This is a genomic window from Streptomyces sp. MGP-BFMKR1 (assembly GCF_057766585.1).
Genome location: NZ_CM173408.1, coordinates 5,129,049 through 5,241,031, shown reverse-complemented (window position 1 = coordinate 5,241,031; position 111,983 = coordinate 5,129,049). Strand labels below are relative to the sequence as shown.

Sequence of the window (111,983 nt, the reverse complement as noted above, 5' to 3'; positions counted from 1 at the left end):
CGGGGTGCTGAAGCCCAGCGCTTCCGCCCCGCCTCTGATGGCGTCCACGAGGACCGCCAGGTCGGTGACGAGCGTGCCGTCGTCCTCGTCTTCGCCGGAGCGCGGCAGTGGGCGGCTGTACGACGTCCAGGCGATCGGCGACACGTCCGCCTGCGGGCCGGAGCTACCGTCGCTCGGGCGACGGCCACCGATGCGCGCGGACTGCACGGCGACCAGGGCCTGCGCTCCGGAGCGCACATAGGCCCGACCCGGGGTGGACTTGGCGATGGCTCCGGCGTCCGGGGCGTCGATGACGTCTGAGGACTCGGCGCCGTCCGTCACGCGCAGCGCGATCCGCAGGTTGGTGTTGGCGCGGATGTCGGCGCTGACGACGCCCGCCGGGCGCTGCGTGGCCAGGATGAGGTGCACGCCGAGCGAGCGCCCGCGGCGGGCGATGTCCACCAGGCCCGCGATGAAGTCCGGCAGTTCGGCGACGAGCGAGGCGAACTCGTCGATGATGAGGACCAGTCGGGGCATCGGCGCGAGGTCCGGTCGCAGCCGACGGGTGTCGCTGTAGTCCTCGATGTCCTTCGTGCCCGCGTTGAACAGGATCTCCTCGCGCCGCCTGAGCTCCGCCGCCAGCGAGGCCAGGGCCCGCTCGGTCAGGTGGGCGTCCAGGTCGCTCACCATGCCCACCGTGTGCGGAAGCCGCGCGCAGTCCTGGAAGGCGCTGCCGCCCTTGTAGTCGATCAGCACGAAGTTCAGTGCGTCCGGGCGGTTGGCCACGGCCAGCGAGGCGATGATCGTTTGCAGCAGCTCGGACTTACCGGCGCCGGTCGTACCGGCCACCAGCGCGTGCGGCCCGTCCTTGCGGATGTCCAGGTGGAACGGCCCGTCGGCGGCCAGGCCGATCGGTGCGACCGTCGTGGAACCCCCGCGCTCCCACACGGCCGCGATGTGCGCACCCGTCGGGTCCGGCATGCCGAGCAGCGTCAACAGCCGGGCGGACGTGGGCAGCGCGGCGTCGGCGTCGTCCCGGCTGACGTCCCGCACCGGCGCCAGGGAGCGGCTGATGAGCTCGCACCACTCGGGCGTGACGTGGTCGGCCAGGACGGAGCCGACCGACTCCAGGCCGCCGCCGCGCACGAAGAAGTGGGACGCGGACTGCGGCGTCCAGTTGATGACCGCCGCGCACTCCTCGGGGAGCAGCCGCTCGTCCTGGTCGGTGCACAGGGCGTAGATGCCGTGCCGCGGGCCCTCCTGGAGGAGTTGGGGCAGCCCGGGGACGCGGCGCAGGAGGCGCGCCCCGTCCAGTACGAGCAGGACGAACGGGTCGGGCCGCAGCGGCGTGATCGACATGCCCTGCCCGGAGCTGGCCGCCTTGCGGCGGTCCAGCTCCGTCAGCAGCTCGCTCACTCGACGGCTGATCGTCTCGGCGTCCGTACCGACGAGCGCCAGGCAGTCCTGGCCCAGTTGGGGCGCGCAGTGCGGCAGCCAGCGCGACCAGCTCCAGGACTGGCCGGCGTCCCGCTCGGAGGAGAGCACCACCAGGGACAGGTCGCGCGGGCTGTGCAGCACGGCGGCCTGCGCCACCAGCCAGTGGGCGGTCGACAGGGCACGGCCCCGCTCCCCCGCCACGCCGACGACCCCGAGCGTGGCGAAGGGCAGGGCGACGGGGACGTCGTGGATGGTGGGCGGCTCGGGCGGGTCCTCGTCGTACTGCTTGCCGGGTTGCAACAGCTCCACCTCGGCCGGCAGGTCACCCATGCCCACGCGCAGGTGGAGCGCGTCGGGGTCGGTGAGCCGACGCTCCCACAGGGTGCGCCGGGGGCCGACGGCACGGAGCATCACCTCGGCCGGGTCCGGCAGGTCCGTGCGGCGGGCCCGCTGGTCCTGGGTGCAGGCGCTGGCGAGGTCGCTCTCGTACTGGCTGAGCTCTTCCTTGTACTGCTTGACGGACTTGCGGAACTTCTTCTTGCCGTGCCGCCGCTCGCTCCAGTAGTGACCGAACACCATCATCGGGCTCATCAGGCAGAACAGCAGCATGTACACCTGCTTGGTCACGAAGAACATCGTGACGCCGAACAGGCTGGGGATGAACGCCGAGATCAGCTCCAGGCGCGGGCCCTCGCCCCGCGAGGGGGGTGCCGGAATGTGCAGCCGGACCCGGGGCCTGACGGCGTTCAGCCGGGGCGGGCGGTTGTAGGCCAGGCCGCCCTCGCCGGTGGCGGAGAGGTGCGCGTCGGGGGGCGAGGGCCTGTCGAGGACGAACATCGAGTCACCGATGCGGAGCATGGCGCCCAGGCGCCACGGGCTCTCCGCCGTCACCTTCGCCTCGTCGAGCTTGACCGTCGTACCAGGCTGTGGCGTGAGCGTGACGCGACCGCTCACGTCGATCGAGACGCGCGCCGCCGTGTCGGGCAACGACGGGTCGGGGACGACGAGTCCGTTGGCCCCGCCGGAGCCGATCGTGGTGACGCCGACCGATCGGCGGATGACGCGGCCGGCGGCGGGACCGCCCACGATCCGGATCTCGAAGTCGCCGCTCGGCTCCCCCGCGCGCATCAACGGTCCGACCGTGTCGTCGACGGAGACCCGCATGCCGTCGCGGAGGACGGACTTGGCGCTCTCGGTGGGGTGGCAGGCGCGGCCGTCCGCCCACAGGGTGGGGCCGGTGGGCTGTGCGTCCGGGCGCCCCTTGGAGCTCCAGGAGAGGGGGACGACGTCGCCGGGGGGCGCCTGATGGCCGGGCGGGCGGCTGGTGGGGGTCGTGCTCGCCAGTACCGCGGCGATGTCGGCGGCCGTGGCCGAGTCGTCGGCCGTGACCAGCACGTCCTGGGGTTCGGCCCCCGCCCGCACAGCCGTCACCAGGACACGCATGGCTGCCTTCCTCCCCGCCCACGGCGTTGCGTGGCTCTCAAGTCGTTCGTCCCGAGGCTATCTGTTGGGTGTCTCATCGAACGGATTGCCTGTGGATAACTCCGCGCCGCGCGCGATGTGCGCGGTATGCCCTTGAATGCACGGGACTTCACGGCGCGTGGACGTCATGGGTCTTCACGGCGCGTGGACGTCATGGGTCTTCACGGCGGGCGGGCGGGCCGTGGTTCCGTTCGGCGCGGTTCCGTTCGGCGCGGTTCCGCGCGGCTGGTTCCGTACGGCTCGGGTCCGGGCGACTGGTTCCGTACGGCTCGGGCCCGCGCGACTGGTTCCGTGCGGCGTGGTCCCGTACGGCGTGTGATGTGGGCCGGGCGGGCGGTGGGGTCGGGTCGCGCGGCCGGGCCCGGGGGCTCGACCTCGGAACTACGCCTGGTGTTGGAGGGTGAGCGCGTTGGCCAGGGCCGTCAGGAACGCCTCGGGGTCGCGGGAGGGGATGCTCAGGCCCTCGCCGCGTCGGGTGGCGATGGTGACGCTGTCCATGCCCATCGGTACGGCCCAGCCGCCGCCCACCAGACGGGGCGGGCGCTGGCCCGCCCAGTGGGCCGTGTTGGCCGCGGCGAACGGGCGGTCCGGGGGCTGTTGGGCACGGTGCAGGGCGGCGGTGACGGAGGCCGGGTCGAGGTCGGTGAGGGCGAAGCGTTCGCGGCCGACCCGCAGGGTGGTGTGGTCGAGGTCGATGCGGTTGTAGAAGTACTTGGAGACCGGGACGCTGGTGAACGCGAGGAGCAGGAGCAGGAAGAGCGCCGAGACCGCGAGCCATGGCCCCAGGTCCTCCGGGAGCGAGTCCACGCCCATCCAGGCGACGCCCGCCACGTAGAGGCTGACGCAGATCAGGGACCAGACCTTCGAGGGGCGCTCGCGATACATGGCGTTGATGATCCGAGACGGGGTTCGCGCCTGACAAGCGCTCCCCCGCCGCCGGCGCGATGAGATGAACCACACGGCCGCCCTGCCGGGCCGTACGGCCACAGGACCGAACGACCGCCCCGGACCCGGGCCCCGCCCCGCGCACCCGGCGTCCCCGCGCGCCTCACACACCCCGCCCGGCACACCCCGCGAGCCACGCACACCCCGCACGCACCCGGCACACCCCCGGCGCGCCCGCGCGCGACCCGCGTACGGCGGCGCCCCGTACGGCAGTTACCGCGCACGTGGCAGCTTCCGCGCACGCCCGGCGGCGCGTACGGCGAGGAAGCCGGGGCCGTCGGCGGCGGGCGCGGCGGGTGAACGCGTGGCTGGTCGGGAGGGGGCGGGGTGGCCGGCGAGCGCCCGCCCCGGCTGAACGCGCCGTCAGGCCGGGAGGGCTGACTCCAGGAAGGGTTCGACGACGCGCCGCCAACCTTCGGGCTGGTCGTAGTGGACGAGGTGGCCGGCGTCCGGCACCTCCGCGTATATGCCGCGAGGCAGCACGCGCACCATTTCCTGGGCCTCCGCCCGGCCCAGGTCGCCGTCCAGGCCGCGCACGACCAGGGTCGGACACTGGACGTGGGCGAGGTCCTCCCAGTGGGCGTCGTGCACCCAGGTCTCACGGGCCGTCAGCATCTGGCGGCGGGAGAAGACCGGGCGCCAGCCGTCGGTGCGCTCGGCCATCACCTCGGCGAAGAACTCGCCTCGGGTCGGGCGCGGGCGCTCCAGCCAGGGGTCGCCCTCGCCGAACCACTTGCGGACGTCGGCCAGCGTGGCGAAGGGGACCGGCCAGGACTTGAACCACTCCGACCACTCGCGCTGCGAGGCGGCGCCCAGGGCGGAGGCCCGCATGTCGCAGATGACCAGGGCCCGCACGAGGTCGGGGCGGCGGGCGGCGAGCTGCCACGCCGTCAGGGCGCCCATGGAGTGCCCGATCAGGGTGACCGGGGCGAGGCCGAGCTGCTCGACGGCGGCCTCCGCGTCCGCCACGTACGCCTCGCGCGTGAACGGGCCGCCGGAGGGCTTCTCGCTGCGGCCGTGGCCCCGCTGGTCGAGCGCGACCGCGCGATACCGGGTGGACAGCCAGCGGGCGGTCTCCGCCCAGTGCGCGCCGCGGCCCATCAGCCCGTGCAGCAACAACACACCGGGGACCTGCTCGCCGGCCCTGCCGCCGACCGCCTTGGGCGGATCGGCATACTCCCAGGCGGCGAGCCGCACCCCGCCAGCTCCGGTCACGTCCGTGCGCCGCACCATGTGTCCTGGCACCTCCATCCCTCCCTAGACCAGCTCCACAGTATCGAACTCGTATTCGAACAAGCGGGGATCGGCGGCAACACCCCTCGTTCGAGTGACCGGCTTCGGGGATTGTTCGCCGTCCCCGAGGGGAGACAGCTACACGGGGGCGGACTGCTCGGGGAAGGGAGTCCGCCGCGGCGCACCTTGAGAGCTCGGGGCTCCAGGTCGCCATCGGGGAACGGGGAGGCAGGGCCCCGGCGGCCACGGCAGCCGGGGCCCTTGTGTCGCCCACCTCGCGGCGCGCGACCCATGGCGTACGGGCGCGCTATCCACGACCTTGACGGGCCCATCGGCCCCCCTCCTCAGCCCCGGGAGATACCGGGGTCCCGTGTGCCCACATCCCCGGTTCTCAACGCAACTCCGCGCATATGCGCCAGCGACAGCGTTGCACGCCGGGCGCCCGGGCGCGCGGTTTCCCCCAACTCCGGCGCGGAAAAACCGCGTTGCCGCAGGAGGTCGCCACGGCCGGCGCGCGGGCCCGGAAGCGTACGGCGCGACCCCGGCGCGAGCCACGCGCGCCGCGCCCCACGCGCCGACCCGCCGCGCCCGCCCCGCTCCCCTACCCCGCCCCCTCCTCCCTGCGCGGCGACCACACGGCCGACACCACACCGTCGGCGACCGCGCCCGCCAGCGACCCCGAGGCCGGCGCCACACACGGGCGTGGCGCCGACCCCCATTGCGGGGGCCGGCGCCACGGTGATCCGAAAGCGATTCGCAAGCGGTCTCGAAGCGATCCAGAACGATGGGAAGACGAACCGACGACGAACCGAAGAAGGTCCACGGACGATCCGGCACGCGAACCGGAACCAGAACGCGAGCCGCAACGCGATCCGAAGACGATCGCGAAAGCGGTCCGAGGAGTTCGGGAGAAGCGTCCGGAAGGCGATCCGGGGAGTGGTGCTAGCGCTTGGCCACGAACACGTGCGACGCGATGGCGGACTCCAGCTCCGCCGCCTCACCGCTGCTGCCGATCAGGACACCCCCGGCCGACTCGGTCACGCTGACCACCGCGCCGGGCTGCACTCCAGCTCGCCGCAGCGTGTACATGAGCTGGGAGTCCGTCTGGATGGGCTCGCCGATGCGGCGCACCACGACGGTCTTGCCCTCCGTGCCCGGCTCCAGCTCCAGCAGGCTCACCATGCTGGAGTCCAGGAACGGATCGGCCTCGGCCGGCTCGCCCAGCTCCTCCAGGCCGGGGATCGGGTTGCCGTACGGCGACTCGGTGGGGTGCCGCAGCAGCTCAAGGACGCGGCGCTCCACCGCCTCGCTCATCACGTGCTCCCAGCGGCACGCCTCCGCGTGCACCTGCTCCCACTCCAGGCCGATGACGTCGACGAGCAGGCACTCGGCGAGCCGGTGCTTGCGCATGACGCGCGTCGCCAGCCGGCGCCCCTCGTCGGTCAGCTCCAGGTGCCGGTCGCCGGCGACGGTCACCAGGCCGTCGCGCTCCATTCGCGCCACGGTCTGGCTGACCGTGGGGCCGCTCTGATCGAGCCGCTCCGCGATCCGAGCGCGCATCGGGACCACGCCTTCTTCTTCGAGCTCCAAGATGGTGCGGAGATACATCTCCGTCGTATCGATCAAACCGGACATGTGCGTGCCCCTCGATGTGTCGTGCGGTGGCCCTGGACTCAATTCTGACGCATCCCACTGGTAACCGGGACTCGCGCGCGTGATCGGCTGGTGTTCGACCGAGTACGGCGTATTGACAGGGCACTGGTCCAGACCGCAACGTGATCCGCGCCACGCACACCACGGACACGACAGCACAGGCCGGAGAAGCGGGCGCAGCCGTGCGCGCTCCGGAGCGAAAACACCCGAATAACGAAAGAAAAACGAAGGAAAGGGCCCCTCGTCGATGAGCGAGAGCACGCGGTCAGTCCCTGCCCCCCTGGCCGAGCGGTACCTCGACGCAGCCATCGCCCTGCTACGCGCCGTGCGGGACGAGGAAGCCGGGCCCATCGCCGAGGCGGGCACGATGATCGCGGACACCGTGCAGGCGGGCGGGCGGCTCTTCGCCTTCGGTGCCGGGCACTCCTCGCTGCCCGCCCAGGACGTCGTGTACCGCGCGGGTGGGCTCGCGCTGATGAACCTGCTCCAGGTGCCGGGCGTGATCGGCGTCGACGTGCGGCCGGCCACCCTGGGCAGCGCGCTGGAGCGGGTGAACGGGCTGGCCGGTGTGGTCCTGGACACCAGCCCGGCCGTGGCCGGCGACCTGCTGGTGATCATCTCGCTGTCCGGTCGGAACGCCCTGCCCGTGGAGATGGCGATGAACGCCCGGGCGCTCGGCCTGAAGGTGATCGGCGTGACGTCGGTGGCGTACGCGTCGGAGACCAAGTCGCGGCACGCGTCGGGGACCTTCCTGAAGGACCACTGCGACCTCGTCCTCGACAGCAAGATCGCGGTCGGCGACGCCGAGTTGAGCGCCGACGGCGTCGCCGCGCCGTTCGCCCCGGCGTCGACGGTGGTGACCAGCGCCGTGATGCAGGCGGTCCTGGCGACTGCGGCCGGCGAGTTGGCCGCGCGCGGCATCGACCCGCCGCTGCTGCGCTCGGGCAACGTGGACGGCGGCCACGATTGGAACGGACGCGTGATGGCCGAGTACGGCGACCGGATCTTCTACCGGCACTGAGCCGCGCACCCCGTACACCCCGCCGGTGGCCGGCCTCGTACGCCCCCCCGGCCTGCGGGCCGCCCACCCCCGTACGCCCTCGCCGATCCCGTACGCCCCGGCGCCCGCCCCGGACGCCCCTGCACTCCGCAGGCCCCGCCTCCGCCGGCGGGGGCGCGCGCCGGCGTGACGCCACGCGCCACGCCAACCCCGCTCCTGCCGGCGCGAGCCAACGGCCCCGGGGCCCGACCCGATCCGGCCGGCCCCGGTCAAGCGCCAAGCGCCAAGCGCTAGCGCAACCGCTGGGCCAGGTCGATCGCCGCGGCGACGCGGACCGCCACGTCCTCCGCGTACGCCGCGTCCGCGCGGTCGAAGGCGCGGCGGCTGGCGCCGCGCAGGAAGGAGGCCACGCCCAGGGTGCGGCCCCGGCTGCGGAGCACCGCGCACAGGCCGTGCACCGTGCCGCTCGGCCACTTGCGTGCTGCCGCCCACTGGGTGCTGATCTCCTCGTCGGCGCGGCTCGCGCTGGCGCGCACGGAGCCGCCACGGTCGGCGGCCTGGAGCGCGGGGTGGCCCGCCGCGTATGCGACCGGGATGCCGTCGGTGGTGCCGGCGGGGGCGTTGGGCCCGATGCCGGTGGCGGCTCCGGCGGGGGCGGCCACCGCGCGGACGAGCACGATCGGCGGCCGGTCCGGCAGCGCCGCCCCGGGCCCGGGGGGCGCGAGCCCGGACGGGGCGGCCCCGGGGTCGGCCCCGCTCGGCGTACGCCCGTCCGGCCGGCCCGGCGACGGTTCGCGGACGAGGTCGATCAGGGCGTGGTCGGCGAAGCCGGCCAGGGCGAAGTCGAGGTAGACGGTGGCCGCCTCGAACGGGTCCTCGCACTCGGCGGCGGCCCGCGCGGCGCGGTGCAGTTGGTTGCTCCGAAAACGCATCCGGGCCCCCTCCTGCTCGGCCCGCTTGGCCTCCGTCACATCGCGGAAGATCCAGGCCACGCCGAGCGGAACCGCCTCCTCAGAGAGGGGCGAGGCCAGCCGGAGGAAGCCGCTGCGCCAACAGCGGCGCGGGGGCGGCTGGCCGAGGTCGGCGCCCTCGCCGCGAACGGTCACCCAGATCTCGGTCGGCTCGGGAGGCGCGCCCTCCGCGAGTACGTGTTGGAAGGCGCTCTCCACCTCCTCCACGCCCTGGTCGAGGAGTTCCCCCAGCGGGCGGCCGAGCAGCGTGGCGCGGCCGGCGCCCAGCGAGCGCGCCGCGTGGCCGTTGACGACCGCCGGGCGCAGGTCGGCGTCGACCAGGACCACGCCCCAGGACGCGTCCTCGAACAGCGCCTCGCTCAGGGCGATGGAGCGCTCCAGGTCGACCTGGGTGTGCACCTCGCTGAAGGCGCAGTACACGCCGGCGGCCTCGCCGTCAGCGCCGGGCACGGCGGCGGACTGGGTGCGGACCAGGACCCGGCCACCGTCCTTGGTCAGCAGCGCGAACTCGTGCACCTGGCGGCCCGGTGCCCGCATCGCGCCCAGGAGCAGCGTCTCGACCTCGGCCGCGTCGGCCGCGCGTACCGCCCAGCCCGCCAGGCCGCGCCGGCCGACCGCCTCGTCGGCGGACCAGCCGAGCATGCGTTCCGCCTCCCGGTTCCAATGGGTGACGGTGCCGTCGGCGTCGAACGCGCACAGCGCGGCGTCCATGCCGTCGAGCAGGGCGGCGAGGAGGTCGGAGTCGTCCCGGTCGGCCGGACAGTCGGGCCCGGCGCCCTGCGGGCCGGCGCCGGACGGGTCGGGTGCCGGGTCGCCGGCGGGATCGACGGCGTCGGACGCGGGTGGGGAACCCGAGGAACGGGCGGGCTCGGAGCGTGGCGAAGCGGTCACCGGTCACCCCCTGCTGGTCGTGCTGAACGGGCGGGACGTGGCTCTCGGTCGGAAAGATCTGAAAGGAACTGAGAAGAACGGAAAGAACCGAAGATCTGAGGTGCTCAAGTATCCGAGGCGTGCCGTGCGGGCCGGAAGCGGTCGAACGACGGATGGGGCGGGTGCGGCGGGCCGTGCGCGCGCGACGGCCACACGACGAGATATTCAACTCGAACGTGACGCGCACCACACCACCTTCCGCGAAATCGTTGCCTGCCGGAAATTCGGTTGTGAGGCGGCGGAGGGGTTCCTAGGCTTGAGGTACACGAGAAGGGAGGTGGTTCGGCCGATGTACGAAATCCGGACGCGTGAGGTGACTGCGGGCTAGTCGCCCGACGTCACATCTCGCCTTCCCCCCGTCTCCGCGGCGCGGAGCCCGGTGGGAACAGGCCGCGTAACGCCGGACGTGCACACGCAAGCTGTGTGCGGCTGGCCAATCCCAAGCAGTCACCCGACCCGCGAGTCGCCGGTACGTCCGACCGGCCCCGATGCGCCACCAGGCGCGCCGGGAAGCGACTCGCGGGTCGTCTGTTTTCCCGGGCCTCCCCGGCGGACCCCCGCCCCCGTCCCTCGCTCGCACGCGATCGGGCCAGGCCCTGCCGCCCGCCGCGTCGCCTTGGTTAGGGTGCGGCCATGGCCACCGCCCGCGCCGACGAACCGGTCCTGCTCGACCCCCAGGGCCCCGTGATCACGGCCATCGCGTGCGCCGTGGGCACCGCCCTGTTCCTGGGCGCGGGAGGGGCCTGCTGTTACGTCGTCGCCCGCACGATCGCCGAGTTCGGCGGAATCGGCGCCGGGTGGACGTGGGCCGGCGCCGGTCTCGCCCTGCTCGCGGCGTTCGTCGCCAGTGTCGGGTGGTCCACGGCCGTCTCCGCCCGCGCGGAGCGGCGGGCCACGCTCCAGCTCGCCGCGCACGGCGTCGACGCGTCCGCCCTGGTCCTGGCGGTCGCCTCCGCCCCGCCGACCAACGACCACCACTTCCAGGTCCGGCTGTTGATGCGCGTCAGCGGCCCCGGCTTCGCGCCCTTCGAATACGGCGCCGAGGTTCTGCGGTACCGGTTCGGCGGGGCCACGCGGGGGACGGTGCTGCCGGCCCGGGTCCATCCGGTCACCCGCGTGTTCACCATCGACCGCCCGCCGTCGCCGCCGGCCCCGACCCCGGCCCCGGAAGCCTGACGCGCCGGCCGCCGCACGCGGGCCGACGGCCCCCGTATCCGGGCAAGGGGCGCGCCCCGCGCTGCGGAACCGTTGGGACCGGTGGAACGCGTGGGGCCGGTGGGGCCGCTGTGGTCCGGTACGCCCCGGTGGCTGGCTGGCTGGCGTCAGCCGATCACGGGCAGAGGCGTTCGACGCGCCAGGGGCCCGCGGGCTCGGACGTACGGACGTAGCGCAGGCGGTCGTGGAGGCGGTTGGCGCGGCCCTGCCAGAACTCCACCGCCTCGGGCGTGACGCGGAAGCCGCCCCACTGCGGGGGCACCGGGACCTGCTCGTTCGGCGGGTAGCGGTCGGCGAGTTCGGCGTACATGCGGTCGAGTTCGGCGCGGGAGCCGATCACCTCGGACTGGTGGCTGGCCCAGGCGCCCAGTTGGGAGCCGTGGGGGCGGGTGCGGAAGTACGCCGCCGTCTCGTCCCGCCCGGTGCGCCGCACGGTGCCGGTGATGATGACCTGCCGGTCGACCGGGTGCCAGGGGAAGAGGAGGGAGACCGCGGGGTTGGCGGCGAGTTGACGACCCTTGCGGGAGCCGTAGTTGGTGAAGAAGACGAAGCCGCGCTCGTCGTAGCCCTTGAGCAGGACGGTACGGGAGTGCGGGCGGCCCGCCTCGTCGACGGTGCTGACGACCATCGCGTTCGGCTCGTGCAGGCCGCTGGTGACGGCCTCTTCGAACCAGTGGGTGAACTGGGCGAAGGGCGTGGCGGCGAGGTCGGATTCGAGGAGCCCGGCGCCGCGGTAGTGCTCACGCATGGCGGCGGGGTCATGGACACGCGGCTGCTGCGGGTCGGCATGGGACACGCGCATATCTTGCAGCATGCCGGGCAGGCCCCTGCACGCTGCCCCGGGGCGGGCCGCCGTAACCCTCTCGGGTGGAAGGGGGCAGTGTGCCTCTTCTCACGCTTCCCCGCAGGTGGCGAACCCACCAAAATCATCGACTGACCCACTGTGGCCTCCGGACACCACCAACTATCGTGTCCGGTCCTGGACCGAGCCGCACCACTTCACCGTCCGGGCCGGCTCCGCACGCGACTGGATGACCGCCACGTCGCGCGGGGCCGGTACCGAGGGGCGGTCGTCACGGATCGCGAGCCGCGCCTGCGGCCGTGAAACCGCGCCGATTCCCCCATTCCTTGACAACTTGGTCACAAGCCGCTTTGTCGACCACTCTCAGAGGAGCCGCCTGATGTCCGACTTCGTACCCGGACTTGAAGGAGTCGTCGCGTTCGAAACGGAGATCGCCGAACCCGACAAGGAAGGCGGCGCCCTCCGCTATCGCGGCGTGGACATCGAGGACCTGGTGGGCCACGTCTCGTTCGGGAACGTGTGGGGTCTGCTGGTGGACGGGGCGTTCAATCCCGGGCTGCCGCCCGCCGAGCCGTTCCCGATCCCCGTGCACTCCGGCGACATCCGGGTGGACGTGCAGTCCGCGCTGGCCATGCTGGCGCCCGTGTGGGGCCTGAAACCGCTGCTCGACATCGACGAGGAGCAGGCCCGCGAGGACCTGGCGCGTGCGGCCGTGATGGCCCTGTCGTACGTGGCGCAGTCGGCGCGCGGCCAGGGGCTGCCGATGGTGCCGCAGCGCGAGATCGACAAGGCGGAGACCGTCGTGGAGCGCTTCATGCGGCGCTGGCGCGGCGAGCCCGACCCGAAGCACGTGGCGGCCGTGGACGCGTACTGGACCTCGGCGGCCGAGCACGGCATGAACGCCTCCACGTTCACCGCCCGCGTCATCGCCTCCACCGGCTCCGACGTGGCCGCCGCCCTCTCGGGCGCGGTGGGCGCGATGTCGGGCCCGCTGCACGGCGGGGCCCCGTCCCGCGTCCTCGGCATGATCGAGGAGATCGAGCGGACCGGCGACGCGAGCGCGTACGTGAAGGGCGCGCTCGACCGTGGCGAGCGGCTGATGGGCTTCGGGCACCGGGTCTACCGGGCCGAGGACCCGCGCGCCCGCGTCCTGCGCCGCACCGCCCGCGAGTTGGGCGCGCCGCGCTTCGAGGTGGCCGAGGCGCTGGAGAAGGCCGCCCTCGAGGAGCTGCACGCGCGCCGCCCCGACCGGGTGCTGGCCACCAACGTCGAGTTCTGGGCCGCGATCGTGCTGGACTTCGCGGAGGTCCCGGCGCACATGTTCACCTCGATGTTCACCTGTGCCCGCACGGCCGGCTGGAGCGCGCACATCCTGGAGCAGAAGCGCACCGGGCGCCTGGTCCGCCCGTCCGCGCGGTACACCGGCCCGGGCTCGCGTGACCCGAAGGACATCGTCGGGTACGCCGACATCGCCCGCTGACCCGGGCCACCCACCCCACGGGCCAGGCCACCCTCACGGGCCCACCGGCCCGCCGTTCCGCCTCCTCGCCCCGTCGTCCCGGCCACGCGCCGGGACCGCGGGGCGTTCGCGCGTCCCCGTCCGATCACGGTGTGCCGACGTTTTGAAGCGACCGCTTCACAACATGCTAGGGTCCGGAGCGACGAGAACGGGCACCCTCGCGCCCCACTTCTGAAGCGACCGCTCCACAACGCGCCCGCCACTCCCCCGCCCCCACCGCACCGACCCACCGACCCACCGACCCACCGACCCACCGGAGGAACATCGTGCCGCTGCCGGTCTACGCCCTGGGCTTCGTGATCTTCACCCAGGGGACCTCCGAGTTCATGCTCTCCGGGCTGCTCCCGGGCATGGCCGATGACCTGGGCGTCTCCATTCCCGACGCGGGATTGCTGATCTCCGCCTTCGCCATCGGCATGGTCGTCGGCGCGCCGCTGCTCGCCCTCACCACGCTGCGCTGGCCGCGCCGCACCGCGCTCGTCGCGCTCCAGGCCGTCTTCATCGCCGCACACGTGGTGGGCGCGCTCGCGCCCGGTTACGGGGTGCTGTTCGCGACCCGCGTCATCAGCGCCCTCGTCTACGCCGGCTGCTGGGGCGTTGCCCTGGCCGCGGCGGTGAGCCTCGCGCCGGCCGGCGCGACCGGTCGGGCCGTCGCCACGGTGGCCGGCGGCCTCACACTCGCGACCATCGTGGGCGTCCCGGCCGGCACGCTGCTCAGCCAGCACGCGGGGTGGCGGGCCGCGTTCTGGGCGGTGGCCGTCGCGACGCTGGTCAGCCTGGTCTGCACGGTGTTGGCCGTCCCCGCCGGGCGCGGCACGAACGTCCCCGCCGGCTCCGCCCGCGCCGAGCTGCGCGGCATGGCCAGGCCGCACCTGTGGCTCTCGTACGCGATCACGGCGTTCACCTTTGGCGCGGTCATCGTCACCTTCAGCTATCTGGCGTCGCTGCTGACCGAGGTGAGCGGGCTCGCCGAGGGGTGGGTGCCGGCCGTGCTGGCGCTGTTCGGGGTCGGCGGGTTGCTGGGCATCGCGGTCGGCGGCCGGCTGGCCGAGGCGTACCCGCTGCGCACGCTCGGGTGGGGGCTCGGCGGGCTGGTCCTCGTCTCCGGGGTGCTGGCCCTCACGGCGCGGCACGCGGCGGTCGCGGTCGGGCTGGTCTTCGTCCTCGGCTTCGTCGCCTGGGTGACCAACCCGGCGCTCCAGTCCCGGGTGTTCGCCCTCGCGCCGGAGGCGCCGACGCTGGCCGGCGCCACCAACACGGCCGCCTTCAACGTCGGCAACACGCTGGCCCCGATGCTCGGCGGCGTGGTCATCGACGCGGGGTACGGCTTCACCGCCGTGGCCTGGGTGGGCGTCGCGCTGGCCGTCGCCGGCTGCGCCGGCACGCTGTGGGCGGCCCACCTCGCCGCCCGCACCACCAACCCTTCGCCCGTACGCCCCGCCGACGCCCTCGCCGCGAAGGACCGCTCCCCCGCCCCGCTGCTCGGCTCCGACGCCTGACCGTCCGGGCCACGACCCCAATCACCAGCACCGAACCGAGGAGTCACGCCATGACACCGCCTTCCCCCACCGTCCGCACCCGCGTCACCGCCGACCCCGACTGGTACGAGTCGGCCGGGATCTCGCTGGCCGTCCGGGTCGGGGAGTTGGTCTTCACCTCGGGCCAGGCGCCCGTCGACGCGCACGGCGCGACCGTCGGCGTCGGCGACTTCACGGCGCAGGCCCAGCAGGCGTTCGCCAACCTGGCCACGGTGCTGGCCAACGCGGGCTCCGGGCTCGACCAGCTCGTCAAGGTCACGGTCTTCGTCACCGACGTCGCCCACCAGGACGCCTTCGCCGCCCTGCGCGCCCAGCACTACCCGACCGCGCCCTTCCCCGCCGAGTCCTTCGTCCAGGTCGCCGCGCTCGCGGACCCCCGGTGGCTGATCGAGATCGAGGCGGTGGCGCTGGTGGGAGCCGGCCCCGCCCGGTGACCGCGACCCCAGGGTTTTGTACGGGCGCTACAAAACCCTTACCGTGACGTCATGGCCAGGCCACGCGCGTTCGAGGAGGGCCGCGTCGTGGACGCGGCGATGGAGACGTTCTGGCGGCACGGGTACGAGGCCACCTCGACCCGCGAGCTGAGCCAGAGCACGGGGCTCGGCCCGTCAAGCCTGTACAACACCTTCGGCGGCAAGCGGCAACTCTTCGTACGCGCCCTGCGCCGGTACTGCGAGACCGCCACCGCCCGCCAGGTCGAGGTGCTCCAGCAACCGGGCCCGGTGCGCGAACGGCTGCGCGCGCTGATGGTGGAGGCCATCGACGCCGACCTGGACCGCGAGAGCCCGCGCGGCTGCTTCGCCGTCAACTCGGCCATCGAGGCGGCCGGCAGCGACCCGGAGGTCAAGGAGGCCGTGCGGGGCAACTTCGGGCGGGTGGAGGACGAGTTGTGCGCGGTGCTGACCTTCGGCCAGAGCACCGGCGAGATCCGCGCCGACCGCGACGCCCGCGCCCTGGCCCGCCAGGTGCAGACCGCGTACTACGGGCTGCGGGTGCTGGCGCGGGCCAGTGACGACCGGGACGCGTTGCTGAGCACGGTGGAACTCACGCTGGCGGGGGTGTGAGCGGGGTCTGACCGGGGCGTCTCCGTGCGGTGGCGGCGGGTCGGGCGGGCGCCCTGACGAGGCCGGCGAGGCGCGGACAGGTTGCGGCAGGCAGTGTTCGCGCTGGTCGGGGGCCTGCCGGGCGGCCGGCCCGGCAGGGGCGGCTCAGCCCTCGTCGGGCAGGCCGCCGCGCCACAGCACCGCCGACGTGTGCCGGCTGGTGAGCAGCGCGCGGAAGGCGTGGGCCAGCGCGACGCGGCCCACGTCGCGCATCGGCGTCCACACCGTGTGCGACCGCCCGCAGTCGTCGCAGGGCGGCGTCCCGTCGGCGGCCAGCCAGCCACCGTCGAAGACCAGGCCCACCTGCTCCTCGTGACCCGGTTCGGCCGGCTGCTGGTCGACGGCGAGCAGCCGCAGCGGCTCCGGCGCGCGCAACCCCAGGGCCGCCGCCACCCGCCCCGCGGCGTACGGGATGGGTTCGCCGGGCCGCAGGATGACGCCCGGCGGCGCGGGCCGCTCGTCCCGGACGACCTGGAGTACGTGCGGCCAGGACCGGCTGACGTCGAGCGGGTGGGACGGGTCGGCGGGGCGCCACACCAGCAGGTGGACCCACGTCTGACGGGGCCGCGTCACGGCCCCGTCCCGCCCGCGATCTGAGCCATGCCGGCGCACTCCTCGGGGCTCCGGTCGTCGAAGGTGCACAGTCCGCACGTGTCGCTGCCGTTGGACCAGAACCAGCCCTCGACCGTGCTGTGTTCGACCCTGCGCGCGTTGGGACAGAGCACGTCCTTGCGCAGCGCGTCGGGGTCGAAGAGCGCGAGTTCGTAGGCGTGCTGGAAGTCGGTGTCGGTGACCGGCGACCACGTGTCGTCGGTGCGCAGGAAGAAGCGGAGCGCCACGCCGCGTACGACGACGCGGTGCGTGCCCTCGAAGACGCGACGGTTCAGCACGCTGAGTCACCTCGCCCGGCGCCATGCCGCCCGAACTCCCGCTGCCCGGGTACCCGTTCGAGGGGATCTTCGCGAAGACGCTGGACACGCGAAAGCTCGGTGGCCCTACGGTGCTGAATGGCGGCGCGGAACGTCTTGGTCCGCTCGCCAACCATGCGGATGGCCTGGCAATTGCCACCTGAACGCCGGCTTTCCGTACGCGAGTTGATCTCTTGGGCCACCAACACGGTTGCCTGCTGATCTGCTCGCGCCGCGCCCTCGTACGAGGCGACGGGCGCGGTCAACTTGTCATCGGACGGCGTGGGGGCAGGGGTGGAGGACATGGTGAAACCGCTCCTCTCCGTAGCGACATCACTACCGGGGGGATTCAGCGTGACCCACAGCGCGTAACCCTTCAAATAATCCAAGCCGAAGGAAGAGTTGGAGTCGACCATGGTCAACCGCAAGGACCTGAACCCCGACAGCAGCCCGCGCGCCGCCTACGGTGCACGTTTACGGAGGCACCGCGAGAACCGCGGCTGGACCCAGGAGCAACTGGCCGACCGCCTGGGCCTGTCCAGCCAGCACGTTTCGGCCGTGGAAACCGCACGGAAACCGCCAACCCTTCCGTTCTCACGCAAGGCAGATGATGCCTTCGGCGTGGCCAACTCCGCCGAGTCGTTCGAGCGCCAGTGGCGCGACATTCGGCACGGGAACTTGCTGGAGGGGTTTCCGGAGTACGTCGGGTTGGAGGGGCGCGCCGTCGAGATCCGGCTGTTCACGGTCGGCATCGTTCCGGGATTGCTCCAGACGCCCAGGTACGCACGCGCCATCGCGGAGGGCCACATGCGACGGAACCGCATCACACCCGAGCAGGCCGAAGAACGCGTCACGCTCCTGGCTGAGCGCCAGAAGGCCCTCGTGCGAACCCGACCTCCCATCGTCATGGTGGTGGTGGACGAGAGCTGCATCCGGCGTCGCGTCGGCGGCAAGGAGGTGATGCGCGAGCAGCTCGCACACCTGGAGGAGTTCGCCGAGCGGCCGAACACCACACTCCAGCTCGCCCCGTTCGAGATGGGCGAGCGAAGGCCGTTCACTCTGCCGGTCAACCTGCTGACCATGACGGATCGCTCGATGGTCGCCTATACGGAGTCCCACGCCCAGGGACATCTGGAGCGCGAAAGCAGCTTCGTACTGGACGCATTGGCGGACTACCATCAACTCCAGGCCGAATCCCTGTCGCAGGCTGAGTCTGTGGCGTTGATCAATCAGGCATGAAAGGGCGCCCCGTGACGACCGAACCCCGCTGGACCAAGTCCTCCTACAGTGACAATGGCGGTGACTGCGTCGAGGTCGCCGCCAACCTCGCCGCCCACGGCACCGTCCCCGTCCGGGACAGCAAGAACCCGCACGGCCCGGCCCTCGCCTTCGACACGTCGGCCTGGTCGGCCTTCGTGGCAGGCGTCAAGTCCGGCGACTTCGACGCGTAACCGCGTACGACGCAACAGGCCCCCGCAGCACTTCGAGCAAGAGCAGCGGGGGCCTTCGCATGCCCGGGCGTACGCCAATGCCAGCCATTGCACCCCGAGTTGAGACGAACGCGCCCTACCGCGCTCCCCCTGCCGGCGCCCTACCCTCCCTCGCAGGCCGAGGCGCGCACACTCAGCCCTCGCCCGTGACCCTGACCCGTCACCCACGAAGGGGCACCGCATGGATCCCGAACCGCGCTGGACCAAGTCCTCCTACAGCAACAACGGCGGCGAGTGTGTCGAGGTCGCCACCAACCTCGCCGCCCACGGCACCGTGCCCGTCCGCGACAGCAAGAACCCAGGCGGTCCCACCCTCACCTTCGACCCCACGGCCTGGTCGGCATTCGTGACAGGCGCCAAAGCCGGCGACTTCCACGCGTGACACACGGCGTAGCCAACCCCCGCGACAGCCAGCGAAGGAGCACCCACATGGCGACCCAACCCCGTTGGATCAAGTCCTCCTACAGCAACAACGGCGGCGACTGCGTCGAGGTCGCCACCAACCTCACCACCCACGGCACCGTGGCGGTCCGCGACAGCAAGGACCCAGACGGCCCCACTCTCACCTTCGAACCCACGACCTGGAAGGCATTCGTCGCGGGCGTACGGTCCGGCGACTTCACGGCGTAAAGCCCCCACTTACCCCGCGACAGAAGGACCCCCTGTGACCCGCGAACCACGCTGGACCAAGTCCTCCTACAGCTCCAACGGCGGAAACTGCGTTGAGGTCGCCACCAACCTCGCCCCACACGGCACCATCCCCGTCCGCGACAGCAAGGACCCACACGGCCCCACCCTCACCTTCGACCCCACGGCCTGGTCGGCATTCGTAACAGGCGTCAAAGCCGGCGACTTCCACGCGTATCCCACGGCGTAGCCAACCCCCGCGACAGCCAGCGAAGGAGCACCCACATGGCGACCCAACCCCGTTGGATCAAGTCCTCCCACAGCAGCAACGGCGGCGACTGCGTCGAGGTCGCCACCAACCTCGCCGCCCACGGCACCGTGCCCGTCCGCGACAGCAAAGACCCAGACGGTCCCACCCTCACCTTCGACGCCTCCGCCTGGGAAGCATTCGTCGCAGGCGTACGGTCCGGCGACTTCACGGCGTAAAGCCCCCACTCACTCCGCGCCAGAAGGACCCCCTATGACCCGCGAACCACGCTGGACCAAGTCCTCTCACAGCTCCAACGGTGGCGAGTGTGTCGAGGTCGCCACCAACCTCGCCGCCCACGGCACCGTGCCGGTGCGGGACAGCAAGAACCCGCACGGCCCGGCCCTCGCCTTCGACACGTCGGCCTGGTCGGCCTTCGTGGCAGGCGTCAAGGCCGGCGACTTCCACGCGTAACCCACGGCGTAGCGAACCGCCACAACAGCCAGCGAAGGAGCACCCACATGGCGACCCAACCCCGTTGGATCAAGTCCTCCCACAGCAGCAACGGCGGAGCTTGCGTCGAGGTCGCCGCCAACCTCGCCGCCTACGGCACCATCCCCGTACGCGACAGCAAGAACCCCAACGGTCCCACCCTCACCTTCGAACCCACGTCCTGGAAGGCATTCGTGGCGAGCCTCAAGGCTGGCAGCTTCACCGCGTAATCGCGTACGACGCAACAGACCCCCGCAACTCTTCGACCGAAAGCGGCGGGGGTCTTCACCTCACGGCCGCGCCTCCCCGCGTATCGCGCTCCGGATGAGGTCGGCGGCCTCGGCCGGCCGATCGGCGGTGAAGTACACCCGCCGGGCCAGGGTCGGCTCACCCTTGCGGAACCGGACGGGAAGAGGCTCGGCGAGTTCGAGGGCCATGGTGGTGGCGCTGCTGACCGAGCAGGCCACGGCGTCGTCCTCGTCCAACGAGCGGCGCAGGCCGTGGCTGGGCGTCATGCCGTGCGCGGCTCGTACGGTCTGGATCTGGTGGAGCGGGATCGCCAGGGCGCGGAAGGGGCCGGTGCGCAGGTACAGCGTGTGGGCGTCGATCAGGTGGGGAGTGCGCGCGGTCATCGCGCAGAACCCCACCGTCAGGACCACCGAGACCACGACCCAGGCCAGATGCAGTGGCCGGTAGGCGGCGGGGACCATCGCGTCCACGACCAGGCTGGCCACCAGGTCGGCGGCGGTGATCGACCAGATGATGGTGCGGGAGTCGGCGGAGTGCCGTATCGCGCGGTGCGCGCCAGGGTGCGTGACCGGCTTGCGTGCCAACCAGGCGGCGAGATCGCGCAGCATGGTCTTCGTCCAGGTCAGGGCCGATCGTCGAGGCATGGTGCCGGACGGGACGCGGTCACGGATGTCGTCTTGCGCCATGCGTACTCCCCCTGCCGCGAAGGCCCGTGGCCAGGGCCGAACTCCCTGCCGCCAGCCCGAGTATGGCCGCCTCGGTCAGCGCGGATGCCACTCGCCCCACCGTTCCCGTCCCCGAGAGCGGCCGAGGCCCGCCGCAGGGCGGCCGAGCATCAGCCCACTATTCCGTCTTGCTAAGTACCAGTAGTCAGCGTTACGGTGTACCAGTACTCAACAGCGCTGACTAGCGCAGAGGGGAGGTGCTTCATGGCCAAGCTGCTGACCGAGATGCTCAAGGGCACGTTGGAGGGCATCATCCTGGCCTCTCTGTCCGGTCGGCCCGCGTACGGCTACGAGATCACGGCGCGACTGCGTGAGCAGGGGTTCTCCGACATCGCCGAGGGGACCATCTACGCGCTGCTCGTCCGGATGGAGAAGCGCGGGCTCGTCGACGTGAAGAAGGTGCCGTCCGAGAAGGGGCCGCCACGCAAGGTGCACTCCCTCAACGCCGAGGGAGTGGAGTACCTCGAAGAGTTCTGGAGGACGTGGAGCTTCCTCACGGAACGACTGGAACAGCTCCGCGAAGGGGGAAAGTGAACATGTCTGATGCCGAGAAGAGCGGCTTCCTCTCCAAGGTGATCGGGCCCAAGAAGCGCTGGCGGGCGTACAAGGCGCGCGTCAAGGAACTGCCGGCGAACTACCAACTGGCGGCCGAGGCCATCGAGCGACACCTGATGCACTTCGTACCGACCGACAACGACAACGCCGCGACGATGTTCGAGGACCTCGCCGACCTGATCGAGGAGGCCGCTGCGAACGGAACGCCGATCCGCGAGATCGTCGGCGAGGACCCGGCGGAGTTCGTCGCCGAGTTCGCCCAGAACTACACGGACGGCGCCTACGTCCCCGCCAGCCTGCGCGAACGGCTGGCCAACGACATCGCGCGCGCCGAGGCCGAGCCCCCGGAGGGTTCCGAGGGCACCGCGTAGCCCCGCACCGTACGTCCCGTACCGCACACCGCGTACCGAGTACCGCACGTTCCGTACCGCACGCCGCGTACGCACCACCTGCCGCGAGCCGGCGCATCAGCCGCCGCGCCATCCGAGCCGCGCCGCCGTCGCGCCGGGCCCCCGCGTCACCGTTCCGCCGCCGCGCCGGGCCCGGCGGCCGGCCCCGGCCACGACCGGGCCGGCCGCCCCGCACCACGCGCCCCGCATCACGCACACCACCACACGCGCCCCGCCACGCCGCGCCCCGCAACGCCGCACCCCCAGCCGCTCACGCCATCGCACGGGAGAACTCCATGCCTTCCTCTGTCATGCCCACGTCCAAAACCGGGGTCGGTCCCGCTCCGTCGACCGCCGTCTCCGCCGTCGGGTTGCGCAAGTCGTACGGTGACAAGACCGTCCTCGACGGCATCGACCTGCGCATCCCGGCCGGAACGGTCTTCGCCCTGCTCGGCCCGAACGGCGCCGGCAAGACCACCGCCGTGAAGATCCTCTCCACCCTCATCACCGCCGACGCCGGCGAGTTGCACGTCGGCGGGTACGACCTGACCACCGATCCGCAGGCCGTGCGGGCCGCGATCGGTGTCACCGGGCAGTTCTCCGCCGTGGACGGGCTGATCACCGGCGAGGAGAACATGCTCCTCATGGCCGACCTGCACCACCTCTCCCGCCGCGAGGGGCGGCGCGTCGCCGCCGAACTGCTGGAGCGGTTCGACCTGGTGGGGGCCGCGAAGAAGCCCGCCGCCACCTACTCCGGCGGCATGAAGCGTCGGCTGGACATCGCGATGACCCTGGTCGGCGGCCCGCGGATCATCTTCCTCGACGAGCCGACCACCGGCCTCGACCCACGCAGCCGCCACAACATGTGGGGCATCATCCGCGGACTCGTCTCCACCGGGGTGACCGTCTTCCTCACCACCCAGTACCTGGAGGAGGCCGACCAACTCGCCGACCGCATCGCCGTGTTGAACGACGGGAGGATCGCGGCCGAGGGCACCGCCGACCAGCTCAAGCGGCTCGTCCCCGGTGGTCACGTCCGACTGCGGTTCTCCGATCCGGCCCGGTACCAGTCGGCCGCCGCCGTGCTGCGCGAGGCCAACCGGGACGACGCGGCGCTGGCCCTGCGGGTCCCCAGCGACGGCAGCCAGCGCGAGCTGCGCTCGGTCCTCGACTGGCTCGACTCGGTCGGTATCGAGGCGGACGAACTGACCGTGCACACCCCCGACCTGGACGACGTGTTCTTCGCCCTGACGGGCCCGAGCGCCGACTCCACCGCCGCCGGCTCCACCGCCAGCCCCATCACCCGCCCCACCGCCGTCCCCCACCAGCGCAAGGAGAACGACCGATGAGCGCCCTCGCCCTCGCCGTCCGCGACTCGACCACGATGCTGCGCCGCAACCTGCTGCACGCCCGGCGCTACCCGTCCGCCACCCTGAACCTGCTGCTCACCCCGATCATGATGCTGCTGCTCTTCGTCTACATCTTCGGTGACGTGATGAGCGCGGGCATCGGGGGCGGCGGCGCCGACCGCTCCGAGTACGTCGCCTACCTCGTCCCTGGCATCCTGCTGATGAGCATCGGCAGCACCGTGATCGGGGCCGCGGTGCACGTCTCCATGGACATGAACGAGGGCCTCGTCGCCCGCTTCCGCACGATGGCGATCCACCGCACCTCGGTGATCATCGGGCACGTGGTCGGCAGCGTGTTGCAGTGCCTGGCCAGCGTGGTCCTCGTCGGCGCCGTCGGCGTGGCCATCGGCTTCCGCTCCACCGACGCCACGGTCCTGGAATGGCTGGCCGCCTTCGGACTGATCGCGCTGTTCGCCCTGGCGCTCACCTGGATCGCGGTCGGGATGGGCATGTCCAGCCCGAACCCCGAGGCGGCCAGCAACGCGGCCATGCCGCTGATCCTCCTGCCGCTGATCTCCAGCGCCTTCATCCCGGCCAGCACCATGCCGGGCTGGTTCCGGCCGATCGCCGAGTACCAGCCGTTCACCCCGGCCATCGAGACGCTGCGCGGCCTGTTGCTCGGCTCCGAGATCGGCAACGACGGGTGGATCGCCGTCGCCTGGTGCGTCGCGCTGACCGCGCTCGGCTACGTCTGGGCGACGGCGCGCTTCAACCGCGACCCGGCGTGAGCCCCGTTATGTTTTTCGCGGTCCTGCAAGAGGGCCGCTGGCCTCCGGGCCCGGCATGACTGTTGCCCCCTGTCGATGGGATGACCTGGGGGGTGGTGTCACCGGGTCCGAGGGGTGCCGTCGGAGACGCTGATCAGAGGTCCGGCCACCGTCCGGTCCGGCGTAATGCCGGACAGCTCGCGGGCGGCAGGTCTGCATAACGTGGATGCGCGAGTACGACACCGCTGCCGAGGCCGGCACCGTCAACACCTCCGGGAGGGCGCGATGTTCGACACCGAAGACGTGGGTGTGTTTCTGGGCCTGGACGTCGGCAAGAGTGCCCATCACGGCCACGGACTCACCCCGGCGGGCAAGAAGGTCTTCGACAAACAGCTGCCCAACAGCGAGCCGAAGCTGCGGGCCGTGCTCGACAAGCTGGCCGTGAAGTTCGGCACCGTCCTGGTGGTCGTGGACCAGCCCGCCTCCATCGGCGCTCTGCCTCTGACCGTGGCCCGGGACGCGGGCTGCCAGGTCGCCTACCTGCCTGGCCTGGCGATGCGGCGGATCGCTGACCTGTATCCAGGCGAGGCCAAGACCGATGCGAAGGACGCGGCCGTGATCGCGGACGCGGCCCGCACCATGCCGCACACGCTGCGCTCGCTGGAGCTCACCGACGAAATCACCGCCGAACTCACTGTCCTGGTCGGGTTCGACCAGGACCTCGCCGCCGAGGCCACCCGCACCAGCAACCGGATACGCGGCCTGCTCACCCAGTTCCATCCCAGCCTGGAACGCGTCCTCGGCCCCCGCCTCGACCACCAGGCCGTCACCTGGCTGCTGGAACGCCACGGCTCCCCGGCCGCACTGCGGAAAGCCGGCCGCCGCAGACTCGTCGAACTGATCCGGCCCAAAGCCCCGCGCATGGCCCAGCGGCTGATCGATGATGTCTTCGACGCACTCGACGAGCAGACCGTCGTCGTCCCCGGCACCGGCACGCTCGACATCGTCATCCCCACCCTGGCCTCCTCCCTGGCCACCGTCCATACCCAGCGCCGGGCTCTGGAAGCCCAAATCAACACCCTGCTGGAGGCCCACCCTCTTTCCCCGGTCCTGACGTCGATGCCCGGCGTCGGCGTCAGGACCGCCGCCGTCCTGCTGGTCACCGTCGGCGACGGCACCAGCTTCCCCACCGCCGCCCACCTCGCCTCCTACGCAGGACTCGCCCCCACCACGAAGTCGTCGGGAACCTCTATCCACGGTGAACACGCACCCCGAGGCGGAAACCGGCAGCTCAAACGCGCCATGTTCCTCTCCGCCTTCGCCTGCATGAACGCCGACCCGGCCTCCCGCACCTACTACGACCGCCAGCGAGCCCGCGGCAAGACCCACACCCAGGCCCTCCTCCGCCTCGCCCGCCAGCGCATCAGCGTCCTGTTCGCCATGCTCCGCGATGGCACCTTCTACGAACCCCGCGCCCCCAAGGACGTCGAACTCGCCGCATAACCCCAGCGAGCCCGAACCACCCCAAACCGAACCCGGACGCCTTGACGAAAGACATAGAGGCACCCCCCCCGGACCCTCGTCCGGCGAGGTCGACGGCAGACCGCCGCCCGAGCCCCCTCGCCCGCCCCCCGTAACGACCGCGCCGCCTGGCCCCTGGGCCAGGCGGCGCGCCCCGTTCGGCCGAAGGGCCCCGCTCCCTCCGGCCGTACGGGGGCCGCCGGCTCAGCCGGCCGCGCGACCGTCGAGCGCGCGGGTCACCGCTTGGGGCACTGCTTCCAGGCGAGGCGGTAGATGGTGTTCACGTCGCCGTCGGTGGAGTCCATGGTCATGAAGCTGGTCTGCTTCGGGTCCGAGGTGCCCGCGCTGACCCGCAGCTCGGTGTTGACGTTGAAGTTCCGCCGCGTGCCGCAGGGCGCCCAGACCAGTTGGCCCCAGTCAGTGCTGTCGGTGGCCTGCCAGTTGTCGTGGCGCGGGCCCTTGAACGCGTGCGTGCTGGACGTGGTCTCCGGCGAGCCCTGGAAGTAGAACGAGGACTTCTGCCTGCCGACGGCGCCGGGTTGGAGCGAGGCGTAGCCCCGGTAGTCGGCGCTGGCGACGGCGTACGTGAAACCGTGCGGGACATGCACCAGGAGGCTGAGCTGACAGTTTTTCCTGGCGTCGGTGGGGTCGGACGAACCGCCGACTCTCGCCAGGTACTGGCTGTACGTCACAGTGAAGGCGGTGTTGTCCGGGGCGACGGCCACCGCCGCGGTGTCCTTCGGGCACCCCGAGCCGTTCACCGTCTCGACCTCGACCCTGACCTTCTCGGTGGGCGGGTTGGGGGTTGAGGAGGCCGGGCTCTGGGGCGAGAGCGTCGCGCCGAACAGGCCAAGCATCGCGCCAGTCGCGAGTATGCCGGAGTGCATGAGAGATCAGTCCTTTGCCTTGGGGACGGGCGGTTCGAAACCGTGCGGGACCACCGAGGGGCTGGGGACGTACGTGGTGCGAGCGGTTGCCCCGGCCGGCGGCCGTGAACGAACGGTGGAGCGGAGAGGCACGTACGCGAGTGGCCGGATAGCCATGCGCATGCCAATGGTGCGAGATGTTAAGGAGTCGTGGAGGAACCGCCTAGGGCGAACTCAGGCCAAATGATGGGGCATACGACGTAGAAGGGGGCATACGTCGTAGAGGCGGTCTTGTGTCTTTCGGCTCCGCCGCGCCGCCAAGAGCCCGGCGTCAGGTCCGGGTTCCGGGCGGGTGTCGCCACGGGATGCTCGGAAGGTGGGGGCCTGACCTGGTCTGAGGCCGGAGGTCGGGGGTCGGTGTCGGGCACCAGGCCACCGCGTGGCGGGAGGCGGCCAGCCGCGTCACCGCACGCGATAAACCGGGCGACGTCCGCGACCGCCACCGGAATACTCGTCGCCCATGGATGCGGTCGAATCACCCGTGAGCCGGGACGAGGTCAAGGTCGTCGTCGCCCATTCCGAGCGCGCGACGCTGCGCGTCGGTGACGTGTTCCTGAAGGTGGACGCCGATCAGGCGCGTGTCGACACCGAGGTCAGGGCGATGTCGCTGGCGCCGGTCCCGACCCCGGAGATCCTGTGGCGCAAGCCGCCCGCGCTCGCGCTCGCCGCGCTCCCGGGGGCGACGCTCGGCAGCCTGGGTGGGGCGTCGACCGGGTCGGCGGCGGCGTGGGCCGCGGCGGGCGCCGCCATCCGGAAGCTGCACGACGGGCCGCTGCCGCCGTGGACCGGCCGGGCGGGGCGGAGCGTCGCGGCGCTGGTGGCGGAACTCGACGCCGAGTGCGAGAAGCTCGTGACGAGCGGCCTCCTCCCCGCTGACCTGGTCACCCGCAACCGCGAGGTCGCCGAGGCCGCGTTCCGGCCGTGGACCCCGGCGTTCACCCACGGCGACCTGCAGATCGCACACGTCTTCCTCGACGGCGACCGGGTCACCGGCATCATCGACTGGTCCGAGGCGGGTCAGGGCGACGCCCTGTACGACCTCGCCACCTTCACGCTCGGACACGAGGAACACCTGGACGACGTCATCGCCGGCTACGGCGCCGACATCGACCTCGACGTGATCCACGCGTGGTGGTCGCTGCGCAGCCTGCTGGCGGTCCGCTGGCTGTCCGAGCACGGCTTCGACCCGTTCGCACCGGGCTGCGAGGTCGACGCGCTCAAGGCCCGGATGTGAGGTGCGGGGAGCCTGGATGTGGGGTGCGGGCAGGCCGGGGGCGACGTACGCAAGACCGGGTGTGACGTGTTCCGTGGGCGGAGCCGGCCCCGTAGGCGGGACCGACCCGTCACCCCCGCCCCAGCACGTCGTGGATCAGCCGGGCCCACTGGGTGACCACCCGTTCGCGGCGCGGGGCGTCGTCCGTGAGGAGGTTGGCCAGGCCGAGGCCGCGGGCCATGTCGAGGAGGCCCTGCACGGTTTCCCGTACGCCGGGGACGCTCTCGTCGGCGCCGAGGAGTTCGATCGCCATGCGATGACTCTCGCGGCCGATGCGGGCCTCAAGTGCCGTGACGCGACCGCCGAGTTGGGGTTCGTTGGAGGCCGCGACCCACAGTTGGAGGGCGGCCCGGAACAGCGGGCCCGTGTAGAGGCTGACCAGGGCGTCCACCACGGCGTGGGTGCGTTCGGGGCCGTCGCGCTCGGGCGGGTCGGTAGCGCCGGCGAGCAGCGCGCGCAGGGCCGCCGAGCGTTCCTCGGCGACCTGCTCGACGGCCGCGGTGAACAGGTCCTCGCGGGTGGGGAAGTGGTGCTGGGCGGCGCCACGGGAGACCCCGGCGCGCTCGGCGACCACCGACACCGTCGAGCCCGCCCAGCCGTGCTCGGCAAGGCAGGCGATGGCGGCCTCAAGCAGCCGCTGCCGGGTGGCGCGGCTGCGATCCTGCTTGGGATCGCGTAGCGCCGGGCGCGTGGTCAACGGGGTTCCTCCACGGTGCTGGGCTCGGCGGGCCGCGCGGCGTGCGGCCCGCCATCGGATGGTGCGACCTTGGCCGGGGTGGCTGGGTTGGCTGGGTTGGCTGGGGTGGTGGGGGCTGGCCCAGCGGGAGCGGCCTCGGTGGAGGCGGAATCGGCGGAGGCCGACTCGGGTGTGGTGGGCGCCCACGCCGGGTCGCGGCGCTCCAGGAACGCGGTCATCCCTTCCCGGGCCTCGGCCGAGCCGAAGAGTCGGGCGGAGAGTTCGGCCAGCGCCGCCGTATCCCGGTCGAAGGCCCGCAGCACCTCGGCCGTCACCAGCCGCTTGGACTCCGCGAGCCCCTGCGGCGAGCCGCGACGCAGCCCGTCCAGGACCGGGGCCAGAACCTCGTCGGGGTCGCCGGCGAGGGTGATCAGGCCGATGCGGGCCGCCTCGGCGGCGTCGAAGCGCTCGCCGGTCAGGTAGTAGCGGCCGGCCGCGCGCGGGTCGAGCCGGGGCAGCAGCGGCATGGAGATCACGGCGGGCGCGAGGCCGAGCCGCGCCTCGGTGAACGCGAAGCTGGCCGCCGGCCCGGCCGCCGAGATGTCGCAGGCCCCCAACAGGCCGAGCCCGCCGGCGCGTACGTGCCCGGTGACGCGGGCGACCACCGGCACCGGCAGCTCCACGACGGTACGCATCAACCGCGCGAGGCCCAGCGGCCCGGCCACGGGCGCGCCCCCGTCGGCCGCGCCGCCGGACACCGCCTCGCTCAGGTCGGCCCCGGCGCAGAACGTGGTGCCCGTGTGGTCGAGCAGCACGGCCCGGGTCGCGGGGTCGGCGGCGGCGGCCTCCAGGCCGGCCAGCAACTCGGTCACCAGGCGGGACGAGAGCGCGTTGCGGTTGTGCGGCGAGTCGAGGGTGAGCGTGGCGATGCCACGGTCGTACGCGCGGCGCACGAGCGGCGCCGGCCGCTCGCCGGTCGTCGCGGGCTGCCCCGGTTGCTCGGGCGGGTGGGTCATCGGTCCGCCGACCTCCTTCCTGGGCTGGGTGGCTGGGAGGGCTGGGTGGCTACGTGGCTGGGGGCTGCTTGCTTGGGTGAGTGGTTGGGTGACTGGTGGGGGTTGGGTGGGGCGGCCGGTCGGGCTCGGCCGGTGGGCTGGAGGCGGGGCGCTTCGGTGCGCTTCGGGGGTCCATTGAACTGGATGGGCTACGGGACCCGTCGGTTCCGTCACGCGTGGCGGGGCCGCCCGTCCCCGTGTCGTACGAGCGCGCCCGGTTCGAGCGGTTCCGTACGAGCTGGCTCCGTACGGCCCGGTTTCGTACGAGCGGTCCCGTAGGAGTGAGCCCGTACGGGTGCGCGTCCCGTGAGGTGCGTCCCGTACGGGCTCCGCCCGCCCCCGAGCCGTGGGGCGGGTGAGCCGTCAGTACGACTTGGGCAGGCCGAGCGTGGTGTGTGAGACGAAGTTGAGGATCATCTCGCGGCTGACCGGGGCGATGCGGACCACGCGGGCGCCGGTGATGAGCGAGGCGAGGCCGTACTCGGAGGCGAGCCCGTTGCCGCCGAGGGTGTGCACGGCCTGGTCGACGGCCTTGACGGTCGCCTCGCCCGCCGCGTACTTCGCCATGTTGGCCGCCTCGCCGGCCGCCATGTCGTCGCCGGAGTCGTACAGGACGGCCGCCTTCTGCATCATCAGGCGGGCCAGTTCCACCTCGATGTGCGACTGGGCCAGCGGGTGGGCTATGGCCTGGTGGGCGCCGATCGGACTCTTCCACACCTCGCGGGTCTTGGCGTAGTCGACGGCCCGCGCGAGGGCGAACCTGGCCATGCCGAGGCCGAAGGCGGCGGTCATGATGCGCTCGGGGTTGAGCCCGGCGAAGAGTTGGAGGAGTCCGGCGTCCTCGTCGCCGACCAGCGCGTCGGCGGGCAGCCGCACCTCGTCCAGGGTCAGTTCGAACTGCTTCTCCGCCGCCGCGACCTCCATCGGGATCTGCCGGTAGCCGAAGCCGGGGGTCTCGCGGTCCACGATGAACAGGCACGGCTTGAGCTTGCCGGTGCGGGCGTCCTCGGTGCGGCCGACGATCATCGTCGCGTCGGCGACGTCCACGCCGGAGATGAAGACCTTGCGGCCGGTGAGCACCCAGTCGTCGCCGTCCCGGCGGGCGGTGGTGGTGATGCGGTGCGAGTTGGAGCCGGCGTCGGGCTCGGTGATGCCGAACGCCATCGTCCGCGAACCGTCGGCCAGCCCCGGCAGCCAGGCCCGCTTCTGCTCCTCGGTGCCGAAGCGGGCGATGACGGTGCCGCAGATGGCGGGCGAGACGACCATCAGCAGCAGCGGGCAGCCGGCGGCCCCCAACTCTTCCAGTACGAGCGAGAGTTCGACGATTCCGCCGCCCCCGCCGCCGTACTCCTCGGGCAGGTTGACGCCGAGATAGCCGAGCTTTCCGGCCTCGGCCCACAACTCTTCGGGGTGCTTGCCCTCGCGGACGACGGTGTCCATGTACGAGCGGCCGTACCGCGCGCCCAGGGCGGCGACGGCGGAGCGCAGCGCGCGGTGCTCCTCGGACTCGATCACGGCGTGGGACATGGGGCCTCCTCGGTGCGGGATGGCGTTCGGGGGGTGCGTGGGGCACACGGTGTGCCTGCGGTGTGCGGGGTGTCTGCGGAGTGCGGTGTGCGGGGTGCGGGGTCTGTGGTGCGTACGGGGCGTACGAGCTGAGGGGTACGGGGTGGGGGCCGGGCCGGTCAGTCGGAGACGACGGCGAGCAGGGCGCCGACCTCGACCTGTTGGCCCGGGGTCGCGCGCAGGGCCGTGAGGGTGCCGGAGGCCGGGGCGGTGATCTTGTGTTCCATCTTCATCGCCTCCAGCCACAGCAGCGGCTGGCCGGCCCGTACGGCGTCGCCCTCCGCCACGTCGGCGAGCCGGATGACGGTGCCGGGCATGGGCGCGAGCAGCGAGCCGGGCTCGGTGCGGGCGCTCGGGTCGGGGAAGCGGGGCAGCGGGGTGAGGGCGTACGCGGTGGGCTGGCCGGGTGGGCCGGCGGCGGGCGGCGGCGTGTCGACGTACACCGTCCCGTCCTCGTACGCGCTCACCGCAAGGGTTCGGCGGACGCCGGCCACGTCCAGGACGACCAGGTCGCGGGCGGCCGAGAGCAGGCGGACGCCGGGCAGGCCGGCGGCGTCCAGGCCGGCGCGGGTGAGCCGGTAGCGGACCTCGTGCTCGGTGCCGTCCGGCTCGCTGCGGTAGGTCCGGGTCTGCGGCTGGGACGGCACGTTGCGCCAGGCGCCGCCGTAGCGGGTGCCACCGAACCGGGAGCGCCCGCAGCCGTCCGCCAGCGCGGCGGCCAGCACGGCCAGGCGCACGCCCAACCCGCCGGCCCCGCTCGACTCTTCCGCGCGGGCCAACTCTTCCGGCGCCCCCAACCCTTCCGAGGTAGCCGCCTGGCCCGCGTCAGCGACCTCACCCGCCGCACCCGGGCCGGCATCCCCCGCCACCTCAACCACCCCGCCCGGGGCCAGCCCGGCCAGCCCGGTCAGCTCGGTCAGGTGGCGGTCGAGGAAGCCCGTGTCGAGGTCGGCGGCCTGGAAGCGCGGGTGGCGCAGGGCGCGGACGAGCAGGTCGCGGTTGGTGACCGGGCCGTGCAGGCAGGCCCGCTCCAGGGCGTGGGCGAGGCGGCGGACGGCCTCCGCGCGGGTGGGGGCCCAGGCGATGACCTTGGCCAGCATCGGGTCGTAGTGCGGGCTGATCGTGTCGCCGGCGCCGAAGCCGGAGTCCACCCGCAACCCGGCGGGTGGCAGCGGCTGGGCGGGGCCGGCCGGCGTCGTCGGGCCGAGGTCGAAGCGGCGCACCAGGCCGGTCTGGGGCTGCCAGTCGCGGGCCGGGTCCTCCGCGTACAGCCGGGCCTCCACCGCGTGCCCCGTGGGCTCGGGCGGCGCGGCGGGCAGCGGGTGGCCCTCGGCGACGCGCAGTTGCCAGGCCACCAGGTCGAGGCCGTGGACGCACTCGGTGACCGGGTGCTCGACCTGGAGCCGGGTGTTGACCTCCAGGAAGTAGCCGCGGCCCTGCGGAGAGACGAGGAATTCGACCGTGCCGGCGCCCCGGTAGTCGATCGCGGTGGCCGCCTGGGCCGCGGCCTCGTGCAGCGCCGCGCGCAGCGCGTCCGGCAGCGCGGGGGCCGGGGCCTCCTCGATGACCTTCTGGTGCCGGCGCTGGAGCGAGCAGTCGCGGGTGCCGAGCGTCCACACCGTGCCGTGCGCGTCCGCGAGGATCTGCACCTCGACGTGGCGCCCGCGCTCCACGTACGGCTCGGCGAACACCTCGCCGTCGCCGAACGCCGAGGCCGCCTCGACGCTGGCGGCCTTCATCTCTTCTGGCAGCGCGGCGAGTTCACGGACGAGCCGCATGCCGCGCCCGCCGCCCCCGGCAGCCGCCTTGACCAGCAGCGGCAGGTCGGCCTCCGTCGCCTCCTCGGGGCGTACGGGGGCGAGCAGCGGCACGCCGGCGTCCGCCATCAGCCCCTTGGCCCGGGTCTTGGACGCCATGGCCGCGATGGCCGCCGGTGGCGGGCCGACCCAGGTCAGGCCGGCGTCGATGACGGCGCGGGCGAAGTCGGGGTTCTCGGAGAGGAAGCCGTACCCGGGGTGGACGGCGTCCGCGCCGCAGGCCAGGGCGGCCTTCACCAGGAGGTCGGCGCGTAGGTAGGTGTCGGCGGGAGCGTTGCCCGGCAGGTGGACGGCGGCGTCCGCCTCGCGGGTGTGCGGGGCGTTCGCGTCGGCGTCGGAGTACCCGGTGGCGGTGGCGATGCCCAGCTCACGGCAGGTGCGGAAGATGCGGCGGGCGATCTCGCCTCGGTTGGCGACGAACAGGGTGGTGATCACTGATGCCTCGGCTTCGGTCGCTTCGACCACTTTGGTTACTCGGCTCACGGGGTGCCTCACATCCGGAAGACGCCGAAGCCGCCACGGGCGCCCTCGACCGGTGCGGTGTGAATGGCCGACAGGCACAAGCCGAGGACGGTGCGGGTGTCGCGCGGGTCGATCACGCCGTCGTCGTACAACCGGCCGGACAGGAACATCGGCAGCGACTCGGACTCGATCTGCTGCTCCACCATGGCGCGCAGCGCCGCGTCCCCCTCGTCGTCGTACGGCTGACCCTTCGCGGCGGCCGAGGCGCGGGCGACGATGGAGAGCACGCCGGCGAGTTGCTGCGGGCCCATCACGGCGGACTTGGCGCTGGGCCAGGCGAACAGGAAGCGCGGGTCGTAGGCCCGGCCGCACATGCCGTAGTGGCCGGCCCCGTACGAGGCTCCCATCAGCACGGACAGGTGCGGGACGGTCGAGTTGGAGACCGCGTTGATCATCATGGCGCCGTGCTTGATGATGCCGCCCTGCTCGTACTCCCTGCCGACCATGTAGCCGGTGGTGTTGTGCAGGAAGACCAGCGGGGTGTCGCGCTGGTTGGCGAGTTGGATGAACTGGGCCGCCTTCTGCGACTCGGCCGAGAACAACACGCCCTGGGCGTTGGCCAGGATGCCGACCGGGTAGCCGTGCAGGGTGGCCCAGCCGGTGGCCAGGCTCGGCCCGTACAGCGGCTTGAACTCGTCGAAGTCCGAGCCGTCCACGAGGCGGGCGATCACCTCGCGCGGGTCGAACGGGACCTTGAGGTCGCCGGGCACGATGCCCAGCAACTCTTCCTCGGCGTACGTGGGCGGCTCGGCCGGTGGCGGGTCGGCGTGCGCCTTGGCCCAGTTGAGGCGGGCGACGACGCGGCGGGCCTGGCGCAGCGCGTCCCGCTCGTCCACGGCGAAGTAGTCGGCGAGCCCGGAGACGCGGGCGTGCATGTCGGCGCCGCCCAGCGACTCGTCGTCGCTCTCCTCGCCGGTGGCCATCTTGACCAGCGGCGGACCGCCGAGGAAGACCTTCGCCCGCTCCTTGACCATGATCGTGTGGTCGGACATGCCGGGGACGTACGCGCCGCCGGCGGTCGAGTTGCCGAACACCACGGCCACGGTGGGGATGCCGGCGGCCGAGAGCCGGGTGAGGTCCCGGAACAGGGCGCCGCCGGGGATGAAGATCTCCTTCTGGCTGGGCAGGTCGGCGCCGCCCGACTCGACCAGCGAGATACACGGCAGCCGGTTGGCGCGGGCGATCTCGTTGGCGCGCAGCGCCTTCTTCAACGTCCACGGGTTGCTGGCGCCACCGCGTACGGTCGGGTCGTTGGCCGTGATCAGGCACTCCACCCCCTCGACCACGCCGATGCCGGTGACCAGGGCCGCGCCCACGGCGTAGTCGCTGCCCCAGGCGGCGAGCGGGGAGAGTTCGAGGAAGGGCGTGTCGGGGTCCACGAGGAGTTCGATCCGCTCGCGGGCCAGCAGCTTGCCGCGCTCGCGGTGCCGGGCGACGTACTTCTCGCCGCCGCCGGCGATCGCCTTGGCGTGTTCGGCCTCGACGGCGGCGAGCTTGTCGAGCATGGCCTCCCGGTGGGCGGCGTACTCGGGGCTCGTCGTGTCGAGCGCCGACGCGATGACGGTCACAACAGCACCTCCGGTAGGTCGAGTTGGCGGGCGCGCAGCCACTCGCCGACGGCCTTGGCCTGCGGGTCGAACCGGGCCTGGGCCGCGACGCCCTCCCCCAGCAACCCTTCGACGAGGAAGTTGAGCGCGCGCAGGTTGGGCAACAGGTGTCGGGTGATCGGCAACTCTTCGACCTCCGGGAGGAGATGACGCAGTCGCTCGACGGTGAGTTCATGGGCCAGCCAGCGCCAGCCGGCGTCCGAGCGCGCCCACACGCCGATGTTGGCGCTGCCGCCCTTGTCGCCGCTGCGGGCCCCGACGACGCGGCCGAGCGGGGCCCGGACCGTGGGCAGCCCGGGCGGCAGTGGCTCGGGCAGCGGCGGCGCGTCGAGCGGGGCCAATCCTCGGGTGTGCGCCGGCGGGTCGACGGAAAGCCGCTCGCCGCCGGGCAGCACCGCCGTGTGCGGCACGCCGGCCGCCGGCACGAACGCGGCCTCGAACACGCCGTACGGGGCGCCCTTGCCGGGCGGGGCGGTGACGTGGAAGCCGGGGATGCTGGCGAGGGCGAGTTCGACGGCCGCGCCGCTCAGCGCGCGCCCCACCGGATCCGGTCGCGGATCGCGCGCCACAAGCCGCAGCAGCGCGCTGGCCTCCTCCTGCACGGCGGCGTCCGCGCGGTCGGTCCGCGCCAGCGTCCAGCGCACCTCGGCGGGCCGCTGACCAGCCAACGCCTCCTCCACCTGGTCCCGGACGAGGGCGGCCTTGGCCTCGATGTCCAGGCCGGTCAGGACGAAGGTGACCTCGTTCCGCCAGCCGCCGAGCCGGGTCAACCCGACCTTGACGTCGGGCGGCGGGGCCTCGCCGCGCGCGCCGCTGATCCGCACCCGGTCGGACCCCTCCTGTGCCAGGCGCAGCGCGTCGAGCCGGGCGGTGACGTCGGGGCCCGCGTAGCGCGCGCCCTGCGTCTCGTAGAGGAGTTGGGCCGTCACGGTCTCGGTGGTGACGGCGCCGCCCGTGCCCGGGTGCTTGGTGATCACGCACGAGCCGTCGGCGTGGATCTCGGCGAGCGGAAAGCCGGGGCGGTACGGGCCGTGCCGCGCGGGGCCGGCCGGGGACGCCTGGTGCGGAAGGGGCGCGGCGAAGGGATGGTTGAAGGGTTCGGCGGAGGACCGGGAGGTGCCCGGCGGGTCCTGCGGGCGGGGCAGGTGTTCGGTGAAGAAGGCGTAGTTGCCGCCGGTGGCCTGCGCGCCGCACTCCAGGACGTGGCCCGCGACGACGGCGCCGGCCAGCGCGTCCCAGTCGTCCGGCGCCCACCCGAAGTGCGCGGCGGCGGGCCCGCTGACCAGGGCCGCGTCGGTCACCCTGCCGGTGACCACGACGTCGGCGCCCGCCCGCAGGCAGGCGGCGATGCCCGCGCCGCCCAGATAGGCGTTGGCGGTCAGCGCGCCCTGGCCCCAACCCTCGCGCTGGGCGCGCTCCAGCACGTCGTCGCCTTCCACGTGCGCGACCCGTACCGGGACCCCGACCCGGTCGGCGAGTTCGCGTACGGCGTCGGCGAGCGCGGCCGGGGCGAGCCCGCCCGCGTTGGCCACGATCCGCACGCCACGCTCGACGGCGAGCCCGAGCCCCTCCTCCAACTGCCGCAGGAACGTCTTGGCGTAGCCACGGTTCGGGTCCTTCAGCCGGTCCCGGCCGAGGATGAGCATGGTCAGTTCGGCCAGGTAGTCGCCGGTCAGCACGTCCAGCGGGCCGCCGGTGAGCATCTCGCGCACGGCGTCGAACCGGTCCCCGTAGAACCCGGACGCGTTCCCGATCCGCAGCGGCACCGGCGCCGGGAGCCCGGCCTGCGCGGCCTCGGCCCCACCCATCGGCCGCCCCGCCACACCCGAACCCTCCGCGCCCGGACTCGCTTGGCTCCAACTCTCAGCACCCGTACCCGCGTTCGCGCTCATGCCTCGCCCCCGTGTCGTTTGGTCCGGCAGCGGCCCGCGTCACCGGTCGCGACGCCGTCGGCGGCCGGGGACACCGCCGCGTGCGCGCCGGGGCCCGCGCCGTGCGCGGCGGCCACGGTGGCACCGGCCAGGCTTCCGGCGGGGCGGCCCGCGCCCGGCGGGCCGGCGAACGCCTGGGCGATGCCGAGCCAGCGCCTGGCTTCGCCGCCGTCCACCCGTAGGGCCAGGTCGTCGCGGTGCGCGCGCTGCGTGACAAGGAGGCAGAAGTCCAGCGCGGGCCCGCTGACGCGCTGGGACGCCTCGGGCGGCCCGTACGTCCACAGCGCCCCGTCGGGCGCCGTCAGTTCCACCCTGAACTCTTCTCTGGGTGGGGCGAGTTGATTGATCGCATAGGCGTAGTCGCGTGCCCGTACGCCGATGTGGGCGATGTGCCGCAGCCGGGCGGTGGGCGTGCGGCGCACGCCGAGCGCGTCCGCCACGTCCTGCCCGTGCGCCCAGGTCTCCATCAGGCGGGCGGTCGCCATCGAGGCGACCCCCATCGGCGGCCCGTACCACGGCAGCTTCGCGCCCTCGGGCCGCGCGGCGAGGAGTTCGCCGAGCGCGGCGCGGCCGGCGCGCCAGCGGGCGAGGAGGGTGGCCGGCGGCTCCAGCGCGCCGGCCGCCGCACCCTCGTCGACGAAGCGCTCCGGCGCGGCGGCGGCCTTCTCGACCTCCCGCGCGAACACCTCCGGCGCCGACGCGGCCTCGCTCGCCCGCGCGTCGGTCCAGGCCAGGTGGGCGATCTGGTGCGCGATGGTCCAGCCGACGGCGGGCGTCGGCCGGGCCCACTGACCGGGGTCGAGCCCGGCGACCAGCGCGTCCAGGTCGTCGCCTTCGGCCCGTAGGTCATCGAGCAGGGCGGCGGTGTCGGCCATGTGCGCTCCCCATCTCCTCGGGTGCTCCTCGGGTGCTGTTCGGGTGCTGCTCGGGTGCTCTCTTCCGGTGGTGCTCGTCGCGATGGTCGGACCGCTCGCGCCCACCGGCGGAACGGCCCGTTCGGACAGCGAGCCGGCCCGGTTCGGTCAGCGGCCGGAGCGGGGCCGCGCGGGGGACGGGGCGGCACCGCTCATGCGTGGATCAGAACGGCTCGGGACCGAACCAGCACGGCTCGGGTTCGGATCGCGACGGCTCACAAGCGGGTCAACAGCGGATCGGGACGGGCTCGGGTCAGGCGGGCGACGGGCGTTGGGGATCGCCGGCGCGGTCGTGGGCACGCCGCGCGGCGAGCGCCGGGGCCATGCGCCCGGCGCCGAGAACGAGAGTGGCAGCGCCGCCATAAACAAGCAAGCGTGATTGCATTATTTTTTCGCGAGCGACGCCCGCCGCCCGCGCCCCTTCCGGCCCCTATCGCACCCCCTATCGGCCTACAGCGGCGCGTCAGCGAAAGGATTCGGGCGAACTCGGTGGCCAGATAAGACCAGGTGGGCGAGGTCACAGTGGCATTCGACCGTCTCAGGTGACGGTCCGCCGTCAGCAACTTGCCGCACTTTGTGGCTAGTTGGGACGTCAGCCACGCCATACACCCAGGTCATAGCGGTCGTCCGAAACCGCATATCGGCCGCTCTCCACAGCTCGGAAACCAGACGTTTACTTCGGCGCGCGCGCGTGCGCAGTCATCGGGTTATACGCTGAAAGTCCTGGGCGCGAGCCAGGGACACCCCTTACTCAGCGGGTGTTTTCTCCAGGTCTCCTGAACTCTCGGACGAGGGCGGTGCGGTGGTACGGAAACGGGCGGCACTCAGCCTGCTGGCAGCCGTGATCGGCGCCATGCTGGCCGTGCTGTTGAGCGTTCCGACCGCGCAGGCCGCCGCCCCCGCCCCCGCCGGTTCGTACAGCGCCGGCCAGGCGGCGGAGACCCTCAGGCTGTGTGAGGACACTCCACGGCAACCCCGGCAGGGCGAGGAGTTGCCCGCTCGGTCATCGTCGTCGGGCCGCTACGGCACGACCCAGACCGCGCCGCCAACCTCCCGGCCGTGCAGCTCGACGCCCGTCACGCACGCCGCGCGCGCGTGTGGCGCCCCAGGGCCGGGCGGTCCCGACTGTGCGTCCCTCGGGCAACACCGAGAACGCAGGGCGGCACTGCCCGTCATGCTCCAGGTCTTTCGCTGCTGAGATGGCCGCGTAAGAGCACCGGACCGGCGCCCACGCCCGGCCCGGACCCACACCGCGCTCCGCGCCGGGCCCACCGTCGTGCCCCGTGGAACCGCGGACCGGCCGCACCCCGGCCGTAGCGGTCCGGACCCGGCCCTCAGTGGCGGTCCGCTCTCCCTGGCGACCTTCCGAGCATCCAACACACCCCTGACGCGCCGCCCACGCCGCGGGTACGCCACCGCGTGCCCCCGGTGACTCCCGCGCGCCCCATCCGGGCGCGGCACCGACCGGTGACGATGGCCGTACCTCGGCCCCCACACCGGTGGTTCCCCCTGGGCCGCGCGTCGGCCGCCCGTCAGGAGCGGCCACCCTCTCCCCCGCTCGGAACGGCTCCGCCTGGGCCCTCCCTGTCCCCTATACGCCAGTTCGTACCGATGCGCACCCCCCTTCAGCGCAGGAGGCAACTGACATGAAATCCCTCATCGACCACGCCCGTACCTTCCGTGACCAGCTCCACCAGCGCGCCGACCTGGCCGCGCTGGCCGCCGGACAGTCGCCGGAGGCGCTGTTCATCACCTGCTCCGACTCCCGCGTCGTCCCGTCGCTGATCACCGGCGCGCGCCCGGGCGGGCTGTTCGAGCTGCGTACGGCGGGCAACATCGTGCCCGCGTACCGCCCGGAACACCCCAGCGGCGAGACCGCCACCATCGAGTACGCGGTGGAGGTGCTCGGTGTCGCGGACATCGTGGTGTGCGGCCACTCGCACTGCGGCGCCGTCGGCGCGCTCGTCCGTGGCGAGGACCTGACCGCCGTACCGGCCGTCTCCAACTGGCTGGCGCACGCCACCCACTCCCCCACCGGGCCCGACGGTCCGCTGGAGCCAGGCGACCACGGGCCCGAGGTCGCGCTCCCGGTCCAGGCGCACGTGCTGGCCCAGTTGGAGCGGCTGCGCGGCTACCCGTGCGTCGAGCGCCGGCTGGCCGCCGGCACGCTCGGGCTGCACGGCTGGTTCTACGAGGTGCACACCGGCGCCGTGCTCGAACACCGGCCGGCCGACGACGCGTTCCTCCCGCTGTGAGCCCCGATGACGGACGACGCTCACCCGACGGTCGAACCGTCCGACTCCGCCCAGCCGCCCAGACCGCCCGCGGCTCCCGGCCCCGTGCCACCGAGCCGCGGCAAACCGCATCGCGAGGACACCATGCGCCCCACCGCCCTCACCCTGCGGCGTGACTTCGCCGCCTCACTCGTCGTCTTCCTCGTCGCCCTGCCCCTGTGCGTCGGCGTCGCCGTCGCCTCCGGCGTGCCGGCCGAAGTAGGGCTGATCACGGGCATCGTCGGCGGCATCGTCACCGGCCTGCTCCCCGGCAGCAGTCTCCAGGTCAGCGGCCCGGCTGCGGGCCTGACCGTACTCGTCTACGAGGCGGTCGAGACGTACGGTCTCGGCGCCCTCGGCGTCATCGTGCTGGCCAGCGGGCTGGCCCAACTCGCCCTCGGCGCCCTGGGGTTCGGACGCTGGTTCCGTGCCATTTCCATATCCGTGGTCGAGGGCATGCTCGCCGGCATCGGCCTGGTCATCATCGCCGGCCAGTTGTACGCCATGGGCGACATCACCGCGCCCAAGACCGGCCTCGACAAGATCACCGGGCTGCCCGGCCTGGTCGGCGACATCGCCGGGAGCGGCGACGCGCTGATCGCCTTCGCGGTCGGTGCCGGCGTCGTGGTCATCCTCGCCACCTGGCCGTACCTGCCCGCGAAGGTGCGCGTCGTGCCCGGCGCGCTGGCCGCCGTCCTGCTGGCCACCGGCGTGACCGCGCTGGCCGACCTGTCGATCGCCAAGGTCAAGGTGCAGGGCCTGCTCGACTCGGTGAACGTGCCGGGCGGCGACGACTTCGGCGACCTGGCCCAGGTCGGGATCATCGGCACCATCGTGGCCTTCACCCTCATCGCGTCCGCCGAGAGCCTGTTCAGCGCGGCGGCGGTGGACCGGCTGCACGACGGGCCGCGGACCGACTACGACAAGGAGCTGATGGCGCAGGGCGCGGGCAACACGCTCTGCGGCGTGCTCGGCGCGCTGCCGATGACCGCGGTCATCGTGCGCAGCTCGGCCAACGTGCACGCCGGGGCCGTCACCAAGGCGTCCCGGGTGCTGCACGGCGTGTGGCTGCTGCTGTTCGCCGCGCTGCTGCCGGCCGTCATCGGCCTCATCCCGCTCGCCGCGCTCGCCGGCGTCCTGGTGCACGCGGGGTGGAAGCTGCTGCCGCTGGGCCACCTGGTGCCGATGTGGCGCAAGCACCGGGGTGAGGCGATCATCCTGGGCGTCACGGCCATATCCATCGTGGCGGTCAACATGTTCGAGGGCGTGCTGATCGGCCTGGCGCTGTCCATCATCAAGACGGCCTGGGAGACCTCGCACATCCACACCTCGGTCAGGGAGACGCCGAGCGGCACCATCCGTGTCTCCCTCACCGGCAACGCGACGTTCCTCCGGCTCCCGAAGATGCTCGACACGCTGGAGGGGCTGCCGGGCGACCGGCCCATCGAGCTGGACCTGTCCGGCCTGCGCCACCTCGACCACGCGTGCAGCACGGCCCTCACCAGTTGGGCCGAGCGGCACAACGACGAGGGCACGGTGCCGGTACGGATCGCCGCCGAGGCGCAGGTCGACGGCGCGGCGAAGGCTCCGGACGACGCCACGGCCGACGCCAGCGCCGACAGCACGGCCGAGGCCGACGCGCTGCCGCCCGCCCCGGCGGACGGGCTCACCGAGAAGGAGCGCGAGCGGGTGACCGCCTGACCCTTGCCCCGACCGCCCCGCCCCGCCCCCGCCACGGGGGCGGGGCACGCACCACCGGGCCGGACCCGGCGACCCCCGCCGCGCCCGGCCCGGTGGCGTGCCCGAACTGTGCGCGGGCGTGGGCTGTGGGTGCGCCCGATCCGTTCGCGTGCGGGCGTGGGCGTACGAGGGCGCGTACGGGTACGCCGGAGGCTCAGGCGGAGTCGGGGCGGGGGGCGGTGCCAGTCCAGCTCAGGTGGTACCGCTGGAAGCCGGTGGACTTCAGGCCGGGGAACGCCAACTGGCTCTCCCACTGGTCGGCGTCGCCGTCGCCGTCGCTGTCGCCGGTGGCCCGCGGGGCCTGGGTGGGCTCGGGCCGACCGGTGTCGGGCTCCTCATGGGCGTCGGGCTCCTCGCCGGCGTCGTCGGCCGGGTGGTCCTGGTGCATCGAGGCCAACGCGTCGATGTGTGCCTGGGCGCTCACCCACTCCGCGTAGTTGAGCACCCGCGTGCCGTCCGTACTCACGTGGAAGTGCGCCGCGAGCAGCCCGTCGAAGTCGTCGACCTCCGGCTCGTCCCCGTCGAACCAGCCGTCCACCCAGCGCCGCAGCCGCGCCTCGTCCGGGCCGTCGAAGTCGATGGTCACGGCGATGGCGCAGCCGACGGCCGGGGCCTGCGGGCCGCGCGCGCCCGGCGTGAAGGCGCTGCGGTACAGGCGGTAGGACGTCACCCCATCGCGCTCGATGCCCGGCACCGCGGCGTCGATCTCGGCCGCGTGCGCCACCTGCCGCCCCGCCCGGAGGTACGCCTCGCGCGCCGCCTCGTTGGTCCACTGCGCGTAGTGCAACAGCGTCTCGCCGTCGGTGCCGGTGTACACGCTGTATCCCAGCAGCTCGGGCGTGGGCCAGGGCAGTCGCTGCCAGGTGGCGGCGATGGCGTCCACGGCGGCGCGCTGCCGCTCCGGGGTGCCGACCCGCCAGGTGCTGAACGTGGCCAGGCCAGCGTCGGCCCTGGTGGCGTCCGGATAGGCGGGCGGCCCGCCGGCCGGTTCGGCCGCCTCGCGCGCCTCGGCCGCCCCGACCGGCCTCGTGGGCGTGGTCGTACGGTCCTCTGCGGTCATCGCCGGTCTCCTCGTCGTCCGGGCGGCGCGCACGCGCGTGCGTGCCGCGCATGTGTGCCGGACCGCGCCGTGCCCCGGGCCCGGGCGCCGGGCGGCGTCGCCCTTGCCGTCCCCTGCCGTGAGCGACGCACGCGTGCGCTGGCCTGCGGGCCGGGGGCGCGGCGCGGATGGTGACCATCCTCGAACTTCAACCACGGTTGAGGTCAAGCCCCGCTCGGGACGGGCGGCGGCTCACTCTTCGTCCCGCCGTTCGGCCAGCGCCTCCGCAAGCACCTCGGCCAGGTGACGGGCGCGCTGGCCGCCGAGTTGGTGGAGTTGCGTACGGCAGGAGAACCCGTCCGCCAGCACCTCGGCTCCGGCGGGCCGGTCCCGTACGGCGGGCAGCAGCGCCTCCTCGGCGCAGGCCACCGAGACCTCGTAGTGCCCGGCCTCGAAGCCGAAGTTGCCGGCGAGGCCGCAGCAGCCGCCGCTGAGTTCGCCGGTCAGCCCGGCCCGCTCGCGCAGCGTGCGCTCGGCCGCGTCGCCGAGCACCGCGTGCTGGTGGCAGTGGGTCTGGCCGACGACGGGACGGTCCACGCGCGGCGGGTGCCAGTTCGGCGCGTACTGGTCCAGGGCCTGCGCGAAGGTGAGCACCGACGCGGCGAGTCGTGCCGCGCCTGGCGTGTCGGGGCCGAGGAGTTCGGGCAGGTCGCCGCGGAGTGTCGCGGCGCAGCTCGGTTCGAGGACGACCAGCGGCAGCCCCGCGTCGAGGGCCGGGGCCACCGCGTCCACGGCCCGCCGCATCACCTGCTTGGCCCGGTCGAGCTGGCCGGTGGAGACCCAGGTCAGCCCGCAGCACAGCGGCCGGCCCGGCCCGGTGGGCGGCACGACGACCCGCAGCCCGGCGTCCTCGAGGACGGCGACCGCGGCCCGTCCGACGTCCGGCGCGAGGTAGCTGGTGAAGGTGTCGGGCCACAGCACCACGGTGGGCCGGTCGCGGCCCTGGTCCCGGCCGCGCTCCCGTACTCCGGGGCGGCCCACCCGCCGCCGGGCCCGGGCGCGCCACCAGCGGGGGAAGGGTTCGGCGGCCAGTTCCGGCAGGTCGCGCTCGGGCGCGATCCCGCCAACTCGCCTGGCCAGCGCGGCGAGTGGCCCGACCCGGGCCGCCGCGTTCGCCACCGGGGCCAGCCGGAGCGCGGCGGCGGCCCGTAGCCACACCGGCAGCCAGCCCATGGCGTAGTGCGCGGCGGGCCGTAGCCGGCCGGCGTAGTGGTGGTGCAGGAACTCCGCCTTGTACGTGGCCATGTCCACGCCCACCGGGCAGTCGGTGCGGCACCCCTTGCAGGACAGGCACAGGTCGAGCGCGTCACGCACCTCGGTCGAGCGCCAGCCGTCCGCGATGACCTCGCCGGCGAGCATCTCGTGCAACAGCCTGGCCCGGCCCCGGGTCGAGTGCCGCTCGTCGCCGGTGGCCCGGAACGAGGGGCACATCACGCCGGCGCCGCTCACGGACGTCGTACGGCACTTGGCCACGCCCACGCAGCGCCGCACCGCCGCGGAGAAGTCGCCGCCGTCCTCCGGATAGCCGAACGCGACGTCCACCGGTTCGCGCGGCAACACGGCGAACCGCAGGTTCTCGTCCAGCCGGTGCGGCCTGGCCAGCATGCCCGGGTTCATCCCGCCGGCCGGGTCCCACAGGTCCTTGAACCGCTCGAAGAGTCGGACGAGTTCGCTCCCGTACATCTTCGGCAGCAACTCGGCCCGCGCCTGCCCGTCGCCGTGCTCGCCCGAGAGCGAACCGCCGTGCGCGACGACGAGGTCGGCCAGGTCGTACGAGAAGGCGCGGAAGCGCGCGATGCCGGGCTCGGTCAACAGGTCGAAGTCGATTCGCACGTGGATGCAGCCGTCGCCGAAGTGCCCGTACGGCGTGCCGCGCAGACCGTGCTGGGCGAGCAGCGCGCGGAAGTCCCGCAGGTAGCCGCCGAGCCGGGCCGGCGGCACCGCGCAGTCCTCCCACCCGGGCCACGCCTCCGTGCCATCCGGCATCCGGGTGGCCGTGCCGGAGGCGTCCTCGCGGATGCGCCACAGGGCGCGCTGGTGGGCGGGGTCGGTGATGACGGCGCTGTCGGTGCACCCGGCCGCCGCGTCGCGCAGCAGCGCGCCGGCGTGCGCCCGCGCCTGCTCCGGGCTGTCGCCGCCCACCTCCACGAACAGCCAGGCCCCACCGCGCGGCAGTGACGCGGCGGCGACCGGTCCCACGAGGTCGCTGGCCATGCCCTCGACGGTCAGCGGCCCGTGCGGCAGCAGCGTGCTGGCCGCGTCGGCGGCGGCGTTCTCGTCGGCGTACCCGAGGATCGCCAACACCCGCGCCCCCGGCGCCCGCACCAGCCGTACCGTCGCCTCACTGACCACCCCGAGGGTGCCCTCGCTGCCGGTGAAGGCCCGCGCCAGATCGACGCCGCGTTCCGGCAGCAGCGCGTCGAGCGCGTACCCGGAGATGCGGCGCGGCAGCTCGGGGAACCCGGTACGCAGCAGCGCGAGGTTGCCGTCCACCAGCCCCCGCAACCCGTCCCGCAGCCGGGCGGGCAGCGCGTCCAGGCCGCCGCCACCCTCCCCGAGGAGCCGCACCCGCTCGCCCCCGTACAGCAGCGCCGTCACCTCCCGCACGTTGTCGGCGGTGGTGCCCCAGGCCACCGAGTGCGCGCCGCAGGAGTTGTTGCCGATCATGCCGCCGATGGTGCAGCGGCTGTGCGTGGACGGGTCGGGCCCGAACGTCAGCCCGTACGGCGCGGCGGCCGAGCGCAGGTCGTCGCAGATGACCCCGGGTTGGACGACGGCCGTACGGGCCCCGGGGTCGAGCGAGACGACGCGGTTCAGGTACCGGGTCGTGTCGAGCACGACCCCGACCCCGGTCGCCTGCCCGGCGATCGAGGTCCCGCCCCCGCGCGGCACGACGGGCACCCCGTGCTCGCGACAGACGGCGAGGGTGGCCGCGATGTCGTCCGCGTCGCGCGGCGCGACGACGGCGAGCGGCACGCGGCGGTAGTTCGAGGCGTCCATCGTGTTCAGCGCGCGGGCGGTGGCATCGCCGGCCACGTCGCCGCGCACGGCGGCGCGGAGGGCGTGGGTGAGGGCGCGTGTTTCGGCGCTGGGTTCGGCGCGGCTTTGGGGTTGGCGTTGCGGCTGGGGTTGGGTCGCCGGGCGGCCGGGTTGTTTCCCCTGCCCTGTGGTGGCTGGGCTGTCCTTGGTGGGTGGGCTGTCCTTGGTGGGTGGCCCGTCGCCGGTCGCGGGGTGCTGGCCAGCCGGCCGCGCGCCTGGCTGCCGGTGGTCGTCGCCTGGGTCCGGATCGTTCCGCTTCTGCGCCATGGGTCTAGCGTGCCCGGGGTGGAGTGGTGGGGGCGGGGTGGCGCACGGGAGGAACACAACCCCCGCCCCGCAGGCTGGCCAGCCCCAGCTTCCAGCCCCCAGACAGCAGCACCCGGTACCTGACGCGGGGCCGGGATTGGGGTTGGGGCCGGGGCCGGGGCGTACGGCCAGACCGCACGCCCCGACCGAACCGCATCACGCACCGGTCAGTCGCACTGCTCGCACAGGTGGCCGCGCCGCACGACGACGGGCAGCGACCGGCCCACCCCCGGCTCGGGCACCCAGCGGCCACGGTGGGAGCGGCGCTGCGGTGGGCCGTACGGGGACTGCCAGGCCGGCCGGTCGGCGACGGCCGAGGCGCGGAGTCGGGCGGCGAGGGGCTGGTGGGTGAGGGTGAGGCGGAGGGTGTTGTTCACCCGGAAGCGCGCGGAGGCGGACAGGGAGCAACGGCGGAGGACGATCGACAGCGAGGTGGGGAAATCCACCCGGGTTGTGGACACAGAGAAATCCCGTTTCCAGTGAGAGGACCGCAGCGAAAAGCAGCGCGGCGCACACGGCGACGCGCGACGGAACAGCGCTCGGGGGTTCTCACCTGGTGTACAACGGCACGTCCTTGACCGGAGAGCGGATGACTACGGGCGGAAGGACGGTAACGGCCCACGGGAGCCCGACTCCACTCTTTTTCCGGCCGGGTGGCGAGTCTCTTTTTCTGCCGGGTGGCGGCGGCGTACGACGAGGGCCCCCTGCTGCCGCGCCCATCTCAGAGCTGACGAGGAGTCTCCAGGAACTGATGGAGGGACGATGTCATGCTCTCCACGAAGGAGTCACGGGTCCGCTCGGGGACCAGGTCCAGGGACAGGTACGGGTTGAGATCCTCCAGCTCGACGAGGAGCAGTTCGCCGTCCTGGGTGCGGCAGGCGTCTACGCGCTGGATGCCGTGGTCGATCGTGTTCCAGTCGATGAAGCGCCGCGCGAAGGCCAGGTCGGCGTCGGTGGGCTCGTAGGGTTCGAGAACCCAGCGCCGCTCGGGGTCGGGGGCGTTGAGGGCGTACTGGAAGGTGGCGTCGACGTAGTAGAAGGACACCTCGTAGCGGAAGTCGACGCGCGGTTGGACGAGGACGTCGCCGTAGGCGAGGTCGCCCAGGTGCTCGCGGGGCAGGAAGGTCAGGCCGATGGAGTCCGCGCCTGTCCTGGGCTTGACGGCGTACTGGTCGACCTCGGGCAGCAGGCGCAGGTCCTCGGGCTGGTCGATGGTGGGGATGACCGGGTATCCGGCGGCGGTCAGGTCCAGCAGGTACTGCTTGCCCGCCATGTCACCCCGCCCGGACAGCGGGTTGTACACGCGGGTGCCCCGGGTCATGGCCTGCTCGCGGAAAGTGTCGTACGCCTTCTGGTAGTGCAGCACGGGACCGCTGTTACGAACGACAACCCCGTCGAAGGTGTCCATCAGCGAAACGGCATCCAGAGGATGGCACAGGGCGATATCGAAGGCGTCCCGCAGTCGCGAGGTCAGAAAGATGTCCTCGTCGCAGTAGCGCCGCCCCCGCGCCTGGTAGGCGAGGTCGGTCACGAACAGAACCTGGCGGCGGCCGGGCATCGGGCATCTCCTCACGTCGTCCAGGAAACCTACAGTGGGTTCAGACGCCGCCGTCGGCTGCCCCTCACAGCCAGCACTCACGGCCCCGGCTATCGAACCGGCAACCAAAGGGGTGCCGGTAGCAACTCGTCGCCAAGCCCGCTGACGTGTACGGGCCCCCGCCCGCGCCCGCGCCCGCAGCCACTTCCGCTCCCGCACGACCGCGCACCCCATGACACTGGGCCCTCGCGGACGGGGGAATCCGCGAGGGCCCAGAACAGGAAAGCTCAGAGGAGGGCTGAGAAGGGGGCGACGTCAGTCCTTGAGGACGTCCTTGATCTTTTCCTTGGCGTGTCGGGCGTCGCCCTTGGCCTGGTCGGCCCGGCCCTCCGCGGTGAGGCGCTCGTTGCCCACGGCGCGCCCGGCGGCTTCCTTGACCTTGCCCTTGGCCTGGTCGGTCTTGGCCTCGGTCTTCTTGTCGGCAGCCATGTCACTCACACCTTGATCTACTGGACATCAGGTACATCAAGCGTCTGACCGCTGTGATCCCGTTCAAACACGGCCAACGACGGCGGCAGCCGGACGCGGCGCGAGCGGTGACCGGGGCAGACCGCCGTCCCCGGCCCGGCGTCCGGGCGCCCGCTCGTCGCCAGCTCGATCGGCTGTGGCAGACCCGAGCCGTTGTCTCGCCCGTCGCAGGTGACTGTCCTACGACCACAGCCCTAGGCCAAGCCCGAGCCCAGTCCGGCCCCAGGCCCGATGCCGCCGCCCGGGGCTCCGGGCCCACTATGGAGATCACAACCGATCACCCCGGAACCGCCCCCGGCCCCCGACCCCCGGCCGCACCAACGCCCACCACACCGGCCACACCGCTACCGCAAGAGGAGCCACCGATGTCCTACCTGGAACCCCTCGCCTACCCCGAGCCCCGCTACCACGGCGCCGAAGGCGAGGTGAACGCGGTCTTCCGGCCGGCGGACGCCCCGCCGGACCTCTCCTCGCCCGGCGGCACCACCCACTACCTGGCCACCAACGAGTCCACGGGTGGCGAATTCGGCCTGTACAAGGTGGAGTTGGCGGCGCGTTCCGCGGGCGCCAAGCCGCACTTCCACCGGGCGATGTCGGAATCCTTCTACGTACTCTCCGGCGAACTGGAGCTGTACAACGGCGAGAAGTGGGTCACGGGCCGCGCCGGCGACTTCCTGTACGTGCCGGTCGGCGGCCTGCACGGGTTCAAGAACGCGACCGACGAGCCCATGACCATGCTCATGCTCTTCTCGCCGGGCGCGCCGCGCGAGGAGTACTTCGAGCGGGTGGCGGAGATGTCCCAGCGCGGCGGCGAGGAGCTGAAGCGGTTCCGCCACCGGCACGACAGCTACTTCGTGGAGGACTTCGAGCCGGGGACGGGTGGCGGCGGCGCGGCGTAGCCGTGGGTACGGCCCTCCGGGGCGGCCGGCGGCACCAGGGCGGCCGGTGACTCCGGAGCCACCCGGCCAGACGGGGCGGCCGGGGCGGTGCCGACCACGACCGTGACGTCCAACTCCTCCGAGGTCGTCAGTCGCGCTGTCAGCCCGCCCCGTACGAAGGCCAGTGCGGCGCGCGCGGCCTGTCGCTCGCTCGTCTCGACCAGGACGCAGCCGCCGGGCGCCAGCCACTCGCGCGCGCCGGCGGCCACCCGGCGCAGCACGTCGAGCCCGTCCGTGCCGCCGTCGAGGGCCACCAGCGGCTCGTGGTCGCGGGCCTCGGACGGCAGCAGCCCGACCGCGTCCGTCGGGACGTACGGCACGTTCGCCGCCAACACGTCGACCCGCCCGCGCAGCACGGCGGGTAGCGGCGCGAACAGGTCGCCCTCGTACACGCGCCCGCCGACGTCGGCGACGTTGCGCCGGGCGCAGCGCACGGCGGCCGGGTCCACGTCGGCGGCGTACAGGGCGGTACGCGGCCCGAGCGCGGCCACCAGGGCGGCGCCCACCGCGCCAGAGCCGCAACACAGGTCCACCACGACGGCCCCGGCCCTCCCTTCCCGCGCCACCGACCGCCGGCCAGCCGCGTGCGCGACGGCCTGGCTGACCAGGAACTCCGTACGCCGCCGGGGTACGAACACCCCGGGGTCGAGCGAGATCCGCAACCCGCGGAACTCGGCCCAGCCCACCACCTGCTCCAGCGGCAACCCGGCCACCCGGCGCCGCACCATCGTCTCGACCTCCTCCGGCGTGCGGGCGGTACGCAGGATGAGCCGCGCCTCGTCCTCGGCGAACACGCAGCCCGCCGCCCGCAGGCGGTCGACCACGCCGGGCGAGACGGGAGGCGAGGCGGGCAGCGCGTACGGGGACAGGTCCGGGCACGGGCCCGTGCCCGTGCCCGGGTGCGTCGGGGACTGCGCTACGTGGGGGGACATGCAGGGTACGTCGTAAACGTGTGACACGGGAACCTTTCGAGGCGCCTGCGGGGCCCCTGGGTTCACCTAGGCGATGAACCGCACCCATGCGAGGGGGAGCGCCCGACCTGACACTGCGGTAATGGGGCTCACCTCCTCGTTCGCTCGACCGTCCACGGCTGGAGCGCGCCACTGTACCCGACCGGCGCGCGGGCACCAGTCGCGCGCCCCCACGCGTGCGGACCGGTGGCCCGGGCGGGCCGGCGGCGGTGGGCTGACTGGAGGGTGTCCGTACGCGGCTGTCTCGGCCGGGACCACCGCAGCCCACGGGGAACTCCACCCGCCAAGGGTGACCCGGCACCGTGACTTGGCTGGGGAGGCGCAATGCTCAAGCGCGCACGCTGCGAATCGTCGAGGAAGCATGGAAAAGCGGGGGCGGCGCGCTGCGGCTGATCGCCTTCGTGGGAGCGGCCACCTGCGCCGCACTCACCCTCGGTGGTGGCGCCGGGCTCGCGGGGCTGCTGTAGCGGTGCTGAGGCGCGACCCGGATTCTTCGGAGTTCGGTGGTCTGAGGATGTCGAGAACGTGCCACCGGCTCCGTCCCAGGGACATCAGCGGCCACCACCAGCCGCACGAGGAAGAAGGAGAAACCAGCATGGCGATTCAGCGGATGGACAACGTCGGCATCGTCGTCGAGGACATGGATGCCGCCATCGCGTTCTTCGTGGAACTCGGTATGGAGCTGGAGGGCAGGGCGGAGGTCGAGGGCCTCTTCGCCGACCAGTGCACCGGACTCGACGGCGTCCACTGTGACATCGCGATGGTCCGGACCCCGGACGGTCACAGCCGGCTTGAGCTGGCGAAGTACCGCAGCCCCACGGCGATCAGCGCAGGGCCGCGCAACCAGCCGCACAACGTTCTGGGCACGCACCGCGTCATGTTCGCCGTCGACGACCTTGAGGACACCGTTGCCCGCCTGCGCCCTCACGGCGCCGAACTCGTCGGCGAGATCGCCCGGTTCGAAGACAGCTATCTGCTCTGCTACCTCCGCGGCCCGGAGGGCATCATCGTCGGACTGGCCGAGCAACTGCGCTGAGAAGGAAAAACCGAACCAAACAGCCGCACGAGACCATCGAGGTTCTGAACCGCCCGATCAGCCAGGAACCGCTGGCCCGTGACGTGACCCGCCTGGCCTACGTCGCCAAGGACGGAAACCCGCGCAACCACCCCACCCTCGTACGTCCCGCGCTCACGGGCCACCCGTGACGAGCGGGCGCGCTGCGACGGCCTCGCCGACGTCCGCGTACGTCGGTTGTGGCGGCCCAGCGCGCGGGTGGTCACAACGCGTCGGCCGCCCCCGACGTGCCCCGCCACAGCAGTGGCGGCGGCTGGCCGGTCACGGCGACGCGCAACGCGTGCACCAGGGCCACCCGGCCCAGTTCCGCGATCGGCGTCCACACCAGCTCGTGATCACCGCAGTCGCACGGCACGAGGCCACCGTCCGTACCGAGCCAGCCGCCGTCCACGATCAGCGCGAGCTGTTCCGGGCACGCGCCGCCCTCGTCCGACCGCTGGTCCACGGCGAGCAGGCGCGGCTGGAGCGGCTGCCGAAGGCCCAGCGCGGTCGCGACCCGCCCCGCCGCCGTACGCGCCGGTTCGCCCGGCCGCACGATGACGCCGGGTGGCTCGGCCGCACCGCCGCGGGCAACCTGGAGGACCCGGGGCCACGACCGGGAGACGTCCAGCGGCGTGGCCGGGTCGGCCGGATGCCATACGAGGAGTTCGACCCGCACCTCACACGCCGTCACGAAGCGCCACCCGCGAGCAGGGTCATCGCGGCACACTCCGTTGGCTCCCGGTCGTCGAAGGTGCACATGCCGGCCGCGCTCGCCCCGTCCGACCAGAACCACGCCTCGTCGGTGGTGTACTCGACCCGCCGCGCGTTGGGGCACAGCACGTCCTTGCCGAGCGCGTCGGGGTCGAACAGCGAGAGTTCGTAGGCGTGTTGGAAGTCGACGTCGGTCGTCGGCTCCCACGCGTCGCCGTCCCGGAGGAAGAACCGCAGGGCAAGCCCCTTGACGATGACCCGGTGCGCGCCCACCAGCGCGAGGTGCCGCGTCACGCGACCTCACCCCCGCTGCGCGCGTCCCGGTGGCGCGGGCAGCGGCAGGCGCCCCACGCGGCGGCGCGGTGCTGGTACTCCAGCTCGCCCCGGGTGACGATCTCCGGATCGACGCGAACGTCCCAACTGGCAACAGAGCAAGGCATTTCGCCGGGCCGCATGCGGTACACCCGCAGGCTCATCGTGCGCATGATTTTTCCTTCCACCGCCCACTTCGCGGCTACAACGGGATTACTCTCCGTACCCTGCCGATCGTTGCCCGTGAGGGCCCCGGCGCACTACCGGCACAGCCGTGACAGGGGCGCCCCTGTCACTTACGGAGAGTGATGGAGCGTGAAGCACAAGACACCTTCCGGACGTACGACATCGGCCGAGTTGTTCGGCGAACTCGTCCGCCAGTTACGCATCAGGGCCGGCCTCACCCAGGACCAACTCGCGTCGGCGCTGCCGGTGGACCGCTCGCTCATCGCCCACATCGAAGCGGGCAAGCGCCGGCCGGACCTGGAGCACGTGAAGGTCTTCGACAGGCTGCTCGACGCGGGTGGGTTGCTGGTGGAGATGTGCGGCAAGGTGGACTGGTACTCCACCCACCCCGCGCATCCGGACTGGTTCAAGAAACGTGCGGAGATGGACGCGAAGGCAGTGGGGCTCCGCGTCTGGCACACACAGTTGGTGCCTGGTCTGTTGCAAACCCCGGATTACGCGCGGGCGGTGTTCACACGCGAGGGGCTAAGTCCTGACCAGGTGGAAGGTCGCGTACAGGCGCGGCTGAGTCGACAAGAACGCTTCCTCGACATCGACGGACCACCGCTGCGCCTGGTGCTCGAAGAAAGCGCGCTCTACAACGTCGTTGGCGGAGCCCACGTCATGCGCGACCAGTGCGCGCACCTGCTCTACGTGACGCATGCGGCGAACATGGTGGTCCAAGTGTTGCTCGCTACCCGGAAGGAGACGCCGCGCCCCGCCACGTCGCTGTCGCTGATCGCCCTCCCGCAGGGTCGCGAAGTGCTGTACTCGGAATCAGTCAACAGTGGACACTTCGTCAATGACCCAACCGTCGTCCGTGACGCCGGGCGGACATACGATTTACTGCGTACGGAATCGCTATCGGCCAGCGAGACTGCCACTCTGATCAGAGACGTGATGGAAAGGTACGACCAACGTGATGATCCACGAACTCAGCGCGGCGACATGGCAGAAGAGCAGCTACAGCGCCGGCAACGGCGGCGACTGCATCGAGGTAGCCCCCGGATTCCCCGGCGTCGTCCCCGTACGTGACAGCAAGGACCCACACGGCCCGATCCTGTCGTTCGACGCCCCGGCGTGGGCAGCATTCATCGACAGCGTAAAGACAGGCGACTTCAACGCCTAACTCCAAGCCCGGCCAGCGAAGGAGGACCCCCACATGGTCACCAACCCCTCGCACCACGGCACCTGGCAGAAGAGCAGCTACAGCGGCGACAACGGCGGCGAATGCGTCGAAGTCGCCACCGGACTCCCCGGTGTCGTGCCCGTACGCGACTCCAAGGACCCCGCCGGACCCGCCCTCGCCTTCACCACTTCGGCGTGGGCGGCGTTCGTCGCCGGCATCAAAGCAGGCGACTTCTCCGCCTGACCACCCAGGCCAGCCAGCGAAGGCCAGCGAAGGGAACCCCCGCAATGGTCGACAACCCCTCGCGCCCCAACACCTGGCGCAAGAGCAGCTACAGCGGCAGCAACGGCGGCGAGTGCGTCGAAGTCGCCACCGGACTCCCCGACGTGGTCCCCGTACGCGACTCCAAGGACCCCGACGGGCCGACCCTCACCTTCGACGCCTCGGCATGGGCAGCATTCGTAGCAAGTGTCAGGAACGGCGACTTCAGCTCCTAACAACCAGGCCAACCAGCGAAGGAGCGCCCCGGCATGGCAACCAACCCCTCGCACCACGGCACCTGGCGCAAGTCCTCGTACTCCAACAACGGCGGCAACTGCATCGAATGGGCCCCCGGCCACGCAGCCGCCGCTACCGGCGTCGTCCCCGTCCGTGACAGCAAGGACCCACACGGCCCCACCCTCGCCTTCGACGCCCCAGCGTGGACCGCGTTCCTCGCCGGCATCAAGGCAGGCGACTTCGACGCCTGACCCGCACGCGCGCGACGCGGCACACCCGTCGCTCTCAGGCTCCGCAGCCGAGAGCGGCGGGTCCGTCCGCCCCGCCCCAGGGCAGAGCGGCGACACAAGCCCCGACGTCGCCCCCTGACGCCGCGCGCAGCGCCCCCCGCACGCTCCCCGTTGCCGTCAAAGCGCCCCGGTCGCATCGCGTACGCGGTGGTGGGCCGGGCAGTGACCATCGACGGTTGATGGTCATCGACGGAGGACGTACATGGCACTGCTTGGTTGGGGCGGGTTACGGCGGAGTGAGGCCATCCCGGCCGTGTCCGAAGCGCAGTTGACGCCACGGTTGCCGTATCCGGACGGGTGGTTCGCCCTGGCGACCAGTGGCGAGGTGCCGCCTGGGGGTGTCGTGACGCGGCGGCTGGCCGGGGCGGACGTGGTGCTCTACCGGACGCGCTCCGGGCGGCTGCGGGCGATCGAGCCGTACTGCCCGCACCTGGGCGCGCACCTGGGGCACGGCGGGGCCGTGGAGGGGGAGGAGATCGTCTGTCCGTTCCACCGCTTCCGCTTCGACGCCGACGGCGGGTGCGTGGCGACCGGGTACGGCACGCCGCCGCCCAAGGCCCGGCTGACCGGGCTGGAGTGCCGGGAGCTGGACGGCATGATCTTCGTGTGGCGGCACTCCCTTGGCGAGCCGCCCTCGTGGGAGATCGAGACGCTGCCGCCGGCCGGCTTCACCAAGCCGTACTGCGGGCGGCACGTGCGCCTTGACCACCCGCAGGAGGTCATGGAGAACATCGTGGACTACGGGCACTTCTACCCGATCCACGGCTACCACCACGAGATCATCGAGGCGCCGACGTTCGAGGGCGAGCGCCTACAGACCACCTCCCGGCTGCGTACGGAGGGCTCCTGGCTCAAGGTGGCCTCCACCACCCCCGCCTCGAAGGTGGTCATCCAGGGGCTGGGCGTCGTACGGGTGCAGGTGGAGAGCGAGCAGTTCGGCGGGTTCCGGGCACGGGCGTGGTTCTGCGTGACCCCCGTGGACCCCCTCCACGTGGAGATCCGCAGCTCGGTGGCGCTGCGGTGCGACAACCCGTTCGTCCACCGCCTCGCGCCGCTCATCGCCCGCGCGTACGTGTGGGCGGCGTGGCGTGACACCAGCGAGGACGTCCCCATCTGGCAGAACAAGATCTACCTGGAACGCCCGCGCCTGGCCAAGGGAGACGGCCCGATCATGCCGTTCCGGCGCTGGGCCAGGCAGTTCTACACCGAGCCCCACCCGGCCATCCCGACGCGGCCCCCACGGCCCCGCCCGGCGCGGAACCCCGGGCCGGCCGCCGTCGGGGACAGCCGGTGACGGAGCCGCCGACGAGGCGGTGACCGCGCCGCACGGCACCGCGTCCTCCCACGGCCGGTCAGGCCGGGCCGTGGGAGAACACCGCCTACCGGGCGGCGGCGGCAGAGGCGCAGGTCACTCCCCCAGGCCCTGCCCGAAACCGCCGTCGACGGGCAGCTCCACGCCCGTGGTGAACGTGGCGTCGACGGCCAGGTACAGCGCGGCGGCGGCGACCTCGTCCACCGTGCCGCCGCGCCCCATCGGCGTGGACGCGTTGCCCTGCTCGACGAACTCCGCGCGCTGCTCCTCGGTCAGTTCGGCGACGCCCATGGTGGGGGTGAGGATGAAGCCGGGGGCGAGCGCGTTGACCCGTATCCCGCGCGGCAGCAGCTCGGCGGCGAGCACCTTCGAGAAGGCGGTGACGGCCTCCTTCGCCGCGGAGTAGGCGCTGAGGCCGGGGAAGATCCGGTCGTTGGAGACGGTGGTGAACACGATCGAGCCACCCTCGGCCATCAGCGGCGCCAGTGCCTGGACGGTGAAGAAGGCGCCCTTGGTGTTCACGTCGAAGATGCGGTCCCACGACTCCTCGGTGACCTCCTCCAGCGTCTGGAACTCGGCGATGCCCTGGTTGACGAACAGGTAGTCCACGCCGCCGAGGCGGTCGGCGACCTGGTCGCGGAGGGCCGCGATGGCCGTGGTGTCGGTGGCGTCGGAGCGCACCGGGTGGGCCAGCGGGGTGTCGAGCGCCGCCCGCGCCTCGGCCAGGCGCTCGTCGCCGCGCCCGGTGAACACCACCTCCGCGCCCCGGTCGGTCAGGGCCTGGACGATGGCCCGGCCCATGCCGATGGTGCCGCCGGTCACGACGGCCTTCTTGCCAACCAGGTCCTGTGGCTTGTCAGTTGAGACCTGCTGAGCACTGCGGTTCGTTGTCATGGCGGTTAAGCTAGACCTTGACGTCAATGTCAAAGTCAACCGTCTATGCCGGGGGTCACATGTTCATCGGCGAGCTGGCGAAGCGCTCCGGCGTCAGCACCAGGAGCCTGCGCTACTACGAGCAGCAGGGGCTGCTGCGACCACGGCGGCGGGCCAGCGGCTACCGCGAGTACGACGACTCCGACGTGGCCACCGTGCGCCGGGTCCGGGTCCTGCTCGCGGCCGGGCTGAACACCGACCTGATCCGGGAGGTGCTGCCCTGCATGGCCGACGAGGGGGCGATCCTGGCGCCGACCTGCGACGAGATGGCCCAGGATCTGCGGGACGAACGCGAGCGCATGAGCCGTTCCATCGAACAGCTCCAGGCCGCCCACGCCATGCTCAGCTCGATCATCCACGCGGGCGAGGCGCTCACCGCCGGGACCGGGGCCGGTCCCGGCGGCACGGCGTAGGCGTACGCGTTCCGCCGGGGGAACGCGGACGACGTGGGGCCGCACGTCGGCCCGTACGACGCCGTGTTCACGCTCACGCGCCGCGCTGTACGTCCCCGACGGTGGCGGCTGCCGGTGCGGGGGCCGCGACGAAGTCGAGCAGGTCCTGGTTCACGCGCTCGGCGTGGGTGACGAAGAGGCCGTGTCCCGCCGCCGGGTACTCCCGGTACACGTTGTCCGGCACCAGGTGGGCCAGGCGCCGGCCGCACAGGTCGATGGGGGCGGAGGCGTCGGCGTCGCCGTGGAGGATCAGGGTGGGTACCCGGAGCGCGCTGACCTCCTCGCGCAGATCGGTGCAGAACCCCGTCCTGACCACCTCGACGGCGGCCTTGGCCGAACAGTCCAGGCACCTGCGCACCGTCTGCTCGATGAGTTCGGTGGAGACCGTGTTGCCGAGGTGGGTGGCGAAGAACGCCTGCGCGTTCTGGGCCATCCACCGGGGCCGGTCCCGGGCCTGTGTCGCCAACAGGGCGTCGAGGACCTCCTGTCCGATGCCCTCCGGGTGGTCGGGCGTCTCGACCAGCAACGGCGCGGTGACGGCCATCAGCACCACCCGGCTCACCCGGGCGTAGCCGTGGCGGGTCAGGTACCGGATCACCTCTCCCCCGCCCATCGAGTGCGCCACCAGGGTCACCTCGCGCAGGTCGAGGCGGTCGAGCAGCGCGGCGAGGTCGTCGGCGAGGGTGTCGTAGTCGAAGCCGTGGCCGACCCAGTCCGAGCGGCCGTGGCCCCGCTTGTCGAAGGCGACGCAGCGCAGCCCCCGCTCGGAGAGCGGAAGCATCTGGAGCTCCCACGCGCTGCTGCTGAGCCAGGCCCCCGACACGAACACCACCGGCTTGCCCCGGCCCCAGTCGGTGTAGAACAGGCTTGTTCCGTCGGAACCCTCGAAGTACGGCATCAGCGAATCCCCTTCCGGGACGCGGCGGCGTGGTGATGGGGGCAACTCTCGCCCGACACCGATCACCCCGTCGATTACCGCTGAGGTAGTAGCGCTCAGGCGGTACCGCTGAGGTAGTAGCGCTGGGGCGGTACCGCTGAGGTAGTGGCGCTGAGGGGGTAGCGCTGAGGTGGTACCGCCCGCGCGGTCAGGCGATGCGGGCGGGCGGTTGGGCGTCGGCTGTCGGTTCGGAGGGCGCGGACGTGAACTGTGCCGCCCAGCGCCGGTACTTCATGATCGGTCCGTCGCCACGAGCGAGCCGAGGGTGTTCCACGTGCGCGCGGTGCTGCCAGATGGCGACGTCGCGGGCGCTTTGGCTGACGGTGGCTCGCGCGAACGGCACCGAGATCAGGGCGGCCAGCGCACGGGCCAGCCAGCGGCACCTGCGCCAGGTGAACCGTACGGTGACCGTCGAGCGCAACACGGCCTGGCCGGGGCTCACCGGGGTCACGCAGGTCCAGTTGCGAAGGTGCAGACCGATGCGGGGGCTGGTGGCCTCGCCGTACAGGACGCCCAGGCCATAGGCGGTCGTCTCCATCGCGGGTGCCCACAGGGGTGCGGACCGTGACTGGCCGTCGGCGCGTCCGAGCCGGTACGCGCTCATCATGCGGGCGCCGAGGAAGCGCGGTGGCGAGACCACTTCCAGGGCCACCTTGTGCAGGGGTACGAAGTGCCCGTAGTCGACGACGTTCTCCATGAAGTCGTCCGGGTGCGCGGCCACGGTCCGCGCCGACGCGCGGGCTCGGGGGAACGCCGCCGGCGGCGGTACGTCGATCTCCCAGGTGGGGCCCGTGCCTTGCGCGTGCCGCCACACGAAGATCAGGCCGTCGATCTCCCGGAACTCGACCGGGCCCAACCGAGTCGGGGGCGGTGGGGTGTCGTACCCCGTGCGTACGCAGGCTCCGTCGGGGGCGAACTCGAAGTGGTGGAAGGGGCAGACGAGGTTCTCCCCGCGCACGGTGCCGCCGTGGCCGAGGTGCGCGCCCAGGTGTGGGCAGAACGGCCTCACGGCGCGGAGCCGTCCGGTCCGCGTGCGGTAGAGCACCACGTCCTGCCCTGCCAGGCGTCGAGTGACCACCTTGCCGATCCCTACTTCGGCGCTCGTGGCCACGGCGAACCAGCCGTCGGGGTAAGGGCGTTCGATGGAGCGGATCGGTGGCGTCAACGGCTCGCCGGGGTCCGCTTGTTGATCCTCTCCGCCCGGCTTTCCCGTCATCCGCTCATGGGGCGCGGGCGAAGGCAGAGGCGTGGGTGGTGAGGGCGAAGCCTGGGTCGTGGGGGTTGGCTGGTCGGGATCGGTGGGCCGGTGGGGATGTGGCAGCGACATATCGCCCCTGTCCTTTCCTGCTTCCTTCTGCTTCTTCCTGCCTTCTGTGCGTGCCGTGCCTCGCGTCGCGGTGATGGGACGGTGGGCGGGTGGGCTCCGTCGCGGGCCCTCTCGTGCGGACCTCAGCAGCATCACAGTGGTACGCCGCGCCGAAACGGTCTTTCAGGCGCCACATCACTAAAAGGCGGGAATGGAGCATGCGGAGGTTTGCGTACGGCGCCGGCAAGGCCAGGACGTCTCCGACACGCGATCCGGAACGGGTTCGCGGGGCCAGAATGTCAGCGAACCAGGTGCGTTCCGGTCCGGTAGCGGTCGGCGAGTGCGTCGAGGCGGGTGGCGATCGCCCGAAACCTGGTGGGCGCACGCGTGCTCCACGGTCCACCGCGTCACCAGGTTCCTTCGCCAGACAGAACCTAGGCCGGCGACGGCAGCGCCCGGCACAGCGCGTCCAGCGCGCCCGCGAACGTGTGGTCCGGGGGCGTGCCGTACCCCACCACCAGGCCGTCCTGGGGTGGCATCGGCGCGTCGGGGTGGCGGTAGGGGCTCAGGCCGTCCACGGCCAGGCCCTGCCACGCCGCGGCCTGCACGATGGTGCGCTCCGTGCCCGGCGGCAGCTCAAGGACCGCGTGCAGGCCGGCCGCGATGCCGGTGACGGCGATGTGCGGGGCGCGCTCGGCGAGCAGCGCGACCAGTTGGTCGCGCCGGCGCCGGTAGCGCTGCCGCATCCGCCGTACGTGCCGGTCGTACGCCCCCGACTCGATGAGGTCGGCGAGGACGAGTTGGTCGGGCACGCTCACCCACAGCTCACGCTCGCCCTTGACCGCGAGCACCGCGTCCACCAGCGCGTCCGGCAGCACCAGCCAACCGAGCCGGACCGCCGGGGACAGGCTCTTGCTGACCGAGCCGACGTACACCACGTGCGCCGGGTCGAGCCCCTGCACGGCCCCGACGGGCTGCCGGTCGTAGCGGAACTCGCCGTCGTAGTCGTCCTCGATGACCAACCCGTCGGTGGCGCGCGCCCAGTCGATGACGGCCGCCCGGCGCTCGGGGTGCAGCGGACCGCCGGTCGGATACTGGTGCGCGGGCGTCAGCAGCACCGCGCGGGCGTCGAAGGCCGCCAACTCGGCGACCCGCGCGCCGTGTTCGTCCACCGGCAGCGGTACGCCACGGATGCCGGCGCGGCCGAGGATCGTCCGGTGGAAGCCGAGGCCGTACGACTCCACGGCCACCGTCACCCCGCCGTCGCGCCCGCGCGCGCCGCCCGTCAGCACGTCCGGCACCGCGTCCGCGACCCGCCCCCACGCCGCGGCCCGGCCCGTGTCACCGAACCCGCCGTGCGGCGGGACCGCGCGCGGCGGGCCCCCGTCCCGCGCGGCCTCGACCAGCACCTCAGCCAACAGCCGCAGGCCGTGCGCGAAACCCGAGCAGATCACGATGCGTTCGGGGTCGGCCCGCACGCCCCGGGCGCGGGCCAGGTACTCCGTCAGGACGTGGCGCAACTCGACGCGTCCGCGCGGGTCGTTGACGCCGAACGCCGAGCTGGGCGCGTTGGTCAGCGCCCGGCGCGAGGAGGTGAGCCAGGCGGCGCGCGGGAAGGAGGAGGCGTCGGGCGCGCCGGGGTGCAGGTCGAAGGTGGGGCGGGCGGCCAGCGACGGGCGGGTGGGCGCGCGCGGGGCGGCGGGCCGTGGCGGCACGGCGCCCGGCGCGACCCGGGTGCCCGCGCCCCGGCGGGCGGTGAGCCAGCCCTCGGCGACGAGTTCGGCATACGCCTCGGCGACGGTGTTGCGGGCCACGCCGAGGTCCACCGCGAGCGTGCGGTAGGCCGGCAGCCGGGTGCCGGGCACGAGCCGCCCGGTGCGGATCGCCTCCCGCAGGGCCCGCGTCAACGAGGCCCGTACACCTCCCGGACCGGTCAATTCCAGATGGAGGTCACTACCGAGCCCATCGGTCACTTTGCCCCACGATTCCGCCATGGCAATGAACCATATGTGCGCGCGTTCGGCCTCCTAGAGTCGAGGTATGACCACTGAACACACCGCCCGGATGAACTTCACCAAGGCCGCCCCCAAGGTCTTCCAGGCCATGATCGACCTGACCGCCGCCGCCAAGGAGGGTCTTGACCACTCCCTCATCGAGCTGGTCCAGATCCGCGCCTCGCAGATCAACCACTGCGCGTACTGCCTGCTCATGCACACCACCGACGCCCGCAAGGCCGGTGAGAGCGAGGAGCGCATCAACCTGGTCAGCGCGTGGCACGAGGCGCCCACCTTCTTCTCCGAGAAGGAGCAGGCGGCGCTGGCCCTGACCGAGGCCGTCACGCTGCTGCCGAACGGCGTCTCCGACGAGGTGTACGCGCGGGCCGCCGAGCACTTCGACGAGGCCGAACTGGCCAAGCTCATCGGCGTCATCTTCGCCATCAACGCGTGGAACCGGATCGCCGTGACCACGAGCAAGGTCCCCGGCACGGCCTGAGTCGTCCTGAGTCGGCCCGACCCGGCACGGCACGGGCGCACGGGCGGCGCGGGCCGGGGCTCGCCCCCGGCGCGTGCCGCCCCGTACGGGTGCGACGGCCGGGCCCGCGCGGGGTCACCACACCGCGCAGGCGCGGCCTCGTCGCCGTGTACGGGCCCGGCCTCGTCGCCGTGTACGGGCCCGGGGTCGCCCCCCGCGCGGGCCTGGCACCGGCGTCCGCCAGGGCGCCCGAAAACCGACGCCATTCCAGGGGCATATTCAGCCTGATCCGGCCCGTATCCGGTCACCTCTGATCGCGAACGGTGCTCACCTGGTCTCATACGGTGGACCGCCCTCTAGCACGTTCGACGTAACGGATTAGGCTTCGCCCGTGGCTGAGATCCAGATTCCTGCTGACATCAAGCCCGCCGACGGACGCTTCGGCTCGGGCCCCTCCAAGGTGCGCACGGAGGCGCTCAGCGCCCTGGCCGCCACCGGCACCTCGCTGCTGGGCACCTCACACCGGCAGCCGCCGGTCAAGGACCTGGTGGGCCGGGTCCGCGCGGGCGTGCGCGAACTCTTCTCGCTGCCCGACGGGTACGAGGTCATCCTGGGCAACGGTGGCACCACCGCCTTCTGGGACATCGCGACCCACGGCCTGATCGAGCGCACCTCGCAGCACCTGACCTTCGGCGAGTTCTCGTCGAAGTTCGCCAAGGCCGCCAAGCTCGCCCCGTGGCTGGGTGAGCCGACTGTGATCAACTCGGACCCCGGCACCCACCCGGAGCCGGTCGCCGAGGAGGGCGTGGACGTCTACGCCCTCACCCACAACGAGACCTCGACCGGTGTGGCAGCGCCGCTGCGCCGGGTCGCCGGGGCCGACGACGGAGCGCTCGTCCTGGTGGACGCGACCTCCGGCGCCGGCGGCCTGCCCGTCGACATCACCGAGACCGACGTCTACTACTTCGCGCCGCAGAAGTCGTTCGCCGCGGACGGCGGCCTGTGGCTGGCGGCGTTCTCGCCCGCCGCCCTGGAGCGCGCCGCGCGCGTGCACGGCTCGGGGCGGTACGTGCCCGAGTTCTTCTCGCTGCCGACCGCGATCGACAACTCGCTCAAGAACCAGACGTACAACACCCCGGCGCTCGCCACCCTCTTCCTCCTCGCCGACCAGCTCGACTGGATCAACGGGCAGGGCGGCCTCGACTGGGCCGTGCGGCGCACCGCCGACTCCTCGTCCCGTCTGTACGACTGGGCGGAGAAGTCGTCGTACGCCTCGCCGTTCGTCGCCGAGCCGGCGCAGCGCTCCCAGGTCGTCGGCACCATCGACTTCGCCGACAGCGTCGACGCCGCCGCTGTCGCCAAGGTGCTGCGGGCCAACGGGATCGTGGACACCGAGCCCTACCGCAAGCTGGGCCGCAACCAGCTCCGGGTCGCCATGTTCCCGTCCGTGGACCCCGCGGACGTCGAGGCCCTGACGGCCTGCGTGGACCACGTCATCGAGAAGCTCTGACCCCCGGCGGGTCCACCCGCCACCGCTGCCCACCCGTGAGCCCCGCCCGGCACCGCCGCCGAGCGGGGCTCACGCGTACCGCCCTCCGGGCTTTCGGGGCGTGTGTCGTGGGTGGGGCGGGGCGCTTCGGACGGGGACGTGTCGGCGCGTCGGGCGGGGGCGGGGGCGCGTGGCGGTGCGCCGGGCGGGGGTTCTCGCCGACCCGTCGGGCGGGGTACGCGGGTCCGGCGCGCGGCGGGCGGCGCCACGCCGGGCGCGCCGCACGGGTGACGCGGCGCGCGTGCCGTGCCTTCATGGACCGTATGACCCACTCCCCCCGACCACCCGGCCGGCTCCCCGACCCGCCAGGCCCCGGGCTCGCGCCGTACGTCCGGCAGAAGACCGTGCTGCTCACCACGTACAAGCGGGACGGCTCGCCCGTCGGCACCCCGGTGCACATCGCCGTGGACGGCGACCACGCGTACGTCCGTACCTACAGCACCGCCTGGAAGGTGCGGCGGCTGCGCCACGACCCCCGGGTGACCCTCGCCCCCTCCACCACCCGGGGCGTCCCGACCGGCCCCGCCACCCCCGCCCACGCCCGGCTCCTCGACCCGGCCAGCCCGGAGAACGCGCGCGCGGCCCGCCTGCTGGCCCGCAAGTACCCGCTCACCCACGGCGTCCTGGTGCCGCTGCTGCACCGGGCGAAGCGGGTGCGCACACTCCACTACGAACTGCGGTTGCGGCAGCCGACGGACGGCGGCCCCGAGCACACGGGCCCCGACGGGGCGCCGCACGGAGACCCGACCTGACGGCGACGGCAACCCGACCCGGTGGCGATGGCGACGGCGGCCCGGCCTGACGGCGGGCCGGTCGCCGTGGAGCGCGACCGGCCCCGATCGCCCGACGTGGCGGGTCAGCCGGCCGACCCGTCAACTCCGCCGACCGGCACCACGCCTCCGGCGGGTCGGGTTGGGTTGGGTTGGGTTGGTTCGGGCCGGACGGGTCACCTGCGGCCGAACAGCCGGCGGGCGGCCATGCCGAGGGCGGTGCCGACCACGAGGAGGACGCCGACGAGGTAGTAGTTGCCGGAGTCGCCGTCCCCGTCCGCGCCGCCGTCGGCCAGCGAACCCTTCCCGCCGTCGGCGCCGCCGTCCTTCCCCCGCTCGCGGCGTACCTGCGGCGTGACCTGGTCGTCGTCGAGGTGCACCGCCGAGACCCGGCTGCGCCTGCCTTCCGTGCCGTACATCAGCGTGCCGCCGTCCAGGGTGTACGTCACCGACTCGCCCTGCCGCTGGATCGGCATCCGTGGCTCGGCGATCTTCTTCGGCTTGCCGTCGCGCCAGTCGAAGAGGGCCGACTCGAAGTAACCACGCAGCACCAGGTGCGCGCCGTCGGGCGAGAACGCGCCGTCCGTCGCCCACACGTCCACGTCGCCGACCCGCTCGAAGCGGTTCACGCCGGTGGTCGAGAGCTTCGCGGGCCCGGCGTACAGCCCGGCGCCCTCCTCGCGCTTGCTGACGATGTAGACCCGGCCCGTCTTCGGGTGCACCATCATCGCCTCGGCGTCCCGTGGCCCGTCCGCGTACTGCACCGTGTACTGCTTCGCGGTCACCGTGGTGTCCGCGAGCCGCTTCGGCTCGGGGAACGCGTAGATCCACACCTTGGGCCAGGTGCCGCCCATGTTGTCGCCGATGTCCGCCACGTAGACCTGGCCGTCGGGCCCGACCGAGATCGCCTCCACGTCGCGCGGATCGCCGATGCCGCGCAGCGTCACGGTGGCGACCGTACGGCCCGTCTCGCTGTCCACGGCGTACACGTACGGCCCGTCGTCGCTGTCGTTGTGCGTCCAGTACACGCCGGGGTGCGCCCGGCTCGCGGCGAGGCCGCTGGACTCGGTGATCCGCTCGTCCTCGATGGTGAACGACGACGGCCGGTCGCCGGCGCCCGCGGCGTACGCGGACGCGGCGGGAGCCGACCCCAACGGGGCGGCGGGGAGCGCCACCAGAACGGCGGCGAAGGCACAGGTGACGACGCGAGCAAGCGAACCCATGGGCGTAAGCCTGCCATCCCCGCACGCGGGCCCGCGGCGCGCGTTCCGGGTCCCCCGTACGGGCCGGCGGCTCCCACCTCGCTCGGAAGCCCCGGCGCACACCCTTTGGTCAACCCTGAGTGACCAAACCACCCGTACGACGGAAGGTACGACAAGCGTCCTGGGTACGCTGAAAGGGTCGGCAAGAATCCCGATCATGGGAGCACCGATCATGCCCGTCACGCCACAGCCCGAGTGGCCCCGCCCGCCCGTGGGCGGGTACACCGCCGACGATCTGGACCGGCTTCCCAACCTGCCTCCGCACACGGAGCTGATTGACGGGAGCCTTGTTTTCGTGAGTCCGCAGACGGCCTTCCACACGCTGACCATGCGACTGCTGGAGAACCGGCTCACGCGCAGCGCGCCGCCCGACCTCATGACCTTCCGGGAAATGACCATCGCCATCGACGCGCGCAACCGCCCCGAGCCGGACGTGATGGTGGTCCGCAGCGACGCCTTCACCGGCCTGGCCCAGACGTCGTTCCAGCCCGCCGACGTGGTCCTGGCCATCGAGGTCGTCTCCGCCGACTCCGAGGCCCGGGACCGCGAGTCCAAGCCGTTGAAGTACGCCGCGGCCGGCATCCCGCACTTCTGGCGAGTGGAGGAGGCCCGCGGGCTGCCTGTCGTCTACGTCTTCGAGCTCGAACCCGCCCGGCGTACGTACGCGGTGACCGGCATCTACCACGAGCAACTCAAGGTCGCCGTGCCCTTCCCGGTCGAGATCGACCTGGCCGCGATCGACCCGCGCCAGCGCGGCGGCGCGGGGGCCGCGCCGGACGCCGAGTAGCCCGGCCCGCGCGAGGGGCGGGTGGGGCGAGTGGTGCTCTTGCTTGGAGTCCGCTCCAAGGCGTTGGCTTGGGCTCCATGAAGTACACGCAGCTCGGACACACCGGTCTCAAGGTCAGCCGCCTGGTGCTCGGCACCATGAACTTCGGTCCGCAGACCGACGAGGCGGACAGCCACACGATCATGGACGCCGCGCTCGACGCGGGCGTCAACTTCTTCGACACCGCCAACGCCTACGGCTGGGGCGCCAACAAGGGGCGCACGGAGGAGATCATCGGGTCCTGGTTCGCCCAGGGTGGCGAACGGCGCGACAAGGTCGTCCTCGCCACCAAGGCGTACGCCAACATGGCCCTCGACGACGGCGAGCCGTGGCCCAACCACGACAAGCTGTCGGCCCTGAACATCCGCAGGTCGGTCGAGGCCAGCCTGCGGCGGCTGCGCACGGACTACATCGACCTGTACCAGTTCCACCACGTCGACCGCGCGACGCCGTGGGAGGAGATCTGGCAGGCCGTCGACGTCCTCATCCAGCAGGGCAAGATCCTCTACGCCGGCTCGTCCAACCACGCGGGCTGGCACATCGCCAAGGCCAACGAGGCGGCGCGGCGGCGCGGTGCGCTCGGCCTGGTCAGCGAGCAGTGCCTGTACAACCTGGCCGAGCGCACCGCTGAGATGGAGGTCATCCCGGCCGCGCGGGACTACGGCCTGGGCGTCATCCCGTGGTCGCCGCTGCACGGCGGGCTGCTCGGCGGCGCGATCCGCAAGGAGCGGGAGGGCACCGCCGGCCGCACCGCCTCCGGCCGGGCCGCCACGACCCTCGCCGACCCGGCGGTGCGCCAGCGTGTGCAGGCGTACGAGGACCTGTTGGCCCAGCACGGCATCGAGCCCGGCGAGGCGGCCCTGGCCTGGCTGCTCACCCGGCCCGGCGTCACCGGCCCGATCGTCGGTCCGCGCACGGCGGAGCAGCTCGCGTCGGCGCTGCGCGCGGTCGAGCTTGAGCTGAGCGACGAGGTGCTGACCGGCCTCGACGAGATCTTCCCCGGCCCGGGCCCGGCACCGGAGTCCTTCGCCTGGTGATCGGCGTGGCGTGCGCCTGGTGATCGGCGTCGCGTGACGGGGTGGGCCCGAGCGTTCGATCGCTCGGGCCCGCCCCGCGTCATGCCGTGACACACCCTCCCGCACCGTGACCCCGAGTACACCGTTCGTCACCCTCACCCTGCTACCGTCCCTGACGGTAACTACGCTGCTACGTAAGAGAGTTACGGGACCCGGGGGAAGTAGGGGGAAGCATGTCGTTCCAGGAGGAATGGGGCCAGATCCGCAGCGAGGCGGCCACCCGAACGCGGCTCAACAGCGCGGGCGGTGGCGACGCCGACCGCTTGGTCGTCTACCAGGAGGACCTGGGCAGGGTCGGCCACGAGGCGTTCCTGCTGCACGGCCGGCTCAAGAAGGCCGGCGACATCGCCCGCGGGGCGGCGGGCGAGGGTTCGACCGCCAAGGCGGCCACCACCCTGACGTCGCACAACTTCACGCTGGGCGAAGCCCTGACCACGATGTCGGGAATCTGGGACGACCAGGTCAAGACGCTGCTCCAGTCGTGCGCGCACATCTCGAACCACCTCGACTTCTCGAAGAAGTCCCACACGCGCGAGGACAAGGAAATCGCCGCCACCATGTCGCACCGCGACGGCAGCGCGATGACGGCCTCGGAACTAACGCAGTACTACCGCTGAGCCGGGCGGAACGGCGTACGGGCATGGGCACGAGGACAGTGACGACAACGGAAACGCGTGAGGTGACCGCGGCATGGCAGGGCTGACGTACGACGACCTCTACCAGGTCTCCTTATCCAGCCTCGGTTCGGCGGCCGAGGACTGGAAGGAAATGGTGGACCAACTCGCCAAACTGGCCACCGACGCGACGGACGGCATGGTGCGACAGTCCGACGCGGCCCGCTGGGAGGGGGTGAACGCCGGCGTCACCCGCCCCTTCATCCGCACCACCGCCGCCGAGTTCCGCGACGCGCACGCCCAGGCCAAAAGCATCTGGAGCATGCTGCGTGACGCCCACCAGGACCTGACGGCGGTCCAGAAGGCCCTCAAGAAGGCCGTGGACGTGGACGCCAAGAAACACAGCATCCTGGTGTCGGGCGGCCCCGGCTCCACCGTCACCTGCACGTACGTGGACAGGTCCGGCGAGAAGACCAAGCTCAAGCCGGACCAGGTGGAATACCTCAAGGCGCTGGAAGAGCAGATCAACCACCTCCTCGTACAGGCCAACGAGATCGACGACTCGGTGAGCCGCGCTCTGGGAAGGATTCACGGCAACGACAGCCACAATTTCGGTCACGCGAAGTACGACACCCTGGACGATGCCCAACGCGAGCGCACCGTCCAACTCGCCAAGAAGAGCCTCGATCTTCACAAGGACGGCAAGGAGCTGAGCAACAAGGAACTGGCCGAGTTCCAACGACTCATGCAGAGCAACTCCAAGGACGCGGAATTCGCGGTCGAGTTCTACCGCGAGATGGGCCCCCAGGACGCCCTGCGGTTCCAGGCGCAGTTGGCGGTAGACGCGTCAACGGGCGACGACAGTACGCGCCTGGAGCTGGCGAAGAGCATCCAGAAGGACATGGGCCTGACCCTGGCCACGGCAACCGATCCCCCCACCGGCAAGGACAACCCCCACACGTCCTTCCGCGAGGACCGCACGTATCTGGGCAGGGCGTGGGTCAATGAGCTGAAGAAGGTGGGCACGAAGCCACTGGATCTCGGCGTCCACCACGCCGAACCCCTCGGCTACCAGGCCCTGGCGTCCCTGCTGCGGAACGGCAACTACGACAAGAGCTTCCTCAAGCCCATCGCCGAGGACATGGTCGTCTACGAACGGAAGAACGCGGGCTGGCCGACGCCCGACTCCTACCACGGCGACCTGGATCTGGCCCTCAGCCTCTCCGACAAGAAGAGTCCCGGCTGGGACCCGATGACCGGCCTCCTGGAGGGACTCGCGAACAGCCCGGACGCTTCCACCGCCTTCTTCAACGGCTCCACCGGCGGCGGCGACAGCGACCTGAAAAAACTCAGCAACCTGCAGTTCTTCACCAGCGAGGACGACGGCCGCGTATGGCCCTCCGACAAGCTCAGTGGCACCACCCACCCCGACGACGAAAGCACCCTCCCGTCCAAGCAGGCCCTGGGCCACGCCCTGGAATCCGCCACCTCGGGGCGACCCTACGGGGACGACGGGCCGACGCGGCCACATACAACGGGCCAAGCGGATGTCTTCGAGAAGGTGGTCCAGGAGTTTGGGAGTAACCCTGACTTGATCAAGCACGACGGGAACCTCGCGGTGATCGCTCCCAATCTGGGAAACATGTCGGCGGAGTACATGTATGACATCCAGCGGGACTTTTCGGGAGTGGGCGGAGCCGAGGTGTATTTCAAGCATGCGGGAGCCGTGGCAGACCTCTCCAATATGCAGGACAACGCGCTCAAGCAGTTCCTACGAGCCACCGCGGAAGATCCCAAAGCGTACGGGGCTATGGCCAACGCACAACAAGCGGTCACTACTGAAGCGATCCGAGTGGGCGTGGCCGACCCGGGAGCCCAATCACTCTCGGAAGTCTCCCAGCGCGCCACGCGGCCTGGCGGAATTGTCGCGGGCTGCATAGCTGAGGGAAGAGCCGAGGCTATCGCGGCGGCCGATGACAGTGTCAAGAAGATCGACGAGTACAACAAAAATGTGGAACTCGGCGACAAGTGGATTGGCCGCATCACGGACATGGCGGCGAACCACATCCCAGTAGCAGGCGACGCGGCATCGTGGATCACTGAAGACATTCGCGAAGCCGTGGTCAAGCACTACACGAAGGATGATGCTGACGCGGTCGCAGAAATTGAGAGGAACAGCGAGAATTACCTGGAAGAAGAAGCCAAGGAAACCGCAGAGGCAGCCAAGCGAGCTTTCATCAACGCCGCCCGGCAAGAAGGCGTCTCAACGGCTCCGGGGGCACCGGGATTCGCGGTAGCAGGAGACGTGTACTCGGCGGCTTACGCCAGCTTCAGGGACGGAAATTCCCGTAATGCCTAACAAACCTAGCCTACCCAAGGCTCTCAAGTCCCCAGCCGGCCTGGCGTTATCAGTCACCTTTACACTCCTCGCTGGCGCCGGAGCTTGGTGGATGTTCTCACCGGCCGAAGACACTATCGCCATACCGCAGAAAGTCTGCGACGAAGCGATCTCTAGCGACGCCCTTAGGGAGGCTCTCCCAAAAAAGGGTGAGAGATTCAAAGAGGAAAGCTCCCACCTCGGCACCTATTACGGAGACTGCAGAGTGACGGCGGGAGGCGAGAGAGCAACCTTCTCATACATCAACAATCCTGGAAATGTTTACCATCGTGATCAGATACAGAAAAAAGGCGTTCCGGTCTCCCTAGGAGGGGCTTACGGGTACATGGCACCCAACCACGTTATCTTGCTGTACGTGCCATGCGCCATTCAGCGCTCTACCGACCGCATACTCGTTCATACGGACACGTCGATGTCCACGCAGGACGACGCGGAAGAATACGGGCGCGCTAAGCCCGTCAAGGGTGACAAAGAGCTAACCCTGTTCACAGGGGTCGTGGCTCGCGGGCTGGCCCGGGGCCCACTCAACTGCCCCAACGCCGACAAGCTCCCCGAAGGCCCCGTAAAGATCCATTGGCCGTAGCAGCCCACGCCGGAATCAGCCCAGGAGGGCGGGCAAGGCCGTCGTCACCAGCGGGCATCACCCCACGAACGCCGCCACCGCCACCACCACAAGCAGCAGGATGAACGTGCCGCTCACGATCAAGCTTCTCATTTTCGGGTCCACCCTCCGAGGTTAGCCCGAGCGTCCGGCGGTGCGGTGACCGACCCGGGGGCGGGTCGCGGTCGCCGCGCGCCGGGGCCTCGCTCACGCGCCCAGTGGCCAGGACGTCAGCGTCTCGTAGCGGGGCTGGGCGCCGGGGATGCCCTGGGTGGGGAGGTTGCTGCGAACCAGGCTGAGGTGGGCGGCGCGCCATGGGTGGCCCTCGAAGTCGGCGAGGGCGGCGGCGTAGCGGGGTAGGTCGGCGGCGCCGGTGCGGTCGCGGGCCAGGGTGAGGTGCGGGGTGTACGCGCGGTGCTCGGTCGTGTCGATGCCGGCGCGGCGGGCCGCCGCCGACGCCGAGTCGGCCAGCCGGCGCATCGGGGGCAGGCCGCCGGACGCGCCGGCCCACAGGGCCCGCCCGCCGAAGGTGCCGGCGCCCTGGAAGCGGAGCTGGAAGTCGCCGTTGCGGTGTGCGGCGCGGCCGAGGCGGGTGTACAGCTCGGGCAGGGTGTCGGGGTCCACCTCGCCGTAGAAGGCGAGGGTGAAGTGCCAGTTCGCGCGGGCGGTCCAGGTCAGCCGGTCCGCGCCGGGCAGGTCGTGCAACGGGGCGACGGCCGCGGCGAGTTCCGCGGTGGCTGCCTCCGGTGGCAGCACGGCTGCGAAGAGTCTCATCCGCTCAGTTTCGCCCACGGGCACCGCCGCCCGGCCCGCCGGGGCGACCACGACCGACCCCCACCCTCGCTCCGGCCGGCCGGTCAGCCGGTCAGCCGGCTGGCTGGCTCGTCGTACGCCTGGCTTCGGCTACACGGTCTTCACCAGCGGCTTGCCCGTACCCGTACCCGTACCCGTGCCCGTACTCGTACCGCGACCACGCGCGGCACCGTCGCACAGCGCGGCACCCCCGTCGCTCGTGGCGTCATCGCCCGAAGCGGCACCATCGCCCGCCGCGGCGCCGCGCCCGCCGAGCCGGCCCGGGTCGGCCGGGCCACCCGCCGGGCGGTCTCCGGACCCCGCCGGCCCCCGCTCAGCCGCGGCCGCGGGAGGAGCGGCACCCGCTCCGGCCTCCGCAGGAACCGACCCGGCGCGCGGCACCAGCCGTACCAGGCGCTGGCCGCGGCGTAGGTCGAGGCGGACGCGGAGGCCGCCGACGCGCATGAGGACCAGGCCGACCGTGAGGGCCGCGAGGGCGGAGACCACGCCGCCGGCGATGAAGCCGGCGCGGGCGCCGTAGGTGTCGGTGGCCCAGCCGACGAGCGGGCCGCCGATCGGGGTGCCGCCGACGAAGACCATCATGTACAGGCTCATGACGCGGCCCCGCATCGACGGGTCGGTCGCGAGCTGGACGCTGGAGTTGGCGGTGACGTTGAACGTCAGGCCGAAGACGCCGATCGGCACCATCAGCGCGGCGAAGGCCCAGAACGAGGGCGTGAGCGCGGCGACGATCTCCAGCAGGCCGAACACCAGCGCCGCGCCGACCATCATGCGCAGCCGCGACGTGCCGCGCCGGGCGGCGAGCAGGGCGCCGGTCAGCGAGCCGGTGGCCATCAACGTGTTCAGCAGGCCGTACGTGCCGGGCCCGGCGTGGAAGACGTCGTCGGCGAAGGCGGTGAGCCAGATGGGGAAGTTGAAGCCGAAGGTGCCGATGAAGCCGACGAGCACGATCGGCCAGATCAGTTCGGGGCGCCCCGCGACGTACCGCAGGCCCTCGCGCAACTGGCCCTTGCCGCGTGGCGCGCGGTCCACGGAGTGCAGTTCGCCGGTCCGCATCATCAGCAGGCCGATCAGCGGGGCGGTGAAGGAGAGCCCGTTGAGCAGGAAGGCCCAGCCGCTGCCCACGGCGGTGATCAGGACGCCGGCCACGGCGGGGCCGACGAGGCGGGCGGACTGGAAGTTGGCCGAGTTGAGGCTGACGGCGTTACGCAGGTCGTTCGGGCCGACCATCTCCATGACGAACGCCTGCCGGGCGGGGGTGTCCACCACGGTGACCATGCCGAGCAGGAAGGCGATCAGGTAGACGTGCCAGACCTGGACGTGGCCGCTCAGGGTGAGCGCGGCGAGCGCGAGCCCGCACAGGCCGAGCGCGGTCTGCGTGAACAGCAGGATGCTGCGCTTGGGGTAGCGGTCGGCGATGACGCCGCCGTACAGGCCGAAGAGCAGCATCGGGAGGAACTGGAGGGCTGTGGTGATGCCGACGGCGGTGGCGGAGCCGGTGAGGCCGAGCACGAGCCAGTCCTGCGTGATGCGGGACATCCAGGTGCCGGTGTTGGATATGACGGCGCCGCTGGCGAAGAGCCGGTAGTTGCGGATCTTCAGCGAGCTGAACATCGTGCCGCGGGTCGGCGGAGAGTCGGTGGGTGTAGACGGTTTTGGTGCGGGTGCGGAGTCTGCTCCGGGTCCCGTACTCAAAGCGGCTTCGCCTCCTTTCGGTGCGGGGAGGCCGCCGCCGGGGCGGCCTCTCGGGTCGGCTTGGGTGGTTCGGTCGCTGTGGGGTCCTGACGGTCGGGGCGGGCCGGGGCGGGCCGGTGGCGGGTACCCGGCGCGCGGGTGGGCCGCACGCCGGGGCTGGCGTCACAGGTGGGCGAGCTTCTCCAGGACGGGCGCGGCGGCGCGCAGCGTGGCCCACTCGTCCTCGTCGAGCTGCCCGGCCAGGTCGGCCAGCCAGGCGTTGCGCTTGCGGCGGCTCTCCTCGAGCATCGCCTCGGCCCGCTCCGTCTGCGTGACGACCTTCTGCCGGCGGTCTTCCGGGTGTGGCTCCAGCCTGACCAGACTCTTGGCTTCGAGCAGGGCCACGATGCGGGTCATCGACGGTGGCTGTACGTGTTCCTTGCGGGCCAGCTCGCCCGGCGTGGCCGAGCCGCAGCGCGCGAGGGTCCCGAGCACCGACATCTCGGTCGGGCTGAGCGATTCGTCCACGCGCCCCCCGCGCCCGCCGTCGGAGACGAGCGGCTGGTGCTTGAGACGTCGGGAGAGGCGCATCACGGCGGATCGCAGTGAGTTCACGGCGGCAGCGTCGTCGCCGGTCAAGTCAGGCATGTATTTAGCGTAACTCATTACGCTGCCTAACAAAACCCAAAAACGTTTCCCGTACGAATCACCCATACGAGTGGTCTCGTGCCATGAAGTGAACGAACGACACCACCCTCCCGGCAACGCTGTCCCGCATGGGATCAAAGGTGCTCAGCCTGCGGATCGACGGGGAGTTGCTGGACCGGATGCGCCAGCACGCCGCCAAGCGGGGCATGAGCGTGCAGGAGTACGTGGTCCGGACGCTGATCCGGGAGGACTTCGACGAACGCTTCCACGCCTCGCTGGACGAGACGGCGGCCTTCTATGACGAGCTGCCCGGCACCCCGTCCGACGCCCGCGCCCGCTGACGTTCCGTACGCGTACCCGGCGACGCCGGGCCCCGGACCGTACGCGAGGGCCCCGGACCGTACGCGCAGACGTCGGGCCCCGGACCGTACGGGACGACGCCGGGCCCCGGCCGGCGGGGTGCCGGCGGGGGCCCGGGGCGGGGGCGCGGAGGCGCGGGGGTTACTTGACGCCGAGGGCCTGCTCGATGGGGTCGAGCAGGAAGTAGACAAGGAAGCACGCGCCGACGACGTTGAGCAGCCAGGGGACCTCACGGAACCGCTGGGTCGCGACGCGGAGCAGGATGAACGCCAGCACGCCGATGCCGATGCCGTTGGTGATGCTGTACGTGAACGGCATGGCGATCATCGTCAGGAACGCCGGGATGGCGATCGTGACGTCGCTCCAGTCGATCTCCTTGATGTTGGCCGCCATGATCAGGAAGCCGACGACGAGCAGCGCGGGCGTCGCCGCCTGGGACGGGACGACCTTGGCCAGCGGCGTGAAGACCAGGGCGAGCAGGAAGAGGCCGCCGGTCACGACGTTGGCCAGGCCGGTGCGGGCGCCCTCGCCCACGCCGGCGGTGGACTCCACGAAGCAGGTGTTGGCGGACGCGGAGCCGAAGCCGCCGCCCGCGACCGCGATGCCGTCCACCATCAGGATGCGGCCCATCCCGGGCAGCTGGCCCTTCTCGTCGGTGAGCCCGGCCTCCTCGCCGACGCCGATGATGGTGCCCATCGCGTCGAAGAAGCCCGACAGCAGCACGGTGAAGACGAACAGACAGCCGGTGAGGACGCCCACCTCCTGGAAGCCGCCGAAGAGGCTGATCTCACCGATGAGCCCGAAGTCGGGGGCGTCCACCACCTTGTCCGGCACCTCGGGGACGGCCAGGCCCCAGCTCTCGTCCGGGATGGTCACGAGCGCGTTGATGATGATGGCGACGAAGGCCATCACGGTGATGCCGATGAGGATGGCGCCCCGCGTCTTGCGCACGATCAGGATGAACGTGAGCGCGAGGCCGAGCACGAAGACCAGTACCGGCCAGCCCTGGAGCTGGCCCCCGGTGCCGAGGCCGAGCGGGACGCTGGTGTGGGCCTTGTCCGGGTTGCGGGTGACGAAGCCGGAGTCGACCAGGCCGATCAGCGAGATGAACAGGCCGATGCCGATCGCGATGGCGCGCCGCAGCCCGCCGGGGATGGCGTCCATGACGCGCTGCCGCAGTCCGGAGGCGACCAGGATCATCAGCACCAGGCCGGCCAGTACGACCATGCCCATCGCGTCCGGCCAGCTCATCTTCGGGGCGAGCTGGAGCGAGACGACGGCGTTGATGCCCAGGCCCGCGGCGATGGCGATGGGCACGTTGCCGATGACGCCCATCAGCAGCGTGGTGAGCCCGGCCATCAGCGCGGTGGCCGTCACGAGCTGCCCGTTGTCGAGGTAGTTCTCGTACTTGTCGTGACCCGCTCCGAGAATGATCGGGTTGAGCACGATGATGTACGCCATCGCGAAGAAGGTCGCCAGGCCGCCGCGCACCTCGCGGCCGACGGACGAACCCCGCTGCGTGATCTTGAAGAACCGGTCGACGGCGTTCCGCGACTCGGGTGGGGGCGGGGGCGGCTGCGGGTCGTTGACCGCTGCGCTGGCCGAGGGGGACATGCGGGGACCTCAGTCGGACGGGCCTTGAGGGAAGGCGGGGATGGGGGGGTGGGACGGGGTGGAGCCGGGGGCGGGGCGGGCGGGGACGGGTGGGCCCGTCCGTCGGTCGACGCGGGTCGGCGGCGCGTGCCGCCGGCCTGTTCGCGCCCGCATTGGGATGTTCCTACGAATAAGTCCAGACGGAACTGGACCGTTGCAGTATGAACAAACAAGAGAAAGATTGCTATCTCCGCGCGTAGACCGATATAGCTCCCGGGCCGGCGAGCGGCGCCCACCCCGTTGGTCGACCGCGCGGACGGACTAGGCTTGGACCATGAAGAAGTGGACCCCCCTGCACGAGGCGCCCGAGCCCCTGGAGGGCAACGTCGTCGCCACGATCACCGGTGGCACGATCGTGTGGTTCGTCCTCTTCCTCGCCCAGCTCCCCTTCTACAACTGGTTCGACGACCACGACCACCTGTGGTGGCTGTGGACCTGCCTGGCCGGCGCCGGCCTCGGGCTGATCGGCATCTGGTACGTGCGCGGGCGCGACGAGGCCATCCGACGCCACGCGGCCGAGGCCGAAGCCGAAGCCGCCGCCACCACGCCGGCGCCCGACGGGGCGGCCGGCGGGGCGAGCGCGGACGACGGGGCGGCGGGCGGGGCGCCCGGAGACGCCGAGGCCCCCGCCGTGGCGCGGCCAGCGGGCGAGGCCGGCGCCACGGCGTGACGGCTCGCCTGCCGGCGCGGGTCTGCCGTGCGGGCGCGGCGGCCGGGGGCACGGGGACGCGATGGCACGGGGACGCGGTGGCGCGCGGGTGGGGCGACACGCGGGTGGGGGCGACGCAACAACAGCCTCAGAGGTTGCCGGCGGAGTTGTTAGAACTCCCACGCCGCTTTGGTGCGTATTCAAGGGGTGACCGCTGTCTTCCCCCGTACCTTCGTGTCATGACGTATCGGGCTGAGACCGCAGTCGACGAACCTGACCCGGACGGCGGCGCGGCCTCCGCACTCACCGACGCGGCAGCACGTCGGCCCGGCCACCCCGGGCTGAGCACGGCCGAGGTGGCGGAGCGGGTGAGCCGGGGCGAGGTCAACGACGTCCCCGTGCGCTCCTCGCGCTCCACACCGGACATCATCCGCGCCAACGTCTTCACGCGCTTCAACGCGATCATCGGCATCCTCTTCGTCGTCATGCTGGCCGTGGCGCCGATCCAGGACGCGCTGTTCGGCTTCGTGATCGTCGCCAACACCGCGATCGGCATCATCCAGGAGCTGCGGGCCAAGAAGACGCTGGACAGCCTGGCCGTCATCGGCGAGGCCAAGCCGACCGTGCGGCGCGACGGGGTCGCCGCCGAGATCCCGGTCGGCGAGATCGTCCTCGGCGACCTGGTGGAGCTGGGGCCCGGCGACAAGTGCGTGGTCGACGGCGAGGTCGTGGAGGCCGACGGCCTGGAGATCGACGAGTCGCTGCTGACCGGCGAGGCCGACCCGGTGCTCAAGCGCCCGGGCGACCAGGTGATGTCCGGGTCCTTCGTGGTGGCCGGTGGCGGCGCGTTCACGGCCACCAAGGTCGGCCGGGAGGCGTACGCGGCGCAGCTCGCCGAGGAGGCGTCGCGGTTCACGCTGGTCCACTCCGAGCTGCGCAGCGGCATCAGCCAGATCCTCAAGTACGTGACCTGGATGATGGTGCCCACCGCGATCGGCCTGGTCATCAGCCAGAGCGTGGTGGAGAAGAACGACTGGCGCGAGGCCGTGCGCCGGATGGTCGGCGGGATCGTGCCGATGGTCCCCGAGGGCCTGGTGCTGCTGACCTCGGTCGCCTTCGCGATCGGCGTCATCCGGCTGGGCCGCAAGCAGTGCCTGGTGCAGGAGCTGCCCGCGATCGAGGGCCTGGCCCGCGTCGACGTGGTGTGCCTGGACAAGACCGGCACCCTCACCGAGGGCGGCATGGACGTCACCGAGGTGCGGCTGCTGGGTGCCGGCGACCCGGCCGGCGAGGGCGCCGCGCCGGACGAGACTTACGTGGGGCGGGTGCTCGGCGCGCTCGGCGCCTCCGACCCGCGGCCCAACGCCAGCCTCCAGGCGATCATCGACGCGTACCCGCAGCCGGCCGACTGGGAGTGCACCGCCGCGCTGCCCTTCTCCTCCGCCCGCAAGTACAGCGGCGCTGCCCTGACCGAGCCGTCCGGCGAGGCCAGCGGCTGGCTCCTTGGCGCCCCTGACGTGCTGCTGCCGGCCGACGACCCGGCGCTCGGCGAGATCGAGGACCTGAACACGCAGGGCCTGCGGGTGCTGCTGCTGGCCCGTACGGAACGCGAGCTGGACGACGAGCGGGTGGCCGAGGGCGTGCGCCCGGCCGCGCTGGTCGTTCTCGAACAGCGGCTGCGCCCGGACGCGGCGGACACGCTGCGGTACTTCGCGGAGCAGAACGTCGCGGCCAAGGTCATCTCGGGTGACAACGCCGTCTCGGTCGGCGCCGTGGCCGGCAAGCTCGGGCTGCCGGGCGCCGAGCACACGGTGGACGCCCGCCGATTGCCCGCCGACCGCGAGGAGATGGCCACCGCGCTTGAGGACGGCGCGGTGTTCGGGCGGGTCACCCCGCAGCAGAAGCGGGACATGGTGGGCGCGCTCCAGTCGCGCGGCCACACCGTGGCGATGACCGGCGACGGCGTCAACGACGTGCTGGCGCTCAAGGACGCGGACATCGGCGTCTCGATGGGCTCCGGCTCCGAGGCCACCCGTGCCGTCGCCCAGATCGTGCTGCTCAACAACAGCTTCTCGACGCTGCCCTCGGTGGTCGCCGAGGGCCGGCGGGTGATCGGCAACATCGAGCGGGTCGCCAACCTGTTCCTGGTCAAGACCGTGTACTCGGTGCTGCTGGCGCTGCTCGTGGTCTGCTCGCAGGTCTCGTACCCGTTCCTGCCACGGCACCTGACGCTGCTGTCCACGCTGACGATCGGCGTACCGGCGTTCTTCCTGGCGCTGGCCCCGAACAAGGAGCGGGCGCGACCCAACTTCGTGCGCCGGGTGATGCGGTACGCGATCCCCGCGGGCGTCATCGCGGCCGTCGCCACCTTCGCCACGTACCTCGTCGCCCGCAGCCACTACACGGGCGAGGGCGCGCGGGACGCGGAGACCAGCGCGGCGACGCTGACGCTGTTCCTGATCTCCATGTGGGTGCTGGCGATCGTCGCGCGGCCGTACACCTGGTGGCGGATCGGCCTGGTGCTGACGATGGCGCTCGGCTTCGTGATCGTGGTCGTGACGCCGTGGTTGCAGGACTTCTTCGCGCTCAAGCTGGTCGGCACGTCGATGCCGTGGACGGCGGTGGGCATCGCGGTGGCCGCCTCGCTCCTGCTCGAGGTCGCCTGGCGCTGGGTGGGCCGGCGCTTCCCGGCCTAACGCGAGCCAGCGCGCCCGGGCGCTGACGACGGCGGACACGCGAGCGGGCCCGCGCCAGACGATGGCGCGGGCCCGACCCGTTTCCGGCGCCGCGCGCCGGGTGTCGCCGCCTTACGGCAGCGTGTACCTCACGTCACTTCACGTCGACGAAGTCCACGCCGGAGGCGACGGCCGCGTGGGTGCTGTAGCCGGCGAAGTTCCAGCGCCAGTCACCGTCCACCGACGCCTTGACGGTGGTCTTGTAGTCGCCGTTCTTGTTGCCCTTGACGGTCTTGACCGTCGAGAAGGTCTTGGCGCCCTTCTTGCGGAACTCCAGCTTGGCCGACTGGTTGCCGTGGTTGACCCACTTGTTGTCGCCGAAGACGTCCCAGTGGGCGCGGGTCAGCTTGCCCGTGACCGTGAGCGTCTTGCCCTTCTTGACGGGCTCGGGCGAGGCGTTGACCGTCAGCTTCCCCTCCCGCTGGAGCCGGAAGGAGCCGGCCTTGTCCGAGGTGAAGAAGTCGTCGTCCTTGGCGTCCACCCAGGCGTCGACGTACCAGGTGCCGGCCAGCGCGTTGGTGTACAGGTCCACGCGCGGGTCGATCTTGAAGGTCGCGGTGCAGGTGCCGACCTTCTTGTTGGTGGCGGCAACGCACTTGACGGCCTTGACCGGCTGGAAGAAGCCGGACGACGGGCCCAGAATGTCGATCTTTGCGCCCTGGATGCCCGAGTTGTCCTGCGCCGTGACGGCGACCGTGAAGGTCTTGGCGCCGCTCGTGCCGACGACAACGTTCTTGCCGCCGTTGACGACCACCTTGGTGATCCTGGTGTCGCCGTAGCCGTCCGCGTGTGCCGCCGTGGCGGTCAGACCACTCAGCACGGTGGCGCTGGTGACGGCGAGTACGGCCAGAGATGCGCTCTTGCGCATGAATCCCCCCATACGATGAAAAGGGCTCCATCTTCCCTGATGAGATGACGGAGTCCGACGGGAGCGACTGTACGTATTTCACCCGTCATTCACAACTGTTTCCGGAGCCCCACGAGTTGGGCCACGTCCCATACGCCCCGTCAGCCCTGTTAGCCCCGCCAGCTCGGCCCCGTCAGCCCAGCCTCATAAGTCCCACAGCGGCCGGCGTCAGGCGACGGCGGTTCCCTCCAGCTCGACCAACTGGCCGGGGACGGCCAGCCGCACCACCCCGAGCATGGTGGTGGTCGGCGCCACCCCGGCGGCGGCCAGCCGGGCCGCCAGCACGCCGTAGTGCTGGAAGAGCAGGTCGACGTCGGTCGTGTAGACGTTGAGCCGCACCAGGTGGGCGAGCGCCATGTCGGCCTCGGCGAGCACGGCCTCCAGGTTGTCGACGCTCAGCGCCAACTGCGCCGCCATGTCGCCCTCGTGCTGGGGCTTCCCCTCGCGGCTCATCGCGGTCTGGCCCGAGACGTACAGGGTCCGGGTGTGCCCGGAGACGACCTCACCCTGGTTGAACCCCAGCTCCGTCGACCACGGCACCGGGTTGATCGCCGTTCGCTCCACTGCCACGTCAGCTCCGTTCGTTGATGGTGGGCACGCACGCCCGTCGGCTCGGCAGCCGCCGTTCCGACGTCGTGGCGTTGTGGGAGGAGCCTCGCGGCATATCACGACACCCTCTGTCACGTATCGGCTTACAGTGCTGCGCATGCGTGCTGACCGGCTGGTTTCCCTGGTACTCCTGCTGCGCCAGCGCGGTCGGCTGACCGCGGAGACGCTCGCCCGCGAGCTGGAGGTGTCCACCCGTACCGTGCTGCGCGACATCGAGGCGCTGTCCGCCGCCGGCGTGCCGGTCTACGCCGAGCGCGGCCGGCACGGCGGCTTCGCGCTGCTGCCCGGTTTCCGGACCGAGCTGACCGGGCTCAACCACGACGAGGCGCTGGCCCTGCTGGCCGCCGGGTCGGCCCGTGGGGAGCGGGCGTTCGGCCTCGGCGCGGCGCTGGCCTCGGCCATGCGGAAGGTGGTCGACGCGCTGCCCGCCGACCACCGGGCGGGGGCGAGCGACGCCGCTCGGCGGCTGCTCGTCGACCCGGAGACCGACCTGCTCGCCCGGCGGTCGGCCACCGACCAGGTGCCCGCCGCCGCGCTGGCCGAGGTCCGGCGCGCGGTGCTGGCCGGGCGCAAGCTGCGCATCCACTACGCGGCCACGGACCAGCCACCCCGGTGGCGCACGGTGGACCCGATCGGCCTGGTCACCGTGCGCGACCGGGGCTACCTGCTGGCCACCCGGGCCGGCGCCGACCGCACGTACCGGCTCTCCCGGATCGCGGCGGCCGAGGAACTCGCCGAACCGGCGGAGCGGCCGGAGACGGCCGATCTGGACCGGATCTGGCGGGAGCGCTCCGCGCGGTTCCGCTTCGACGGGGAGCACCACGTCACCGCGCTGGTACGGGTGCGCCCGGCGCGGCGGGAGGAGTTGGTGGACACCGCGCTGGCCGTGCGCGCCATGGAGCCCGACGCGGACGGCTGGGCGCGCCTCGAGGTCACCTTCCAGGACGCGCGGCACGCCGAATGGGCGCTGTGGGAGCTGGGCGCGGACGGGGAGGCCGTCGCCCCCCGGTCGTTGCGCGCCTCGCTACACCAGCGCGCCACCGCGCTCGCCAGCCGCTACGACGACGCCCCCTGAGGCCGCCAGGCCCCCGCTCCTGCCCCCACCTCTCCCTCGGCCGTCAGGCGGTGCCCGGCGCGCCGTCGAACCAGCGGGAGCGGGCCAACTCCTCGGTGCGGGTGGGGTCTTCGAGGAGGGCGGCGACCTCGAAGCGGCGCTCCCACTGGCCGGCGGCCCAGCACAGGCCCGCCGCCACGCCCTCGACCGTGGCCGCGTGCAGCGTGCCGTCCACGTACCGCCAGTCCAGCTCCACCTGGCGCGTGCCCGAGCCGTCCGCGGCCCGCAGCTCGACCAGCAACTCCTCGTGCTCCACGTACGACAGCGGGGCGCCCGGCAGCAGTTCGCGGACCGCGTCGGCGACCTCGTGCGGCTCGCCGTGCGAGACCACCGGGGCCGGGTACGCCTCGCTCAGCCGGCGCACCTGGAGCAGTTCGGCCAGGTCGGCGGCGCGGGCCGGCGGGACCGGCAGCAGGGGACGCGCCTCGGCCATGGCGAGCGGCATCAGGTCCGGCGCGTCGGCGACCAGCGCGTCCGCCGCGTCCACCACCTCCACGGCGTACTCGGCGGCGTGCTCGGCCGCGTACTCGACCCCGTCCTCACCCTGCCCGTACGTCACCGCGCGCAGTTCATCCGGGAGGGTGACCTCCTCCGGGGCGAGCTGGGCCAGCGCCCCGTACAGGCCGCGGAGTTGGGCCGGGGCGACCTCGCTGTCCTCGTCGGCGAGCCGGGCCAGTAGTTCGGCGGCGCCGCCCGGCTCGTCGAGCAGCGCCCGCACCGTGGTGCGCACCCCGAGCGCGCGCAGCACCTGGGCGTCGACGTCGGCGGTGTCGGCCGCCTCGTACAGGCCCGCGAGCAGCGGATCACCACCGGCGGCCCGCAGCCCGGCCGGGCGCCGGCCGTCGAGCACCGGGTGGCCGCGCAGCCACCACGCCGTGTACGGGCGCACCGTCTCCGTGGTCCCGCCGGGCAGCAGCACCCGCACCGGGGTGGTGAGCGCGTCGCGCAGCGGCGGCTGGGAGAGCATGGCGAGGGCGAGCGGCCAGGCGTCGTCGTCCACCAGGTCCAGGTCGCGCACGGCCACGATCTCGGTGGCCACCGGGGGCACCGGCGTCGGCTCCAGGCCGTCGAGCAGGTCCTCGCACCACACGTCCACGGCGTCGAGCACGCCCACGTCGTCGGGCTCGGGGAAGTCGCTGTCCCGCGGTTCCAACTCGTCCGGGTCGAGCACCACGTCGGTGGCGCGCACCAGTGTGAAGCCGGCGAGCACGCCCACGGCCGCGAGCGTCTCCTCGCCCCACCGCTCGACCAACTCCGGGTCGCAGGTGGCCAGTTCACCCGGTCGGATGACGCGCTCGAAGTCGCTGCCGGGCACCACCAGGTCGCCGGCGAGTGCCGGTTCGCCGTCCTCGTCGGGCAGCGCGAGGGCGGCCAGCCACGGCTCGTCGCCGGGGGCCAGCCGGGCGTCGCGCACCAGCGCGAGCACCGTGTCGGCCAGCGCCTCGCCGTCCAGCGGGCCGCCCGGCGCGTCCTCGTCCAGGAAGGGGTCGAAGTCGTCGTCGGCCGCGTCCAGCGAACCGGCGACCGCGGCCCGCACCTGCGGCGTGGTCAGCACGGCGCGCGGCGTGGCCGGGGTCGCGCCCAGCTTCTCCAGCAGCGGGTGGACGGCGTCGGGGTGGGCCACCTTGAGGCCGAGCCTGGCCAGCGTGCGGTGCTGCCGGGCCGCGGCCTCCCCGGTGTCGGCGCCCGTGTCCGTGTCGGCGTCCGGTGCGGGGCCCTGGCCGGCGCCGTCGGGCAGCGGCAGCAGCACCTGGCGGGGGCCGATCGTCGTACGGACCGCGCCGCTCGCCTCGCCCCGCCAACCGGCCCCGCCGCCCAGCGGCGCGCCGGCCAGCGGCACCGGCAGGCCGCTGAGCAGCTCCGGGTCGGTGCCGGCCAGCGCGTCGTAGAGCCGCCGCCACCAGGCGGGCTGGCGCTCGGCGCCCGCGAGGCGCTCGATCATCTCGCCGAGCCGCACCCGGCCCACGTCGAGCGCGCGCAGCTCGGCCCGCCGCTCCAGGCCGGCCGGCAGCAGGTGCGGGAAGAGATCGGCGAGCACCCGTACGGTCTCGGCGCCCGCCCCCTCCAACACTTCCGCCTCCACCGGGCGCAGCACGCCCGGCACGTCGTGGGCCGCCGGCTCGGCGTACGGATCGGCGGGGTCGGCCACGGTCGCGGCATTGGCTTCCGCCTCGGCGCCCTCGGTCGGCCCGTAGGCGGTGGCCGCGCTCGGCAGGAACGCGACCCGGGGCAGCCGGTCGAGGACCAGTCGGCGCAGCGTCCCGTCGAGTTCGCCCTTGCCGAGCGGCTCGGGCACCAGGTCGAGCGTGCCGACCGTCACCGGGTGCCAGTCGCCGAGCAGCGTGGCGTACGCGTCGGCGGCGCGGGCCAGCAGGAAGTCGGTGAGCGGCCCGGGCGCGACCCGGCGCCGGGTGGGCTCCAGCGGGAAGGAGGCGATGAGCAGCGCGGGCAGCCCGAGCGGCTCGTCGGTGGGGGTCGGCGCGTGCACGACCGGCGCGGCGCCGCCGCGCGCGGCCCGCCCGGCGCCCTGGGCGCCGCCGTTCCCCTGGCCCACGCCGAGGTCGGGCAGGGCGGGCCCGCCGCCGATGCGCACCGGCGCGCCCTCGGCGTCCACCGGCACCGCCCAGGTCACCGACCACACGGGGCGCAGCCGCTCCTCGACCGGGCGGTCGGCGAGCAGGTCGGGGGTGAGCGGGCCGCCGTCGCGGGCGACACGCCAACGGGTGGCGCCGCTCTCGTGCGCGCTGTCCTCGATGACCACGTACGGGCCGTCCTGGCGGCGGCGCAGCGTGCGGACGCCCTCCGGGGTCTCCACGACGACCTCGGCGAGGCCGGGGAGGGTGAGCAGCAGCGAGGCGTCGACCGCGTCGAGCAGGCGGCGGGCCAGGTCCTCGGCGGCGCCGTCGCGCAGCGGCAGCACCACCACCGTGTCATAGCCCTCGGGCGCGCGGCCCTCGGCGGGCAGCGGCAGCCGCAGCAGCGGCACGTGACCCTCACGCCGGCGCAGCTCGTCCGCCAGGCCCGGGCTCGCGTCGGCCGCCCGCTGGGCCAGTTGCCGCGCCTCGGCCAGCGACCAGCGGACACCGCCCGTACGGCTCACGATGGCGGGCTCGTCGCTGACCGCGAGGACCGCGGCGAAGCCGACGCCGAACCGGCCGACGGCCAACCCGGCCTCCGGGCCGCCGGCACCGGCGTCGCCGGCCGGCGCCTCGTCGCGCTTGGCGGAGGCGCGGAGCGTGGACAGCGACTCGGCGCCGGCGGCGTCGAGCGGGACGCCGTTGTTGGCGGCGGCCAGCACCGCCAGGCCCGTGCCGTCGCCGCCCGCGCGCACCCCGGCTGTCTGGTCGGGCTGATCGCTCTCGTGCAGGGTCAGCCGGAGCCGCCCGGGCACCTGGGCGCGGGCCGCGGCGTCGGCGGCGTTCTGGGCGAGTTCGATGATGAGGCGGTCGCGGTAGCCGCCGAGTGCGAGGTCCTCCTCGGCGTTGGCGTCCTCGCGGAAGCGGGCGGGCGAGGCGGCCCACGCGTCCAGGACGCCGCGCCGCAGCCGCCCGGTACCGAACGGGTCCGCATCCCCCGTCGCGCCGCGCACCATCGCCGTGCTGCTGCTCACCTGTCGTCTCCCCTGTGCCGGTCCGTCGGCCCTCCGCACGCGCGGTGCGTACGGCATGCCGGCGGTGAACGTCTGCGGTGAACGTACCGCCATCCCGCCGTACTCCCCGACTCCCCCCGTCCGCCGGGCGAACTCCCCAGGTGGCGGCACGGTGGTGGCACGGCGACGGCCCGGCCGGGGTGGGGCGGGGTGGGGTGGGGTGGCCACGCCGAGGGGAGGCCCACCGCGCGCGGGGTGGGCGTGGCCCGGTGCCGGGCTGGGCCGGCGTACGCCTGGGTCGCCGCCCCGGGGCGGGGCGGCTCAGGCGGGGGCGGGCGGGGCGTGGTGGCGGGGCGAAGGAGTCAGGAGGGGCCCGTCAGGGGGCCCGTCAGGAGTGGCCGAGTTCCTCGGCCGGGCCGTCGGGCTCCACGGAGCCGCCGGTGCGGTCGGGGCGCAGGGTCAGCGGGTCGACCACCGTCTCGTCGATGACGGGCGGGGCCGGGCGCGGGGGCTTGGGCATGACGGCGGCCTCGGAGTGGCCGCCACAGCCGTAGCTGAGGGAGACCACGCGGCCGTCCGCCGGGCTGAACTCGTTGGCGCACACGCCGAACGCCTGCCGCAGCGATCCCGTCAGCGGCACCAGGAACCCGCAGGTCATGCAGGAGGCCGGGGCCGCCTGCGCCATCGGGGTCTGCGCCCCGTACGCCTCGTCCCAGCGGTCGGCCGCCACGTGCAGCCCGTACCGCGAGAGCACCCGGGCGCGCCCGAGGCCCAGCTCCTGGGCCACGCCCGCGATCGTGCCGATCACGGGCAGTTCGGAGCCGTCGGCGGCGGTGGCCGGGGCGCCGGCCACGGGCACCGGCTGGGTCGCCGGGGAGCCGGGCGTGACGTCGGCGTCCTCGGTGTCCGCGAGCTGGGCGAGTTCGCCGGAGAGCGGAGCGCGCCCCGCGCCGGCGGCGCCCTCGGTGCCCGCACCGCCCGGGCCCTCGGCGACCGCGCGCACGGGCGAGCCCTCGTCGGCCAGGACGGAGTTGGGCGGCGGGGCGTCCTCGCCGGTGAAGCCCGGCTCCAGGCGCAGGTCGTCCGCCTCGGTCGGGAGCAGGTCGCCGGGGCCCATGTCGCCCGGGCGCAGCCGCTCGCTCCAGGGCACCCACTCCGGCGCCAGCAGCGCCTCGGGCCCGGGCAGCAGCACCGTCTCGTCGAGCGTGACGACCTTGGCGCGGGAGGCGCGGGCGACGGTCACCGCCCAGCGCCAGCCCCGGTAACCGGGTTCCGCGCACTCGAAGAAGTGGGTGACCACGCGGTCTCCGTCGGCCGCAATGGCGACGTGTTCGCCGACGGGGCCCGGGAACGCCGCCTCCTCGGCCGCCGCACGGGCAAGATCGACCGCCTCGGCGCACAAGCGGTCCGGGGTACGGCTTCGCATCGCAGCACTCACAAGAATCGATTCTCTCCTACGCCGTCTCACGAGCGCGCCGGCCAAGCAGCCGGGACAGCGGACGGAGCGGACCTGTGGACCGCGTCGACGTCCGCGCCCGAACGGCCTCGGACGCACCAGTTACGTCCCATTCTGCGGGATGCTGACCCGGTGCGTGGCCAAGAACGACCGCCAGTGGCGCGTAAGGCACGCTACCTTGTCGGACCGCACCACCCCCACCCCGCCTCGTCCCCACGGGGTGCGCGCGCCGCCCCGAACCCCCACCGACCGCCCCCGCGCGCCGCCCCGACGCCCGGCGCGAGAGGGCCTGACCGGTACCGCGTACCCGTCGCTCCCCCACCGACCGGCCGCCACCCGACCGCCGCCGGACACGTAAGACTCGCCCGCGACCGGGCCCGGGAAGTGGGGCGGCGGCGACCCGGATGTGGGGGAAACGCGGCGAAGAAGCGGCGGAAAGTCGCGTACCTCGTCCTGATGGGGTAGACGATGGCGTGGTGAGAGGCACGAGGTTCGCCGCGGGCGGCGCGATCGGAAGGTCGCGACGCTCGTTCGGCCAGACGCTACGGCGCCCGTTCGCGAGCACGGCTCGCGGCGTGCGGCGGGCGACGCATGCGCACGGAGCGGGCGAGTCCGGCCTCGGGAAGCTGATCGAGTTGCACGCGGTGAACTCCGCGGGCGACATGATGATCACCGTCGCGCTCGCCTCGACCGTGTTCTTCTCCGTACCGACCGACGAGGCGCGCGGCCGGGTCGCCCTCTACCTCGCCATCACGCTGGCGCCGTTCGCGCTCCTCGCCCCCGTGATCGGCCCGCTGCTCGACCGCATTCCGCACGGCCGCCGCGCGGCGATGGCCAGCGCGATGCTGACCCGCGCGCTGCTCGCGCTGACGATGGCTGACGTGGTCAGCGGCGGCGGGCTTGAGCTGTACCCGGCGGCGCTCGGCGTGCTTGTCGCCTCCAAGGCGTACGGAGTGGTGCGTTCCGCGGTCGTGCCCCGGCTGCTGCCGCCACGCTTCTCGCTGGTCAAGGCGAACTCGCGGGTGACGCTCGGTGGGCTGCTCGCCACCGGCCTCGCGGCGCCCATCGGCGCGGGGCTGCACCAGCTCGGGCCGGCGTGGCCGCTCTACGGGGCGTGCGCGGTCTTCACGATGGGCACGATCCTGTGCTTCACGTTGCCGCACAAGGTGGATTCGGCCAAGGGCGAGGCGCGGGCCCACGTCATCGCCCACCCGCCGCACCTGCGCTCCCACGACCACGGCCCCACCCGCGCCCCGCACCACGCCACCCGGCCCGGCCAGCCGCGCGGCGCGATCGCCGCCGAGGCCACCGAACCCGCCGGCGCCACGGCCACGGCGGTGGTGGAGCCGACACCGGACACGGCCCCGGCGGGGGCGCCGGAGGGCACGCCAGCGGGAGCGTCACCGACGGCGACGGCGACGGAGGACCAGCCAGCGAACGCGGACGCCGAGCCCGCCACCACCTCTGCCACGGGCGGCACTACCGACGCCGGGCCCGACGCCGACGCGGCCACCGAGACGGCGGGCGCGACCGAGGCCGGAACCGGGGACGAGGCCGGGGCCGGGCCGGCAGCCGTGACCGCCGCCGCGAGCACGAGCACGACGGCGGGCGCGCGTGCGACGGCCGGCACGAGCACGACCGGCACCAGCACGGCCATCGCCGAGGGCGGCGCCACCGTCGAGCAGGACCCACCCGCCGCGCGGGAGGACACGGCGCGGGAGGAGGCAGCGCAGGAGGATGTGGCGCGGGAGGTCGTGCCGTACGCCGGCGGCGCGGCGCACGCGGACTGGGACGAGGAGCCGATCAAGCGGCCGGGGCTGCGCAACGTGGGCTCGTCCGTCCTGCACGCGTGGCCGGCCAACGCCACCATGCGCACCCTCTCCGGCTTCCTGACCCTCTTCCTCGCCTTCATGCTGCGCGAGCACCCGCTGAGCGGGCTCAGCCCCGAACTGTCGCTGGGCATCGTGGCCGTCTCGGCGGGCGCGGGCAACGCGCTCGGCACCGCGATCGGGGCCGGGCTGCGCGCCCGCGGCCCGGAGCTGATCATCGTCGCCGTGCTGACCACCTCGCTGGCCACGGCCATCACGGCGGCCGTCCTCTACAGCCAGGTGGCCGTCGCCGCGCTGGCCGCCGTCGCGGGCCTCTCGCAGGCGCTGGGCAAGCTGTCGCTGGACGCGCTGATCCAGCGCGACGTGCCGGAGAACGTCCGCACCTCCGCGTTCGCCCGCTCCGAGACCGCGCTACAGATGTCCTGGGTGGTCGGCGGCGCCATCGGCATCGCGTTGCCGCTCAACGGCGTCCTCGGCATGTCGACGGCCGTCTGCTTCCTCGCGCTCGGCTGGCTCGGCACCGTGCGTGGGCTGCTCGCTTCGGCCAGGCGCGGCACGCCGCACCCGCGCGTGGCTTGATCCGCGCGGCCCGATAGCCTGCCAGCATGACCACTGCCACGCGGCGGAGCCGCACTTCGATGTCGTCCTGGCGCAAGGGCCGCCGCGTCGCCGCCGCCGTTGGTGCCGTGTCCATCGGGCTGATCACCCTGGCCGCCTGTGACAAGCCGACCCCCCTCGCGACCGTGACCGTCGGCACCAGCTCGGTGAACTCCGAGGCCACCGACGGCTGCTACGGCGACGGCAAGGTGCTCAACGAGAAGAAGACCAAGGACTGCCTCTCCAAGAAGGGCGGCAAGTCGATCAAGGTCGCGCCCGGCGAGAAGGTGCGCATCGGCGTGGACCCGGAGATCGGCGAGTCCGGCTGGGTGATGGTGTCGAGCAACCCGCTCATGAAGGAACCGAGCAAGGACAACTACCGCAGCTTCGACGGCGACACCCTCTTCGAGCAGAAGGACCCGCAGACGGGTCAGACGATGGGCATGCGGGACAAGGTCACCATCGCCATCGTGGAGCTGAAGGGCAACGACGGCCCGAAGGCCATGTGGCACTTCAACCTGGAGCGCGAGGACTAGGCAGCCCCGCCGGGCGCCACCCGCCCCGCGGGCCCAGCCGTCCCCGCCCGCCCGGGCCGGCGGCCGTCCCCGCGACGCCCACCGCCCCGGGCGCCGGACGCACCACCCCCGCACCACCCGATCCACCCACACCACCCGATCCACCCGCAGTACCCGAACCACCCGCACCACCTCAGCCACACACACCGCACTGCACCGAGTGCCGGCCCAGCTCGCCGGCGGGCCGCACCGCCGCCCGCCGTGCGGGCGCGCGGGACGCATGGAGCGCGGTGCACGACGAAGGGGCGTGAGTCCATGCGCGCGCTGATCGTTACCGCGGTCCCGGCCGAACGCGACGCGGTGGTCCGGGGCATCCGGGATGCCGGCGCCTTCGAGGGCGTGGAGCGCGCCCTGCCCGGCGCCCCCGGGTACGCGCGGCACCGGCTGGCGCTGCCGGTCACCGGCGCCAGCGACGCCCTGACGCTGGAGGCGCTGGACGCCGACGTGCTGGCGGCCGGCGTCGGCCCGGCCGCGTCGGCCGCCGCCACCGGCAGCGCCCTGGCCACCGCGACGGCCGACGGCCTCCCGTACGACCTGGTCATCTCCGCCGGCATCGGCGGCGGCTTCGGCGTGGCCCCGGCCATACCGCCGGCCGGTACGGCATCGGCCGGCGCCGAGCCGGCCGGTACGGAATCGACTGGTACGGGATCGACTGGTACGGGATCGGCTGGTACGGGATCGGCCGGCGTGGGCCAGGCGGCGGCCCGGTCGGCCGGGGTGGCGCTCGCGGCCGTGGTGGTGGCCGACGCGATCGTGGCCGCCGACCTGGGGGCCGAGACGCCCGACGGCTTCGCCGCCGTCACCGACCTCGGCTTCGGCACCATCCGGCACCTGCCGCCCGCGCACCTGGTGCGGGCGGCGGCCGAGGCCACCGGGGGCGTGCGCGGGAGCGTGCTCACCGTGTCGACGGTCACCGGCAGCGCCGAGCGCGCCGCCGAGCTGATGGACCGCCACCCGGGTGTCGTCGCCGAGGCGATGGAGGGTTTCGGCGTGGCGGAGGCGGCCACCGCGTACGGGGTGCCGGTGCTGGAGATCCGTACCGTCTCCAACGCGGTGGGTCCGCGCGACCGGGCCGCCTGGCGGATCGACGCCGCGCTGGCGGCCCTCACCGGCGCCTTCGACGCGCTCGCGCGGGCGCTGCCGCGAGCCATGGCGGAAAACGGCGCGCCGACCGACCCGGCAGGAACAGCGCGGGGCTCGTCAGCGCTGCACGAGGCGGCCTCCGACGCGGCGGCGGGCGACGGGCCGACCTAGGACCCAGGCCGGCCCCGGGCCAGCCCCGGGCCCCGTGAAGCCGCCCCGCTCCCCCGCCGAAGGAGCCACCGCAGACCACCCCCGTGCGAGGAGGACCCCGTGATGACCGAAAGCGCCGAACTCTCCGACCCGGCACCCGGCGCCGGCGGGAGCGACGACCGCCCCCTGCGCATCGCCTATTCGCCGTGTCCGAACGACACGTTCGTCTTCGACGCCTGGGCCCACGGCCGCGTCCCGGGGGCGCCCGCCCTCGACGTGACCTTCGCCGACATCGACGTCACCAACGGCATGGCCGAGCGCGGCGAGTTGGACGTGCTGAAGGTGTCGTACGCGGTGCTGCCCTGGGTCCTCGACGAGTACGCGCTGCTGCCCTGCGGCGGGGCGCTCGGCCGTGGCTGCGGGCCGCTGGTGCTCACCTCGGGCCCGGCGGACGCCGCCGACCTGGCGGGCCGCACGGTCGCGGTGCCCAGCGAGCGGTCGACGGCGTACCTGCTGTTCCGGCTGTGGGCCGCGACCGAGGTGCCGGGCGGCGTGGGCGAGGTGAAGGTGCTGCCCTTCCACGAGATCATGCCGGCCGTGCGGGCCGGCACGGTGGACGCGGGCCTGGTCATCCACGAGGCGCGCTTCACCTACCAGGACTACGGGCTGCACTGCCTGGCCGACATGGGCGAGCACTGGGAGGCCACCACCGGGCTGCCCATCCCGCTCGGCGCGATCATCGCCCGGCGCGCGCTGGGCGCCGAGCGGCTGCGCGAGCTGGCGGACGCGGCGCGCGCCTCGGTGCGGATGGCCTGGGACGACCCGCTGGCCTCGCGCCCGTACGTCCTGGAGCACGCGCAGGAGATGGACCCGGCCGTGGCCGACCAGCACATCGGCCTGTACGTCAACGAGTTCACGGCCGACCTCGGCGAGGACGGCTACGCCGCCGTGCGCGGCCTGCTCACCCGCGCCGCGGCCGAGGGCCTGGTGCCCGCCCTGGCCCCGGGCGCGCTCGACTTCGCCTGAGCGCTCGCGTTCGACTGGGTTCCCAGCTTGCGGCTGCGCCGCGCCGGCTCCTTCCGCACGCCACGGCCCCGCCCTCCCGAACGCGAGGGGGTGGGGCCGTCGACGTGGGCGCGGGCCACCGGCGTGGGCGCGGGCCGTCGGCGCGGGCGGGGCGTCAGTGGACGGTGAAGGGTCGGCTCGCGCCGGTGAAGGGGCTGATCCCGCCGGTGAGCGCGCGGGCGTCGCCGTGGTGGACGAGGCGGTACGTGCCCGGCTCGGCCTCGCGTGGGATGTCCCAGGTCAGGGTGGCCGTGGAGACCGCCAGATAGGCGCGCTGCCAACGGTAGGTGGTGGACCAGTCGTCGTCCGTGGCCACCGTGCGCCAGCCGCCCGGCGCGCCGGGGTCGTGGCGCTGCACCTCCAGGAAGGTGGAGCCGGTGCGCAGGTCGTTGGCGGGGTGGCCGGTGAAGAAGGTGGCGCTGGCGCGCTCGCCGCGCCGGTAGCCGTCCGCCGCCGGCTGGTCGCGTACGTCGCCGAACTCCCGACCCGCGGGCGGCGCGTCGAGCACGGGCCCGGGGTTCAGGCTCAGTTGGTGGTCACCGCGCCAGGCCGGCCGGGTCTGACTCGGCGTCGGCTCGCCGGTGCGCAGCGCCTGGGCGAGGCGCGCGAACTCCTGCTGGTAGGCGGGGAGGGTGTAGCGGCCGAAGTGGGTCGAGGCTCCCTCGTAGTGCTGGGCGTCGTACTCCTGCGGCGTGGTGACGTACTGGCTGTACGCGTTGGCGTAGCCGGCGAACACGGTGTGCCGCGAAGAGTCGCCGAGTTCGGCCGCGACCGTGTCGGTGACCCGGTGGCCGGCCGCGATGGTGAACTCGGCCGGGGCCGCGGTGAGGGTGAGCTGCCCGATGCGCACGATCTGCACCGGCAGGACCTGCGGCGTCCAGGCCGGCCGCTGCGCGCCGGTGGCCAGGAAGACCGGCTTCGGCGCCTGGCAGCGGCGCAGCCCGGGCGGCGCCGGGTTGAGCACCGCGCCGAGGCCGACCACCAGCGGGTTGGCCCGCAACTCTCCCTCGTCCACCAGGTCCGGCCCCGGACCGTCCTCGGCGCCGGCGGTGAACGCCTGCCCGAGCGCGGCCTGGCAGGTGCGGTGCGGCTGGCCGTCGGGGGTGTAGCGGCCGGCCACGTCCACGGCGGAGAAGTCGACGTAGCGCTGCCGGTGGTCGATGGGGCCGCGCAGCTCCTCCGTGGCGCCGTTGAAGAGTTCGAGCGCCTTGGCGGCCTGTCGCTCCCCGATGATCCGGGTGTTCTCGAACTCGTCGTCGGTGGGGCCGTGGGCGCCGCCGTCGCGCAGGTTGGGTGACATGTCGCCGGCGTTGGTCTGCGCGAACGCGGCGACGAACCGGCCTCGTTCGGTCGCGTCCACGCCGAAGGCGTCGTGCTCGACCCGATAGCTGGCGTACCCCTTGTTGTCGGCGCTGATCAGCGTGTTCTTCGGGGTCATGGAGGTGGCGTGGGTGGGGAACCAGCTCAGCATGCCCACCGGCCGGCCCGCCCGCTCGAAGCGGAGCACGGTCATCCGGGTGTCCACCTCGCCCGGGAAGCGGGCCCGCTCGGCGGCCGGGTTGCGGCGGAAGGCCGCCGCCGACCGGTTGACGTTCGCGCCCTTCAACTCGCCGGTGGCGACCTTCACGGTGCCGGGGGCGCGGTCGGCGTCGGCGGCGACGACGGCCGCCACGATGCCGGAGACGATCGCCTCGTACGTCTTCTTCTGGTGCCCGAGCGTGGTGAGGTTGTAGAGCACGTCGTGCCCGTGGCCGCCGGGGCCGGCGTGGGTGTGGGTGGCGGAGAGGACGACGTTGCTCTCGGTGTAGCGCTGGCCGAGGCGCTCGGCGAGCCGGCGCAGCACCTCCTGGTGCACACCCTGCATGATCATTCCGACGTCGGCGCTGACGAACGCCGTGCGCCCGCCGCCCGGTTGCTCCATCACGAAGGCGCGCGCCCACTGCCGGGTGTGGATGCCGGAGGTCCGCTGGTCGAGCCGGGCGTAGCCCATCATGCCGACCTCGGCGGCCTCCCCGGTGACGTCGGCGATGCCCACCCCGACCCGGTAGCCGCCGCCCTCGGCGGAGGCTCCGCCGGCGGCGGCCGGGGCCGGGTCGGCCGCCGCGGGACCCGGCGCGGCGAGGCCGGCGGCCACCACCGCGGCGAGCAACGCGCCGAGCGCGGCCCGCGCGACGGCGCGGCGCGCGGGGGCGGGACGGCCGGCCGCGCGCGGTGGCGCCGCCGCTCGGCGCCGGAGCCCGCGTCCACGGCGGGGCGTACGGATGGTCAGGGGGGCGCGACCGAAAGGACCGCGCGACGGACACAACGTGCGTAACGACATACGCGGTCCCTGACTGTGAGGGTGGGGCGGCCCCGGTACGGCCTCCGGGAGGATGCGCCCGGGCCGGCGCTTGCGGCTCAGAATGGGACCGTACTTACTCCCGGGTCAATACGCCGACCACGTAAACCCGAAAGGGTACTCAGCTTTCACGCCACCGCTGGGCCCCCGCCCGCACCCCGTTCGGCGGGAGCGGAAACCTCGCTTTCCGAGCCCGTTTCGCCTTCCCGCGCGCCCGGCAGCGCGACGGCGGTCGAGGACGCCGGGTCGGCCTGGCGCGCCGGGGGCGGCGCGGCGGGCGGGGCCGCGAGGGCCGAGGCGGCTTGGTCGGCGGGGGCTGAGGCGGCCGGGGCGGCCTGGTCGGTCGGGGGCGCTGGCCGCGCGGCCGGCGCGCCGTACTCCCGTGGCCCGCCTCGCTCGAAGATCCCCTGCACGACGCGCCGGGCCTCGGCCAGCACGGCCGGGTCGCCCTGTTCCGGGTCGCACTCGAAGGCGAGCTTGACCAGCGCGTCGCCGGCGGCGACGGCCGTCAGCAGCGCGGTGCGCAGCCGGTCGTCCACCACGACCCCGAACCGCGTGCCGATCAGCTCGGCCAACCGGTCCGCCACCACCTCGTCGTTGCGCCGCCCCTCGGCCAACAGCCGGTCGTCGGCCACGTCCCCGAAGAGCACCATCCGGAAGCCGACGTCGGCCCGCGACATCCGCACGTACTCGTCGAAGCCGGCCGTCGCCGCCTCCGACCAGTGCGTGAACCCGGCCCGGGCGAGAAGCTGGTCGAGCCGGCCGAGGAAGGCGTCCAGGTTACGGGCGGACGCGGCCCGGAAGACCGCTCTGCGGTCGGTGAAGAAGCCGTACAGCGTGGCCAGGCCGACGCCGGCGGCCTCGGCGATGCGGGTGGTGGTGGCCGCCGCGTACCCCTCGCGCACCACCAGCCCCACCGCGGCGTCCATGATGCGGTCCACCTTCTCGCGGCTGCGCCGCTGCCGGGGCTCGCGGCGCAGCGCGCTCGGGGAGACCACGGGGTCGGGCGTCGAGCGGGCCGGGGCGGCTCGCGTGGGCTCCGCTGGCTGAGCGTTCATCCGCCCATCTAACCGAAGCGGGGGCTGCCTGGCGATGACACGGAAAGGCGGAAACGAGAAGGGATGTCCCCATAGCGTGGCCGCCCCGGCGCACCAGCCGGCGCACGCCACCAGCGCGGCGACCCCACCCGGCCCGCGCACCGGCGTACGCGAGTTCGCCCGGCACCGCCCGCGCCACGCCCCGGTGCGCGACGGCGTGCGACGGTTTGCGACGGCGTACGAGGGGGCGGGGTGGGGCGGGCCGGCCTCTCGGGGGCGGACGCGGGGCGCGGCGCGCCGGGCCGCACGCGGCGGCGTACGCGTACGGCGCGCGGCGGCCCTCCGGGCGAGCCTGACGAGTAGCCGCACGGCCCGGGCCTCGCGGGCCCGGGACCATACGGCGCGGGCCCGGCGGGTCGATGGAGGCCGCCGGGCCCGGGAGGGGGTCGGGCCTGCCGGCCCCCGGATGCGCTGTCCGCCGCCGCGCTACACGTCGAGCTGGTCCGCCACCGCGCGCAGCATGCCCGCGATCTTGGCGCCGTGGGCCTTGTCGGGGTAGCGGCCCCGTTCGAGCTGCTGGGTGACGTTCTCCAGGAGCGTCGTCAGGTCCTGGACGATCGAGGCCAGCTCGTCGGGCTTGCGCCGCTGGGCCGCCGCGACCGACGGGGTCGGGTCGAGCAGAGTCACCGAAAGCGCCTGGTCACCGCGGTTCCCCGCGACGACCCCGAACTCCACGCGCTGGCCTGGCTTGAGCGCTTCGACGCCTTCGGGGAGCACCGACGAGTGGACGAAGACGTCATCGCCGTCGTCGCGGGAGAGAAAGCCGAAGCCCTTCTCGCTGTTGAACCATTTGACCTTGCCGGTAGGCACGTCTGTCCTCGTCCTCGTAACTCGTCGGGAAACAACGGAAAACAGCTCTGGATAGCACTACAGCGGGTCGCAAGACCCGCCGGCACCAAGGCTAATGGTCCGGAGCCTGGTGACAAGACGTACCCGGGTCGTTCCTGCTCGGTAATGACCGACAGGAGTCTCACTGTTGCAGGTAGGGGACCTACCCTGGTCGCGTGAGTAATGAAACTTCCCGTACTGGGGATCTCCTGGTCCGCATCGGCGCGATCGTCTTCCTGGTCGGCGCGGTGGGCACGCTGGTCACGGTGGCCCCGCTGCTGCTCGGGCTCGACCGGCTGCCCACGCCCGCGTACTTCGTGTCCATGCTGATGGGCGTCGGCTTCGTGATCGCCGGGGCCGGCCTGCTGACGTCGATCGCCGCGCAGCGCCGCCAGGCCAGGTCCGCCGCGTAACCCTCCGGGCGCTGCCGCACCGGACCCAGCCCGCCGGCCCCAGACCGCCGGGCCCAGCCCGCCGGGGCCCAGCCCCTGAGAGCCCGTTCCCCGACACGCGGCCTCGGCTCCCCGCGCGCCGGCGCGCCCGCCCCGGCGTGCGCGTGCGGGGTGGGCACGCTGGCGCGGCGGGCGCGTCGGAACGGCCCGTGGGGTCAGGCCAGCTCGCTCACGTAGGAGCGCCACCAGGCGGGGAACTCCGTGAGGTCCGCGAGGACGACGTCGGCCCCGGCCGCGCGCAGCTCGTCCGCGTCGCACGGTCCGGTCGCCACCGCCACCGCGAGCGCCCCCGCGGTGCGGGCGCCGCGCACGTCCCCGACGTGGTCGCCGACGTACACGCTGGCCCCGTACTCGCGCAGCGCCTCCGCCTTGGCCTCGGCCCACAGCCAGCCGATGACGGCGTCGGGCTCGATCCCGAGGTGGGCCAGGTGCAGCTTGGCGTTGGGCTCGTGCTTGGCCGTGACGACGATCGCCCGGCCACGGGCGGCCCCCGCCCGCCCGGACCCGGCGCCCGCGCCGCCCGCGCCCGCGCCGCCGGCGCCCGCTCCGTCGGCCTCCGACCCCGTCCCGTACCCCCGCACCGCGGCGATGGCCTCCCGGGCGCCCGGCAGTGCCGGAGTGGGGGCGATGGCGTGGGTGGGGTACAGCGCGCGGTAGCGATCACCGACTGGCTGGATCTGGTCGTCGGGGAACCAGTGCGCCAGCTCCTGTTCGAGCGGTGGTCCGAGCCGGGTGATGGCGAGGTCCGCGTCGATGAAGGTGCCGGTCTCCTCCGCGAGCGCCTGGTACGCGGCCTTGATGCCAGGTCGCGAGTCGATCAGGGTCATGTCGAGGTCGAAGCCGACCGTCAGGAAGGGCGGCGCGTCGCCGGTGCCCGGCCGCGGATCGGCCCGGTGCGGGGCCGGCTGGGGGTGCTGTGACGGCTGCGGGGGCTGGTGCGGATGCGAAGACATGGTCGATATTCTGCCGCGTCCCGCCCCTTACACTTAGCCTGACCTAACCACCTGCTCAAGATCCACTCATCCCACCGCGCGCGATGTGAAGGGCACGATGTCAGCCGTCCCGACCAGCAGCGCCAGGGCCTCCCTGGTCAGCCGCCGCATCGGCTGGACGGCGACCGCCGTGTTGGCCCTGCTGCTCGCCATGCTGCTCAGCCTCGCGATCGGCAGCCGCCAGATCGCGCCATCCGCGGTCTTCGACGCGCTGCTGCACGGCGGCGGCAGCGACGCGGCCGAGGTGGTCCGCTCGATGCGCCTGCCGCGCACGGTGGTGGGGGTGATGGTGGGGGCCGCGTTGGCCATGGCGGGCACGGTGATGCAGGGCATCACCCGCAACCCCATCGCCGACCCCGGCATCCTCGGCATCAGCCAGGGCGCGTCGGTGGCGGTGGTGCTCGCCATCGCGTACGCCTCGGTGCACACGCTGACCGGATACGTGTGGTTCGCCTTCGCCGGCGCGGGGGTCGCGGCCGTGCTCGTGTACGCCATCGCCGCGCGCGGGCGCGGCGGCGCGACCCCGGTGAAGCTGGCGCTCGCGGGCGCCGCCATCAACGCGCTGCTGGTCTCGGTGACCATGGCGGTGCTCACCACCAAGGCCGCGGCGCTGGACGAGTTCCGCTTCTGGCAGGTCGGCTCGCTCTCCGGCCGGGACGCCGAAGTGGCCGCCCAGATATGGCCGTTCCTGCTGGTGGGCGTGGTGTTGGTGGCCGCTGTCGCGCGCGGGCTCGACGCCCTGGCGCTCGGCGAGGACGTCGCCAGGGGGCTCGGCCAGAACGTCGCCACCGTACGGATCGTCGGCGGTCTCGGCGCGGCGGTGCTCACCGGGGTGGGCGTCGCGGCGGCGGGGCCGATCGCGTTCGTGGGCCTGGCCGTGCCGCACATCGCCCGCGCCATCGTCGGCACCGACCACCGCTGGGTGCTGCCGATGGCCGCCCTCATCGGCCCGGTCATGCTGCTGGTTTCGGACACCCTCGGCCGGATCATCTTCCCGCCGAGCGAGGTGCCGGCCGGCGTGATGACCTCCCTGATCGGTGTGCCGTTCCTGGTGGCGCTCGTACGTCGAAAGGCGGTGGCCGCGTGACCGGCACCCCGAGCGCGGCCCACACCGCGCCTGACCTCCGTCCGCCGCGCACGGCGGACCGAACAGGACCGGAGACGAGCGGCCCGCGCGGCGCCGGCGGTCGCGAGGCACGCCGATGAGCGCCGTCGAGACCGGCCCGGCGGGCGGCGGCCGTACGGTGGCCGCGGGCGCGCGCCCGGGCGTGCGGCCGGCCGGGTACGCCCTGGTGCGCGCCGGTCGCGGGGCCTTCCTGCTGCACCGGCGGGCCACCGTCGTCGCCGGCGTACTGGCCGTGCTGCTGGCCGCCGTCTGCGTGCTGTACCTCTCGGTCGGCGAGAGCTTCGTACCGCCCGGCGAGGTGGTGCGGGTGCTCGCGGGCCAGCCCTCGCCCGACCGGCTCGTCGTGGAGACCCTGCGGCTGCCACGGATGACGCTCGGCCTGCTGGTCGGCGCGGCCTTCGGGGTGGCCGGCGCGCTGATCCAGACCGTCGCCCGCAACCCGCTGGCCAGCCCCGACATCATCGGCGTCACGCAGGGCGCGAGCGCGCTGACGGTGGGCGCGATGACCTACGGCGTCACCTCGTACGCCGTCCTCCCCTACCTCTCCATCGTCGGCGGCATCGCCGCCGCCGCGCTCGTCTACGTCTTCGCCTGGCGCGGCGGGCTGCACGCGGCGCGCTTCGTGCTCATCGGCATCGGCTTCGCGATCGCCCTGCGCTCGATCACGCAGCTCTTCCTGACCAAGGGTGACTACCTGGTCGCCCAGCAGGCCCAGGTCTGGATGACCGGCTCGCTCAACGGGCGCGGCTGGGACGAGGCCAACCCGCTGACGCTGGCCCTGCTCGTGCTGTTGCCCTGCGTGATGTGGGCCGCGCGGGCGCAGCGCGCGGTGGCGCTGGACGACGACACGGCCACCGCGCTCGGCGTGCGGCTCGGCCGGGTACGGCTCGGGCTCGTGCTGCTCGGCGTGGTGCTCGCGGCGCTGGCGACCGGGGCCGCGGGACCGGTGGACTTCGTCGCGCTGCTGGCCCCGCAGATCGCCCGCCGGATGACCCGCACCGCGCAGATCCCGCTGCTGTGCTCGGCCTTGATGGGCGCGTTCATCGTGGTCACGGCCGACCTGCTGGCCCGGAAGCTGTTCGCGCCGACGGAGCTGCCGGTCGGCGTGCTGACCGCGGCCATCGGCGCCCCGTACCTGATCTGGCTGATCATCCGCAGCCGCACCGGAGGCAAGGCATGACGAAACCCGCACCCGCGAACGCCGCCGCCCCGGCCGGCGACGCCGGGGCCGCCCCGTCCGCCGGAGCGGCCCGGCCGGAGGCCGGGCGGCCGGAGAGCCGGCTCGCCGCGCGCGGGCTGACCCTGGCCTACGACGACCGGGTGGTCGTGGAGGGCCTCGACCTGGCCGTCCCGCAGGGCGCGGTCACCGTCATCGTCGGGCCCAACGCGTGCGGCAAGTCCACGCTGCTGCGCGCGCTCGGCCGGTTGCTGAAACCCCGGCACGGCGCCGTCCTGCTCGACGGCACCGAACTCGACCGCATCCCGACGAAGAAGATCGCCCAGTCCGTCGGCCTGCTGCCGCAGACACCGGTGGCGCCCGAGGCGATCACCGTCGCGGACCTGGTCTCGCGGGGCCGCCAGCCGCATCAGAGCTGGTGGCGCCAGTGGTCGGAGACGGACGAGCGGGCCGTGACGGACGCGATGGCCCGCACGGACGTCTCGGCACTCGCCGACCGGCCGGTGGACGAGTTGTCCGGCGGCCAGCGGCAGCGGGTGTGGATCGCCATGGCACTGGCCCAGGAGACGGACCTGCTGCTGCTCGACGAGCCGACGACCTACCTCGACATCGCGCACCAGGTGGAGGTGTTGGACCTGGTCCGGCAGCTCAACCACGAGCGGGGCCGCACGGTCGTGGCGGTGCTGCACGACCTCAACCAGGCCGCGCGGTACGCGGACCACCTGGTGGCGATGAAGGCCGGCAAGATCGTCGCGCAGGGCAGCCCCGCCGAGACGGTCACCGCCGACCTGGTACGCGAGGTCTTCGGGCTCGACTCGGTCGTCGTCCCGGACCCGGTCACCGGCAGCCCGCTCGTCGTCCCCGGCACCCCCTGGCGCCCCACCGACCCGGCGCGGGACGCCCCCGCTTCGGCATGACGGGCCCCGTACGCCCCGGTCCCCCGCCCCGTAGTCCCGTGGGCCCCGGTGCCCGTACGACCACGGGTCCACGACCCACCCACCGTGGCACCGCGGTCGTAGCCCCGTAGCCGTAGCTCCCTGGTCGTAGCCGTAGGCCCGTAGCCGCAGTCCCCGCAACCGAAGCCGTACGCCACACCCCACGTCCCCGCTCCCACGCTCCTCCCTCCCTCTCCCCTCTCCCCTCTCCTCTCTCCCCTCTCTCCTCTCCCACTTCCACTCCCGCTCCCGTCCGCTCCCGTACGGCCCCTCCGTACGGACGGCAGAAAGGTCAGACCATGACCCACCTCCCGTACCGCCGCGCCCTCGGCGCCGTCTCGCTCGCCCTCGTCACGACCGTGGGCCTGACCGCGTGTAGCGCGGAGTCCGACGACTCGTCGGACGGCAAGAAGCGCACGGTGAAGACGGCCATGGGTGACGTGAAGGTGCCGGAGTCCCCGAAGCGCGTCGTGGTCCTCGACACCGCCGAACTGGACTCCGCGATCACGCTGGGCGTCAAGCCGGTCGGCGCCACGCGCGCCGACGTGGCCTCGGGCTTCCTCAACTACCTGCCGAAGGAGAAGGTCGAGGGCATCAAGGACGTCGGCACCATCGCCGCGCCGAACCTGGAGACCATCGCCAGCCTCGACCCGGACCTGATCCTCACCAACAAGGACCGCGACGCCACCCGCTACAAGGAACTCAGCGCCATCGCGCCCACGGTGATGACGGAGACCACCGGCTACCCGTGGAAGGAGAATTTCCTGGTCCACGCCGCCGCGCTCGGCAAGACCGCCGAGGCCAAGAAGGTGACCTCGGACTACACCGCCCACGCCGGCCGCGTCACCGACGCCATCGGCGGCCCGGACAAGGCCAAGCAGACCGAGGTCAACGTCGTCCGCTTCATCGAGGGCGCCGACATCCGGATCTACGGCAAGAAGAACTACATCGCCACCATCCTCGCCGACGCCGGCCTCGGCCGCCCCGCCGTCACCGACAAGGCCAAGGACGGCTTCTCGTACGACGTGAGCCCCGAGCAGATCGACACGGCGGACGCGGACGTCATCTTCACCTCCACCTACGGCGACCCGAAGAAGGCCGGCGAGACGAAGGCGACCGCCAGCGGCCTGTGGAAGAACATGGGCGCCGTCAAGAACGGCAAGGTCCACACGGTGGACGACCAACTCTGGATCCAGGGCATCGGCTACACCGCCGCCCACAAGATCCTCGACGAGATGCAGGGCCACCTGACGAAGAAGTGACCTGAGTCCGACCTGCCCCGCCCCGCACTCAGCGGTGCCGCCCGGCGCACGCGCGCCGGGCGGCGCGGCTCGGGGGCCGTAGGCCGAGCCGCGCGGGGCGCCGCCCGGGGCGCGGCTCGTTCCCGTACGCCTCGGCTCGTACGACTCGGCCCGTACGCCTCAGCTCGTAGCTTCTGCTCTTACGGTGGCGCTACGCGCGGTGGCACGCGGCACCGAGGGACTACGACCGTGGTGCTACGCGCGGGGTGGGGCTCAGCCGTTGCGCTTCCGCTGCACGCGCCACACCAGGTACAGCGCCGACCCGAACGCGGCGGCGCGGATGACCGCGGGGGCCGTGTCGGCGAGGGCGTCGCCCATGCCGTCCTCCGGGATGGCCGCGCCCCAACGTTCCTCGAACCGCCCCCACAGCCACACCATGCCGCCGAACACCGCGAGGCTGGGCACGCCGATGGTGGCGAAATTGGTCTCGCCACGGGTGAGGCCGCGCGTGTTGTACGCGAGGACCCAGCCGAGACCCAACGCGATCCAACTGCCGAACGCGCCGCCCGCGACCAGCAGGAGCGCGGCCACCACCGCCAACCAGGCGATGGACCCACCGCCGCCCCCGGCGTCACCGCCACCGCCGCCCTCGCCGCCGCGCCGCCGCAACACCCGCCGCAGCAGCCCGCGACGCTTCCCGGCACCCTCGCCGGCCGCGCCGCCACCCGCCGCGCCGTCCACGAGCTTCCCCGAGGTGATGTCGGGGACCGAGCCGTCCGGAAGCTTCTCGACCGGTTTGGCCCCGGGGCCCGTTTCCCCCGGCGGCTTGAGCAGGTCAGGCAGGTCGATGCCGCCGACGAACCCGTCCACGTAGCCGGGTCCCTGCCCCTGCGGCGCGAACACGCCGCCGTCGAACGGGCTGACCTCCAGCGGCCCCGGCTCGTTGAGCCACCAGTCGGGGTTCGACTCGCGCGGCCCGAGTTCGTCCTCGCCGGCGAGGTGCGGCGGCGAAGCCGCGCCCGGCGGCCGGAACCGTGGCCGGGGCGGGTACGCGGGGGCCGGCGCGCCGAAGCCCTCCGCGCCCTCCCCTACCTCCGCCGCCTCCGCCGTCTCCGCTTCCCCCGCCGCCTCTTTCCGCATCCGCGGCCCGGCCGGCCGCTCGGCCGCCGGCTGCGGCTGCGGCTGTGGTTGTGCCGGTACGTTCGGGGTGGCGGGGCGTGCGGTGCGGCGGGCCGACCGGTCGTCGCCCCGCCGCTGGGACGGGGCCCTGCCGGTGAACCCGCTGGTCAGGTTGGCCGTGAAGGCGCTGAGGTCGGTCAGTTGGGACAACTTCTCGCGGGCCGCGCGGGTGGCCTGGTCGGCGGCCGAGAAGATCCCCGTACGGTCGGCCCCGCCGTCCCCCGCCGTGGCCCCGCCACCGGCCGGCCGGCCCGCGCCGGCGTCCTGCTGACGCGCGGTGGAGTTCGGCCCCGGCTCGATGTACGTCGGCTCGATCGGCGCGGGCGTACCGGGAGGCCGACCTCCCGCCGCGACCACCACCTCGGCCGGCGTCCCGATCTTCGCCAGCAGCTTCTTCACGGCGGCGGGGTTGTCCCCACCCGCCATGGCGGCCCGCCGCCGATCGATGTCGGCCCGCAACTCGGAGACCAGCCGCACCCGATCGCCCGAGAGCAGCCCTTGCTGCTGGGCGAGGTCGCCGACCTTGCCCAGATAGTCATAAACGAGCTGATCGCTCTCGATCCCCACCAAAACCCCTGCGAATCCGGAACGTTGGCGCCCTGAACCCTCCCGACGTTACCGTTCCAGCCGCCCTGGGGGGCGCTAGCGCCACGGGTGGGTTGTTTCGGGCGGGGGTGGGTTGCATGGGGGTGGTGTGCGGGGCTGTGACGGGGGGCTGTTAGGCGGGGGTGGTGTGTGGGTTGGACGGCGACTGGGGACGCCACTGTGGCGCGCCGGTTTCGCGGATTACCTCGGGGAGGCGTCGGCGACGAGCGTGGCGGTCACCCTGGGGTGGTTGCTCAGCCCTGCCGAGGGCGCCGGGCCGGGCGCTGGCCCGCGAGCAGGGCGATAGCCTGGAAAGCCTGACTGGCAGGGGGCTTTATGGGTGGTAGGCCGAGCTTGCGCGGTAGGTCGGAGTTCGCGGAAGTTGCAAAAAACCGGGGTACCGCGCGATAAAGCCGCAGGTCAAATGCTCTGGATCCCGCGAGCGCGGGGATGGCCCCTTCCCCGGAACGCGACCTATCGCTCAAATCGCCTGGTCCCCGCGCGCGGGGATGGTCCCATCATCATCCTGATGGTGAACGCGGTCGCGGCCTGGTCCCCGCGCAGGCGGGGATGGTGCCGGCGTTCTCAGCGCGCGGATTCGGGACGTGGTCTGGTCCCCGCGCGTGCGGGGGTGGTCCTTCGTCGGCGTACTGGAGAGGCCAGGGGCCGCCGCTGGTCCCCGCGCGCGGGGCTGTGCCACCAACACCCAGTCACACCCGCCCCGTCACCTCCCCCGCCGCGCCCCCTCGGGCCAGACGACATCCACGGGAATCCCCATCTCCCGTGCTGCCACCACCACATCGGCCGTTCCCCCGCCCTTGCCGCTCGGGGGCGCGCCGTCCCATACCGCGACCAGCCGATCAGCCCGCTCCAGCAGTACGGCGTTGGCGGCCTCGTAGGCAGCCCGATTCGCCGTTTCGTGGGGCATGACCAGGATCTCGTGAGCGGCCAGGCGCAACCGGTCGAAGGTGTCCGCGTGGGCGGGCTTGACCTTGGCTTCGCGGTAGTCCCGCGACGGGACGACGACGACCAGGCGCCCGCCCGCCTCCAACACGGCTTCGGCGAACAGCGAGTCCGCCCCAGCGGCGATGCAGGACACGCCTGTCAGCTCGTCGTCGCGATGCTGGGTGATGACATGTCGCAGGGCCTCGCGGACGAGGGCGGTGGTGGCGTCGGCCAGGTCGATGTGTCCGGTGACAGCCAGCGTGACCATGTGGCGCTTCCTCACTTCGATGGCGGCGGGCTGCGCGATGGCAGTCCGCCAGCCCAACCTGCCGGTGCGAGCGATTGTCACCGTACGAGATGGGGGAAGCGGCACACTTCACCCCGGATGACGCGAGCGCGCGTCGGCGTACCGTGGATTCCGGGCCCTGCGACGGGAGCAACGTATGAGCACTTCATTCGAGTTGGGCATGGGTGACCGGCTGGCCCGGTTGCGGATTCGGCGCAGTCTTACGCAGGAGCGCCTGGCCGAACGGGCTGGGGTCTCCGTTGACGTGATTCGCAAACTGGAGCAGGGGCGACGTCGGACGGCCCGGTTGGCCACGATCAATTCCCTCGCCCGGGCGTTGGATACCGAGCCGAGCTACCTCGTGGGCCAGCCTTCCACCTTCGAGAATCCGGACCCCCACGCGGAACTCCCCTCCGTGTTGGCCCTCCGGCGAGTCATTTCCCCGGTATACGACCTGTTCGACGGCGAAGCCGACCCGGAAGATCCGCCCAGCATCGCCGCGTTGCGCGCCTCCCTCCATTCCACTGACGGCATCCGGCGGGAAGGGCGTCTCGGGGAAATCGGGGCGCTACTCCCCCAGTTGATTCGCGATGCCCGCGCGGCGGCCCACGCCTCCTCCGGAGCCGATGCGGCGGCAGCGCATTCCGTACTGGCCGTCGCCTATCAGGTGGCGGCGACAACGCTGGCCGCGCTGGGCAAGGAAGACGCGGCCTTCACGGCCATAGAGCGGTCGATGCAGTCGGTTCGACAGAGCGACGATCCGCATCTCGAAACCCTCGCGTTGTCCACGCTCTCCTGGGTCTTCACCAAGCAGGGGCGCCTCGCGGACGCCGAGGCGGTGGCCTTGAAACGGGCCGCCGCCATCGAGCCGAATTTCCGGTCCGCGCCGAAGGAACTCGCCCTGTGGGGCGTCCTCATCCTCCGCGCGGCAACCGCCGTCGTACGGCAGGACCGCCGCGACGACGTAACGGACCTGCTCAACATGGCCTCGGCCGCCGCCGCCCGCATCGGAACGGATCAACTGGTCTACGCGACGCCGTTCGGTCCGACGAACGCCGGGGTGGCCAAGGTCAATTTCCTGGTGGAGATGGAAAAGGCCCCCGAGGCCATCCAGGCCGCCCGTACCGTTCCCGATATCGGTTCCCTACCCCCTACCTGGCGGGCCAGGTTCTACGTTGATCTCGCCCTCGCGCACGCGGAACTCCACCAGGACGCCTCGTCGGCCACGGCGCTACTCACGGCAGAGCAGGCCGCCCCGGAATGGATGCGCTACCACGCGACAACGCGCCGGCTCACCGGCGAACTCCGCGAGCGCTCCACGCGCCGTGATGCTCCGGTTGTCGGGCTGGCCGCCCGACTGGGCATCGACGGATAGACACGAGTCCTCACGCCACTGATCGATGGTCGATGATGACGGCGACTATGGCGCGTTACGCCGCCGTGGTCGCGCCGTGTGCTGCGACGATCCGCTCGATCTCCGCGACGAGCTTGAAGTCCAACGGCGTCACCACACCGCCAGCGGTGTACGTGGTCATGCTGAAATGCAGCCGCTCCCACCGAATGTCGATGTCCGGGTGGTGCTGGAGCCGTTGGGCGGCTTCCGCTACCTCGTTGATGACCTCGATACTTGTGTAGTAGTCCAGTTGATAGGTCTTCGAGATGCGGCTCGTATCGCCGGACCATCCCGCCCAGTTCGTCAGATTCTCCTTGACCTCTTCCGCCGTCAGCGGGTCGCGCTCGGCCATGTGCCTCTCCTAATCTCGATGGTTAATGCGCAGGCTTGAATGAGCGAGTAATGCGCGCACCTCATCGGTCACGGGCGCATCGTGCCAAGGTGCCAGCCGTTCCCAGGTCAGCCGCAATTCCTGCCACAGGCGGGCCGAGTCGACCTGCACCGCTACCCGGATGGCCGATGCCAGGGCCTCCGCTGATTCCTCCGGCTGTCTGCTGTCAGCTAGTGCAGCCGCCCGTCGTGCGGCGAAGGCGCCGGAATTCCGCCACCGCGTCCCAGGAACGATCTGGTCCCACAACCGCACAGCTTCCGGGCCCAGCCGCATGCGGCTGTAGCAGGTGGCTCGTTGGGTTTCCAGGTAGAGCGGCGTCCTCGTGGCGTTGCCCCACGCGTAGTCGTCATCGATGTGCCCGACGAGTTCGCCGGCCCTGTCGAGCAGCCGATCGGCGGAAGTGCGATCACCAACCAACGCATACCCGTGAGCGGCTTGCTGGAGCGCTTGCACTCGCACCTTGGCGCAGAGGTGCCTTTCGTCCGCCAGGGCCGCCGAAGCCATCTCGATCGTCGTCGGTCCGTCACCGTCGTCCATGGCCACCATGGCGCGGTTGGCCAATGCGTGGGCTACGAGTTGCCTGTCGTGGGATCGATGTGCCAGGTCCAGAGTTCTTATTCCCCAGACCGTCGACTGATCGAGTTTGCCACCATCTTGGTAAAGCCACGTGATCAAACCAGCGAATCCAGCAGCCAGTTCCCAGAGCCCCTTTCGGGTAACTCCGTGGCTGAGGGATGCCACATGCGCGACGATTCGGAAGTGCGCGAGGGCAGAGGGTACGAGCCGATGGGAGCTATGCGATGCGTCGGCTGCCCACAGTTCGCGGAGTTGGTTCCTGAAATACCCGACGCACTCCGGTGGCACCGCGCGCGACGGAGGCGAACCGGTGGGAATCACGGTGAGTGCGAGGCCGCTACTATCGGCGAGAAATGTACGCCTGTCAAGCCCGAGCCCAACGTGCTGCTCGAACTGCGCGAGGGCATCCGCGAGGGCCAAGGAGGCGGGTACGGGCGCTCCCGTCAGCCAGTGCGCCGATACGCCGAGCGCCTGCGCGAGGAACGGGAGCCAGTCGTGTGGCGTGCGCAGCCCTCGCTCGTACCGACTGATCTCGTTCCGGGTCAGGCCCCCGGACGTCAACCCAGCCAACTGGTTGGCCTTGGCCGCAAGCTTGCCCTGCCCTAAGCCGAGTTCAGACCGACGTTGTCGCATCCGCTCGCCCATGGTCGTGCGCTCCATGCTGGCCCCTACCTGGCCCCCACCGCTGCCCTGTCTCGCGACTTCTCCCTCCAGTTGTATCAGCGGAACTGGTCTTCTGAGTAAGGGAAATGGGGTGCGTGATGGTCGTGGACTCGTCGCAGCTCACCTCCGGGCCGCGAGCCTGGATTCCGCCCGGTGAAGGCGTCAACTGGTCCTCCATCGGTCAGCACGGTTGGCACGTCATCAGCCTGTCGACCTGGTTGGGCAACCGTGTGCTGGCCGAACTCGGCGAGGAAAGTGGCGCCGTCATCCAAGACGACCTCGTACACACCATGACCTGGCTCATTCCGCTCGGCTCGGCCGAGGAGTGTGCCCTGCCGCCTGAGGCGGACACGACGGGTAACGAGGGGAAGATCTTCGTGCCGGGCATGGCGCGTACACGCACTACGTACTGGCGCGTCAAGCCGGACACCCACCGGCTGTTGACTGACTGCGCCCGTCTGCTCGCCGCACTCGAGGCCGTCCAGAACAACTCGCGCCCCGGGCGGCCAGCGTCATGACGGACACGAGACTCGGCTGGTGCCCACCGTCCTGCGCCAGCGTGTCGTTGCTGCCCGCCGGCCGGGACTGGGACGCCGTACGCGCCGACGCGGCCACCGCCCGCTGGGCCTTCCCCATCCTCAACGGCCCGCACGACTGCGCGGCCATCGTGGACCCGTACACCTACTCCACCTACTGGCTCCTACCACCGGGTGAGGCACACGACTTCATCCACTGGCAACGCCTGCATCCCCACGTGACCGTGCTCCCGGCCAGGCCCGGTACGCACTACGTCGGCATCCCGCCTGCGCATCGCCGCACGGGGCCGGGATTGCACTGGTACGTGCCGCACAACTGGTCCGGCCGCTACCTCACCGAACCCGCCTACCTCGCCGCCGCCCTCACCCCCGCCGTCCACGCCGCCCACGGCCCCCACAACAACCGGTAACCGCCATGACCCACCGACGCCGTTACCGCTACGTCGAAATGAGCCTGGCTCCTGATCCGGCAGCCGAGCCGTACACCGTCCGCGCCACGTGCCTGACCTGCGCCGAGCAGTCACCGGAACCCGAACCGTCGGAGTCCATCACCGGCCAGCACCAGCGGGCTCAACGCTGGTGCACCAGCCACGCCGCCCGCGACCACCCCGACGGCCGCCACCTCCGCTACACCGCCCACGTGACCTTGCGGTGGTTGGTCACACTCGCCGAGGACATCGGGCCCATCGCGCCGTAGGCAGGCGAAGGCGAGGAGCGTGAGGTGGCGTACAGGCGCACGTCAGGGTGAACCGTCCATCGGTGGCGGCCGGTTCGCACGCCAGGAGGCTGGTGTTGGCGTCCGGCTCACGTGTGGAGCGGCCTGCGGATACGCTGCGGACACCGTCCTGCCGGGAGGAGAGTGTGAGCGATATGCCGAACTTGGGCGATAGGTCGGAGTTCGCGGAAGTTACAAAAAACCGGGATACCCCGCGATGAACCCGCAGGTCAATTGCTCTGGTCCCCGCGCGCGCGGGGATGGTCCCTGATCGTGTCGCCCAGGCGCACGGTGATTTCGCTGGTCCCCGCGCGCGCGGGGATGGTCCCCATGCGCTGCACCTCGTATGTCGAGCGCAAAACTGGTCCCCGCGCGCGCGGGGATGGTCCCTCGGTCGCGGAATCCATCCTCGCGCAGATGGCCTGGTCCCCGCGCGCGCGGGGATGGTCCCAGCCCGCCACTGCCGGACCCAGCACTCCGGCGCTGGTCCCCGCGCGCGGGGATGGTCCCCGCCGATCCGGGCCGAGATCGAGCGCGCGTTGCTGGTCCCCGCGCGCGCGGGGATGGCCCCAAGACGGCGACAGCGGGGCGCCGCCAGTAGCGTCTGGTCCCCGCGCGCGGGGGATGTCCCCAGCTCGATGCCCTTGGTAAAAACCGGCATCGTCTGGTCCCCACGCGGGGACGACGAACCCACCCCACCCCCACCCAAGTCTCAATCAAGCCCCGCTCGCGCCGCCGCCCCCGCGTTGCGTGACTCATAGGGCGGCAGCCGCCCACCCGGTACCGTGGTCCGAATGACCACCTCGCGGGATCGAGCGGCACGCAGGACCCGGGGAGCCGGGCAGCGCGAGGGCGCCCGTGGGGCGCCGCGCACGCTGGCGGAAGAGTTGCGGGGGCGCCCCGACAGCGCGCTCGAACTGTTGCTGCGCGCCCGGCCTGACCTGCTCAATCCGGTGCCGAACGACCTCACCCAGCTCGCCACCAGGGCGGGTACCCGGGCGTCGGTCGTACGGGCCGTCGAGCGGTTGGACCGGTTCGCGCTCCAGGTAGCCGAGGCGCTGGCCGTGGCGCCCGACCCGTGCCCGTACGAGACGCTGCGCGACCTGCTGACCGGCGACCCGGACACGCCCCCGGAGCCGGGCCCCGGCGCGAACGCCGCCCCGCACGCGCCCCCGGCGCTGAGCCCGGATCCGCCCTCGCAGTCCGGCCCCGGCCCGAGCGAAAACTCAGGCACCGCCCCGAGCGACAACGCCGCCCCCACCAACGCGACCGCCGACGACATCCGGGCCGCGCTGCCGCACGCCGTGGCGACGTTGCGCCGACAGGCGTTGGTGTGGGGCGGGGACGACCGGCTGCGCCTCATCCGTACCGCCCGCGAACTGCTCGCGCCGGCCGCCAACAGGCCCTCGCCCACCGGGCTCGGGCCGACCGTCGCGGAGGCCACGGCGGGGATGTCGCCCGGGCGGTTGCAGGAGGTCATCGCCGCGGCGGGGTTGCCGGCCACGCATGATCCCGTGACCGCTGTCGCGGCCCTGACCAGCCTGTTCAGCGACCGTACGCGGATGGCGGCGCTGCTCGACCAGGCGCCGCCGCAGGCGCGCGCCGTGTTGCGGAAGCTGATGTGGGGGCCGCCGTACGGCTCCGTGTCCGCCGCCACCGCCGAGACGGCCGCGGCGGAGAACGGCGTGGGCCAGGCCCCGCACCCCGCCCCCGGGCCGGCCGGCGCGCCGCAGGCGCACGCCAGCGCACAGGGCGAGCCCGCGCACGCCGCCTCCGGTCCCGCGCCGCACCTGCGCTGGTTGCTGGCCCGTGGCCTCCTGCTGCCAGCCGGCCCCCGTAACGTCGTCCTGCCGCGCGAGGTCGCGCTGCACCTGCGCGGCGGGCGGGCGCACCGCGACGTCGAGCCGGTGCCGCCACCGCTGGCGCCGCTGGCCGAGCGGCGTACACAGGTTGTGGACAGCGCCGCGGCCGGCCAGGCCTACACCGCCCTGGCGACGGTGGAGGAGCTGCTCACCGAGTGGCAGAGCGGCGGGCCCGCCGTGTTGCGCGCCGGCGGATTGAGCGTGCGCGACCTCAAGCGGACCGCCGGCGCGCTCGACGTGACGGAGTCGATGGCCGCTTTCTGGATCGAGCTGGCGTACGCGGCCGGGCTGCTGGCCTCGGACGGGGAGGCGGACGAGCGGTTCGCGCCGACGCCGGCGTACGACGAGTGGCTGCGGCTGCCCGCCGAGCAGCGGTGGGCCAGGCTCGCCACCGCCTGGCTGGTGGCCACCCGTACGCCGGGGCTCGTCGGTGGCCGGGACGCCAAGGGGCGCACGCTGGCGGCGCTCGGACCCGACCTGGACCGAGGTGCCGCGCCGGAGGTGCGCCGGCGCGTGCTCGGGCTGCTGGCATCGCTGCCGGCCGGGGCCGCGGTGCCGGCCGACGCGTTGCTGGCCAGGCTGGCGT

102 protein-coding genes and 2 pseudogenes (2 of these 104 cut by a window edge) are annotated in these 111,983 nt (G+C 72.7%); 57 read left to right on the top strand and 47 right to left on the bottom strand.

The window, feature by feature from the left end:
- The 4 genes from AC3CHW_RS20745 to AC3CHW_RS20730 form a co-directional block, all read right to left on the bottom strand.
- Window positions 1–2,859: the 5' portion of a type VII secretion EssC family protein gene (locus AC3CHW_RS20745; protein ID WP_488467460.1), read on the bottom strand. 1,602 nt of this gene lie to the left of the window's left edge; only the first 2,859 of its 4,461 coding nucleotides appear in the window; the start codon lies at window positions 2,857–2,859; its stop codon lies beyond the left edge, outside the window.
- Window positions 2,860–3,279: 420 nt separating this feature from the next.
- Window positions 3,280–3,783, bottom strand: coding sequence for a hypothetical protein (locus AC3CHW_RS20740; protein ID WP_398607477.1), 504 nt, complete (start codon window positions 3,781–3,783; stop codon window positions 3,280–3,282).
- A gap of 423 nt (window positions 3,784–4,206) precedes the next feature.
- The gene (locus AC3CHW_RS20735; RefSeq protein WP_488467459.1) at window positions 4,207–5,076 is read right to left on the bottom strand and encodes an alpha/beta fold hydrolase; all 870 of its coding nucleotides are present in this window, start codon (window positions 5,074–5,076) and stop codon (window positions 4,207–4,209) included.
- A gap of 942 nt (window positions 5,077–6,018) precedes the next feature.
- The gene (locus tag AC3CHW_RS20730; RefSeq protein ID WP_187060224.1) at window positions 6,019–6,711 is read right to left on the bottom strand and encodes an iron-dependent transcriptional repressor DtxR; all 693 of its coding nucleotides are present in this window, start codon (window positions 6,709–6,711) and stop codon (window positions 6,019–6,021) included.
- Between the two features lie 265 nt (window positions 6,712–6,976).
- On the opposite strand from AC3CHW_RS20730, the gene AC3CHW_RS20725 reads away from it, so the two are divergent.
- The gene (locus AC3CHW_RS20725; RefSeq protein ID WP_488467458.1) at window positions 6,977–7,750 is read left to right on the top strand and encodes an SIS domain-containing protein; all 774 of its coding nucleotides are present in this window, start codon (window positions 6,977–6,979) and stop codon (window positions 7,748–7,750) included.
- A 269-nt stretch (window positions 7,751–8,019) separates the two neighbouring features.
- Here the strand turns inward: AC3CHW_RS20725 and AC3CHW_RS20720 are convergent, their stop codons facing one another.
- Window positions 8,020–9,591: a PAS domain-containing protein gene (locus AC3CHW_RS20720; RefSeq protein ID WP_488467457.1), complete on the bottom strand. Its 1,572-nt coding sequence runs from the start codon at window positions 9,589–9,591 to the stop codon at window positions 8,020–8,022.
- Window positions 9,592–10,263: 672 nt separating this feature from the next.
- Here AC3CHW_RS20720 and AC3CHW_RS20715 point away from each other — a divergent pair.
- Window positions 10,264–10,806 carry a hypothetical protein gene (locus AC3CHW_RS20715; protein WP_488467456.1) on the top strand — a complete coding sequence of 181 codons (543 nt, stop codon included), beginning with the start codon at window positions 10,264–10,266 and terminating at the stop codon, window positions 10,804–10,806.
- 154 nt (window positions 10,807–10,960) lie between these two features.
- Here the strand turns inward: AC3CHW_RS20715 and pdxH are convergent, their stop codons facing one another.
- On the bottom strand, window positions 10,961–11,647 hold the full coding sequence (pdxH, locus tag AC3CHW_RS20710; RefSeq protein WP_488467455.1) for a pyridoxamine 5'-phosphate oxidase: 687 nt from the start codon (window positions 11,645–11,647) through the stop codon (window positions 10,961–10,963).
- A gap of 379 nt (window positions 11,648–12,026) precedes the next feature.
- Here pdxH and AC3CHW_RS20705 point away from each other — a divergent pair, with 379 nt between their 5' ends.
- From AC3CHW_RS20705 to AC3CHW_RS20690, 4 genes are all read left to right on the top strand, one after another.
- Window positions 12,027–13,127, top strand: a complete 1,101-nt coding sequence (locus tag AC3CHW_RS20705; RefSeq protein ID WP_187063568.1) for a citrate synthase 2 — start codon at window positions 12,027–12,029, stop codon at window positions 13,125–13,127.
- A gap of 305 nt (window positions 13,128–13,432) precedes the next feature.
- A complete protein-coding gene (locus AC3CHW_RS20700; protein ID WP_488467454.1) occupies window positions 13,433–14,665 on the top strand; it encodes a Cmx/CmrA family chloramphenicol efflux MFS transporter in 1,233 nt (410 codons plus the stop codon).
- A gap of 50 nt (window positions 14,666–14,715) precedes the next feature.
- Entirely contained in the window at window positions 14,716–15,138 is a 423-nt protein-coding gene (locus AC3CHW_RS20695) for a RidA family protein (protein WP_488467453.1), read from the top strand.
- Window positions 15,139–15,189: 51 nt separating this feature from the next.
- Window positions 15,190–15,768, top strand: a complete 579-nt coding sequence (locus AC3CHW_RS20690) for a TetR/AcrR family transcriptional regulator (RefSeq protein WP_488467452.1) — start codon at window positions 15,190–15,192, stop codon at window positions 15,766–15,768.
- A 144-nt stretch (window positions 15,769–15,912) separates the two neighbouring features.
- On the opposite strand, the gene AC3CHW_RS20685 is transcribed toward AC3CHW_RS20690, so the two are convergent.
- The gene (locus tag AC3CHW_RS20685) at window positions 15,913–16,380 is read right to left on the bottom strand and encodes an NUDIX hydrolase (protein WP_488467451.1); all 468 of its coding nucleotides are present in this window, start codon (window positions 16,378–16,380) and stop codon (window positions 15,913–15,915) included.
- Complete coding sequence (locus AC3CHW_RS20680) at window positions 16,377–16,697, bottom strand: hypothetical protein (protein ID WP_387593157.1); 321 nt, start codon at window positions 16,695–16,697, stop codon at window positions 16,377–16,379. Before AC3CHW_RS20680 ends, AC3CHW_RS20685 begins: the two co-directional genes overlap by 4 nt.
- A 432-nt stretch (window positions 16,698–17,129) precedes the next feature.
- Between AC3CHW_RS20680 and AC3CHW_RS20675 the strand changes: the two genes are divergently transcribed.
- The 8 genes from AC3CHW_RS20675 to AC3CHW_RS20640 all read left to right on the top strand — a co-directional run bounded on the left by AC3CHW_RS20675 (window position 17,130) and on the right by AC3CHW_RS20640 (window position 19,801).
- Window positions 17,130–17,954 (top strand): helix-turn-helix domain-containing protein, encoded by an 825-nt coding sequence (locus AC3CHW_RS20675; RefSeq protein WP_488467450.1) that lies wholly within the window; start codon window positions 17,130–17,132, stop codon window positions 17,952–17,954.
- An 11-nt stretch (window positions 17,955–17,965) separates the two neighbouring features.
- Complete coding sequence (locus AC3CHW_RS20670) at window positions 17,966–18,166, top strand: DUF397 domain-containing protein (RefSeq protein ID WP_488467449.1); 201 nt, start codon at window positions 17,966–17,968, stop codon at window positions 18,164–18,166.
- Between the two features lie 220 nt (window positions 18,167–18,386).
- Window positions 18,387–18,587 carry a DUF397 domain-containing protein gene (locus AC3CHW_RS20665; RefSeq protein ID WP_488467448.1) on the top strand — a complete coding sequence of 67 codons (201 nt, stop codon included), beginning with the start codon at window positions 18,387–18,389 and terminating at the stop codon, window positions 18,585–18,587.
- A 47-nt stretch (window positions 18,588–18,634) separates the two neighbouring features.
- Window positions 18,635–18,835 (top strand): DUF397 domain-containing protein, encoded by a 201-nt coding sequence (locus AC3CHW_RS20660; protein WP_488467447.1) that lies wholly within the window; start codon window positions 18,635–18,637, stop codon window positions 18,833–18,835.
- Window positions 18,836–18,869: 34 nt separating this feature from the next.
- Window positions 18,870–19,082, top strand: a complete 213-nt coding sequence (locus tag AC3CHW_RS20655; protein WP_488467446.1) for a DUF397 domain-containing protein — start codon at window positions 18,870–18,872, stop codon at window positions 19,080–19,082.
- 35 nt (window positions 19,083–19,117) lie between these two features.
- Window positions 19,118–19,318, top strand: coding sequence for a DUF397 domain-containing protein (locus AC3CHW_RS20650; protein WP_488467445.1), 201 nt, complete (start codon window positions 19,118–19,120; stop codon window positions 19,316–19,318).
- A 34-nt stretch (window positions 19,319–19,352) separates the two neighbouring features.
- On the top strand, window positions 19,353–19,553 hold the full coding sequence (locus AC3CHW_RS20645) for a DUF397 domain-containing protein (protein ID WP_459247174.1): 201 nt from the start codon (window positions 19,353–19,355) through the stop codon (window positions 19,551–19,553).
- Window positions 19,554–19,600: 47 nt separating this feature from the next.
- The gene (locus tag AC3CHW_RS20640) at window positions 19,601–19,801 is read left to right on the top strand and encodes a DUF397 domain-containing protein (protein WP_488467444.1); all 201 of its coding nucleotides are present in this window, start codon (window positions 19,601–19,603) and stop codon (window positions 19,799–19,801) included.
- Between the two features lie 60 nt (window positions 19,802–19,861).
- On the opposite strand, the gene AC3CHW_RS20635 is transcribed toward AC3CHW_RS20640, so the two are convergent.
- Window positions 19,862–20,506, bottom strand: a complete 645-nt coding sequence (locus AC3CHW_RS20635; protein ID WP_488467443.1) for a hypothetical protein — start codon at window positions 20,504–20,506, stop codon at window positions 19,862–19,864.
- A gap of 243 nt (window positions 20,507–20,749) precedes the next feature.
- On the opposite strand from AC3CHW_RS20635, the gene AC3CHW_RS20630 reads away from it, so the two are divergent.
- The 5 genes from AC3CHW_RS20630 (at window position 20,750) to AC3CHW_RS20610 (ending at window position 25,108) form a co-directional block, all read left to right on the top strand.
- Entirely contained in the window at window positions 20,750–21,079 is a 330-nt protein-coding gene (locus AC3CHW_RS20630) for a PadR family transcriptional regulator (RefSeq protein WP_176162191.1), read from the top strand.
- Window positions 21,080–21,081: 2 nt separating this feature from the next.
- On the top strand, window positions 21,082–21,471 hold the full coding sequence (locus AC3CHW_RS20625) for a DUF1048 domain-containing protein (RefSeq protein WP_488467442.1): 390 nt from the start codon (window positions 21,082–21,084) through the stop codon (window positions 21,469–21,471).
- Window positions 21,472–21,800: 329 nt separating this feature from the next.
- Window positions 21,801–22,838, top strand: a complete 1,038-nt coding sequence (locus AC3CHW_RS20620; protein WP_488467441.1) for an ATP-binding cassette domain-containing protein — start codon at window positions 21,801–21,803, stop codon at window positions 22,836–22,838.
- The gene (locus tag AC3CHW_RS20615) at window positions 22,835–23,626 is read left to right on the top strand and encodes an ABC transporter permease (RefSeq protein WP_459247168.1); all 792 of its coding nucleotides are present in this window, start codon (window positions 22,835–22,837) and stop codon (window positions 23,624–23,626) included. Before AC3CHW_RS20620 ends, AC3CHW_RS20615 begins: the two co-directional genes overlap by 4 nt.
- Window positions 23,627–23,890: 264 nt before the next feature.
- Window positions 23,891–25,108, top strand: a complete 1,218-nt coding sequence (locus AC3CHW_RS20610) for an IS110 family RNA-guided transposase (protein WP_488467440.1) — start codon at window positions 23,891–23,893, stop codon at window positions 25,106–25,108.
- Window positions 25,109–25,362: 254 nt separating this feature from the next.
- Here the strand turns inward: AC3CHW_RS20610 and AC3CHW_RS20605 are convergent, their stop codons facing one another.
- Window positions 25,363–26,013 (bottom strand): DUF4360 domain-containing protein, encoded by a 651-nt coding sequence (locus tag AC3CHW_RS20605; RefSeq protein WP_488467439.1) that lies wholly within the window; start codon window positions 26,011–26,013, stop codon window positions 25,363–25,365.
- A 499-nt stretch (window positions 26,014–26,512) separates the two neighbouring features.
- Between AC3CHW_RS20605 and AC3CHW_RS20600 the strand changes: the two genes are divergently transcribed.
- Window positions 26,513–27,286, top strand: coding sequence for a phosphotransferase family protein (locus AC3CHW_RS20600; protein WP_488467438.1), 774 nt, complete (start codon window positions 26,513–26,515; stop codon window positions 27,284–27,286).
- 109 nt (window positions 27,287–27,395) lie between these two features.
- Here the strand turns inward: AC3CHW_RS20600 and AC3CHW_RS20595 are convergent, their stop codons facing one another.
- The 7 genes and pseudogenes from AC3CHW_RS20595 to AC3CHW_RS20565 all read right to left on the bottom strand — a co-directional run bounded on the left by AC3CHW_RS20595 (window position 27,396) and on the right by AC3CHW_RS20565 (window position 37,374).
- Complete coding sequence (locus AC3CHW_RS20595; RefSeq protein WP_387593208.1) at window positions 27,396–28,022, bottom strand: TetR/AcrR family transcriptional regulator; 627 nt, start codon at window positions 28,020–28,022, stop codon at window positions 27,396–27,398.
- A gap of 179 nt (window positions 28,023–28,201) precedes the next feature.
- Window positions 28,202–29,017 (bottom strand): annotated as a pseudogene (locus tag AC3CHW_RS20590) (enoyl-CoA hydratase family protein); the annotation flags it as partial.
- 402 nt (window positions 29,018–29,419) lie between these two features.
- Window positions 29,420–30,583 carry an acyl-CoA dehydrogenase family protein gene (locus tag AC3CHW_RS20585; protein WP_359322682.1) on the bottom strand — a complete coding sequence of 388 codons (1,164 nt, stop codon included), beginning with the start codon at window positions 30,581–30,583 and terminating at the stop codon, window positions 29,420–29,422.
- 158 nt (window positions 30,584–30,741) lie between these two features.
- Window positions 30,742–32,874 carry an acetyl/propionyl/methylcrotonyl-CoA carboxylase subunit alpha gene (locus tag AC3CHW_RS20580; RefSeq protein ID WP_488471119.1) on the bottom strand — a complete coding sequence of 711 codons (2,133 nt, stop codon included), beginning with the start codon at window positions 32,872–32,874 and terminating at the stop codon, window positions 30,742–30,744.
- Between the two features lie 56 nt (window positions 32,875–32,930).
- Window positions 32,931–34,529 carry an acyl-CoA carboxylase subunit beta gene (locus AC3CHW_RS20575; RefSeq protein WP_488467437.1) on the bottom strand — a complete coding sequence of 533 codons (1,599 nt, stop codon included), beginning with the start codon at window positions 34,527–34,529 and terminating at the stop codon, window positions 32,931–32,933.
- Window positions 34,526–36,376 (bottom strand): acyclic terpene utilization AtuA family protein, encoded by a 1,851-nt coding sequence (locus AC3CHW_RS20570; RefSeq protein WP_488467436.1) that lies wholly within the window; start codon window positions 36,374–36,376, stop codon window positions 34,526–34,528. Before AC3CHW_RS20570 ends, AC3CHW_RS20575 begins: the two co-directional genes overlap by 4 nt.
- Before the next feature lie 80 nt (window positions 36,377–36,456).
- Window positions 36,457–37,374 (bottom strand): TIGR03084 family metal-binding protein, encoded by a 918-nt coding sequence (locus tag AC3CHW_RS20565; RefSeq protein WP_488467435.1) that lies wholly within the window; start codon window positions 37,372–37,374, stop codon window positions 36,457–36,459.
- A gap of 1,685 nt (window positions 37,375–39,059) precedes the next feature.
- On the opposite strand from AC3CHW_RS20565, the gene AC3CHW_RS20560 reads away from it, so the two are divergent.
- Window positions 39,060–39,668, top strand: a complete 609-nt coding sequence (locus AC3CHW_RS20560) for a carbonic anhydrase (RefSeq protein WP_398607497.1) — start codon at window positions 39,060–39,062, stop codon at window positions 39,666–39,668.
- Window positions 39,669–39,791: 123 nt separating this feature from the next.
- Window positions 39,792–41,387, top strand: a complete 1,596-nt coding sequence (locus AC3CHW_RS20555; protein ID WP_488467434.1) for a SulP family inorganic anion transporter — start codon at window positions 39,792–39,794, stop codon at window positions 41,385–41,387.
- A 193-nt stretch (window positions 41,388–41,580) separates the two neighbouring features.
- On the opposite strand, the gene AC3CHW_RS20550 is transcribed toward AC3CHW_RS20555, so the two are convergent.
- The 5 genes from AC3CHW_RS20550 to AC3CHW_RS20530 form a co-directional block, all read right to left on the bottom strand.
- Window positions 41,581–42,486, bottom strand: a complete 906-nt coding sequence (locus AC3CHW_RS20550) for an antibiotic biosynthesis monooxygenase (RefSeq protein ID WP_488467433.1) — start codon at window positions 42,484–42,486, stop codon at window positions 41,581–41,583.
- A 231-nt stretch (window positions 42,487–42,717) separates the two neighbouring features.
- Window positions 42,718–45,831: an FAD-binding and (Fe-S)-binding domain-containing protein gene (locus tag AC3CHW_RS20545; protein ID WP_488467432.1), complete on the bottom strand. Its 3,114-nt coding sequence runs from the start codon at window positions 45,829–45,831 to the stop codon at window positions 42,718–42,720.
- A gap of 206 nt (window positions 45,832–46,037) precedes the next feature.
- Entirely contained in the window at window positions 46,038–46,331 is a 294-nt protein-coding gene (locus AC3CHW_RS20540) for a hypothetical protein (RefSeq protein WP_398607501.1), read from the bottom strand.
- A 260-nt stretch (window positions 46,332–46,591) separates the two neighbouring features.
- On the bottom strand, window positions 46,592–47,428 hold the full coding sequence (locus AC3CHW_RS20535) for an ATP-grasp domain-containing protein (protein WP_488467431.1): 837 nt from the start codon (window positions 47,426–47,428) through the stop codon (window positions 46,592–46,594).
- Window positions 47,429–47,722: 294 nt separating this feature from the next.
- A complete protein-coding gene (locus AC3CHW_RS20530; protein WP_359322699.1) occupies window positions 47,723–47,896 on the bottom strand; it encodes a CsbD family protein in 174 nt (57 codons plus the stop codon).
- Between the two features lie 404 nt (window positions 47,897–48,300).
- Here AC3CHW_RS20530 and AC3CHW_RS20525 point away from each other — a divergent pair, with 404 nt between their 5' ends.
- Entirely contained in the window at window positions 48,301–48,834 is a 534-nt protein-coding gene (locus AC3CHW_RS20525; RefSeq protein WP_277321668.1) for a cupin domain-containing protein, read from the top strand.
- Here the strand turns inward: AC3CHW_RS20525 and AC3CHW_RS20520 are convergent.
- Entirely contained in the window at window positions 48,783–49,805 is a 1,023-nt protein-coding gene (locus AC3CHW_RS20520) for a putative protein N(5)-glutamine methyltransferase (protein ID WP_488467430.1), read from the bottom strand. The genes AC3CHW_RS20525 and AC3CHW_RS20520 overlap by 52 nt on opposite strands.
- Window positions 49,806–50,439: 634 nt before the next feature.
- On the opposite strand from AC3CHW_RS20520, the gene AC3CHW_RS20515 reads away from it, so the two are divergent.
- The gene (locus AC3CHW_RS20515; protein WP_488467429.1) at window positions 50,440–50,880 is read left to right on the top strand and encodes a VOC family protein; all 441 of its coding nucleotides are present in this window, start codon (window positions 50,440–50,442) and stop codon (window positions 50,878–50,880) included.
- A 241-nt stretch (window positions 50,881–51,121) separates the two neighbouring features.
- Here the strand turns inward: AC3CHW_RS20515 and AC3CHW_RS20510 are convergent, their stop codons facing one another.
- Genes AC3CHW_RS20510 through AC3CHW_RS20500 form a run of 3 tightly spaced genes read right to left on the bottom strand, consistent with a single transcriptional unit; the run spans window position 51,122 to window position 52,097 of the window.
- Entirely contained in the window at window positions 51,122–51,592 is a 471-nt protein-coding gene (locus AC3CHW_RS20510; protein WP_488467428.1) for a hypothetical protein, read from the bottom strand.
- Window positions 51,589–51,906, bottom strand: coding sequence for a hypothetical protein (locus tag AC3CHW_RS20505; RefSeq protein WP_398607506.1), 318 nt, complete (start codon window positions 51,904–51,906; stop codon window positions 51,589–51,591). The genes AC3CHW_RS20510 and AC3CHW_RS20505 overlap by 4 nt, the downstream gene beginning before the upstream one ends.
- Window positions 51,903–52,097: a hypothetical protein gene (locus AC3CHW_RS20500; protein WP_488467427.1), complete on the bottom strand. Its 195-nt coding sequence runs from the start codon at window positions 52,095–52,097 to the stop codon at window positions 51,903–51,905. Before AC3CHW_RS20500 ends, AC3CHW_RS20505 begins: the two co-directional genes overlap by 4 nt.
- Before the next feature lie 142 nt (window positions 52,098–52,239).
- On the opposite strand from AC3CHW_RS20500, the gene AC3CHW_RS20495 reads away from it, so the two are divergent.
- From AC3CHW_RS20495 to AC3CHW_RS20470, 6 genes are all read left to right on the top strand, one after another.
- Window positions 52,240–53,184 (top strand): helix-turn-helix domain-containing protein, encoded by a 945-nt coding sequence (locus tag AC3CHW_RS20495; RefSeq protein ID WP_488467426.1) that lies wholly within the window; start codon window positions 52,240–52,242, stop codon window positions 53,182–53,184.
- Window positions 53,141–53,278: a DUF397 domain-containing protein gene (locus AC3CHW_RS20490; RefSeq protein ID WP_488471118.1), complete on the top strand. Its 138-nt coding sequence runs from the start codon at window positions 53,141–53,143 to the stop codon at window positions 53,276–53,278. The genes AC3CHW_RS20495 and AC3CHW_RS20490 overlap by 44 nt, the downstream gene beginning before the upstream one ends.
- Before the next feature lie 33 nt (window positions 53,279–53,311).
- The gene (locus AC3CHW_RS20485) at window positions 53,312–53,521 is read left to right on the top strand and encodes a DUF397 domain-containing protein (protein ID WP_488467425.1); all 210 of its coding nucleotides are present in this window, start codon (window positions 53,312–53,314) and stop codon (window positions 53,519–53,521) included.
- 44 nt (window positions 53,522–53,565) lie between these two features.
- Window positions 53,566–53,775, top strand: coding sequence for a DUF397 domain-containing protein (locus AC3CHW_RS20480; protein ID WP_488467424.1), 210 nt, complete (start codon window positions 53,566–53,568; stop codon window positions 53,773–53,775).
- A 33-nt stretch (window positions 53,776–53,808) separates the two neighbouring features.
- Window positions 53,809–54,027: a DUF397 domain-containing protein gene (locus AC3CHW_RS20475; RefSeq protein WP_488467423.1), complete on the top strand. Its 219-nt coding sequence runs from the start codon at window positions 53,809–53,811 to the stop codon at window positions 54,025–54,027.
- 292 nt (window positions 54,028–54,319) lie between these two features.
- On the top strand, window positions 54,320–55,360 hold the full coding sequence (locus AC3CHW_RS20470; RefSeq protein WP_488467422.1) for an aromatic ring-hydroxylating oxygenase subunit alpha: 1,041 nt from the start codon (window positions 54,320–54,322) through the stop codon (window positions 55,358–55,360).
- A 114-nt stretch (window positions 55,361–55,474) separates the two neighbouring features.
- Here AC3CHW_RS20470 and AC3CHW_RS20465 read toward each other — a convergent pair whose 3' ends face one another.
- Entirely contained in the window at window positions 55,475–56,272 is a 798-nt protein-coding gene (locus tag AC3CHW_RS20465) for an SDR family NAD(P)-dependent oxidoreductase (RefSeq protein ID WP_398607512.1), read from the bottom strand.
- Window positions 56,273–56,331: 59 nt separating this feature from the next.
- On the opposite strand from AC3CHW_RS20465, the gene AC3CHW_RS20460 reads away from it, so the two are divergent.
- Window positions 56,332–56,724 carry a MerR family transcriptional regulator gene (locus AC3CHW_RS20460; protein WP_488471117.1) on the top strand — a complete coding sequence of 131 codons (393 nt, stop codon included), beginning with the start codon at window positions 56,332–56,334 and terminating at the stop codon, window positions 56,722–56,724.
- 73 nt (window positions 56,725–56,797) lie between these two features.
- On the opposite strand, the gene AC3CHW_RS20455 is transcribed toward AC3CHW_RS20460, so the two are convergent.
- The 3 genes from AC3CHW_RS20455 to AC3CHW_RS20445 form a co-directional block, all read right to left on the bottom strand.
- Window positions 56,798–57,661, bottom strand: coding sequence for an alpha/beta fold hydrolase (locus AC3CHW_RS20455; RefSeq protein ID WP_488467421.1), 864 nt, complete (start codon window positions 57,659–57,661; stop codon window positions 56,798–56,800).
- Window positions 57,662–57,848: 187 nt separating this feature from the next.
- Window positions 57,849–58,916 carry a Rieske 2Fe-2S domain-containing protein gene (locus AC3CHW_RS20450; RefSeq protein ID WP_488467420.1) on the bottom strand — a complete coding sequence of 356 codons (1,068 nt, stop codon included), beginning with the start codon at window positions 58,914–58,916 and terminating at the stop codon, window positions 57,849–57,851.
- 524 nt (window positions 58,917–59,440) lie between these two features.
- Window positions 59,441–61,000 carry an aminotransferase-like domain-containing protein gene (locus tag AC3CHW_RS20445; protein ID WP_488467419.1) on the bottom strand — a complete coding sequence of 520 codons (1,560 nt, stop codon included), beginning with the start codon at window positions 60,998–61,000 and terminating at the stop codon, window positions 59,441–59,443.
- 46 nt (window positions 61,001–61,046) lie between these two features.
- On the opposite strand from AC3CHW_RS20445, the gene AC3CHW_RS20440 reads away from it, so the two are divergent.
- The 3 genes from AC3CHW_RS20440 (at window position 61,047) to AC3CHW_RS20430 (ending at window position 63,779) form a co-directional block, all read left to right on the top strand.
- On the top strand, window positions 61,047–61,499 hold the full coding sequence (locus AC3CHW_RS20440) for a carboxymuconolactone decarboxylase family protein (RefSeq protein WP_398607516.1): 453 nt from the start codon (window positions 61,047–61,049) through the stop codon (window positions 61,497–61,499).
- A 370-nt stretch (window positions 61,500–61,869) separates the two neighbouring features.
- Entirely contained in the window at window positions 61,870–62,988 is a 1,119-nt protein-coding gene (gene serC / locus AC3CHW_RS20435) for a phosphoserine transaminase (RefSeq protein WP_398607517.1), read from the top strand.
- 302 nt (window positions 62,989–63,290) lie between these two features.
- A complete protein-coding gene (locus AC3CHW_RS20430) occupies window positions 63,291–63,779 on the top strand; it encodes a PPOX class F420-dependent oxidoreductase (RefSeq protein WP_187117993.1) in 489 nt (162 codons plus the stop codon).
- A gap of 194 nt (window positions 63,780–63,973) precedes the next feature.
- Here the strand turns inward: AC3CHW_RS20430 and AC3CHW_RS20425 are convergent, their stop codons facing one another.
- The gene (locus tag AC3CHW_RS20425; RefSeq protein WP_488467418.1) at window positions 63,974–65,020 is read right to left on the bottom strand and encodes a hypothetical protein; all 1,047 of its coding nucleotides are present in this window, start codon (window positions 65,018–65,020) and stop codon (window positions 63,974–63,976) included.
- Between the two features lie 196 nt (window positions 65,021–65,216).
- Between AC3CHW_RS20425 and AC3CHW_RS20420 the strand changes: the two genes are divergently transcribed.
- The 5 genes from AC3CHW_RS20420 to AC3CHW_RS20400 all read left to right on the top strand — a co-directional run bounded on the left by AC3CHW_RS20420 (window position 65,217) and on the right by AC3CHW_RS20400 (window position 70,556).
- A complete protein-coding gene (locus AC3CHW_RS20420; RefSeq protein WP_488467417.1) occupies window positions 65,217–65,846 on the top strand; it encodes a Uma2 family endonuclease in 630 nt (209 codons plus the stop codon).
- Window positions 65,847–65,923: 77 nt separating this feature from the next.
- A complete protein-coding gene (locus AC3CHW_RS20415) occupies window positions 65,924–66,922 on the top strand; it encodes an aldo/keto reductase (RefSeq protein ID WP_398607521.1) in 999 nt (332 codons plus the stop codon).
- Between the two features lie 212 nt (window positions 66,923–67,134).
- Window positions 67,135–67,578, top strand: coding sequence for a hypothetical protein (locus AC3CHW_RS20410; RefSeq protein WP_488467416.1), 444 nt, complete (start codon window positions 67,135–67,137; stop codon window positions 67,576–67,578).
- 73 nt (window positions 67,579–67,651) lie between these two features.
- Window positions 67,652–69,934, top strand: coding sequence for a hypothetical protein (locus tag AC3CHW_RS20405; protein WP_488467415.1), 2,283 nt, complete (start codon window positions 67,652–67,654; stop codon window positions 69,932–69,934).
- A 91-nt stretch (window positions 69,935–70,025) separates the two neighbouring features.
- Window positions 70,026–70,556 (top strand): hypothetical protein, encoded by a 531-nt coding sequence (locus tag AC3CHW_RS20400; protein ID WP_488467414.1) that lies wholly within the window; start codon window positions 70,026–70,028, stop codon window positions 70,554–70,556.
- Between the two features lie 225 nt (window positions 70,557–70,781).
- On the opposite strand, the gene thpR is transcribed toward AC3CHW_RS20400, so the two are convergent.
- From thpR to AC3CHW_RS20385, 3 genes and pseudogenes are all read right to left on the bottom strand, one after another.
- Window positions 70,782–71,348 (bottom strand): RNA 2',3'-cyclic phosphodiesterase, encoded by a 567-nt coding sequence (gene thpR, locus AC3CHW_RS20395; protein WP_488467413.1) that lies wholly within the window; start codon window positions 71,346–71,348, stop codon window positions 70,782–70,784.
- Between the two features lie 411 nt (window positions 71,349–71,759).
- Window positions 71,760–73,082 (bottom strand): annotated as a pseudogene (locus AC3CHW_RS20390) (MFS transporter); the annotation flags it as partial.
- Between the two features lie 162 nt (window positions 73,083–73,244).
- Window positions 73,245–73,709, bottom strand: coding sequence for a MarR family winged helix-turn-helix transcriptional regulator (locus tag AC3CHW_RS20385; RefSeq protein WP_176162231.1), 465 nt, complete (start codon window positions 73,707–73,709; stop codon window positions 73,245–73,247).
- Window positions 73,710–73,837: 128 nt separating this feature from the next.
- Between AC3CHW_RS20385 and AC3CHW_RS20380 the strand changes: the two genes are divergently transcribed.
- Window positions 73,838–74,050 (top strand): ribbon-helix-helix protein, CopG family, encoded by a 213-nt coding sequence (locus AC3CHW_RS20380; RefSeq protein WP_488467412.1) that lies wholly within the window; start codon window positions 73,838–73,840, stop codon window positions 74,048–74,050.
- A 160-nt stretch (window positions 74,051–74,210) separates the two neighbouring features.
- Here AC3CHW_RS20380 and AC3CHW_RS20375 read toward each other — a convergent pair whose 3' ends face one another.
- The gene (locus AC3CHW_RS20375) at window positions 74,211–75,683 is read right to left on the bottom strand and encodes an NCS2 family permease (RefSeq protein WP_488467411.1); all 1,473 of its coding nucleotides are present in this window, start codon (window positions 75,681–75,683) and stop codon (window positions 74,211–74,213) included.
- A gap of 313 nt (window positions 75,684–75,996) precedes the next feature.
- Here AC3CHW_RS20375 and AC3CHW_RS20370 point away from each other — a divergent pair, with 313 nt between their 5' ends.
- Together AC3CHW_RS20370 and AC3CHW_RS20365 are read left to right on the top strand one after the other, a co-directional pair.
- Window positions 75,997–76,392, top strand: coding sequence for a DUF2530 domain-containing protein (locus AC3CHW_RS20370; protein WP_488467410.1), 396 nt, complete (start codon window positions 75,997–75,999; stop codon window positions 76,390–76,392).
- Between the two features lie 218 nt (window positions 76,393–76,610).
- Window positions 76,611–79,067, top strand: coding sequence for a cation-translocating P-type ATPase (locus AC3CHW_RS20365; protein WP_488467409.1), 2,457 nt, complete (start codon window positions 76,611–76,613; stop codon window positions 79,065–79,067).
- 133 nt (window positions 79,068–79,200) lie between these two features.
- On the opposite strand, the gene AC3CHW_RS20360 is transcribed toward AC3CHW_RS20365, so the two are convergent.
- Both AC3CHW_RS20360 and AC3CHW_RS20355 read right to left on the bottom strand, forming a co-directional pair.
- Window positions 79,201–79,974, bottom strand: a complete 774-nt coding sequence (locus AC3CHW_RS20360; RefSeq protein ID WP_488467408.1) for a calcium-binding protein — start codon at window positions 79,972–79,974, stop codon at window positions 79,201–79,203.
- Between the two features lie 207 nt (window positions 79,975–80,181).
- Entirely contained in the window at window positions 80,182–80,577 is a 396-nt protein-coding gene (locus AC3CHW_RS20355) for a RidA family protein (RefSeq protein ID WP_488471116.1), read from the bottom strand.
- A gap of 142 nt (window positions 80,578–80,719) precedes the next feature.
- Here AC3CHW_RS20355 and AC3CHW_RS20350 point away from each other — a divergent pair, with 142 nt between their 5' ends.
- A complete protein-coding gene (locus AC3CHW_RS20350) occupies window positions 80,720–81,697 on the top strand; it encodes a helix-turn-helix transcriptional regulator (protein WP_488467407.1) in 978 nt (325 codons plus the stop codon).
- Between the two features lie 43 nt (window positions 81,698–81,740).
- On the opposite strand, the gene AC3CHW_RS20345 is transcribed toward AC3CHW_RS20350, so the two are convergent.
- A complete protein-coding gene (locus tag AC3CHW_RS20345) occupies window positions 81,741–85,328 on the bottom strand; it encodes a sacsin N-terminal ATP-binding-like domain-containing protein (RefSeq protein WP_488471115.1) in 3,588 nt (1,195 codons plus the stop codon).
- Between the two features lie 385 nt (window positions 85,329–85,713).
- The gene (locus tag AC3CHW_RS20340) at window positions 85,714–86,751 is read right to left on the bottom strand and encodes a DUF3027 domain-containing protein (protein ID WP_488467406.1); all 1,038 of its coding nucleotides are present in this window, start codon (window positions 86,749–86,751) and stop codon (window positions 85,714–85,716) included.
- A 506-nt stretch (window positions 86,752–87,257) separates the two neighbouring features.
- On the opposite strand from AC3CHW_RS20340, the gene AC3CHW_RS20335 reads away from it, so the two are divergent.
- The 4 genes from AC3CHW_RS20335 to AC3CHW_RS20320 all read left to right on the top strand — a co-directional run bounded on the left by AC3CHW_RS20335 (window position 87,258) and on the right by AC3CHW_RS20320 (window position 92,041).
- Window positions 87,258–89,189 (top strand): MFS transporter, encoded by a 1,932-nt coding sequence (locus AC3CHW_RS20335; RefSeq protein ID WP_488467405.1) that lies wholly within the window; start codon window positions 87,258–87,260, stop codon window positions 89,187–89,189.
- A 26-nt stretch (window positions 89,190–89,215) separates the two neighbouring features.
- Window positions 89,216–89,743 carry a hypothetical protein gene (locus AC3CHW_RS20330; RefSeq protein ID WP_254392732.1) on the top strand — a complete coding sequence of 176 codons (528 nt, stop codon included), beginning with the start codon at window positions 89,216–89,218 and terminating at the stop codon, window positions 89,741–89,743.
- Window positions 89,744–90,094: 351 nt separating this feature from the next.
- Entirely contained in the window at window positions 90,095–91,036 is a 942-nt protein-coding gene (gene mqnB, locus AC3CHW_RS20325) for a futalosine hydrolase (protein WP_488471114.1), read from the top strand.
- A gap of 102 nt (window positions 91,037–91,138) precedes the next feature.
- Window positions 91,139–92,041: a 1,4-dihydroxy-6-naphtoate synthase gene (locus AC3CHW_RS20320; RefSeq protein WP_381158384.1), complete on the top strand. Its 903-nt coding sequence runs from the start codon at window positions 91,139–91,141 to the stop codon at window positions 92,039–92,041.
- A 154-nt stretch (window positions 92,042–92,195) separates the two neighbouring features.
- Here the strand turns inward: AC3CHW_RS20320 and AC3CHW_RS20315 are convergent, their stop codons facing one another.
- From AC3CHW_RS20315 to AC3CHW_RS20305, 3 genes are all read right to left on the bottom strand, one after another.
- A complete protein-coding gene (locus AC3CHW_RS20315) occupies window positions 92,196–94,229 on the bottom strand; it encodes a neutral/alkaline ceramidase (RefSeq protein WP_488467404.1) in 2,034 nt (677 codons plus the stop codon).
- A 317-nt stretch (window positions 94,230–94,546) separates the two neighbouring features.
- Entirely contained in the window at window positions 94,547–95,476 is a 930-nt protein-coding gene (locus tag AC3CHW_RS20310) for a TetR/AcrR family transcriptional regulator (RefSeq protein ID WP_488467403.1), read from the bottom strand.
- 465 nt (window positions 95,477–95,941) lie between these two features.
- A complete protein-coding gene (locus AC3CHW_RS20305; protein WP_176162244.1) occupies window positions 95,942–96,325 on the bottom strand; it encodes a cold-shock protein in 384 nt (127 codons plus the stop codon).
- Between the two features lie 194 nt (window positions 96,326–96,519).
- On the opposite strand from AC3CHW_RS20305, the gene AC3CHW_RS20300 reads away from it, so the two are divergent.
- Window positions 96,520–96,756, top strand: coding sequence for a hypothetical protein (locus AC3CHW_RS20300; RefSeq protein WP_176162245.1), 237 nt, complete (start codon window positions 96,520–96,522; stop codon window positions 96,754–96,756).
- A gap of 194 nt (window positions 96,757–96,950) precedes the next feature.
- Here the strand turns inward: AC3CHW_RS20300 and AC3CHW_RS20295 are convergent, their stop codons facing one another.
- Window positions 96,951–97,748, bottom strand: coding sequence for an HAD family hydrolase (locus AC3CHW_RS20295; protein WP_488467402.1), 798 nt, complete (start codon window positions 97,746–97,748; stop codon window positions 96,951–96,953).
- 97 nt (window positions 97,749–97,845) lie between these two features.
- On the opposite strand from AC3CHW_RS20295, the gene AC3CHW_RS20290 reads away from it, so the two are divergent.
- The 4 genes from AC3CHW_RS20290 (at window position 97,846) to AC3CHW_RS20275 (ending at window position 102,287) form a co-directional block, all read left to right on the top strand.
- Entirely contained in the window at window positions 97,846–98,874 is a 1,029-nt protein-coding gene (locus tag AC3CHW_RS20290) for a FecCD family ABC transporter permease (protein ID WP_398607536.1), read from the top strand.
- 115 nt (window positions 98,875–98,989) lie between these two features.
- Window positions 98,990–100,093, top strand: a complete 1,104-nt coding sequence (locus tag AC3CHW_RS20285; protein WP_488467401.1) for a FecCD family ABC transporter permease — start codon at window positions 98,990–98,992, stop codon at window positions 100,091–100,093.
- A complete protein-coding gene (locus tag AC3CHW_RS20280) occupies window positions 100,090–101,007 on the top strand; it encodes an ABC transporter ATP-binding protein (protein ID WP_488467400.1) in 918 nt (305 codons plus the stop codon). Before AC3CHW_RS20285 ends, AC3CHW_RS20280 begins: the two co-directional genes overlap by 4 nt.
- A gap of 317 nt (window positions 101,008–101,324) precedes the next feature.
- A complete protein-coding gene (locus AC3CHW_RS20275; RefSeq protein ID WP_488467399.1) occupies window positions 101,325–102,287 on the top strand; it encodes an ABC transporter substrate-binding protein in 963 nt (320 codons plus the stop codon).
- A gap of 252 nt (window positions 102,288–102,539) precedes the next feature.
- On the opposite strand, the gene AC3CHW_RS20270 is transcribed toward AC3CHW_RS20275, so the two are convergent.
- Window positions 102,540–104,012 carry a hypothetical protein gene (locus AC3CHW_RS20270; protein ID WP_488467398.1) on the bottom strand — a complete coding sequence of 491 codons (1,473 nt, stop codon included), beginning with the start codon at window positions 104,010–104,012 and terminating at the stop codon, window positions 102,540–102,542.
- Window positions 104,013–104,754: 742 nt separating this feature from the next.
- Entirely contained in the window at window positions 104,755–105,243 is a 489-nt protein-coding gene (locus AC3CHW_RS20265) for a hypothetical protein (protein WP_488467397.1), read from the bottom strand.
- Window positions 105,244–105,418: 175 nt separating this feature from the next.
- Between AC3CHW_RS20265 and AC3CHW_RS20260 the strand changes: the two genes are divergently transcribed.
- Window positions 105,419–106,636: a helix-turn-helix domain-containing protein gene (locus tag AC3CHW_RS20260; RefSeq protein ID WP_488467396.1), complete on the top strand. Its 1,218-nt coding sequence runs from the start codon at window positions 105,419–105,421 to the stop codon at window positions 106,634–106,636.
- A gap of 55 nt (window positions 106,637–106,691) precedes the next feature.
- Here AC3CHW_RS20260 and AC3CHW_RS20255 read toward each other — a convergent pair whose 3' ends face one another.
- The gene (locus AC3CHW_RS20255) at window positions 106,692–107,006 is read right to left on the bottom strand and encodes a 4a-hydroxytetrahydrobiopterin dehydratase (RefSeq protein WP_488467395.1); all 315 of its coding nucleotides are present in this window, start codon (window positions 107,004–107,006) and stop codon (window positions 106,692–106,694) included.
- Between the two features lie 9 nt (window positions 107,007–107,015).
- Window positions 107,016–108,281, bottom strand: a complete 1,266-nt coding sequence (locus AC3CHW_RS20250; RefSeq protein WP_488467394.1) for a helix-turn-helix domain-containing protein — start codon at window positions 108,279–108,281, stop codon at window positions 107,016–107,018.
- A 101-nt stretch (window positions 108,282–108,382) separates the two neighbouring features.
- On the opposite strand from AC3CHW_RS20250, the gene AC3CHW_RS20245 reads away from it, so the two are divergent.
- The 4 genes from AC3CHW_RS20245 to AC3CHW_RS20230 all read left to right on the top strand — a co-directional run.
- The gene (locus tag AC3CHW_RS20245; protein ID WP_488467393.1) at window positions 108,383–108,802 is read left to right on the top strand and encodes a hypothetical protein; all 420 of its coding nucleotides are present in this window, start codon (window positions 108,383–108,385) and stop codon (window positions 108,800–108,802) included.
- Window positions 108,799–109,230, top strand: coding sequence for a hypothetical protein (locus AC3CHW_RS20240; protein WP_488467392.1), 432 nt, complete (start codon window positions 108,799–108,801; stop codon window positions 109,228–109,230). The genes AC3CHW_RS20245 and AC3CHW_RS20240 overlap by 4 nt, the downstream gene beginning before the upstream one ends.
- 5 nt (window positions 109,231–109,235) lie before the next feature.
- Complete coding sequence (locus AC3CHW_RS20235) at window positions 109,236–109,517, top strand: DUF7848 domain-containing protein (protein WP_488467391.1); 282 nt, start codon at window positions 109,236–109,238, stop codon at window positions 109,515–109,517.
- Window positions 109,518–110,329: 812 nt separating this feature from the next.
- Window positions 110,330–111,983, top strand: partial view of a helicase C-terminal domain-containing protein gene (locus tag AC3CHW_RS20230; protein WP_488467390.1) — the 5' portion only. Its footprint extends 1,262 nt past the window's final position; 1,654 of the gene's 2,916 nt are visible here — the first part of the coding sequence; its start codon is at window positions 110,330–110,332; the stop codon falls past the right edge of the window.

Coding starts and splice junctions, on each gene's coding strand:
- AC3CHW_RS20605 (WP_488467439.1), bottom strand. CDS start 26,013: ATGCACTCCGGCATACTCGCGACTGGCGCGATGCTTGGCCTGTTCGGC.
- AC3CHW_RS20420 (WP_488467417.1), top strand. CDS start 65,217: ATGGGAGCACCGATCATGCCCGTCACGCCACAGCCCGAGTGGCCCCGC.
- AC3CHW_RS20235 (WP_488467391.1), top strand. CDS start 109,236: ATGACCCACCGACGCCGTTACCGCTACGTCGAAATGAGCCTGGCTCCT.
- AC3CHW_RS20410 (WP_488467416.1), top strand. CDS start 67,135: ATGTCGTTCCAGGAGGAATGGGGCCAGATCCGCAGCGAGGCGGCCACC.
- AC3CHW_RS20260 (WP_488467396.1), top strand. CDS start 105,419: ATGAGCACTTCATTCGAGTTGGGCATGGGTGACCGGCTGGCCCGGTTG.
- AC3CHW_RS20360 (WP_488467408.1), bottom strand. CDS start 79,974: ATGCGCAAGAGCGCATCTCTGGCCGTACTCGCCGTCACCAGCGCCACC.
- AC3CHW_RS20460 (WP_488471117.1), top strand. CDS start 56,332: ATGTTCATCGGCGAGCTGGCGAAGCGCTCCGGCGTCAGCACCAGGAGC.
- AC3CHW_RS20565 (WP_488467435.1), bottom strand. CDS start 37,374: ATGGCCGACACCGCCGCCCTGCTCGATGACCTACGGGCCGAAGGCGAC.
- AC3CHW_RS20520 (WP_488467430.1), bottom strand. CDS start 49,805: ATGTCCCCCCACGTAGCGCAGTCCCCGACGCACCCGGGCACGGGCACG.
- AC3CHW_RS20675 (WP_488467450.1), top strand. CDS start 17,130: ATGGTCAACCGCAAGGACCTGAACCCCGACAGCAGCCCGCGCGCCGCC.
- AC3CHW_RS20550 (WP_488467433.1), bottom strand. CDS start 42,486: ATGACCGCAGAGGACCGTACGACCACGCCCACGAGGCCGGTCGGGGCG.
- AC3CHW_RS20645 (WP_459247174.1), top strand. CDS start 19,353: ATGACCCGCGAACCACGCTGGACCAAGTCCTCTCACAGCTCCAACGGT.
- AC3CHW_RS20610 (WP_488467440.1), top strand. CDS start 23,891: ATGTTCGACACCGAAGACGTGGGTGTGTTTCTGGGCCTGGACGTCGGC.
- AC3CHW_RS20290 (WP_398607536.1), top strand. CDS start 97,846: ATGTCAGCCGTCCCGACCAGCAGCGCCAGGGCCTCCCTGGTCAGCCGC.
- AC3CHW_RS20695 (WP_488467453.1), top strand. CDS start 14,716: ATGACACCGCCTTCCCCCACCGTCCGCACCCGCGTCACCGCCGACCCC.
- AC3CHW_RS20515 (WP_488467429.1), top strand. CDS start 50,440: ATGGCGATTCAGCGGATGGACAACGTCGGCATCGTCGTCGAGGACATG.
- AC3CHW_RS20310 (WP_488467403.1), bottom strand. CDS start 95,476: ATGAACGCTCAGCCAGCGGAGCCCACGCGAGCCGCCCCGGCCCGCTCG.
- AC3CHW_RS20320 (WP_381158384.1), top strand. CDS start 91,139: ATGACCGAAAGCGCCGAACTCTCCGACCCGGCACCCGGCGCCGGCGGG.
- AC3CHW_RS20730 (WP_187060224.1), bottom strand. CDS start 6,711: ATGTCCGGTTTGATCGATACGACGGAGATGTATCTCCGCACCATCTTG.
- AC3CHW_RS20555 (WP_488467434.1), top strand. CDS start 39,792: ATGCGCCCCACCGCCCTCACCCTGCGGCGTGACTTCGCCGCCTCACTC.
- AC3CHW_RS20715 (WP_488467456.1), top strand. CDS start 10,264: ATGGCCACCGCCCGCGCCGACGAACCGGTCCTGCTCGACCCCCAGGGC.
- AC3CHW_RS20280 (WP_488467400.1), top strand. CDS start 100,090: ATGACGAAACCCGCACCCGCGAACGCCGCCGCCCCGGCCGGCGACGCC.
- AC3CHW_RS20660 (WP_488467447.1), top strand. CDS start 18,635: ATGGCGACCCAACCCCGTTGGATCAAGTCCTCCTACAGCAACAACGGC.
- AC3CHW_RS20480 (WP_488467424.1), top strand. CDS start 53,566: ATGGTCGACAACCCCTCGCGCCCCAACACCTGGCGCAAGAGCAGCTAC.
- AC3CHW_RS20295 (WP_488467402.1), bottom strand. CDS start 97,748: ATGTCTTCGCATCCGCACCAGCCCCCGCAGCCGTCACAGCACCCCCAG.
- AC3CHW_RS20650 (WP_488467445.1), top strand. CDS start 19,118: ATGGCGACCCAACCCCGTTGGATCAAGTCCTCCCACAGCAGCAACGGC.
- AC3CHW_RS20245 (WP_488467393.1), top strand. CDS start 108,383: ATGGTCGTGGACTCGTCGCAGCTCACCTCCGGGCCGCGAGCCTGGATT.
- AC3CHW_RS20485 (WP_488467425.1), top strand. CDS start 53,312: ATGGTCACCAACCCCTCGCACCACGGCACCTGGCAGAAGAGCAGCTAC.
- AC3CHW_RS20440 (WP_398607516.1), top strand. CDS start 61,047: ATGACCACTGAACACACCGCCCGGATGAACTTCACCAAGGCCGCCCCC.
- AC3CHW_RS20345 (WP_488471115.1), bottom strand. CDS start 85,328: ATGGTGCGCGGCGCGACGGGGGATGCGGACCCGTTCGGTACCGGGCGG.
- AC3CHW_RS20425 (WP_488467418.1), bottom strand. CDS start 65,020: ATGGGTTCGCTTGCTCGCGTCGTCACCTGTGCCTTCGCCGCCGTTCTG.
- AC3CHW_RS20430 (WP_187117993.1), top strand. CDS start 63,291: ATGACCCACTCCCCCCGACCACCCGGCCGGCTCCCCGACCCGCCAGGC.
- AC3CHW_RS20255 (WP_488467395.1), bottom strand. CDS start 107,006: ATGGCCGAGCGCGACCCGCTGACGGCGGAAGAGGTCAAGGAGAATCTG.
- thpR (WP_488467413.1), bottom strand. CDS start 71,348: ATGAGACTCTTCGCAGCCGTGCTGCCACCGGAGGCAGCCACCGCGGAA.
- AC3CHW_RS20385 (WP_176162231.1), bottom strand. CDS start 73,709: ATGCCTGACTTGACCGGCGACGACGCTGCCGCCGTGAACTCACTGCGA.
- AC3CHW_RS20240 (WP_488467392.1), top strand. CDS start 108,799: ATGACGGACACGAGACTCGGCTGGTGCCCACCGTCCTGCGCCAGCGTG.
- pdxH (WP_488467455.1), bottom strand. CDS start 11,647: ATGCGCGTGTCCCATGCCGACCCGCAGCAGCCGCGTGTCCATGACCCC.
- AC3CHW_RS20380 (WP_488467412.1), top strand. CDS start 73,838: ATGGGATCAAAGGTGCTCAGCCTGCGGATCGACGGGGAGTTGCTGGAC.
- AC3CHW_RS20735 (WP_488467459.1), bottom strand. CDS start 5,076: ATGGTGCGGCGCACGGACGTGACCGGAGCTGGCGGGGTGCGGCTCGCC.
- AC3CHW_RS20340 (WP_488467406.1), bottom strand. CDS start 86,751: ATGCGAAGCCGTACCCCGGACCGCTTGTGCGCCGAGGCGGTCGATCTT.
- AC3CHW_RS20275 (WP_488467399.1), top strand. CDS start 101,325: ATGACCCACCTCCCGTACCGCCGCGCCCTCGGCGCCGTCTCGCTCGCC.
- AC3CHW_RS20640 (WP_488467444.1), top strand. CDS start 19,601: ATGGCGACCCAACCCCGTTGGATCAAGTCCTCCCACAGCAGCAACGGC.
- AC3CHW_RS20455 (WP_488467421.1), bottom strand. CDS start 57,661: ATGCCGTACTTCGAGGGTTCCGACGGAACAAGCCTGTTCTACACCGAC.
- AC3CHW_RS20620 (WP_488467441.1), top strand. CDS start 21,801: ATGCCCACGTCCAAAACCGGGGTCGGTCCCGCTCCGTCGACCGCCGTC.
- AC3CHW_RS20370 (WP_488467410.1), top strand. CDS start 75,997: ATGAAGAAGTGGACCCCCCTGCACGAGGCGCCCGAGCCCCTGGAGGGC.
- AC3CHW_RS20630 (WP_176162191.1), top strand. CDS start 20,750: ATGGCCAAGCTGCTGACCGAGATGCTCAAGGGCACGTTGGAGGGCATC.
- AC3CHW_RS20400 (WP_488467414.1), top strand. CDS start 70,026: ATGTTCTCACCGGCCGAAGACACTATCGCCATACCGCAGAAAGTCTGC.
- AC3CHW_RS20570 (WP_488467436.1), bottom strand. CDS start 36,376: ATGGGTGGGGCCGAGGCCGCGCAGGCCGGGCTCCCGGCGCCGGTGCCG.
- AC3CHW_RS20405 (WP_488467415.1), top strand. CDS start 67,652: ATGGCAGGGCTGACGTACGACGACCTCTACCAGGTCTCCTTATCCAGC.
- AC3CHW_RS20725 (WP_488467458.1), top strand. CDS start 6,977: ATGAGCGAGAGCACGCGGTCAGTCCCTGCCCCCCTGGCCGAGCGGTAC.
- AC3CHW_RS20365 (WP_488467409.1), top strand. CDS start 76,611: ATGACGTATCGGGCTGAGACCGCAGTCGACGAACCTGACCCGGACGGC.
- AC3CHW_RS20535 (WP_488467431.1), bottom strand. CDS start 47,428: ATGCCCGGCCGCCGCCAGGTTCTGTTCGTGACCGACCTCGCCTACCAG.
- AC3CHW_RS20475 (WP_488467423.1), top strand. CDS start 53,809: ATGGCAACCAACCCCTCGCACCACGGCACCTGGCGCAAGTCCTCGTAC.
- AC3CHW_RS20525 (WP_277321668.1), top strand. CDS start 48,301: ATGTCCTACCTGGAACCCCTCGCCTACCCCGAGCCCCGCTACCACGGC.
- AC3CHW_RS20665 (WP_488467448.1), top strand. CDS start 18,387: ATGGATCCCGAACCGCGCTGGACCAAGTCCTCCTACAGCAACAACGGC.
- AC3CHW_RS20600 (WP_488467438.1), top strand. CDS start 26,513: ATGGATGCGGTCGAATCACCCGTGAGCCGGGACGAGGTCAAGGTCGTC.
- AC3CHW_RS20625 (WP_488467442.1), top strand. CDS start 21,082: ATGTCTGATGCCGAGAAGAGCGGCTTCCTCTCCAAGGTGATCGGGCCC.
- AC3CHW_RS20500 (WP_488467427.1), bottom strand. CDS start 52,097: ATGCGCACGATGAGCCTGCGGGTGTACCGCATGCGGCCCGGCGAAATG.
- AC3CHW_RS20530 (WP_359322699.1), bottom strand. CDS start 47,896: ATGGCTGCCGACAAGAAGACCGAGGCCAAGACCGACCAGGCCAAGGGC.
- AC3CHW_RS20375 (WP_488467411.1), bottom strand. CDS start 75,683: ATGTCCCCCTCGGCCAGCGCAGCGGTCAACGACCCGCAGCCGCCCCCG.
- AC3CHW_RS20690 (WP_488467452.1), top strand. CDS start 15,190: ATGGCCAGGCCACGCGCGTTCGAGGAGGGCCGCGTCGTGGACGCGGCG.
- AC3CHW_RS20465 (WP_398607512.1), bottom strand. CDS start 56,272: ATGACAACGAACCGCAGTGCTCAGCAGGTCTCAACTGACAAGCCACAG.
- AC3CHW_RS20250 (WP_488467394.1), bottom strand. CDS start 108,281: ATGGAGCGCACGACCATGGGCGAGCGGATGCGACAACGTCGGTCTGAA.
- AC3CHW_RS20635 (WP_488467443.1), bottom strand. CDS start 20,506: ATGGCGCAAGACGACATCCGTGACCGCGTCCCGTCCGGCACCATGCCT.
- AC3CHW_RS20585 (WP_359322682.1), bottom strand. CDS start 30,583: ATGTCCCACGCCGTGATCGAGTCCGAGGAGCACCGCGCGCTGCGCTCC.
- AC3CHW_RS20265 (WP_488467397.1), bottom strand. CDS start 105,243: ATGGTCACGCTGGCTGTCACCGGACACATCGACCTGGCCGACGCCACC.
- AC3CHW_RS20740 (WP_398607477.1), bottom strand. CDS start 3,783: ATGTATCGCGAGCGCCCCTCGAAGGTCTGGTCCCTGATCTGCGTCAGC.
- AC3CHW_RS20705 (WP_187063568.1), top strand. CDS start 12,027: ATGTCCGACTTCGTACCCGGACTTGAAGGAGTCGTCGCGTTCGAAACG.
- AC3CHW_RS20445 (WP_488467419.1), bottom strand. CDS start 61,000: ATGGCGGAATCGTGGGGCAAAGTGACCGATGGGCTCGGTAGTGACCTC.
- AC3CHW_RS20285 (WP_488467401.1), top strand. CDS start 98,990: ATGAGCGCCGTCGAGACCGGCCCGGCGGGCGGCGGCCGTACGGTGGCC.
- AC3CHW_RS20330 (WP_254392732.1), top strand. CDS start 89,216: ATGACCACTGCCACGCGGCGGAGCCGCACTTCGATGTCGTCCTGGCGC.
- AC3CHW_RS20560 (WP_398607497.1), top strand. CDS start 39,060: ATGAAATCCCTCATCGACCACGCCCGTACCTTCCGTGACCAGCTCCAC.
- AC3CHW_RS20545 (WP_488467432.1), bottom strand. CDS start 45,831: ATGGCGCAGAAGCGGAACGATCCGGACCCAGGCGACGACCACCGGCAG.
- AC3CHW_RS20415 (WP_398607521.1), top strand. CDS start 65,924: ATGAAGTACACGCAGCTCGGACACACCGGTCTCAAGGTCAGCCGCCTG.
- AC3CHW_RS20350 (WP_488467407.1), top strand. CDS start 80,720: ATGCGTGCTGACCGGCTGGTTTCCCTGGTACTCCTGCTGCGCCAGCGC.
- AC3CHW_RS20615 (WP_459247168.1), top strand. CDS start 22,835: ATGAGCGCCCTCGCCCTCGCCGTCCGCGACTCGACCACGATGCTGCGC.
- AC3CHW_RS20450 (WP_488467420.1), bottom strand. CDS start 58,916: ATGACGGGAAAGCCGGGCGGAGAGGATCAACAAGCGGACCCCGGCGAG.